General features: G+C 43.0%; 82 protein-coding genes, 2 tRNA genes and 1 other RNA gene (2 of these 85 cut by a window edge). 73 read left to right on the plus strand and 12 right to left on the minus strand.

The window, feature by feature from the left end; translation table 11 throughout:
• The 3 genes from HXT32_RS01215 to HXT32_RS01225 form a co-directional block, all read left to right on the plus strand.
• Positions 1-1,274, plus strand: the 3' portion of a protein-coding gene (locus HXT32_RS01215) for an ABC transporter permease (RefSeq protein WP_119504513.1). The gene continues 97 nt to the left of window position 1, outside the view; 1,274 of the gene's 1,371 nt are visible here — the last part of the coding sequence; its start codon lies off the left edge, out of view; the stop codon is at positions 1,272-1,274.
• A 74-nt stretch (positions 1,275-1,348) separates the two neighbouring features.
• Positions 1,349-2,668: an ABC transporter permease gene (locus HXT32_RS01220; RefSeq protein ID WP_422119000.1), complete on the plus strand. Its 1,320-nt coding sequence runs from the start codon at positions 1,349-1,351 to the stop codon at positions 2,666-2,668.
• Positions 2,669-2,788: 120 nt separating this feature from the next.
• Entirely contained in the window at positions 2,789-3,430 is a 642-nt protein-coding gene (locus HXT32_RS01225) for an ABC transporter ATP-binding protein (protein WP_422119001.1), read from the plus strand.
• Between the two features lie 81 nt (positions 3,431-3,511).
• On the opposite strand, the gene glnA (HXT32_RS01230) is transcribed toward HXT32_RS01225, so the two are convergent.
• On the minus strand, positions 3,512-4,948 hold the full coding sequence (gene glnA / locus HXT32_RS01230) for a type I glutamate--ammonia ligase (RefSeq protein WP_004109385.1): 1,437 nt from the start codon (positions 4,946-4,948) through the stop codon (positions 3,512-3,514).
• Between the two features lie 271 nt (positions 4,949-5,219).
• Between glnA (HXT32_RS01230) and HXT32_RS01235 the strand changes: the two genes are divergently transcribed.
• The 12 genes from HXT32_RS01235 (at position 5,220) to HXT32_RS01290 (ending at position 23,158) form a co-directional block, all read left to right on the plus strand.
• Positions 5,220-6,800: an AI-2E family transporter gene (locus HXT32_RS01235; protein ID WP_102703225.1), complete on the plus strand. Its 1,581-nt coding sequence runs from the start codon at positions 5,220-5,222 to the stop codon at positions 6,798-6,800.
• Positions 6,797-8,023 (plus strand): glycosyltransferase family 2 protein, encoded by a 1,227-nt coding sequence (locus tag HXT32_RS01240; protein WP_033888470.1) that lies wholly within the window; start codon positions 6,797-6,799, stop codon positions 8,021-8,023. Before HXT32_RS01235 ends, HXT32_RS01240 begins: the two co-directional genes overlap by 4 nt.
• 690 nt (positions 8,024-8,713) lie before the next feature.
• A complete protein-coding gene (locus tag HXT32_RS01245) occupies positions 8,714-9,619 on the plus strand; it encodes an ABC transporter ATP-binding protein (protein ID WP_116432019.1) in 906 nt (301 codons plus the stop codon).
• Positions 9,620-9,633: 14 nt separating this feature from the next.
• Positions 9,634-11,286: a hypothetical protein gene (locus tag HXT32_RS01250; RefSeq protein ID WP_422119002.1), complete on the plus strand. Its 1,653-nt coding sequence runs from the start codon at positions 9,634-9,636 to the stop codon at positions 11,284-11,286.
• 74 nt (positions 11,287-11,360) lie between these two features.
• Positions 11,361-13,151 (plus strand): D-alanyl-D-alanine carboxypeptidase, encoded by a 1,791-nt coding sequence (locus tag HXT32_RS01255; RefSeq protein ID WP_422119003.1) that lies wholly within the window; start codon positions 11,361-11,363, stop codon positions 13,149-13,151.
• Between the two features lie 46 nt (positions 13,152-13,197).
• On the plus strand, positions 13,198-14,316 hold the full coding sequence (gene tilS / locus HXT32_RS01260; protein WP_421782778.1) for a tRNA lysidine(34) synthetase TilS: 1,119 nt from the start codon (positions 13,198-13,200) through the stop codon (positions 14,314-14,316).
• Positions 14,291-14,845 carry a hypoxanthine phosphoribosyltransferase gene (gene hpt, locus HXT32_RS01265; RefSeq protein WP_421782776.1) on the plus strand — a complete coding sequence of 185 codons (555 nt, stop codon included), beginning with the start codon at positions 14,291-14,293 and terminating at the stop codon, positions 14,843-14,845. Before tilS ends, hpt begins: the two co-directional genes overlap by 26 nt.
• Before the next feature lie 61 nt (positions 14,846-14,906).
• Positions 14,907-17,216, plus strand: coding sequence for an ATP-dependent zinc metalloprotease FtsH (gene ftsH / locus HXT32_RS01270; protein WP_116431567.1), 2,310 nt, complete (start codon positions 14,907-14,909; stop codon positions 17,214-17,216).
• A gap of 271 nt (positions 17,217-17,487) precedes the next feature.
• Entirely contained in the window at positions 17,488-18,723 is a 1,236-nt protein-coding gene (locus tag HXT32_RS01275; RefSeq protein WP_102703220.1) for a dihydroneopterin aldolase, read from the plus strand.
• Positions 18,723-19,223, plus strand: coding sequence for a DUF3180 domain-containing protein (locus HXT32_RS01280; RefSeq protein WP_102703219.1), 501 nt, complete (start codon positions 18,723-18,725; stop codon positions 19,221-19,223). Before HXT32_RS01275 ends, HXT32_RS01280 begins: the two co-directional genes overlap by 1 nt.
• A 138-nt stretch (positions 19,224-19,361) precedes the next feature.
• Complete coding sequence (gene ettA / locus HXT32_RS01285) at positions 19,362-21,038, plus strand: energy-dependent translational throttle protein EttA (RefSeq protein WP_422119004.1); 1,677 nt, start codon at positions 19,362-19,364, stop codon at positions 21,036-21,038.
• A 296-nt stretch (positions 21,039-21,334) separates the two neighbouring features.
• Entirely contained in the window at positions 21,335-23,158 is a 1,824-nt protein-coding gene (locus HXT32_RS01290) for a DEAD/DEAH box helicase (protein ID WP_422119068.1), read from the plus strand.
• A 380-nt stretch (positions 23,159-23,538) separates the two neighbouring features.
• Here HXT32_RS01290 and HXT32_RS01295 read toward each other — a convergent pair whose 3' ends face one another.
• Positions 23,539-23,961: a DUF3052 domain-containing protein gene (locus HXT32_RS01295; protein WP_012914411.1), complete on the minus strand. Its 423-nt coding sequence runs from the start codon at positions 23,959-23,961 to the stop codon at positions 23,539-23,541.
• A gap of 269 nt (positions 23,962-24,230) precedes the next feature.
• Here HXT32_RS01295 and nrdD point away from each other — a divergent pair, with 269 nt between their 5' ends.
• From nrdD to HXT32_RS01325, 6 genes are all read left to right on the plus strand, one after another.
• Positions 24,231-26,648, plus strand: coding sequence for an anaerobic ribonucleoside-triphosphate reductase (gene nrdD / locus HXT32_RS01300; RefSeq protein WP_422119005.1), 2,418 nt, complete (start codon positions 24,231-24,233; stop codon positions 26,646-26,648).
• A 219-nt stretch (positions 26,649-26,867) separates the two neighbouring features.
• Positions 26,868-27,575: an anaerobic ribonucleoside-triphosphate reductase activating protein gene (gene nrdG, locus HXT32_RS01305; protein WP_116431571.1), complete on the plus strand. Its 708-nt coding sequence runs from the start codon at positions 26,868-26,870 to the stop codon at positions 27,573-27,575.
• 859 nt (positions 27,576-28,434) lie between these two features.
• Positions 28,435-30,285, plus strand: coding sequence for an ABC transporter ATP-binding protein (locus tag HXT32_RS01310; protein WP_422119006.1), 1,851 nt, complete (start codon positions 28,435-28,437; stop codon positions 30,283-30,285).
• 2 nt (positions 30,286-30,287) lie between these two features.
• Complete coding sequence (locus HXT32_RS01315; protein WP_116440513.1) at positions 30,288-32,339, plus strand: ABC transporter ATP-binding protein; 2,052 nt, start codon at positions 30,288-30,290, stop codon at positions 32,337-32,339.
• 102 nt (positions 32,340-32,441) lie between these two features.
• Positions 32,442-32,515, plus strand: a tRNA-Asp gene (locus tag HXT32_RS01320).
• A 43-nt stretch (positions 32,516-32,558) separates the two neighbouring features.
• Positions 32,559-32,631 (plus strand) — tRNA-Phe (locus HXT32_RS01325).
• A gap of 48 nt (positions 32,632-32,679) precedes the next feature.
• Here the strand turns inward: HXT32_RS01325 and galE are convergent.
• Positions 32,680-33,690, minus strand: coding sequence for a UDP-glucose 4-epimerase GalE (gene galE / locus HXT32_RS01330; protein WP_004108540.1), 1,011 nt, complete (start codon positions 33,688-33,690; stop codon positions 32,680-32,682).
• 242 nt (positions 33,691-33,932) lie between these two features.
• On the opposite strand from galE, the gene HXT32_RS01335 reads away from it, so the two are divergent.
• The 23 genes from HXT32_RS01335 (at position 33,933) to tuf (ending at position 64,176) form a co-directional block, all read left to right on the plus strand.
• The gene (locus HXT32_RS01335; RefSeq protein WP_231130981.1) at positions 33,933-34,142 is read left to right on the plus strand and encodes a YggT family protein; all 210 of its coding nucleotides are present in this window, start codon (positions 33,933-33,935) and stop codon (positions 34,140-34,142) included.
• Positions 34,143-34,294: 152 nt separating this feature from the next.
• Complete coding sequence (locus HXT32_RS01340; protein ID WP_012914407.1) at positions 34,295-35,623, plus strand: DivIVA domain-containing protein; 1,329 nt, start codon at positions 34,295-34,297, stop codon at positions 35,621-35,623.
• Positions 35,624-35,719: 96 nt separating this feature from the next.
• The gene (locus HXT32_RS01345) at positions 35,720-36,214 is read left to right on the plus strand and encodes a signal peptidase II (RefSeq protein WP_033888518.1); all 495 of its coding nucleotides are present in this window, start codon (positions 35,720-35,722) and stop codon (positions 36,212-36,214) included.
• Positions 36,207-37,145: an RluA family pseudouridine synthase gene (locus HXT32_RS01350; protein ID WP_422119007.1), complete on the plus strand. Its 939-nt coding sequence runs from the start codon at positions 36,207-36,209 to the stop codon at positions 37,143-37,145. Before HXT32_RS01345 ends, HXT32_RS01350 begins: the two co-directional genes overlap by 8 nt.
• A 46-nt stretch (positions 37,146-37,191) precedes the next feature.
• Complete coding sequence (dnaE, locus tag HXT32_RS01355; RefSeq protein WP_012914404.1) at positions 37,192-40,758, plus strand: DNA polymerase III subunit alpha; 3,567 nt, start codon at positions 37,192-37,194, stop codon at positions 40,756-40,758.
• Between the two features lie 82 nt (positions 40,759-40,840).
• Positions 40,841-41,563: a hypothetical protein gene (locus HXT32_RS01360; protein ID WP_004108527.1), complete on the plus strand. Its 723-nt coding sequence runs from the start codon at positions 40,841-40,843 to the stop codon at positions 41,561-41,563.
• 198 nt (positions 41,564-41,761) lie between these two features.
• Positions 41,762-43,099, plus strand: coding sequence for a type I glutamate--ammonia ligase (gene glnA, locus HXT32_RS01365; protein ID WP_004107357.1), 1,338 nt, complete (start codon positions 41,762-41,764; stop codon positions 43,097-43,099).
• A 731-nt stretch (positions 43,100-43,830) separates the two neighbouring features.
• Positions 43,831-44,643 carry a division/cell wall cluster transcriptional repressor MraZ gene (gene mraZ, locus HXT32_RS01370; protein WP_004108525.1) on the plus strand — a complete coding sequence of 271 codons (813 nt, stop codon included), beginning with the start codon at positions 43,831-43,833 and terminating at the stop codon, positions 44,641-44,643.
• Positions 44,644-44,654: 11 nt separating this feature from the next.
• Positions 44,655-45,680: a 16S rRNA (cytosine(1402)-N(4))-methyltransferase RsmH gene (gene rsmH, locus HXT32_RS01375; RefSeq protein ID WP_033888517.1), complete on the plus strand. Its 1,026-nt coding sequence runs from the start codon at positions 44,655-44,657 to the stop codon at positions 45,678-45,680.
• Position 45,681: 1 nt separating this feature from the next.
• A complete protein-coding gene (locus HXT32_RS01380; RefSeq protein ID WP_285089469.1) occupies positions 45,682-46,341 on the plus strand; it encodes a hypothetical protein in 660 nt (219 codons plus the stop codon).
• A complete protein-coding gene (locus tag HXT32_RS01385) occupies positions 46,341-48,182 on the plus strand; it encodes a peptidoglycan D,D-transpeptidase FtsI family protein (protein WP_415693073.1) in 1,842 nt (613 codons plus the stop codon). Before HXT32_RS01380 ends, HXT32_RS01385 begins: the two co-directional genes overlap by 1 nt.
• Positions 48,183-48,224: 42 nt before the next feature.
• Complete coding sequence (locus HXT32_RS01390) at positions 48,225-49,250, plus strand: hypothetical protein (protein WP_004108517.1); 1,026 nt, start codon at positions 48,225-48,227, stop codon at positions 49,248-49,250.
• Positions 49,251-49,341: 91 nt separating this feature from the next.
• Entirely contained in the window at positions 49,342-50,931 is a 1,590-nt protein-coding gene (locus HXT32_RS01395; protein WP_033888465.1) for a UDP-N-acetylmuramoyl-tripeptide--D-alanyl-D-alanine ligase, read from the plus strand.
• 78 nt (positions 50,932-51,009) lie between these two features.
• Entirely contained in the window at positions 51,010-52,113 is a 1,104-nt protein-coding gene (gene mraY / locus HXT32_RS01400) for a phospho-N-acetylmuramoyl-pentapeptide-transferase (protein WP_004108513.1), read from the plus strand.
• Positions 52,114-52,137: 24 nt separating this feature from the next.
• Positions 52,138-53,739 (plus strand): UDP-N-acetylmuramoyl-L-alanine--D-glutamate ligase, encoded by a 1,602-nt coding sequence (murD, locus tag HXT32_RS01405; protein WP_064621569.1) that lies wholly within the window; start codon positions 52,138-52,140, stop codon positions 53,737-53,739.
• Between the two features lie 469 nt (positions 53,740-54,208).
• On the plus strand, positions 54,209-55,420 hold the full coding sequence (locus tag HXT32_RS01410; RefSeq protein WP_233186349.1) for a peptidoglycan glycosyltransferase FtsW: 1,212 nt from the start codon (positions 54,209-54,211) through the stop codon (positions 55,418-55,420).
• 50 nt (positions 55,421-55,470) lie between these two features.
• Positions 55,471-56,670 (plus strand): UDP-N-acetylglucosamine--N-acetylmuramyl-(pentapeptide) pyrophosphoryl-undecaprenol N-acetylglucosamine transferase, encoded by a 1,200-nt coding sequence (locus HXT32_RS01415; protein ID WP_064621567.1) that lies wholly within the window; start codon positions 55,471-55,473, stop codon positions 56,668-56,670.
• Positions 56,670-58,232: a UDP-N-acetylmuramate--L-alanine ligase gene (gene murC, locus HXT32_RS01420; RefSeq protein ID WP_064621566.1), complete on the plus strand. Its 1,563-nt coding sequence runs from the start codon at positions 56,670-56,672 to the stop codon at positions 58,230-58,232. Before HXT32_RS01415 ends, murC begins: the two co-directional genes overlap by 1 nt.
• A gap of 52 nt (positions 58,233-58,284) precedes the next feature.
• The gene (locus HXT32_RS01425; protein WP_064621565.1) at positions 58,285-59,523 is read left to right on the plus strand and encodes a cell division protein FtsQ/DivIB; all 1,239 of its coding nucleotides are present in this window, start codon (positions 58,285-58,287) and stop codon (positions 59,521-59,523) included.
• Positions 59,524-59,790: 267 nt separating this feature from the next.
• A complete protein-coding gene (rpsL, locus tag HXT32_RS01430; protein WP_003813881.1) occupies positions 59,791-60,162 on the plus strand; it encodes a 30S ribosomal protein S12 in 372 nt (123 codons plus the stop codon).
• A gap of 3 nt (positions 60,163-60,165) precedes the next feature.
• The gene (rpsG, locus tag HXT32_RS01435) at positions 60,166-60,636 is read left to right on the plus strand and encodes a 30S ribosomal protein S7 (protein ID WP_012914396.1); all 471 of its coding nucleotides are present in this window, start codon (positions 60,166-60,168) and stop codon (positions 60,634-60,636) included.
• Positions 60,637-60,678: 42 nt separating this feature from the next.
• A complete protein-coding gene (gene fusA / locus HXT32_RS01440; RefSeq protein ID WP_004107409.1) occupies positions 60,679-62,808 on the plus strand; it encodes an elongation factor G in 2,130 nt (709 codons plus the stop codon).
• 168 nt (positions 62,809-62,976) lie between these two features.
• Positions 62,977-64,176, plus strand: a complete 1,200-nt coding sequence (tuf, locus tag HXT32_RS01445; protein ID WP_004118785.1) for an elongation factor Tu — start codon at positions 62,977-62,979, stop codon at positions 64,174-64,176.
• Between the two features lie 437 nt (positions 64,177-64,613).
• Here the strand turns inward: tuf and HXT32_RS01450 are convergent, their stop codons facing one another.
• Together HXT32_RS01450 and HXT32_RS01455 are read right to left on the minus strand one after the other, a co-directional pair.
• A complete protein-coding gene (locus HXT32_RS01450; RefSeq protein ID WP_285089550.1) occupies positions 64,614-65,360 on the minus strand; it encodes a Bax inhibitor-1/YccA family protein in 747 nt (248 codons plus the stop codon).
• A gap of 184 nt (positions 65,361-65,544) precedes the next feature.
• Complete coding sequence (locus tag HXT32_RS01455; protein WP_004108491.1) at positions 65,545-66,354, minus strand: GTP pyrophosphokinase; 810 nt, start codon at positions 66,352-66,354, stop codon at positions 65,545-65,547.
• A gap of 142 nt (positions 66,355-66,496) precedes the next feature.
• Between HXT32_RS01455 and miaA the strand changes: the two genes are divergently transcribed.
• Positions 66,497-67,510: a tRNA (adenosine(37)-N6)-dimethylallyltransferase MiaA gene (miaA, locus tag HXT32_RS01460; RefSeq protein ID WP_415705377.1), complete on the plus strand. Its 1,014-nt coding sequence runs from the start codon at positions 66,497-66,499 to the stop codon at positions 67,508-67,510.
• 67 nt (positions 67,511-67,577) lie between these two features.
• Here miaA and ssrA read toward each other — a convergent pair.
• Positions 67,578-67,974, minus strand: a transfer-messenger RNA (tmRNA) gene (gene ssrA, locus HXT32_RS01465).
• A gap of 325 nt (positions 67,975-68,299) precedes the next feature.
• Here ssrA and HXT32_RS01470 point away from each other — a divergent pair.
• The 10 genes from HXT32_RS01470 (at position 68,300) to HXT32_RS01515 (ending at position 87,948) form a co-directional block, all read left to right on the plus strand.
• Positions 68,300-77,131: an InlB B-repeat-containing protein gene (locus tag HXT32_RS01470; protein WP_422119009.1), complete on the plus strand. Its 8,832-nt coding sequence runs from the start codon at positions 68,300-68,302 to the stop codon at positions 77,129-77,131.
• A gap of 157 nt (positions 77,132-77,288) precedes the next feature.
• Positions 77,289-77,501, plus strand: coding sequence for a 50S ribosomal protein L31 (rpmE, locus tag HXT32_RS01475; protein WP_004118797.1), 213 nt, complete (start codon positions 77,289-77,291; stop codon positions 77,499-77,501).
• 139 nt (positions 77,502-77,640) lie between these two features.
• Positions 77,641-78,738: a peptide chain release factor 1 gene (gene prfA / locus HXT32_RS01480; RefSeq protein WP_012914392.1), complete on the plus strand. Its 1,098-nt coding sequence runs from the start codon at positions 77,641-77,643 to the stop codon at positions 78,736-78,738.
• 39 nt (positions 78,739-78,777) lie between these two features.
• Positions 78,778-79,692: a peptide chain release factor N(5)-glutamine methyltransferase gene (prmC, locus tag HXT32_RS01485; protein ID WP_012914391.1), complete on the plus strand. Its 915-nt coding sequence runs from the start codon at positions 78,778-78,780 to the stop codon at positions 79,690-79,692.
• Between the two features lie 113 nt (positions 79,693-79,805).
• On the plus strand, positions 79,806-80,474 hold the full coding sequence (locus HXT32_RS01490; protein ID WP_116773683.1) for an L-threonylcarbamoyladenylate synthase: 669 nt from the start codon (positions 79,806-79,808) through the stop codon (positions 80,472-80,474).
• Between the two features lie 127 nt (positions 80,475-80,601).
• Positions 80,602-81,705, plus strand: a complete 1,104-nt coding sequence (locus HXT32_RS01495) for an MraY family glycosyltransferase (RefSeq protein ID WP_004108465.1) — start codon at positions 80,602-80,604, stop codon at positions 81,703-81,705.
• A 236-nt stretch (positions 81,706-81,941) separates the two neighbouring features.
• Entirely contained in the window at positions 81,942-83,486 is a 1,545-nt protein-coding gene (gene guaB, locus HXT32_RS01500; protein WP_064621403.1) for an IMP dehydrogenase, read from the plus strand.
• Positions 83,487-83,680: 194 nt separating this feature from the next.
• Positions 83,681-84,388 carry an oligoribonuclease gene (gene orn, locus HXT32_RS01505; RefSeq protein WP_004107431.1) on the plus strand — a complete coding sequence of 236 codons (708 nt, stop codon included), beginning with the start codon at positions 83,681-83,683 and terminating at the stop codon, positions 84,386-84,388.
• A gap of 57 nt (positions 84,389-84,445) precedes the next feature.
• Positions 84,446-85,903, plus strand: coding sequence for a PIF1 family DEAD/DEAH box helicase (locus tag HXT32_RS01510; RefSeq protein WP_422119010.1), 1,458 nt, complete (start codon positions 84,446-84,448; stop codon positions 85,901-85,903).
• Positions 85,904-86,115: 212 nt separating this feature from the next.
• On the plus strand, positions 86,116-87,948 hold the full coding sequence (locus tag HXT32_RS01515; RefSeq protein WP_116431587.1) for a proline--tRNA ligase: 1,833 nt from the start codon (positions 86,116-86,118) through the stop codon (positions 87,946-87,948).
• Between the two features lie 121 nt (positions 87,949-88,069).
• Here HXT32_RS01515 and HXT32_RS01520 read toward each other — a convergent pair whose 3' ends face one another.
• Positions 88,070-88,558: a single-stranded DNA-binding protein gene (locus HXT32_RS01520; RefSeq protein ID WP_033888461.1), complete on the minus strand. Its 489-nt coding sequence runs from the start codon at positions 88,556-88,558 to the stop codon at positions 88,070-88,072.
• A 408-nt stretch (positions 88,559-88,966) separates the two neighbouring features.
• On the opposite strand from HXT32_RS01520, the gene HXT32_RS01525 reads away from it, so the two are divergent.
• The 3 genes from HXT32_RS01525 to HXT32_RS01535 are packed head-to-tail and all read left to right on the plus strand — an operon-like array spanning position 88,967 to position 89,929.
• Complete coding sequence (locus HXT32_RS01525; protein WP_219705495.1) at positions 88,967-89,362, plus strand: hypothetical protein; 396 nt, start codon at positions 88,967-88,969, stop codon at positions 89,360-89,362.
• Positions 89,283-89,762: a CAP domain-containing protein gene (locus HXT32_RS01530; protein WP_231875255.1), complete on the plus strand. Its 480-nt coding sequence runs from the start codon at positions 89,283-89,285 to the stop codon at positions 89,760-89,762. The genes HXT32_RS01525 and HXT32_RS01530 overlap by 80 nt, the downstream gene beginning before the upstream one ends.
• Positions 89,741-89,929, plus strand: a complete 189-nt coding sequence (locus HXT32_RS01535; protein ID WP_219705501.1) for a hypothetical protein — start codon at positions 89,741-89,743, stop codon at positions 89,927-89,929. Before HXT32_RS01530 ends, HXT32_RS01535 begins: the two co-directional genes overlap by 22 nt.
• A gap of 91 nt (positions 89,930-90,020) precedes the next feature.
• Here HXT32_RS01535 and HXT32_RS01540 read toward each other — a convergent pair whose 3' ends face one another.
• A complete protein-coding gene (locus HXT32_RS01540; protein WP_422119011.1) occupies positions 90,021-92,150 on the minus strand; it encodes a M13 family metallopeptidase in 2,130 nt (709 codons plus the stop codon).
• A 102-nt stretch (positions 92,151-92,252) separates the two neighbouring features.
• Here HXT32_RS01540 and map point away from each other — a divergent pair, with 102 nt between their 5' ends.
• From map to HXT32_RS01605, 13 genes are all read left to right on the plus strand, one after another.
• Complete coding sequence (gene map / locus HXT32_RS01545; protein ID WP_116773687.1) at positions 92,253-93,026, plus strand: type I methionyl aminopeptidase; 774 nt, start codon at positions 92,253-92,255, stop codon at positions 93,024-93,026.
• Positions 93,027-93,106: 80 nt separating this feature from the next.
• Positions 93,107-94,243 carry a peptide chain release factor 2 gene (gene prfB, locus HXT32_RS01550; RefSeq protein WP_116773688.1) on the plus strand — a complete coding sequence of 379 codons (1,137 nt, stop codon included), beginning with the start codon at positions 93,107-93,109 and terminating at the stop codon, positions 94,241-94,243.
• Positions 94,244-94,306: 63 nt separating this feature from the next.
• Entirely contained in the window at positions 94,307-95,770 is a 1,464-nt protein-coding gene (gene ftsE, locus HXT32_RS01555; RefSeq protein WP_012914382.1) for a cell division ATP-binding protein FtsE, read from the plus strand.
• The gene (gene ftsX / locus HXT32_RS01560; protein WP_012914381.1) at positions 95,770-96,693 is read left to right on the plus strand and encodes a permease-like cell division protein FtsX; all 924 of its coding nucleotides are present in this window, start codon (positions 95,770-95,772) and stop codon (positions 96,691-96,693) included. Before ftsE ends, ftsX begins: the two co-directional genes overlap by 1 nt.
• 146 nt (positions 96,694-96,839) lie before the next feature.
• Positions 96,840-98,246: a CHAP domain-containing protein gene (locus HXT32_RS01565; protein WP_012914380.1), complete on the plus strand. Its 1,407-nt coding sequence runs from the start codon at positions 96,840-96,842 to the stop codon at positions 98,244-98,246.
• A gap of 133 nt (positions 98,247-98,379) precedes the next feature.
• Positions 98,380-98,877 carry an SsrA-binding protein SmpB gene (smpB, locus tag HXT32_RS01570; protein WP_004107461.1) on the plus strand — a complete coding sequence of 166 codons (498 nt, stop codon included), beginning with the start codon at positions 98,380-98,382 and terminating at the stop codon, positions 98,875-98,877.
• Between the two features lie 276 nt (positions 98,878-99,153).
• Positions 99,154-100,062 carry an ABC transporter substrate-binding protein gene (locus tag HXT32_RS01575; protein ID WP_004108432.1) on the plus strand — a complete coding sequence of 303 codons (909 nt, stop codon included), beginning with the start codon at positions 99,154-99,156 and terminating at the stop codon, positions 100,060-100,062.
• Positions 100,063-100,206: 144 nt separating this feature from the next.
• The gene (locus tag HXT32_RS01580; protein WP_102155694.1) at positions 100,207-101,208 is read left to right on the plus strand and encodes an amino acid ABC transporter permease; all 1,002 of its coding nucleotides are present in this window, start codon (positions 100,207-100,209) and stop codon (positions 101,206-101,208) included.
• 84 nt (positions 101,209-101,292) lie between these two features.
• Positions 101,293-102,081, plus strand: coding sequence for an amino acid ABC transporter ATP-binding protein (locus HXT32_RS01585; protein WP_116773689.1), 789 nt, complete (start codon positions 101,293-101,295; stop codon positions 102,079-102,081).
• A 95-nt stretch (positions 102,082-102,176) separates the two neighbouring features.
• Positions 102,177-104,084, plus strand: coding sequence for a glutamine--fructose-6-phosphate transaminase (isomerizing) (gene glmS, locus HXT32_RS01590; protein WP_076002970.1), 1,908 nt, complete (start codon positions 102,177-102,179; stop codon positions 104,082-104,084).
• 46 nt (positions 104,085-104,130) lie between these two features.
• Positions 104,131-105,561, plus strand: coding sequence for an ABC transporter substrate-binding protein (locus HXT32_RS01595; RefSeq protein ID WP_076003173.1), 1,431 nt, complete (start codon positions 104,131-104,133; stop codon positions 105,559-105,561).
• Between the two features lie 182 nt (positions 105,562-105,743).
• Entirely contained in the window at positions 105,744-106,511 is a 768-nt protein-coding gene (locus tag HXT32_RS01600) for a type III pantothenate kinase (protein ID WP_004108421.1), read from the plus strand.
• 249 nt (positions 106,512-106,760) lie between these two features.
• On the plus strand, positions 106,761-110,279 hold the full coding sequence (locus HXT32_RS01605) for a BspA family leucine-rich repeat surface protein (RefSeq protein ID WP_422119861.1): 3,519 nt from the start codon (positions 106,761-106,763) through the stop codon (positions 110,277-110,279).
• A 139-nt stretch (positions 110,280-110,418) separates the two neighbouring features.
• Here HXT32_RS01605 and HXT32_RS01610 read toward each other — a convergent pair whose 3' ends face one another.
• From HXT32_RS01610 to pdxS, 4 genes are all read right to left on the minus strand, one after another.
• Complete coding sequence (locus HXT32_RS01610; protein ID WP_004108415.1) at positions 110,419-110,697, minus strand: type II toxin-antitoxin system YafQ family toxin; 279 nt, start codon at positions 110,695-110,697, stop codon at positions 110,419-110,421.
• A 2-nt stretch (positions 110,698-110,699) separates the two neighbouring features.
• The gene (locus HXT32_RS01615) at positions 110,700-111,020 is read right to left on the minus strand and encodes a type II toxin-antitoxin system RelB/DinJ family antitoxin (RefSeq protein WP_050770715.1); all 321 of its coding nucleotides are present in this window, start codon (positions 111,018-111,020) and stop codon (positions 110,700-110,702) included.
• Positions 111,021-111,400: 380 nt separating this feature from the next.
• On the minus strand, positions 111,401-111,994 hold the full coding sequence (gene pdxT, locus HXT32_RS01620) for a pyridoxal 5'-phosphate synthase glutaminase subunit PdxT (RefSeq protein WP_004108408.1): 594 nt from the start codon (positions 111,992-111,994) through the stop codon (positions 111,401-111,403).
• A 2-nt stretch (positions 111,995-111,996) separates the two neighbouring features.
• The gene (gene pdxS / locus HXT32_RS01625) at positions 111,997-112,830 is read right to left on the minus strand and encodes a pyridoxal 5'-phosphate synthase lyase subunit PdxS (RefSeq protein ID WP_422119069.1); all 834 of its coding nucleotides are present in this window, start codon (positions 112,828-112,830) and stop codon (positions 111,997-111,999) included.
• Positions 112,831-113,380: 550 nt separating this feature from the next.
• Here pdxS and HXT32_RS01630 point away from each other — a divergent pair.
• Positions 113,381-115,072, plus strand: a complete 1,692-nt coding sequence (locus HXT32_RS01630; protein WP_064621704.1) for an ABC transporter substrate-binding protein — start codon at positions 113,381-113,383, stop codon at positions 115,070-115,072.
• A gap of 219 nt (positions 115,073-115,291) precedes the next feature.
• Positions 115,292-115,343 carry the start of an ABC transporter permease gene (locus HXT32_RS01635; protein WP_033888459.1) on the plus strand. 914 nt of this gene lie beyond the right edge of the window, so 52 of the gene's 966 nt are visible here — the first part of the coding sequence; the start codon lies at positions 115,292-115,294; its stop codon lies beyond the right edge, outside the window.

A 115,343-nucleotide genomic window follows, 5' to 3' on the forward strand; every position in this document is an offset into this window, starting at 1 on the left:
TTTCTACTTCTGCAGTTTCAAGTGCTGCAGGTAGAGAAGGAGAAAAAGTTGAAGCGCAAGCAGAGTCTAGTTTTGTGCTCGCAAATAACCCTCAAATAAACCCTGGAACTCCTAGAGGAGCTGGAACTGTAAAACCTAAAGATGTACAGGCAATTGCAAAATTAAATGGAATTGCTTCCTACGTTGTTCGACAAAATGTAACAGCGGATTTAGTTAATGCTAAAGCGGCAAGAATTCCAGGCGTTCAGGATTATGATCAAAAGCGCGAGCAGCAGTTTGGAAATGCCGTTAATATTGAAGGGACGAATGACTCTACTGGTTTAAATACTTTTAAAACAAAAGCAATAACTATGTCTAAAGGCAAGCATCTTATTGCTAATAACGTTCATGCATCACTGATTCATGAAGATCTCGCTAAAGCTAACGGATTACATGTAGGAGATACTCTTACGCTTCGCGCTAATCCTTACGATGCTGACAATATTCAACAATCAACAGCAACAGTAAAAACTCGTATTGTTGGAATTTATGCCGGAGCAAATAAGCGTCAAGTCGCAACTAGGGCGGAATTGACAGCTAATACCGTGTATACGGATTTGCAAACTACTCGCGAATTATACAAATATGAGCCTGGAAAAGAAATATATCAGGATGCAAGTTTTAGAATAAAGCGCGGCGAGGATGTGGATAATATTATGGCTCAAGCTGCGAAATTGCCTATTGATTTGCAAAACTATCAACTAACTCGTGACGATCAGTTCGTTTCTGGTTTGTTGAAAGCAGCAAAGGGAGTGCGCTCAATAATGACTGTTACAACAATTGCTGTTGTATCATTCGCTATTATTGCTTTGGCATTAGTGCTTTTGCTGTGGATGAATGAGCGACGTAATGAAATTGGTGTTTTTGTTGCAATTGGCACTGGCAAATTATCTATAGTTGGTCAATATCTTGCTGAGATTGTGCTTATTTCAATACCTTCGTTGATTGTGGGTTACCTTTTTGCAAAAGTTATAGCTCCGTTGATGGCTAATGTTGCTCTTGGCTCTGTGCAATCATCAGCGGCCCGTGAATTGAGTAATATGGGTCAAGCTGGTGGAAATCTTGAATCAACTTTGGCAACAAAAACTTTGGAAACACTTAGCGTACAAGTAGACGCTCAGTGTTTTGTCGGAGTTTCTACAATTGTTGGTGCAGTAATCGTTATTGCAGTTGTGTTGTCTTATTTGCCAATTATATGCAAATCTCCTCGTGAGCTCCTCGGATTGCAAAAGTAAAACTATGCTGTTTGGCGGCATAGTTTTCATAATTCGTCGTATGAAAGTTATTTGAAAAGTTAGTGAGTAACATTATGAATGGTGAAGTAATTTCTTTATGTGCTCGAGCGAAACTTGCAATATTGCGCAAACCTCGACGTAACGCAATAATTGTGCTGATTATGACTCTTGTTTTAAGTGCGCTAGTTTCACAAGCTGGTATCAGTGCTTCTGTTGAGGGTGCTAGGGATCGTATTCAATCCAGTATTGGTTTAGGTTTTACTGTACGAGCAAAAACTCGAGGTGAAACTCTTCCAGAGCAAAGTAATACAAATTCTAATTCTGTTGCTACGTCTAATTCTCCAATTCCACAAGATTTGGCCGCGAATGAAGGAATTGACTCTAGTCAAATTCGTAAATTTGCTGCGATTTCGGGCGTAAAAACTGTAGTGGAAGAGCGCGATGTTTTAGCTGTGCCTGTTGGAAAGCAACTTGTGCTTCCTGCGCAGGGTCCAAGACTAGACGATGATGTTTTGGCTCATGCTGCTGGAATTACTGGCACAACAGATTCTCGATTGTCTCAGGGTTTTCAAGAGGGATTATACCGTTTAGAGCAGGGTGAGCATATTACTAATCGTTCTTCTGGTAGAGCAATAGTGCATCGTGATTTTGCTAAGAAGAATAATCTTAAGATTGGTTCTACTATAATTCTTAAGCAGGGGTTTAATGTAAAAGTTCGTGTTGTTGGCATTTTTGCCGGCAAATTGCAAACTAAAGGAGCACTTCCTTCGGATACTTCAGAAAATCGCATATTTACTGACTTAAGTTCGGCGTTGTCTTTGGCTGGCTCTTCTAAGCGAGGTGTTTTGCGCTGTGTTGTCGAGCGTTCTGATTTATTAGCTAGTGCAATACGGGAGACTAAAAGTATTGCTGGCAAGTGGGCGGATGTAGAGCAGAATGCTTCGCAATTGTCTGATGTAATAAGCTCGGTTAACTCTGTGCAACAACTTGTGCGAATGATTTTTGTGGCACTAAGTTTTGTTGGTATTTTAGTGCTTGGACTTGTATTAGTGTTCTGGGTTAGAGGACGTATGCACGAGATTGGCGTACTTATGTCTATTGGATTATCTAGAGCAATAATAGTTAGTCAATTGCTTGTTGAAATAACGATACTCAACATTGTGTCATTCGTCATTTCGCTAGGCTTCGGTGCTGCTTTTTCTGGCGTTATTGGTTCTGCGATTTTGCATAGTGCTGATTCGTCATTTATTGCGGATGGTATGCCAGTATTGCCATTGTTGCAAACTCTTGCTGCTTTTGTTATTGGTTTGCTTATTTCAATAGTCGCATTACTTGTTGCAGTGCTGCCAATATTAATAAAGAAGCCTCGGCAAATACTAAGTGCTATGAGTTAGCAGAAATATAGTTGCGTATGTGAATTTTCTACTAAAAACACAATCACAAACAGCGCAATCGTATAAATGAAACAAATCTTATAAATCATATTTAAATTATGTAAAAATAAGGAGCTTATTATGTCGGATTTATTGCAATTAAAAAATGTGAAGTACACTTACGGACCTGCAAATATTGCGGTACTAAATGACGTGAATGCAGATTTCGAAATTGGCAAAATGTACAGTATCATGGGAGCTTCTGGAGCAGGAAAGTCTACTATGCTCTCGCTTTTAGCTGGATTAGATACTCCGTATAGTGGCGAAGTGCTTTTTAACGGTGAAAATATTGCAAAAACGGGATATGTTGAGCATCGCAAAAAACATATTTCACTTGTTTTCCAGAATTTTAATCTTATTGACTATTTGACGCCATTAGAAAATTTGCGATTAGTAAATTCACATGCTGATGTTCAAGTGCTAATAGATCTTGGATTAACTGAAGAAGAAGCAAATCGTAACGTCACTAAACTTTCTGGTGGTCAACAGCAGCGTGTTGCAATTGGACGAGCTTTAGTATCTTCTGCTCCGGTAATTTTAGCTGATGAACCTACTGGAAGTCTTGACCCTGCTACTACTAAAGAAGTTATTGCAATATTAAAAAATGCTGCTAGAGAGCATGGCAAATGTGTGATTGTTGTTACTCATGATTTGAAGGTTGCATCTCAAGCTGATGTAAAATACGTGCTGAAAAATAAACAGCTAACGCGACAATCTGCTTGAGCGCCAAAAAGCCGACCCCACGAAATCGTAGGGCCGGCTTTTTCGTTAGAGTAGCTTAGCTTATCTTAACTTAGCTGCAAATTAGATGTGGAAGTAAAGCTCATACTCGAGTGGAGTTGGAGCCAAGCGAGCCATATCCATTTCCTCATGCTTCAAATTCAGCCAAGTTTCAATCAAGTCGCTAGTAAATACGTCGCCTTGCATAAGGAAGTCGTGATCCTCTTCCAAAGATTGCAAAGCTTCACCAAGCGAAGAAGGAACTTGCTTAATGCCGTCATGCTCCTCTGGAGGAAGCTCGTACAAATCTTTATCAACAGGGGCAGGAGGCTCAATATGGTTAATAACACCATCCAAACCTGCCATAAGCTGAGCGGAGAATGCTAAGAATGGGTTGCATGAAGGATCCGGTGCACGGAACTCAATACGCTTAGCAGCAGGTTCTGTACCAGCAAGAGGGATACGAATAGCTGCAGAACGGTTACGAGCAGAGTAAACCAAGTTGACTGGAGCTTCGTATCCTGGAACCAAGCGATGGTAAGAGTTAAGCGAAGGATTCGTAAATGCAAGCACAGAAGAAGCGTGCTTAATCAAGCCGCCAATGTACCAACGTGCAATATCAGAAAGTTGAGCGTAGCCAGTTTCCGCATAGAACAATGGCTTGCCATCTTTCCAAAGCGACTGATGGCAGTGCATGCCAGTGCCGTTATCTCCAGCAATTGGCTTTGGCATAAATGTTGCAGCCTTACCAGCTAAAGCAGCAGTTTCATGAACCACATACTTGTATTTCATCAAATCATCGCCAGCATGAACAAGCGTATTGTAACGGTAGTTGATTTCCTGCTGACCTGCGCCGCCGACTTCGTGGTGAGAACGCTCAAGAATCAAACCAACTTTTTGCAAGTTGTAAACCATGTCATCGCGCAAATCCTGATTGTGATCTACTGGTGGCACAGGGAAGTAGCCGTGCTTTACGCGATTCTTAAAACCAATATTGTTGCTACCGTCATCTTCAGTGTCGATGCCAGAATTCCAAGGAGCTTCGTTAGAATCAACCTCATAGAAGGAGCGCTGCATGTCGTTAGCAAAACGCACCTTGTCAAAGATGAAGAACTCAGCTTCAGGGGCAAAGCTTGCAGTGTCAGCAATGCCAGTTGATTTCAAATAGGATTCTGCTTTAATAGCGACCTGACGAGGATCCCTAGAATATGGCTCATCTGTTACAGGGTCAACAATAGAGAAAGCAACATTCAGAGTCTTATGCTTACGGAATGGGTCAATATAAGCAGTGTCAACATCTGGAATAAGCTTCATATCTGATTCGTTAATAGCCTGGAAGCCTTGCATTGAAGAACCATCGAACGCCATTCCATCAGTGAAAGCGCTGTGTAAGAACTCGTCAGCAGGAACAGTAAAGTGCTGCTGAACGCCAATTAAATCAGTAAATCGTACGGATACGTACTCAATGCCTTCCTTTTCAATAAGGGCTGCGGCATCTTCTTTAGTTTGCAAAGTGGTCATGGTCACCATTCCTTTCTTAAAAAACCCAGTAATGAGTTTATGACTATGAATGCCATTTTGGATTTCAGCGACTCGAATATCTCGTTACGTTTGTGTTACATAATGTTACGTGTAGTTGCGTAGATGCGCATAATTGCAATCGTTTAGTAGGAAATAGTAGAAAATTGTAATAAATAGTAATAAATAGCGTAACTATTAAGTATTACAAAAATAGTTACCATTACATGCCGCTAATTCGCATTCATCAGTTCGCGCAGTTACAATAGTACCTATGAATTACCAAGAGCAAGAAATGCATGAATATAAGATGCATGAGCATATTAAGGAAAGTGAAAATAAGCTAGATTTAGCTTCACTTTTCCCAGCTAAAGGCGATGACAGAAGGCCGCCAGATTGGCTAGGTCGTGCACTTATTTACGTTGCAATTATTACTTTTGTGTCTATCTTCCTATGGTTCGCTTGGAATAGCATTTCATTCATTGTTTTCGATGTTGTGATTTCTATTTTTATTGCGCTCGCAATGGAACCGCTTGTTGTTCGGTTAATTAAGCATGGTTGGAGGCGAGGAGTTGCTTCTGGCTTTACGCTAACGGGCTTGCTTGTTGTAATTAGCTTGCTACTTGCTTTGTTTGGTAATTTATTTGCTCAGCAGGTTGTTTCAATGGTTATGGGCTTGCCTGATTTATACAATCAATTTGCAAATTTTGTGCTTCACTATACCGGTTTTAAAATGCCTAATATTGAGCAGCTTGGCATGGAAATTTTGAAGCATGTGCAAACATCTTGGGTTGTTGATTTTGCTGGCCAAGCACTTAACACAACATGGGGATTGATGACTGTTCTGCTTGATTTACTTACCATTATTATGGTTACGTATTACATTTCTGCAGCAGGTCCGGCTATGCGTCGTAGCATGTGCCGTTGGATGAATCCGCAATCTCAGCGTCGTTTCCTATTTATTTGGTCAGTTGTTCAAGAGCAGATTTCGAGCTTCTTATTTTCGCGAATTATTTTGGCAGCGATTAACGCAGTGGGTACCGCAATTTTTCTTATTGTAATGAATATACCGTATTGGCTTCCGCTATCCTTATTCTGCGGAATTGTTTCGCAGTTTGTGCCTACAATTGGTGGCTATTTGGGTGGAGCTTTGCCTATCTTGGTTGCATGGGGTTCCAATGGTTTTGGTGCGGCTGTTGCAACATTAATTTTTATTACGATTTATCAGCAAATTGAGAACATGGTTATTTCGCCGAAGATTTCCGAGAAGACTATGGATCTGAATCCTGCAGTAGCTTTTATTTCAGTTCTTGTAATGGGCGCTGTATTTGGTGCTCTTGGAGCATTTTTGGCTTTGCCTGTGACTGCAAGTTTGCAAGCAATTTTTAGAGTATGCACGAAGCAATATAGTTTAGTTTCTTCTCCGCTTATGAACGATCCTCACCCTGATCATACTTCTATTATTGTTCGTTGCGTTGAAGCGATTGGCCGTAAGTTCATGAATCCAATGAGTGAAAGTGTTCATCGTGTAATGAAAGGCACAAGCTCTCGCATTTCTCTGAACGAGGATATTCTATATTGGTATAAGCAAGCTTATGTGTCAGACTCTGACGATGCGAATGGTAGCAAAGTTTCTTCTAACGATTCTGATCAAACTGACGTATTGGCAACAATGCCAATTTCGCGCGAAATATTAGATGCCGTAAATAAAGATATTGCAAAGCGTAAAGTAGATTCTGAAAATAAGGATTCTTCTAAAGCAAAATTGCAAGTAGGCGAGTCTAAAATAGTAAAAAATACAAAAAATAATAAAAGTAACGTAAAAAATAATCCACGGAGCGGATGGAAGCGATGATTCTTCTATCAATATTTGATGTACTAGTAATACTTATTGGCATAAGCGGTGTTGTGTATCAAGGTGTTTGTGCTGTTGCATCTTTATTCGCTAAGCCTATTGTTTTTCCTGAAGCACCAATGGATAAGCATTATGCTGTGCTTATTTCTGCGCGCAATGAGGAAGCTGTTATAGGTAATCTTATTCATTGCATTCAAACTCAAACATATAGACAAGATTTTATTGATATTTGGCTTGTTGCAGATAATTGCACTGATTCTACTGCGCAAGTTGGCCGCAATTGCGGATGCAACGTAATTGAACGTTTTGATAAAGAGCATATTGGTAAAGGTTATGCGCTCAGCTATCTTCTCGATCATATTATGAAAATTGGTGCGGATAAAGTTTATGACGCGTACTTTGTTTTCGATGCAGACAATAAACTTGATCCGCATTATTTTGAGGAAATGAATAAAGGTTTCCACGCAGGATATCAAATTTTAACCAGCTATCGTAATTCCGTGAATCTTTCAGATAATTGGGTTTCGTCTGGCTCTGCACTTTGGTTTATTCGAGAATCGCGATTTACTAACAACTCTCGAATGCTATTCGGTTCGAGTTGCCATGCTGGTGGAACTGGATTCATGTTCTCGCGTGAGATTATGCACAGAAATAGCGGATGGAAATTCCATCTTCTTACTGAGGATCTTGAATTTACTATGGATGCTATTCTTCACGGAGACAAAGTTGGATATTGCGGTTCTGCAGTGTTGTATGATGAACAACCTGTGTCGTTTAGGCAGAGCTGGAGGCAGCGTCTTCGTTGGAGCAAGGGATTCTTGCAGGTATTTCGTTACTATGGAGCAGCTCTTATTCGACATGGTATTCGCGAAAGAGATTTTTCGTCGGTTGATTTTACGCTTATGCTTTTCCCATTTATGGTTTTGGCTGTTGCAAGAATAATACTTGGGTTTATTTTTGCTGCATTTGGATTTGTAACATGGATGAGTCAAATCTATTCAATGATTAACTTCATTACAACTACTGTTACAAGTGTTTTAGGCATGATGATATTTGTGTCGCTCACTATTTTAGTTGAACACGATAAGCTTGGTGCAACGAATAAGGAGCTGTTTGCGTACGCTCTTAGCTTCCCGATTTTTATGCTTTCGTACGTGCCTATTGCGTTCCAAGCTATTTTCTCAAAGAGCGAGTGGAAGCCGATTCAGCACACTGGTCGCTGAGTGCTCTTGCTTATTGTGGTGCGAGTTTTGGGCTGGTGTTTGACTGGCGTGTTTCTGAAGTGGCTGTGAGTGGTGGGTGTTACTAGCGCGACGACATGCTTGAGCGTAGCATTGTACGCGCGAGAGCAATTCGGAGCGTGAGCTTGCTCAAGTTGAAAGCACGGTGTGCTTTCAACGCAAGCTCAGCCGAACGGCGATTAGCCGTAAGGACAGCGCTCCACTCTTATACCTTATTTGGACTTAGCGGTTGCGTAGTTAAGTTTAGTTTTTTTACTTACTTTCTTTTAAAAATAGTATTCGTCAACAAGATTATTACTATCGTTCCGCTTTTATATTGCTCGACCAAGCAACAACCACCCCTCACTCGTAAATTCACCCACAGTTGTTTTTAGTGTGGTAGGGGTGTTTGGTGTGGCGTGCGCAGTAGCAATGATGCTAGTGTTCGCTATGAATAAATACTCAACGTCTGCAGAGCACAACTGCAAAACTTCATAAGCATGCAAACATTCAATCAGTGCGAAAAATCTCAAATCTCTACCACACGAATATGAAGGTAGCGTGCGGATAGTGCTGGCATTGCGATTGCGCAAAAATTGCGGGTATGAGATAATAGAAGCCTTGATATAAGCGTGTGATTGCGCAATTAATGTAGTGCAATGCGTGCGTTTATCTGTATACTGCGAGGTTTCTATGGTAGATTCTATTCCGTCTGAATATCCGTCCGAGTATCCGTCCGGAAATACTTTTGCTAGCAGCGTTCCAGTTTTTGGCGCAAACACTTACGACGCTACTAACGAAGATGTTCCAGCGGTTTCTATTAGCGGATTTGTTAAGACTTTTGGCAAGAAAGTTGCTGTAGATAATCTTTCGTTGAGCATTCCAGCAGGCTCTTTCTATGGATTAGTCGGCCCGAACGGTGCTGGCAAAACCACTACGATTAAAATGCTTACGGGCTTGCTTATGCCAGATGCTGGCTCAGCTTCGATTTTTGGCAACGATGTTTGGAGTGACGTAAATAGTGCTAAGCGCGCAATCGGTTTAATGCCTCAGGCCGACGAGATTTTTAAGACGATTACTGGCCTTCAGCTTTTAACTTACGCTGGCATGCTTCGCGAGATGAGCCGCGCTGAGGCTGTTCGTCGCGCGACCGACTTGCTTTCTGCATTTGACTTAACAGAAGCCGCAAACACTATGGTTTCGGACTATTCAACTGGTATGACGAAGAAAATTTGCCTTGCAACAGCTATGATTCACAGCCCTCGCGTACTTGTGTTGGACGAGCCTTTTGAGGCAGTGGACCCTGTTTCTAGCGCAAATTTGAAGGATATTCTCGCCGAGTATGTTTCTACTGGCGGAACGGTGATTATTTCTTCGCACGTTATGGAATTGGTTGAAAAAATGTGCTCGCACGTGGCAATTATTAACGAAGGTCATGTTGCGGCTGCTGGCTCTCTTGAAGAAGTTGCTCAAGGCAAGAATCTTGAAGATCGCTTCATGGAGCTTGTTGGCGGACGTCACGCAGCTGCGCGCATCGACTGGCTTAACGGCGGCAAATCTGATAACGCTCCTGCATCTTCCACCAATCTCAACGCTTAAAAGGGAAAACCGTAATGTCTATGATTTTTACCATGGTTCGCCTTCGCTGGGCGCTTACTTTTTCTGTTATGCGAAAGTCAATTTGGCAAAAAATTGGCTTTGCTATAGCAATTGTTTTTGGACTTGCGCTTATATGCGCTCTTGGTTTTGCTGGCTGGGAAACTGGCAAGTACATTAATCCAGGAATGCTTGCAGATACTAAAAATTGGCAGGAATTCCAATTGGCTCCAATAATGGTTGCGTCGATTGTGTCAATTTTTACGCTGTTTATAAACGTGTTTATGTTTGGCAGCGACACAACACTAAAATCGCGTAGTTTTGCGCTTTACGGCATTCCTTACGTAAAACAGCAAGCTGGCATGCTTCTTGGCTCTCTTTTTGGAGCGCTTTCAGTAAGCTGCACAATCGCGCTTGCTTTGTGGTCTTTAGCGTACAGAAGCTTTGGAATTGTGCCGGTTTTAGTCAGCGTAATTGCAGCTCCGCTTTACGTTGCAACAATCGTGTCTTTAAGCAAAATGCTTATTGAGATTTTAGATACTATTTTAATAAACAAGCGTTCAAGAAACATTTTTTACTTTGCCATTTTTATAGCGTACATGATTTTTGTTTCATCAATGAATACGCATAGCCCTTCGCCAAATGGAATTGCGCTAGGCACAAGTTTCTGTGCTGCGTCCGCTTTTACACCATTAAGTGCAGCTATGGCTTTGCCGCTCGATGCTATTAATGGCAATTGGCTTGCTCTTGCTATTCGCTTCCTTATTTGCGTTGTAACGATTGCTGCTTGCTTTGCAATCTCTGTATTTTGCGCAAAATTAGAGCCGAAGTTGCTTCGTGGTGAGCAAAAAACAGTTGTTAAAACTAAGGGAATCGGCTTGTTTGCAGCAGTTCCAGACAACACAGTTGGTGCGATTATTGCGCGAATTATTAGCGTTATGAGAAGAGATATGCGTCAGCTATTTTTGCTTATTGCGCCGCTTTTTATGCTGGTAGTTGCAGGAGGAAGTAGTTTTAAGGCTAAAGGATTTGATTCTCTAACAGATAACTTAGGTGTTTCTGGATGGATGATGTATGCTGCTTTGCTTATGGGCATGGTTGTTGGAAACAATATTGCTTACGATGGCACAGCTTTTACTATGCATGCGATTATTGGAGTAAAAGGTTTGCACGATCGCTTAGCGAACGCAATAGTTTGGTCAGTGATTTGCGCTGTTTATTTTGCGATTATTGGAGTAGGGGTTTACGTTTTCCTTTTCTTTGTAGCAAATGTTAAGCAAAATGTGAATGCAGTTATGTTCCAAACTCTTTGTCCAATTGGAATAGCTTTTGCTTCCATAGGCATTGGCTTAATTTCTTCGTGCATTGCAATGTACCCTGTGGCATCAATCGAAAAGCCATTTTCTAGGCCGCAAGGAAGTGCTGGCGGGCGAAGTTTTGCAGCTATAGGCTTTATGCTTCTTTCTGTAGTTTGCATGATTCCTTCGGTTGCGGCTGCGATTGCGTTTATGATTCTTGCGCCGCAACTGCTGTGGATTGCAAGCATTTTGTTTGTAGTAAACGGCTTGATTGTGCTGGTTGTTGGCGTGATTCTTGGTGGCAAAGTAATGGATAAGCGCATGATTCGCATTGTAGAAAACTTGCGCAGATTCGCGTCTATTACTGCGTAACTTACGCACGCTTTGTTGCAAGCGCAATGTATAGTTAAGCGCGGTATTTGCAATCGATTTAAAGGTGTGCTCGCATGGAAAGTAATAAAGGCTTAAACGATGCCTTAAATATTCCTAATGCGAGCACGCCAGCGCAAAGCGGCGAACCCAACAAAAGTATCGAGCCTAAACCAAGTAGTGAAAAAAAACTAAGTAGTGAATCTAAATCAAGCAGTGAGATTAAACCAAGTAGCGCACAGAAGAAAAGTAAATACGCTGCTATGGTTTTAAGAAGCCAATATCCTTCTCGTTGGCGATTGCTTATTGCATTTATAGCAGTTATAGTTAGTGCAGCAATTATTTTTACTTATTTTTTGCTTGACGTATACGATATTCTTCCTGGTCCTTTGACGTTGCGAAAACAACATTATGCTGTAACTATTTCTTCTCCTAAATCACTTTTGCGAGTTAAATCACTAGCTAAAGGCGTGACTTATGGTAAAGAAATAAATCATTCGCAAGCTCAAAAACTTATTAACGAGTTGGTTTCCGATGCTTCTATGAGTAGCAGCACTTCAGCAGTAATTATGGATGCTAATGGGCGAGTAGTTGCTTCACATGAGCCAAATGCTTTAAGAGAGCCAGCGTCAACGCTTAAAACTTTAACTGCTAGCGTAGCTTCTCGCACTCTTGACATGGGTTCAACTCTTGATACTCAAGTATTTTTGTTGCCTAAAACAGGCGGTGAACCAGAACGAGCTTCTAGTACGAATGCTAGAAAGCTTGTGCTTCGCGGCAATGGTGACATGCTTCTTGGCATTGGAGAAAACGATTGGCACCATGTCAATGGCAGAGCAGGTTTAACGACATTAGCGAGAAGAACAGCCAACGCGTTGAAGCTTGAAAATATTCACACAGTTTCTTTAGCTGTTGATGACTCATTGTTTGGCGCAAAACGTGCTCCTGATTTGATTTATGAAACAGATGTTGAACGCCGCTTTTATGCTCAAACGTCATCTTTGGCTATAGATGATGCTCGTCAGCGTGACCTTTCAGTGCAGGGTGTTGACGCTGACGCTATGACAGATTTTCCGCTTTCTGATCCTCATCCTGCTTTAAGTGTCGGTCATGTTTTTGCTAAATTATTAAGCAAACAAGGAATAGTTATAAGTAATTATTCTAATAAAACCGCTTCTGATGAAAAAAATTCCGGTTCAGGCTCGTCTGCAGATGATTCTTCTGAAAACAATAAAGATTCTGAAAATGAAGATAAATCTGCACAGTCTGAAAATCTTGTCATACCAGTAAGCGAAACTAAATCGTTAATATCATCTAATTCGCGTTTAATTGCACAAGTTTCTTCTGCACCATTAAACGAAATAATGGCATATACGCTTCGTATTTCAGACAACACATTGGCGGAAGAGTTTGGTCGTTTGACTGCGCTTGCAACTCACAAATCCAACTCTCCGGAGGGTGCAGTTCAGGCAGTAAAAGAGGGATTGCGCAAGCTCAATATCGATATACGTGGTTTGCACATGTCTGATTGCTCAGGCTTGTCTCCAAAATCAAGGTTGCGCGCAACAACGCTAGCTCAAGTACAAGTGCTTAATATTAAAGCCGATTCTGGAGGTGCTGCAGCTGCTGAAGGATTGTCTCTTCCTGGTTTAGTTGGAACAGCAAGAAAGCGTTTAGCGGATGAATCTTCTGCCGGCATGCTTCGCGTAAAGACTGGTTCTTTAAGTGAAGTTACTTCTATGGTTGGTAATGTATCTAGGAAAAGTGGTGGAGTGCTAACTTTCGCTGTTGTTGCGAACCAGCCAGCTGATATTTGGGGAGCGTTCGTAGCGATTAATAAGTTTATGGCAGAATTGCCAAAACTATGATTTATGAGTTGCAATTTAGCATTATTGGCGCGCTACACTAGAAGCTATGGTGTATTCTTCTCGCATACGCGCAGGAATTGGCGCAATCAAGCATTGTTTTGACGAACTTTCATTATGTGCACAAGACGCGCGTTTTTCCGAACATGGCAATCACGCGACAGATGTTGATGCTCCTCTGGTTCTTATTGCGTGCTCTGGAGGTAGAGATTCTCTTGCACTTACAGCATTGAGCGTGATTGTGTGCGCAAGTAGGGGTATTCGTTGCGGTGTCGTAATAGTAGATCACCATTTGCAGCCACACTCAACTGAAATTGCCAATACTGCTGCTAAACATTGTTTGCAATCTGGAATAGATGAAAAGTACGTGTATATTCAATCTGTGAACGTTGAAGATTCGGGAGAAGGCGAAGAATCTGCTGCTAGAAATGCTAGGTATCAAGCAATTATTGAGGTCGCTAAAAAGCAGCGAGCTGCAGCCGTGCTTCTAGCTCATACTGCAAATGATCAAGCAGAAACTGTAATGATGGGGCTAAAAGATTCTGCAGGTTTAGAAGCAGTTGCTGGCATGAAAGCAGTGACATTGCGTCAAAACGTGCTTTTTGCGAGGCCTCTTATTAAGCTTAGTAGAGAAGATACTACTGGTATTTGCGAGGATTTAGGCATTTCATGGTGGGATGATCCTACAAATGGTGACGATATTTCGCAAAATGAGGAACTTTCAGAAAATTATCCATTGAGATCTCGAGTTAGACACACGTTAATGCCTTATATTTCGCGATTTTTTAATGCAAATATGGTTACTTTGCTTTCTCGTGGAGCTGAAATAGCTAGAGACGATCTTGACTATATTAATTCTCAAGTTGACGAAGCTAGTTCACAAGTGATGGAATTTGATAAAAATGCGAAAACTGTTAGGTTAAAAGCTGAGAAGTTAGCGCAATATCATCCATCAATTCGTAGACGAATTATAGTGCGTGCGTTAAGTGAGCTTGGTCTGCGTTTCTCGTCAAGTCACATATCGGCAGTGGACGAACTATGTACAAAATGGCATGGTCAGAAGCCTTTTTCGCTGCCAAATTATTACGAAGCGACTCGGCTCTCGCGCAATATCGTCATTCGTTTATGCCAAGATAGTGAACATGCAAGTTGCAGATATACGAGATGACATTGACTATGAATTAATCAGCCACGAAGACCTTATGAAGCGTATTCGTGAGGTTGCAAAGCAAGTGAGCGAAGATTACAAAAATCGTAATATTTTGCTCGTAGCAGTGCTTAAAGGCGCTGTTAATACGCTTGCTGTTTTTTCTCAAGAGCTGAGCGTTAATGCGCCAATGGACTTTATGAGTTTGTCAAGCTACGGCAGTGGTACTCAAACAAGCGGGCAGATTACAGTTCGTCAAGATTTAAGCACGGACGTGCGCGGGCGTGACGTGCTGATTGTTGAGGATATTGTTGAATCAGGTCGCACATTAGCTTGGTTAGTGGATGAGCTTAAAAGCCGCGGAGCTAACAGTGTAAAAGTTTTTGCTTTACTAAGTAAGCCAGCACTACGCGAAGTAGAAGTGCAAATCGACTATTCGGGATTTGAAATTCCTGACCCATTCGTAGTCGGTTTCGGAATGGACTACGATGAGCGTTACCGCAATCTCAATAGTATTGCAGTATTAAAGCCATCAGTGTATGGTGCTTGATTTTATAGATTCTATTCAGAATTTTTATATAAATTGAGGAGTTTGAAAGGAGCCTTATTACATGGGCGCTTCTCCTATGACACCGCAAGGCCCAATGGGCGGTCCTGGGCGTGGAAATAACGGGAATAATCCGTTTTTAAATCCACGTAACCCTAGGAATCAGCGAAACAACGGTCAACAGGGCAAGAATAATAAAAATAACGAGAACAACCATAACAATCGTCGTTCCTTCTGGCAGTCGCCATGGACGTGGATTGTGCTTCTTGTGTTGCTTTCAGTTGTCGGATTCCAAATGTTTGTTCATAACGGATCGCAAACTATCGATACTCAGGATGGTATTGAGTTAGTGCGATCTCATAAAGCAAGTTATGTGGAAATTATTGACAATAAACAGTTAGTTAAGCTTACGCTTGATAGTCCGTTTAAGAAGTTCGATAAACGAAGTAAGCAAAAGCGTGACTTTGGCAAGGATGTGCAATTCTACTACGCGTATGCACAAGGTAGGTCAATTGTACAAGAAGTCGAAAAGGCGAAGCCTTCTAACGGCTGGACTGCTAGCTTACAGTCATCTAGCATTATTTCGTATTTGATTACTTCGCTTGCTCCAATATTGTTCTTCCTTGGCATGATTTGGTTCATGTTTAGCAGAATAGGCGGTGCCGGTGGAAGTATGCTTGGCATGGGTGGCGGACGTGGCCGTGGCAAGTTGCTTGAAGGTCAGACTCCTAAAACTAAGTTTGCTGACGTTGCTGGCGAACAAGCTGCTGTTGAAGAAGTTGAAGAGATTAAAGACTTCTTGAAGGATCCTTCGCGCTACAAGGCTTTGGGCGCTCGCATTCCGCGCGGTGTGCTGCTTTATGGTCCTCCAGGAACTGGTAAGACTTTGTTGGCTCGTGCTATTGCAGGTGAAGCTGGTGTGCCGTTCTATGCAATGGCTGGCTCTGACTTCGTGGAAATGTTCGTAGGCTTGGGCGCGTCTCGCGTTCGTGAACTTTTTGACGAAGCTAAGAAGAATGCTCCTGCAATCATCTTTATCGATGAGATTGATGCTGTTGGTCGTCGCCGCGGAAGTGGCATGACTGGCGGTCATGATGAGCGCGAGCAGACACTTAATCAGCTGCTTGTTGAGATGGACGGCTTCGACAACGACACTAATTTGATTATTATTGCCGCAACAAACCGTCCAGATGTGCTTGATTCCGCACTTCTTCGTCCTGGTCGTTTTGACCGTCAGGTGGCTGTTGAGGCTCCTGATTTGGAAGGTCGCGAGGCAATTTTGAAGGTTCACGCTAAGGGTAAGCCTTTTGTGCCGGATGTTGATCTTCATATGGTTGCTGTGCGCACTCCTGGTTTTACTGGTGCAGACTTAGCTAACGTGCTTAACGAAGCTGCGTTGCTTTGCGCTCGATCTGGTGCTCAATATATCGATAATCGCGCTATTGATGAGGCAATTGATCGTGTTCAAGCAGGACCTCGACGTAAGTCTAAGGGTATGGCTTTGGATGAATTGCGTAACACTGCTTACCATGAGGGTGGTCATGCGCTTGTTGCTGCTGCGTTGCACCACACGGATCCTGTTACTAAAGTAACGATTTTGCCGCGAGGTCACGCACTTGGCTACACTGCTGTGATGCCAACAAGCGACCGTTACTCGCAGTCTCGCAACGAATTATTGGATCAAATGGCATATGCTATGGGCGGACGCACAGCAGAGGAAGTTGTGTTCCATGATCCAACAACTGGTGCTTCTAACGACATTGAGAAAGCTACTGCTATTGCTCGTAAGATGGTTGTTGAATATGGTTTCTCAGCGAAGCTTGGAGCTGTTAAGTGGATGGATACTGACGAAGATTCTTCCGGTTCACTCGATTCTTTGCAACCTCGTAAGTTCTCGAATCGTACTGCTGAAGTAATCGATGAAGAAGTTCATAAGCTTATCGAAACTGCTCATACTGAAGCGTGGGAGATTATTAACAATAATCGTGACGTATTAGATGAGCTGGTTCGTCAGTTGCTCGCTAAGGAAACTCTTAACGAGAAGGAACTTAAGGAAATCTTCAGTAAGATTCGTAAGGCTCCTGAGCGTACTCTTTGGCTTTCGGACGATAGAAGACCAGATTCTGATCTTCCTCCTGTTGAAATTCCAGAAAGTTTAAAGCGCAACGTTGAAGGTAAGAATGAGCAGAGTGAAGCTTCTGAACTTTCTGAATCTTCCAATAACGCAACTTCACAAAACCAGCAGTCTGATCAGATGCCTGTTGATACGTCTATTCAGACTACTGCACCTGCTCCTCGAACTGTTATTGGAACTGTTAAACCACCAGTTAATCCGTCTACTAATCAAAATGACGGCACTCAATTTGGTGCTTAATAGTGTAAATACAGTGCTAAGAAGCAGATAAAATACAATCATTAATAAACGCTGATAACAATATAATTTATTGCTGTCAGCGTTTATTTTTATTTTTCTAAGAATTTAATAATAAAAATTAGTGTTATATGCAAAAAATTACGCATGTTGATTTATATCGAGTACAATGTATCGAAATATTAATTTTGCGTATTATAGGTAAGAGTAAAAGATAAATAAACGAATAATTGGAATTTTAAATTGTTTTTATTAGAGAGTAGAAGATGAAATTATGAATACAACCATAAGTTTGAAGGGTATTCGCCCAAGCGGTGACTCAATAGTCATTGGATTATATTCTTCTATTTACATAGATGCTGTTTTAAAAGTTAATTTGAGTAATGCATTAGACGGAGATGAGACTAACGCAATAGATATTCCTCAAATTGCTGAGCGTCTTGCTTTTATGCTTAAACGTTGCGAAAAAGATAGCGAAATTGAGGAGCATCCTGCTATAGCTTTAGAACTTATTGCTAAATCTGTTTTAAATTCTGCTATGCACACTTGGCAAATTAGTGAGGCTGATATTACTGTTCATGCTGCTTTAAGAAGCGAATATTACGGCATGAAAAGCACTGTTGACGATATTTGTGTTACTTTGAATAGTGTTTCTAGAGAAGAGTTAAATTATTCGGAACGGCGTGTAATTCCTGATTCTCTTGCGCATGTTGCTGTTCGTAGTGGAAGCGTATCAGTTGACGATCTTGAGGAAGGCGAAATAGCAGATTACTATCGTTCTCTTATTGAGGAAGATAGAAAAGAAAAGCAGCGCAAAGAAGACGAGGACGCTGCTGCAGCTGCTAAAGCTGCCGTTGATATCGCAAATTCTTTCGCGGATGATTATGAAAATAATGGAGATTCAGAGTGCTCTTGTGTCGATGAATCTAAAAGTGTCAATTATGGCAGTGAGCTTGTTAAAAGAGAAACTAAGTCTCCTTTGTTCCGTATATGTCCTACTCCGTTACAGACAACTGCAGTAATTTCTATGAAGGGTGTCGCGAAACAAGACACGCGTTCTGCTATGCTGAGAATAGTTGCAATGCTTGAGCAGGATAGAGAATCTCGCGTAGATGGCGTATCGGCACTATATGTTGCCAATATGCTTGAAGGTGATTATTACGCGGCTGTATTTATTCTGTCTTCGGGCGGTGACGAGTATGAACTGCTTCGCTTGCTTCGCGCTGTTGCTACTTTGTATAAAGATAAGGTGACTGTGCGAGTGTTGGGTACGCGTTCATATGGTGCTTCTGCTGCTGATACAAGAACTGTTGATGCAGAAAAATTGCCGCAACAACTAGCGGAAATGGTGATGGTTGACCCTAAGTCGCCTGAACTTATGCCGTGGCTGCAGATAGAGTCGGATGCTGCTTTGGATGACAACTCAGTTTCGTACTCATTAGCGTTTGCTTTTGATGCTCAAACTGTTGGGGTATACTCAGAGCAATGGCTTATAGGGGATGGTTGTTAATGAAAGCGTATCGCACACCTTGGTGGTATCTGGTACTAGGGTTACTGTTTGGCTTTGTGCTGGGCGCATTTCTAGTGTCGTCAACAGAGTCTAGTGCTATGTCGTTAGCAGGAGCTCCGTGGGTTGTTGTTGCAATTATGGTGATTGCTGGCTTAATAACTTTTGTTATGGCGTTGCAAACTCATCAAAGTGTTGCTAACAAAGATAAAAATAAGAAGCCTGTAAGTTCTCAATTTGCTGTTGCAGCTCTTATGCTGTCTAAGGCATTGGGAATGGCAGGTGCTATTTTGTCTGGCTGGTACGTTGGGCAGTTGTTAATGAGTCTGCCACACAGTGAAATAATTCTGTATAACTCTGTTGTGCGTGAATGCTCTATTGCTGGCTTGGTGTGCTTTATTGATATGGTCGTTGGGATTTTGGGCGAGTGGCTCTGCCAGATTCCGCCTGAAGATGATTCTGAGTCTGTCAATAAGTCAAATCGTACGCCAGCAACGTGCTAGTATTTGCTAGCTATTAGTTTGCGTAGTTTTATGTAAGTTGCATCTTGCTTGAATTAAGTAGGTAAAAGTACTAAACGCTTTTTACGCAAGTTGCAACAAACGCTGGAATTTCAACGTTTGTAAGGATGGTATATTACTTTGGCTGAATTTATCTATCAGATGATTAAGGCGCGTAAATCGTACGGAGATCGTGTAATTCTCGACGATGTTACTTTAAGCTTCCTTCCGGGCGCAAAAATTGGTGTTGTGGGTCCGAACGGCATGGGTAAGTCGACGCTGCTGAAAATTATGGCCGGTTTGGAAAATGTGACCAATGGTGAAGCTTCTTTGACTCCTGGCTATACGGTAGGTATTTTGCAGCAGGAACCACCTCTTGATGACACTAAGACGGTTGGCGAAAACATTAAGATGGCTTTTGGTGAGATTGCGCAAAAAGTGGCGCGTTTTAACCAAATCGGCGAAGAAATGGCTAATCCAGACGCTGATTTTGATGCGTTAATGGAAGAAATGGGTAAGCTTCAGACTGAAATTGACGCTGCAAACGGTTGGGATTTGGATTCGCAGCTTGAGCAGGCTATGGATGCTTTGCAATGCCCAGATCCGGATTCGCCTGTTTCTGTGTGCTCTGGTGGTGAAAGGCGTCGAGTTGCATTGTGTAAGCTTCTTCTTGAAGCTCCAGATTTGCTGCTTTTGGATGAGCCTACTAACCATTTGGATGCGGAATCTATTTTGTGGCTTGAACAGTTCTTGCACAAGTACGAGGGTGCTGTTATTGCTGTTACGCACGACCGCTACTTTATGGATAACGTAGCGGAGTGGATTTGCGAAGTTGACCGTGGTCAGCTTTATCCATATAAGGGAAATTACTCAACGTATTTGGAAACTAAAGCAAAGCGTATGGAAATCCAGGGTGCCAAGGATGCCAAGCTTGCTAAGCGTTTGAAGAATGAGCTTGATTGGGTGCGTAGCTCGCCGAAAGCTCGCCAAGCTAAGAACAAGGCTCGTTTGGAACGCTACGACCAAATGGAGCAAGAGGCACGTAATTCCAAGAAGCTTGACTTCTCTGAAATTCAAATTCCAGCAGGTCCACGTTTGGGCTCGCAAGTTTTGGAAGCAAAGCATATTCACAAGGCTTTTGGCGACCGTGTACTTATCGACGACTTGTCGTTTACGCTGCCTCGTAACGGTATTGTTGGCGTGATTGGTCCAAACGGCGTTGGTAAGTCTACGCTGTTCAAGACGATTGTGGGCTTGGAGCCTCTTTCTGGCGGAGAGCTTATTGTTGGCGATACTGTGAAGATTTCTTACGTGGATCAGAATCGTGCAGGATTGGATTCTAATAAGAACTTGTGGGAAGCTGTTTCCGGCGGACTTGATTTTATTGAGGTTGCAGGCGTTGAGATTCCTACTCGCGCATATGTTGCAAGCTTTGGATTTAAAGGTTCGGATCAGCAGAAGCTTACTGGTGTGCTTTCCGGCGGTGAGCGTAACCGTTTGAACTTGGCTTTGACTCTTAAGCAGGGTGGAAACTTGCTTCTTCTCGATGAGCCTACTAACGATTTGGATGTTGAGACTTTGGAAAGCTTGGAAAACGCTTTACTTGATTTCCCAGGCTGCGCTGTTGTGGTTTCGCATGATCGCTGGTTCCTCGACCGAGTTGCAACGCATATTCTTGCTTGGGAAGGCGACGACGAGAATCCTGCAAAGTGGTACTGGTTTGAAGGTAACTTCCAAGCTTACGAAGAAAATAAGATTGCGCGCTTGGGTGAGGAAGCTGCTCGTCCGCATCGCTTGCATCGTAAGCTCACTCGCTAGTTGAGTTTTGTTTTCATTTATTGGTGGAAACATTTGCCGGTGATTTTTCCGGCGTTTGCGCGACGACCTGCTTTCGCGCTTGGAGCGTAGTGCGCGAAAGTAACTCGGAGCGTGAGCTTGCATGGAAAGTCCAGTGGACTTTTTCCATGCGAGCTCAGAAGCGAGCACTTATAGTGCGAGCGTCTTGGCGCTTTTTTGACAACATTTGCCGTGATTGTGCCAGGCGTGTGCTAGGCTCGATTAGTTCACGTTTTGAAATTTAAATTTTGAATACACATATTTTACGAAAGGCTATTGTGCCGCATACTCATCATGCTGCGTTCGCCCAAAAGCGAGGCGCGAAGAATACCAAGAACGTCAAAAATACTAGGAAATCAGCTGAAAAACGCAATCCTTTTGAATATCAGGGTAGTCATAAAAATCACGGTTCTAATCATGAGTTCAATTCGCGCAGGGAGCGCAATCGCAAAGCAGAAAAAGCTCGTCAAAAAGCGCGCGAAAAAGCTTTGCGTTATGAAGAAGTAGCTATTGCGGATGCTGAACAAGATTTTGCTAAAAATAATGTTGTTAAGCATAATATTGCTAAAAATAATGTTGTTAAAAATGATATTGCAAAATCTCATAATACAAAACAAAATTCTGCAATATCTTTGCGCTCTACTTCAAAAAAGCAAAATCAAGATTCTCATAACGCAACAATTATTCCAGACTCTGCTATTGAATCTTGTGAAAATTACCGTGACGATGTCACTTTTGCGCAACTTGGCGTTCCAGAGCCTTTAGTAGAAGTGTTGCGTGCGGATGGGAAAACCACTGCATTTCCAATTCAACAAGCAACGCTTCCCGATTCCTTACAAGGTGCGAATATCTTAGGGCGAGGTCGCACAGGAAGTGGTAAAACATTAGCATTTTCTATTCCACTTGTTGCGCGTTTAGCTGAGAATTTTGTTGATTTAATTCATTCTGATAAAAACCGTAAGTCGCGCGAGTCTAATGAAATTCCTGCTCCTAGAGCAATAATTCTTGCTCCAACTCGTGAACTTGTGCATCAAATTGATGACGTAATAGCGCCGCTTGCTGCAGCTTATGGCATGCGTACTGTGACAGTGTATGGAGGCGTGAGATACCAGCGCCAGGTATCGCAACTTAAGCAGGGTGCGCAGATTGTGCTTGCTTGCCCTGGTCGTTTGGAAGATTTGCTGCGTCAGGGAGCACTTACGCTTGAAAAAGTGATGGTTAGTGTGCTCGACGAAGCAGACGAAATGGCGGATATGGGATTCCTTCCTGCTGTTACTAGACTTCTTGAGCAAGTTGCGCCAGATGGTCAACGCATGCTGTTTTCTGCAACGCTTGATAAGCAAGTTTCTACATTGGTTGAGCGTTTCCTTCCAAATGCTGTTGTTCATGCTGTGGATGATGCTGATTGCCAAGTTGACACTATGACGCATCATATTTTTGCTGTGTCTGCAGGGGATAAATACGAAGTTTTGCGAAAGCTTGCTTCTGGAAAGAAACGTTCTATATTCTTTACGCGCACGAAATATCAAGCGAAGAATATGGCGAAAAAATTTGTGCAGCAAGGTATTCCTGCAGTTGATTTGCAAGGTAATTTGTCGCAGAATCAGCGAGATCGTCATTTGGCTGTGTTCGCTGAAGGCTTGGTGCGCGTGCTGGTTGCTACGGACGTTGCTGCGCGAGGTATTGATATTAGCGACGTTGCATTAGTTGTGCAAACTGAGCCTCCTGAGGATCCTAAGTCTTTCTTGCATCGTTCGGGTCGCACTGCTCGAGCTGGTGAAGAAGGCGATGTCGTAACTCTTGTGCTTCCTAATCAGAAGCGCGCTGCTCATATGATGCTTCGTAAGGCTGGAATTCATGCGAAAGCTGAGGATGTGAGTCCTTCTTCATCAGTTCTAGATGAGATTGTTGGTGAAGCTGCCGAGCTTCAAGAAGGCTGGAGTATGCCGGAGCCGGAGCAGCAGAAGCGTAAAGGTCGCGGTCGTGGACGCGGTGGACGCGGGCGCGTACGTGGGCAACGCGGTGAACGCAGCGAACGTCGTTGGCACGGTAAACGTGGCGAACGTGGTAGTCGTGTTCATCGCTTCGGTCGTGAGTTTTAGAAACAAATGCTGTGTGTTTTACAGCATTTGTTTTCGTTTTCACTACTTTTGATAACATTCGCCAGTGATTTTCCGGCTTTTGTTTTCGCTTTAGTTTTCTTGTCTGTTGTGGTGCAAGGCTGTGATATTTTTCTCCTCGCGCTTTTTATTTGCGTTATTCTTGTATTTTTGTCTATTTCGCCGAATGATTATGTGTTTTCGACAGAATTGCCCTATGTTTTATACATAACATCAACTGGTTTGGTGTTTTCGACAAAACAGCAGCAATACTACAAAAGTAAGTAGCAAGTTGGCAAGCAATAAGCAACTTAGTAATCAGTTAATCAGCCTGTTAAGCAAGTCAACAGTCGGTTAAACTAGTTAAGCCAATTAGCAAATACTTATTTAGATTGACCTTTACCAAATGCGCGCAGTTGAACGCCGTTCCAGTCAGTGCTTACGGTTAACGGAGTGGCTGCGTTCATGCCAGCTGTTTTTGCTGCAGATTGAACGGTACTAGAACTTGGGGAACCTTCGCGACCTGGTTTTGGAGTAAGAACCCACATAGGAGCGTCATTGTCAAGCATATTTGTGGCATCCATAATAGTGTCTGCGAGCTCATCTTCGTCGTCGCCGTCGCGCCACCAAATAATCACACCATCAACAGCAGCGTCGTAATCCTCATCTACCAACTCTTCGCCGGTAAGTTTCTCGATGCTTTCGCAAATTGTTTCGTCAACATCGTCATCCCAGAGCCATTGTTGGACAATGTCTCCTGGTTGGAATCCGAATTCCTGTGCATGCTGAAAAGCTATCTGTTCCACGTGATTTAATATATCAAAGCGTCACGAAGTGCGCACATTTAACGGCGTGTATTCAGTAATTTATCGTTTATCAATTACGACACACCAGGACACGCCGCAAAAATCGCGATTGTGACATAAATCACTATATATAGGTGGTTATCTTTGCGTCTTGCCCTAGATATTGTGCATGAGTTGGGTTATAGTAGAGCGAGTTGTTAGAAATAGTTCCCATGTTTGCAACGAGAGATTTTGCTAGAAGGAACAGTGTTTGAGAAAGGTCTGTACCGATGCAGGTTTTGGAAGAAACTGCTGTCACAAGCGCAGAAAATTGTACGGATGATGTAGTTGAAGTTCCAGTTTCTCGCGTGCAGGTCGAAAAGCGCGATGGTCGCGTAGTTGATTTTGATCCGCTGAATATCATTATGGCAATCAAGGCTGCTTTTAAGGATTTGGGCAAGGAAGTCGGTCCGCAAGAAGAGCAGTTGATTCGTAATATTTCTGATCATATTGAGGCTGAAATTCAAGATCGTTACAATGGTCCGGCGAAGATTGAAGATATTCAGACCTTGGTTGAGCATAGTCTTATTGAAAATCACCTTTATGAGGTTGCTCGTTGCTACACGAGCTACCGACTGAACCGAGATATAGACCGCGCTAGAGCTACTGATATCAACGAGGCTGTTAACCGTCTTGTAAATCGTGATGAGTCTCTTGTTCGTGAAAACGCAAATAAGGATTCTAATGTTTATGCAACTCAGCGTGATCTTCTTGCAGGTGCTGTTTCTAAAGCTTCTGCGTTCTCTATGCTTCCTCACGCAGTTTCTAACGCTCATATGAAGGGTGATATTCACTTCCATGACGCTGATTATTCGCCATTTACTTGCATGAGCAACTGCTCGCTTCCTGATTTTGGCGATATGCTTGCTAAGGGATTTGCTCTTGGTAATGCAATGATGGATAGTCCAAAGTCTATTGGTACTGCTGCAACTCAGGTTACGCAAATTATTAAGGATATTGCTGGCGCGCAATACGGTGGTCAGACTGTTAATCGCGCTGACGAAATGCTTGAGCCTTACGCTAAGTGCGATTACGACAAGAATCTTGCTATGGCACACGCAATGATTCCTGATTCCACGCCAATTCAAGTCGCAAAAGATATGATTGACGGCTTGAAGGCTCAGGAGCCTAAGAATCTCCACTGCTTGGACAGGGATCCACTGCCTGCTGATACTCCTTTTGATGAAAATTTGAGCGAGCTTGATCAGCTTCGTGAAATTTACGCAAAGATTATGACGCGTAAGGCTATTTACGACGCTATGCAAACTATGGAATATCAAATTAATTCCAACCGCGTTTCTAACGGTCAGACTCCGTTCGTAACTGTTGGCTTTGGCTTGGGTACTTCTTGGTTTGCTCGTGAAATTCAGCGCGCTATTTTGCTTAACCGTATTCGTGGTCTCGGCAAAGATCGTCATACTGCAATCTTCCCTAAGCTTGTGTTTACTATTAAGCACGGTGTTAACGCGGACGCTGGCGACCCGAACTACGATTTGAAGCAGCTTGCGCTTGAGTGCTCTACAAAGCGCATGTACCCAGACGTTGTGTTCTACGAGAATATTGTTAAGATTACTGGATCCTTCAAGGCTCCTATGGGTTGCCGTTCGTTCCTTCAGGGTTGGATTGATCCAAAGACCGGCAAGGACGTTGAAGATGGCCGTATGAATCTTGGCGTTGTAACTGTTAACATGCCACGTATTGCTCTTGAATCTCACGGCGATGTGACTCGCTTCTGGAAGCTTTTCGACGAGCGTATGGAAGTAGCTCACCAAGCTTTGCGATTCCGTATTATGCGTTGCAAGCAGGCAACTCCTGTAAATGCTCCAACGCTGTTCCGTTACGGTGCTTTTGGTCGTTTGGAAGCTAACGAGAGTGTGGATCAGTTGTTCCGTAATGAGCGCGCAACTGTTTCTCTTGGCTACATTGGTTTGTACGAAACTACGGCCGTGTTCTTCGGCAAGGATTGGATGCAAGATCACAGCTGGAATGAGGAAGGCAAGGAGTTTGCGCTTTCTTTGGTTCGCCGCATGAATAAGCTTTGCCAGCAGTGGTCAAAGGCGGAAGGTTACCATTATTCCGTTTACTCAACTCCTGCTGAGTCTTTGACTGACCGCTTTAACCGCATGGATCGCCAGAAGTTCGGTCGCATTGAAGGCGTAACCGATCACGACTTCTACACTAATTCCTTCCATTACCCTGTTTGGTTGCAGCCAACTCCTATGGAGAAGCTTCGCTACGAGGTAGACTTCCCGTATCTTGCTTCCGGCGGTTTTATTAACTACTGCGAGTTCCCATGTTTGCAGGCGAATCCTAAGGCTTTGGAAGCCGTTTGGGATTACGCTTACAAGATTGGCATTGGTTACTTGGGTACGAATACGCCAATCGATCATTGCTTCGTTTGTGGTTTCCAGGGCGATTTTGAGCCGACTAAAGAAGGCTTCCGTTGCCCGGAGTGCGGCAATAGTGACCCGGATAAGTGCAATGTGACTAAGCGCACTTGCGGCTACTTGGGCAATCCTGTTCAGCGCCCAATGGTTCACGGTCGTCACGAAGAAATCGCTCACCGCGTAAAGCACATGTCTGGCGAAACTGGTCACGTGACTCTTAACAACGGTGAGTCTCGCGAATGGTATGAGGAAACAAAATAAACTTAGCTAATTAGCTATGTTGAAACTTAGTAAAATAAGTATGACTAGATAATTTAGCTAAATCAATAGCTTTTCTTGTGTTTGTTGTTTGGTGATAATCTGGCCGTTAGAAATGTATTGCGTTTTGTGATTGCACTTTCTAACGGCTGGATTTATTTTATTTTCGCAAATTTGGTTGTTTATTTTTAGTTGTTTATTTGGTTTGAAAGGGGGTTGGATATGGCTCGCATGAGTTTGCACGATTTTGCGCCTGCAGATGTGAATCGTGGACCGTGGATTCCTACCTCTCTTTCAAATAACCCTCGCGCAGGACAGTGGTCTAGTGAGCGCATGAGTCAGGGCATGGTTGCCGATTACAAGCGTTTTTTGATGACAGACGGCGAGGGAATTCGCTGCTCGCTTTACGTCTCCGGTTGCCCGTTCCATTGCGTTGAGTGCTATAACGAGTCGATTTGGGATTTTCGCGCTGGGCATCCTTATACTCAAAAGCTTGAAGATCAAATTATGGAAGATTTGGCGCAGCCTTATGTGCAAGGATTGACTTTGCTTGGCGGCGAGCCTTTGCTTAATACTGGCATTTTGCTGCCTCTTTGCAAGCGTATTAGGAAAGAGTTTGGCAATACAAAAGACATTTGGAGTTGGACTGGATACACTTGGGAAGAGCTTATGCGCCCAGGGGAGACGCCTGATAAGCTTGAGCTTTTGCGTTACATTGATATTCTTGTTGACGGCCGTTATATGAAAGATTTGCACGATTCGCTTTTGCAATTTCGTGGCTCTAGTAATCAACGAATTATCGATGTGCCAAAGTCTCTGGAAAATCCGCAAAATCCTCCTGTAATCTGGGAAAAGCTTCACGATCAGGAGCGTTTTATTCCGTCGATTTACGGAAAAGACCGCGCGCAAGGCGAAGGCGACGCTTCGTAATCCTATTGAATGCGCCACTCATACGATATATTTAACAATGTTTGTGGACGATTATAAGAATGCATACATATACACATGTTAAGCTAAATATAATTAACCTAGTAACATCTGTATTGCAAACTGTCAAAAGAATTATGCTAACTATGCTCATAAATACTGTAACTAAACGATATACAGTTGGGTATGTTTTTTCTTTGCATAAATATAAAAGATAGATTAGTAATATTAATAGGACGAATGCTTGAATGGTGAGACTAACAGTATTAATACAAGTGTTATCGTCTTTTAAGTCCTTCAATTGTTTAAAGAAATAAATAGCTGACGAAATATAACAAAGCAGCGTTATTGGCAGTAGAACTATGTGTTTGCTGTTCATATTGTTCCTCACATAATTGTTGATATTAATGTGGAAATTCTCACTGCAAGTCGACACGAATGCCTTTCTGCTGTGCTACAGCGCCAACTATCTTTGTGTTACTCATAAGTTTCTTCTTGGGTGTTGGCTTGAACTTGCAATGATAGTAAAAAAGACATGGATAATGCTACTGAGCAAGTAAGTATTCTATTAATAGCTTTTTTATATTCATGACAGTACCTCTTTATACATGCGAATATACACTTTTTCATTATATAATTTTTTATAAGATGAAATCAATCGTTGTTTATAATTTGAATGTGTAGAAGCACTTTTTCGTATGTGATTTGTCTGTATACTACTATGTCAAAGATTCATCTATTTATGCATTTGGTAATGAAGTAACTCAATACGGAAATGCGCCATGCGCAATAATTCAAATATGTATTTGAAGAAGTGATATTATTAAACCTACACATGACGTTATGTAGGGGAAGGGATGCAATGGCAGAAAAGCCGAAGAACAATTCACGAAAAATTAGCAATAATTCTCCTCGCGCATTGCGTACGATTCTGTTATCTTTAAAAAAGTACCGTTTTCTTGGCGTTTTAACAGTTGTTACTATTCTCGTTGAAGCTGCTATGCAAATTGAGATCCCTACAGTAATGTCAAATCTTATTGATTTTGGCATTATGTCACGTTCTCAAGAAGCTGTGCAATATTATGGTTTGCAATTGCTCATTTTTGCTGCAATTGCAATGATTACAGGCATTATTTCTGGTATTTGTTGCGCGCATTCTAGTGCTGGTTTTGGTAAAAATTTGCGCCACAACATGTTTTCACGCTTGCAAGGTTTAAGTTTTTCTGATTTAGATAAGTTCTCTAGTGGCACTGTTGTTACGCGTATGACTAGCGATGTGTCAAATGTGCAATTTGCTTACCAAATGATTATTCGCTCTGGTGTTCGCAGCGTTATGATTATCATCACTGCTTGGTGGTTTACTTTTTCAATTAGCCCTGCTATCTCGTGGGTTTTTCTTTCATTCGTGCCTATTGTTGGTGCAATTGGCGCTGTTGGAGCTAGTATAGTTGCTCCAGCATTTTCTCGAATTTATCGAATGATTGACGAGATGAATAATAGAGTTGGCGAGAATTTGCATAATATTCGCGTCGTAAAGTCTTATGTGCGTTCTGATTATGAAATAAGTCGTTTTACGCGTATTTCACATAAAATCTATGATTATTTTATTAAAGCTGAGTATGTGTTAAATTGCAGTATTCCTTTGTTTAACTTGTGTTTTTATTCTGGAATGCTACTTATTGCGTGGTTGGCTTCGCACGAAATTGTGGCTTCGGGAAATAATCCTGCTTTTGGTTTAACAACGGGAAATCTTGCTGCATTAGTAGTGTATGCTTTGCAAATTTTGTTTGCTTTAGCGAATTTAGTTGCAGTTTTTGTAATGTCGTTAACAGCTCGAGCTTCGATGCATCGTATTTCACATGTTTTGCAATCTCGAAATACTGAAGTTGTTTCCAAGCATCCACTTACAAAGCTTTCTGACGCTTCTGTGCGTTTTGAAAATGTTTCGCTACGCTATCCTCAATCAGATAATACAGATGAATCCACTCCAGCAGAACAGGAAATTTTACATGATATAAATATATCTATCCCTTCTGGAGCAACTGTTGGCGTTGTTGGTGCAACGGGATCTGGAAAATCAAGTTTAGTGCAATTAATTGCAAGACTTTATGACGTAACTTCTGGCACTCTTTTTGTAGGCGGAAAAGATATTCGCGATTACGATTCTTCTAGTTTGCGTGAAGAAGTTGGTGTTGTTCTACAAAAAAATATTTTGTTTAGTGGCACAATTGCAGAAAATCTTCGCTGGGGTAGGGCGGAAGCAAGCGATAATGATTTGCGTCAAGCTTGCGAAATTGCTTGTGCTGATGAGTTTATTAAAGATTTACCAGACGGCTACAATACGCATATTGACCAGGGTGGTAAGAATGTTTCCGGTGGTCAGCGACAGCGTTTGTGCATTGCGCGCGCACTTTTGAGGAAGCCGAAAATTTTAATCCTCGACGACTCGATGAGTGCGGTTGATATGAAAACGGATAGTAAAATTCGCGATGGCTTGAAAAAGTTTATGCCTGATTCTACGCAAATTATCGTTGCTCAGCGCATATCTTCAATCGAACATGCAGATATTATTGTTGTTCTTAAAGATGGTCGTGTTGTTGCTAACGGTTCGCATGATGAATTATTTAAGTCTTGTGAATTTTACAGAAATATGGCGATTTCTCAAGAAAAAAGTAGCATAACTGGCGCAACTAAAGAAGAAGGAGCTAAATAACAATGGCTAAGAATAAAACGGCTCACTCTTCTAAAAATGATTCAGCTATTAGTTGGGAAACTCTTAGCAGACTTGCCTCTTATGTGCTGGTGTATCGAGTTAAAATTTACGTAATTATTGCATCAATAATAGTTAGCGCAATTGTGCAAGCTGCAAGTGCAGTGTTTTTGCAATCTCTTGTGGACTCGTATATTCTTCCGCTTGTTGGTAAGCATAATCAGGATTGGACGCCTCTTGTTCGCATGATTATTCTGATGGCAAGTGTTTACGCTGTTGGTGTGTTTTGTTCTTGGCTTTGGAGCAGACTTGTTGCGAATATATCTGAAAGTGTTATGCGTGATTTGCGAGATTCTATGTTTAAGCATCAGCAGAAGCTTTCATTGCGTTACTTAGATTCTCAAGGTTACGGCGATATTATGAGTCGTTACACAAACGATACTGAGGTTCTTCGTGAGGCAATTTCGTGGGCATTTCCGGACTCTTTTTCTGCACTAATGTCAATTTTGGCAGCGTTTATATCTATTATGTGCCTATCGCTTCCGGTTGCAGTTTTTGTAGCTATATTTACTGCAATATTGCTTTATTTAGTGCGTTTTATGCTAAAGAAATCTGGCAGTCTATTTGAGCAATTCCAGCATGCATTAGGTGAGCTAAATGAGTTTGTTGAAGAATCTGCAACAGGCAGCAAAGTGATTAAAATTTTTAATCATGAGGCAGATTCTATTGAAAAATTAGATAATTGCATAGAAAAAGTGCAAAAAATTTCTGCAAGTGCAAATTCTTATGCAAATAATGTAATGCCTGTTATTAGTAATGCAAGCTATTTGCTTTATGTATTAATTGCTTTACTCGGTGCGTGGGCTGCTTCAGCAGGTCTGCCAACGCTGGGATTAGCTGGATCTAGTACTCTTACATTGGGTACACTTATATCTTTGCTGGCACTTTCGCGCGCATTTATTAACCCTATTGGCGAAATTACAATGCAAGCTAACGCACTTATGATGGCTCTTGCAGGAGCTTCTCGTATTTTTGAGTTACTTGATGAAAAGCCAGAACTTGATTCTGGCAGTGTGCAATTAGTTAAAGTGCGTGTACTTCAGTCTGATGAAGATCTTGGAGAAAAATCAGCATTTGATGTGCTTGAAGAAGTAGATGAACAATCTGAAGGAAGCAATATTTATTGGGCTTGGAAAAGATCAAAGCAAGATAATGGTACTAAAGCTAAAAAGCGCGCTCAAAACTTAAGTGAAATGGCTCAAGAGATTGTGTGCCATGCAAAGCGAGATGCTCGCACTTCTAAGGATGGCCGCTATACTTTGCTTCGAGGCGACGTGCGTTTTACGGATGTTGTGTTTGGTTACAAAGAAAATCATCCTGTTTTACACGATATTACGTGGTTTGCAAAACCTGGTCAAAAAGTTGCTCTTGTTGGAGCTACAGGTGCTGGAAAAACTACTATTGCTAACCTTCTTACGCGTTTTTACGACATCGATGATGGGCAAATTTTGTATGATGGCATTGACGTGCGCGATATTTGCAAAACGGATTTGCGCCACGCTATTGGCACTGTTTTGCAAGATGTGAATTTATTTACAGGCACAATAATGGACAATATTCGTTATGGAAATCTTGATGCTAGCGACGAAGATTGTATTCAAGCTGCAAAATTAGCTCATGCTGACGCGTTTATTTCTCATCTTCCTGACGGATACAATACGCAGCTTAACAATGGTGGTGAAGGGCTTTCTCAAGGTCAGAAGCAGCTTATTTCTATTGCTCGTGCTGCAGTAGAAAATCCGCCTGTGTTGATTCTCGATGAAGCAACTTCATCGATTGACACGCATACTGAAGAGTTAGTTCAGCATGGAATGGATTCTTTGATGGAAAGGCGTACTGTGTTTGTAATCGCTCACAGACTGTCTACAGTGCGCAATGCTGATGTGATTATGGTGCTGGATCACGGTCGCATTATTGAGCGCGGTTCACATGAGGAATTATTGGCAAAACGTGGGGAGTATTATCAGCTTTGCACTGGAGCTGTTGAGCTTGAATAATAGCTTGATTTTGTGCGGCAACACGCCGAACACGCGCGGCACTTGCATTTTGCTAAGGATTCTGTAAGATAGTGACTCGGCTGTTCGAGAGAACAAAGCCACGGCCCCGTAGCTCAGTTGGTTAGAGCGCCGCCCTGTCACGGCGGAGGTCACCGGTTCAAGTCCGGCCGGGGTCGCGATTAATAGAATACCCGGTTCGCCGGGTTTTTTATTCGTCATGGCTCTGTAGCTCAGTTGGTAGAGCGAACGACTGAAAATCGTTAGGTCAGCGGATCGATCCCGCTCGGAGCCACAACAAAAACGCGCGACACGATTTGTGCCGCGCGTTTTGTTTTATTCGCTAGTCAAGCTGCTTCCACGAATCAACATCAATATGATGCTCAGGATTTGCCTGCCAAGCTGCCCAAGCAGATTCTACGATATCCTTAACGTCGTAGCGAGCATGCCATCCCATTTCTTCGTTAATTCGCTTCGTGCTGCCAATAAGCTGTGGAGGATCTCCAGCTCTGCGATCAAGAACAGTTTCTTTAAATGGTAAACCGGTAACTCTGCGCACTTCGTCAACAATTTCGCGCACAGACGTGCCCTTACCAGTTCCTACGTTAAAAGCATCGTACTTGCGCTCGTCGCGATCCAAATACGTGAGTGCCGCAATATGCGCGTCTGCTAAATCAGAAACGTGAATATAGTCGCGAATGCAAGTGCCATCAGCAGTAGGATAGTCGTCGCCAAAAATAGCAGGTGCTTTTCCTCGCTGTAGTCTGTCAAGAAGCATAGGAATTAAGTTCAAAATCGCAGGATCTTCCAATTCCACCGGACCGCATCCAGCTACGTTGAAGTAACGCAGTGCGCAGAAGCGAATTCCGTATGTGTGCTCGCAAGCACGTGCCATCCACTCGCCAAAAAGCTTGGTTTGACCATAAGGGTTAATTGGCAACATTGGCACAACATCTTCTGGTACAACTTCAACAGGAGGCACTCCATAAGTTGCTGCAGAAGAAGAAAATACGAGCTTCTTAACTCCGCTATCTTTCATGCCTTCAAGCACATTAAGCATGCCGTTAATATTCTGTTGATAATACCAAAGTGGCTTTTCTACGGACTCTCCAACTTGCTTTCTAGCAGCAAAGTGAATTACAGCATCGACGTGCTCATCTTTCATAATTTGCGCAAGTCGCTTTCCTGCATCAGGAGAAGAGATATCCATACCATAAAGACGTGCGCCTTCAATTCTTGTAGGCTTTCCGTAGCTTAAATCGTCAACGACGACGACATTTTGCTTTGTTTCATGTAAAGCGTGAACTACATGTGCTCCAATGTATCCGCATCCACCTGTAACAAGAACAGTCATTGTCGACCTTCCTTTTGAATAATATCAATACAATCAGTGAGATTATATCTCGTAAAACTGAAGTTTAATGATATGCATCTGTTGCATAACATCTGTTATTCTCGCATTTTGATTCTGCAGCGTATGCTTAACTTGAATGTGTTAGTTGTATTATTTTGTAAGGTGATGTTCGAATGATATTTGTTGCGTTATCTATATTACGTGTGATTATACGCGCTTATTTGATAATAATGATTATTCGAATGGTTGCAGATTGGTTATTTGTGCTTGTTCCTCGTATGCGTCCTAGAGGTGCTTTTAATTTTCTAATACGGATTATTTATTTCATAACAGAACCGCCATTACGCGTATTGCGCAAGTTTATTCCGCCAACTCGTTGTGGAAATATTAGTATTGACGTAAGTTATATGCTTTTATATTTTGCTCTATACGTTCTTCAAATTTGGTTATAGATGAGTTTATGGTTTTTTAACGCGTAATTTTTATAAAAGCGGCGTTTTGTTGCATAAATTTTTGTATTAACCGCACTAATTTTCTGCGGACGTGATAGCATCGAATAGATATATATCAAAGGGCTATGCCCAAAAAGCGAGGTGTAAAGCATATGACTCTGTTGACGCCTAAGGACATTCGAGAGCATACCTTCCAAATTGTACGTTTTAAGGGAGGTTATGACGTTGACGAGGTCGACGAGTTTCTCGATCAGGTTACAGAAACAATAGAAGCACTCGGTCAGCAGGCAGTGCAGGGCCTAGGGGCTTCCACGCAATCTCTTGGCCGTGATGTTGCGGGTTTGAATACGAAGATTGCTGAGTTAACTTCTAAGGTAGAATCCTTAACTAAAGAAAATGAGGCATTGCGTGATGCTTCTAAGAAGCAGGGTGAATCAAATGAAGCTGCTTCTCAACTTGAAGCTACTGCAACTAAGTTGCGTGAAGCTGAAGAAAGTAATCGTGCTTTGACTGCTCAAAACCAGCAGTTGAAGGAACAGTTAGATGGTTTGGGTGCGCAGGTAGATCAGTTAACTGCTCAAACTGCTCAAGCAGACAATGCTAAGCAGGTTCAAAAAGAGCTTGAAACTGTTACTCGCGAGCGTGACGACTTCCGTGCAAGCAGCGAAAACTTGGGTCGCGAGCTTGAAACTGTTCGCCAGCAGCTTGTTGTCACTCAGCAAGAAAACACTAAGATTGAGGAACTTTCCAAGCAGTTGGAAGAGTCTCGTCAGCGTGAAGAGCAGCTTCGAAAGCAGGTTGCTAAGATGGAACCAAATACTGAAACTGGTAGCTTGCAAAAGATTGCTGGTGCTGGTGCAGAAGCACAAGGTTCTGAGCCAGAGCGTGCAACTGCAATGTTGACTCTTGCTATGCAATTGCATGATCAATATGTAGATAAAGGCAAGGCTAAGGCTCAACAAATTGTTGAAGAAAGCCAAGCTCGTTATAACGAAACTGTTGCTAAGGCAGATGAATATTCTGCACGCACTCGTTCTGAAGCTGAAGAATACAGCAAGCAGACTCATGCTGATGCTGACGATTACTCTACTCGTACTCGCGGCGATGCTGATTCTTATGCTGCTCGTGCTCACAATGAGGCTGATGCTTACTCTGGTAAGGTTCGTCAAGCTGCTGATGATTACTCTAAGCAGACGCATGATCAAGCTGACCAGTATGAAGCTGAAGTACAGCATCGTGCTGCAGACTATGATTCTACAACTCGTACAGCTGCTGATGCATATGCTCGTCAGGTACGTGAGAATCTTGAGAAGCAAACTCAAGTTATTGAAGGAAATATTCAGAGCCTCAAGCAATTTGAGACTGAATATCGTACTCGCTTGACTGATTTCCTTGGTCAGTTGGTTGCTCAAGTTTCTGATGAAAATACCTATGCTGCATTAGGCAACAAGCAGGGTGAAGAATCTGGTAAGCAAGAGTAGTTTTTAGCAGTGCGTGACTGATATTTTAAAATGTTGCGCACTGCACCGATACTATTTGAATTACTAAAGATCGGATAAATATTGACGCATAGAGATGTGCGTGTGAAACGGCTACGTACTCGCGTAGCCGTTTTTGCACTAATTGTTTTTATTGGTGTTGTGCTAGATCGCATAACAAAACTTTGGGCTTTGGCGACGCTTAGTGACGGGAAAAACATTGAGCTTGTGCCGCACTTGCTTTCTTTAACTCTTGTACGAAATCCTGGAGCATCATTTGGCTTAGGTTCTTCTTTTACGTGGGTTATTAGCGTATTAGCTTGTGCTGCTTGTGGTGCCATGATAGCGGCTATTAAGCACACAAAATCTTTGTATTGGACTATTGCGTTTGCTCTAGCGTTTGCTGGAGCTTTCGGAAACCTCATTGATAGAGCGCAATATGCTCAAGGTTTTTTGAATGGCAAAGTCGTAGATTTTATAAACTACGGTTGGTCTGTTGGGAATGTTGCAGATATTGAGCTTATGTTTGCAGGAATCGCAGTTGTATGCCTTATTTTGATTGGGATTCCTCTTTTCGGGCATGCCGATGAGTGATATTTGCTTTAACGTTACAAGCCAATTTTCCGGCTGCAGATTTGATGTTTGCTTATCAAAACTAATGGGAGTTTCGCGTGCAAGTGCGATATCTCTTATTGAGCGTAACCAAGCGAAAATCTTAGGTAGAAAATCGCAAAAATCCTCCATTTTGCAAGATGGCGATACGATTGTTGTCGATCAAAAAGAAAGTGCAGAACAAAAAGAAGAGCAAAATAATGAATCTTCTGTATGTAATATTCCAATTATTTACAACGACGACGATGTTGTTGTAATAGATAAGCCTGTTGGAGTTGCCTCTCACGCAGCAAAGGGATGGAGTGGGCCGACAGTTCCAGAATGCCTAGAAGCTGTTGGAATAGATATAAAAACAACGCTGTGCGACGAATCGCGCAAAGGAATCGTAAGCAGATTAGACGTTGGAACAAGCGGATTAATGCTAGTTTGTAAAACAGATTTTGCTTATGAAGTAATGAAAAATCAGTTTGCAAAGCATATCGTTAAAAAAACGTATCATGCGCTTGTTCAAGGAGATTTAGCGCAAGATAAAGCTACTATTGATGCTCCTATAGGTCGCGCAAAAGTATCTGATTTTCGTTTTACTATTACTTCTGACGGCAAGCCTGCTGTTACGCACTGGGATGTGCTTGAGCGTTTTAGTCAAGCAACGTTAGTAAGCGTTAATTTGGAAACTGGTCGTACACATCAAATACGCGTCCATTTTTCGTCTATAGGTCACCCTTTGGTTGGGGATTCAATGTATGGAGCGAACCCAGTTTTGGCTCAAAAACTTGGGTTGCAACGTCAATGGTTGCATTCTATGGAACTTACTTTTACACATCCTCGCACGGGTAAATCAGTGACGGTTAAGTCGCATTATCCTCTTGATTTGCAACACGCGTTAGAAGCTATGCGAGCATTATTAAAGTAACGTTTTTGCATTTTTTCAGTCAACTTTCGCTTATAGAATATCTTTTATGACTCAGCCGGAAACCAACTTCGTACATTTGCACAATCACACGCATTATTCACTTCTAGATGGTGCGTCAAAAATACCTGATTTAGTAGCGCGCGCTAAAGAATTAGGTATGCCGGCTGTAGCTATTACGGATCATGGCAACATGCACGGCGCGTACGAAATGTGGAGTACGGCTGTAAAAGCTGGGATTAAGCCAATTATTGGCATAGAAGCGTATGTTACTCCTGAAACAGCAAGACAAGACAAAAGTCGCGTGCATTGGGGCACGGAAGATCAGCGTGCAGATGACGTTTCTGGCGGCGGTTTAATTACGCATATGACTTTGTGGGCGGAAAACGATACTGGCTTAACAAATCTTCTTAAAGCTTCGTCTGTGGCGAATCTTGAGGGTAGAGTTATGCGCTACCCACGTATGGATAAAGACGTGCTTTCAACCTACTCAAAAGGTGTAATTGCGTCTTCAGGATGCCCTTCTGGAATTATCCAGACGCGTCTTCGCTTAGGTCAGTTCAAAGAGGCTTTACGAGCAGCTGGTGAGTTTCAAGATATTTTCGGGCGTGACAATTTCTTTATCGAGCTTATGAATCACGGGCTTTCTATTGAAACGCGCGTAACTAAAGACTTGCTTGAAATTGCAAAAAAACTTAACGCACCTCTTCTTGCAACAAACGATTTGCATTACGTTCATGAAGAAGATCGTGAAGCGCAAGATGCTATGCTTTGCATTAATTCCGGCTCGCGCTTGGACGATCCTGACCGTTTTAAGTTTGACGGTTCAGGATACTATTTGAAGTCCGCTGAGCAAATGCGTGAGCTTTTTAAAGAATTTCCAGAAGCTTGCGATAACACGCTTGAGATTGCTCGTCGATGCAATGTTATGTTCGACGACGGCGAAGATGGCGCTTTTATGCCGCAATTTGACTGCCCGGAAGGTTGGGATGAGACTTCGCTATTCCTTAAAAAAGTCGAGGAAGGTTTGGAGCGTCGTTACAATAACAACATTCCAATGGAAGTTTTAAAGCAGGCTGATTACGAGTGCGGTGTGATTTGCCAAATGCAATTCTGCGGATACTTTTTAGTTGTTGCAGATTATATTAATTGGGCTAAAGCGCATGGTGTAATGGTAGGTCCTGGTCGTGGTTCTGCTGCAGGCGCTATGGTTGCGTACGCAATGGGCATCACAGAGCTTGATCCTATGAAGCATGGTCTGATTTTTGAACGCTTCTTAAACCCGGAGCGCGTATCCTTGCCTGATATTGATGTTGATTTTGACCCGGATGGCAGGGCCAAAGTTCTTGAATACGTGGGCGAAAAATACGGTAGAGATAAAGTTGCTCAGTGCGTTATTTACGGAACTATTAAAACGAAGCAAGCTCTTAAAGATTCTGCGCGTATTATGGGCTACGAGTTTTCAGTAGGCGAAAAAATTACGAAAGTTCTTCCTCCTGCTAAAAACGGCAAAGATATGAGCTTGCACGATATTTTCGACGAAAAATCAAAGCGTTACGCTGAAGCGCGCGAGTTTCGCGAAATGTACGACACGGATCCAGATACTCATCGCATTACGGAAGAAGCTAAGGGCATTGAAGGTTTGATTCGTCAAACAGGTGTGCATGCTTGTGCAACAATCATGGGCTCGGAGCCAATCACAAACACTTCGCCACTTTTAGAGCGCACTGACGGTACTATTACTACAACTTTTGAGTATCACACTTGTGAAACGCTCGGTCTTGTAAAAATGGACTTTTTGGGTCTTTCCAACTTGACAGTTATTCGCGATACTTTGCGAAATATCGAAAATAATGGGAAGGATCCGATTGATTATACTAAGATTCCGTTAGACGATAAAGCTACTTATCAACTGCTTTCTAGGGGTGATACTTTAGGCGTTTTTCAGCTTGATTCCGACGGTATGCGTGCGCTTCTACGTACTTTGAAACCGGATAATTTCAATGATATTTCGGCTTTGATTGCACTTTACAGGCCTGGTCCTATGGATATGGATTCGCATACGAATTATGCTAAGCGCAAGAATGGTTTGCAAGATATTATCCCTATTCATCCAGAAGTTGCTGAGCCGTTAAAGGAAGTTCTGGACGAAACTTACGGTTTGATTGTTTACCAGGAGCAGGTGCAGTCTGCAGCGCGTATTTTAGCAGGATACAGTCTTGGTAAAGCAGATGTGTTACGTCGAGCAATGGGCAAGAAAAAGCCGGAAGTGCTGGCAAAAGAGCAGGTGCCATTCTTTGAAGGTATGAAAGCTCACGGATATTCTGAAGAAGCTGCACAAGCTGTGTGGGATGTTTTGGTTCCGTTCTCTGGTTACGCGTTTAATAAAGCTCACTCTGCAGCTTATGGCTTGATTTCTTACTGGACTGCATACCTAAAAACGCATTATCCTGTGGAATTTATGGCAGCTTTGCTTCAAAACGAACGTACGAATAAAGACAAAACTGCACTGTACTTGGGCGAGGCAAGGCGCATGGGTATTCAAGTTTTGCAACCTGATGTAAACGAGTCTGTTCTTGAGTATTCTGCAGTTGGAGATGTTGTGCGCTTTGGTTTGGGTGCTATTCGTAACGTTGGAGACAAAGCAGTAAACGATATTATTACTGAGCGTGAAGGTGAGCGCGGACGTTTCGTAAACTTTATGGATTTTGTACAACGTGTTCCTATTAGTGCACTTAATCGACGTTTAGTAGAGTCGCTTATTAAAGCTGGAGCTTTTGATTCTATTGATTCAAATCGTCGTGCGCTGTTTCAAATTTGTGATCCTGCAATTGATTCTGTGATTGCGCTTAAGCGCAAGCAGGCAGAGGGTCAGTTTGATTTATTTGCTGATCTTGATTCGTCTTCTGACTCGGATGACGACAACGGTATGGGAGATATGCAAATTACTGTACCTGATGTTGAAGAGTGGGATAAAAAGACAAAGCTTAATTTTGAGCGAGAAATGCTTGGATTGTACGTTTCTGATCATCCACTAAGCGGATTGTCTGCAGTTTTGGCAGATTTACGTGAGATGTCAATCGCTCAACTGATCGACAGAGCAAGAACTATGAGCGACGGTCAGCAAGTAACTATTGCAGGCCTAGTTACGAGCGTAGATAGGCGAGTGTCTCGAAAAGGTAATGCTTGGGCGATTGTCACAGTTGAAGACATGGAAAGTTCAATACAATGCATGTTCTTTGGCAAAGTGTACGAAGCTTCAGCGCAAGAACTTGCAATTGATCAAGTTGTGCGTATTCGTGGACAAGTTGAAGTGCGTGATGAAACTGTTTCCATGCGTGCTACAGAGTTTGAAATACCAACTCTTGAATCAGTGGATGAGAGACCTTTAACAGTTGTTATTCCTCGTAAAGTTCTAGATAAAGGTCGTGTTGCGCAATTAAGTAATATTTTGAGCCGACATCCAGGCTGCTGTGAAGTGCGCTTGGCTCTTGTCGACGATACAGGCAAGGCACAAGTTCTTACTTTTGGAGATCGTTTCCGTGTAAAGCGAGATACTTCTTTGTTTGCTGAAATGAAAATCGTTTTTGGATCTAGTTGTTTGCCTAGTGCGTAGAAAATATGCACTACTGATTTGATAAAATATAAAACTAGGTATGCTTTAAGAAATTACATTGAAAGAGGAGGAAATAACGAATATGTTAAACAACGGTGACGAGCGTAACAGTGACGATAAGCGTAAAAATGATGGTGAGCGTAACAATGACGATTCTGTGCGCACTTCTTTTACTGATGCGGAATTAGATAATGCGCTCGCTGGATTTGAACGTGAATTTAAAGAAGAGTCGCAGGAAAATTTAAATAGCGAAAATTTAGAAAATAACCAAAAAAGCGACGATAATCAAGAAAATGATTTTCTTGATCAAGCTATGCGCAATATTGAAGAAGCTAATTTTGAAGAAGATTTGCAAGGTTTGCTTGGAAATAAAGCAAAAGTTGCGTTAATGATTACGTATGTGCAGCCTGCTCAGTTACTAGCTGCTTTTTGCAAAATGGCTAGTGTTTCAGCACGATGCTTCGATGAAGAGCAAGGTGCTGTTGCAGTATTAAAAAATTTGGACGGCAATGAGCCGGAAGAAGCAGTGCAAAAATTTGTTGATTTCTTCCGTGGAATGGATGTTATGCTCATTACAAATAGAGCTGATAAATTAACTGCAAAAGTTTACGAATATAATTGCGAACCGCAAGAAATAGTTGCGCCTATGGCATTAGCTGTGTGGTCGCGTACAGTAGAAGATTTAGCTATTGGCATGGAAACAGTTGAAACTATTTCGAAACAAAATATAGAAATGTTCAATAGTGACGATTTGAGCGATGCGAACGCGTACGAGCTATTCCAAAAATATGGCAAAAGAAAGTAAAAATAATTAAGCAATTAATTGGCATATTAAATTGAAGAAGTTGCGTTAGAAAGTAGAAATTTCATTACAATTACGTAAATTCATTGCAGATAAGCTCAACATATGAAGCGCAATACGAAATAATACACTACAATTGCACGTGAATATGCATATGTGCGTGGCTATGCGTACAACCGGATGATACCCAAGGGGTTTATTATGGATCGACAACAAGAGTTTGCTCTACGTACTGTTGAAGAGCGAGACGTGCGTTTTATTCGACTCTGGTTTACGGACGTCTTAGGCACGCTTAAATCCGTTGCTATTGCCCCTGCTGAATTAGAAGCAGCTTTTGAAGAGGGAATAGGGTTCGACGGCTCAGCAATAGAAGGCATGACTCGCGTCCTAGAAGACGATATGATTGTGAAGCCGGATCCGTCGACGTTCCAAATTCTTCCATGGCATGGAGGTCCGGAAGGCACAGCGCGCATGTTCTGCGATGTGCTAACTCCAGACGGAGAGCCTTCACTGGGAGACCCTCGTCACGTTTTGAAGACTGCGCTCGCAAAAGCGAAAGAAAAAGGATTTACTTTCTACGTTCATCCGGAAATTGAGTTTTATTTGTTTGAAGCTCAAGATGATTGGTCCAAAGCTCCTGTGCCGATTGATGAGGGTGGCTATTTTGACCACGTTCCTAGAAGTTCGGCTATGGATTTCCGTCGTAGTGCAGTTAGTATGCTTGAGCAAATGGGTATTTCTGTAGAATACTCGCATCACGAGGGCGGTCCTGGTCAAAACGAAATTGACTTGCGTTATGCAGATGCTCTTACTACCGCGGACAATATTATGACTTTCCGCACTGTAGTTAAGGAAATTTCTCTTGAGCGCGGAATGTATGCAAGCTTTATGCCAAAGCCGCTAACTGATCAGCCTGGATCGGGTATGCATACGCATTTGAGTTTGTTCGAAGGTGACACGAACGCTTTTTATGAGGCAGGTCAAGAATTTAATATGTCTCTTATTGCGCGTCAATTTGCGGCTGGTATTTTGCATCATGCTTCAGAAATTTGTGCTGTAACTGATCAATACGTGAACTCTTACAAGCGTTTGTGGGGTGGTGCGGAAGCTCCTAGCTACGTTTGCTGGGGTCATAGCAACCGTTCTGCACTTCTGCGTGTGCCGCAATACAAGCCTGGTAAAGGCAATTCTTGCCGAATGGAATTCCGTGCGCTAGATCCTGTGGCGAATCCGTATCTTGCTTACTCTGTGCTTCTTGCTGCTGGTTTGGATGGTATTGAAAAGCAAATGACTTTGTGCGATCCAACTAGCGACGATGTGTGGGAGCTTACTGATGCTGAGCGTCAAGCAATGGGTATTCAGCCATTGCCGGAATCCTTGGATGAAGCACTAAAGATTATGGAGCGCTCGGACTTCGTTGCAAGCGTATTAGGTGAACACGCTTTTGAGTACTTCTTGCGCAATAAGCATCAAGAGTGGGAAGAGTACCGTCGTCAGGTTACGCCTTTTGAGCTTGAGAAGTATTTGCCGCGTTTGTAGCGCGAGCGACTTTGTACTTTAGAGGCCCTAACGCAGAAACTGTACTGCGTTAGGGCCTTTTGTTTGATGTTTTGGGACACTGCTGCAGATTGCGCTCGCGCGGATTACGCGCTCGCTTACGAAACTCGCGTTGGAAGTCCACTGGACTTCCAACTTTAGCGAGTTTCCGCTCCGAGTTGCCTTCGCGCGCTAAATCGCAGCGCTCAAGCAGGTCGTCAGCGCGCACTAACCACAACCTAGTTTTTAAAGCGCAACCACGCAACTCTGCCCTGCCTTCGTCAATCGAGACGAAGGCAGACCTCGCTTGCGGTGAAAGCACACTGTGCTTTCAACTCTGAGCAAGCTCGGCGCTCCGAGTTGCCTTCGCGCGCTAAATCGCAGCGCTCAGGCAGGTCGTCAGCGCACACTAACCACAACCTAGTTTTTAAAGCGCAACCACGCAACTCTGCCCTGCCTTCGTCAATCGAGACGAAGGCAGACCTCGCTTGCGGTGAAAGCACACTGTGCTTTCAACTCTGAGCAAGCTCGGCGCTCCGAGTTGCCTTCGCGCGCTAAATCGCAGCGCTCAGGCAGGTCGTCGCGCTGCGTGAGGGTCTTTTGTTTTCTATTGGTGGTTTGCTTCAAAAAAATCAAAAATTTTGTAAAAAAGTGGGGATTTTTGGGGAGGAATGGGGTAAAATGGTGAACAACGTGTAAATGGCATAGTACATGTTGAGTTAAGGAGGTGGAGTATGGCACGTCGTGCTGCTGATAAGCAACCGCGCAATAACGCCAATTCTTCCTCTTCGCATTCCATAAATCAGGCTCAACAAGCTGCTGATTCAAATGTTTCTCAGCAATCGCAGATGCCACTGCAAATGCAAGATTCACAAGTGTCTCAGCAGCAATACGTTCAGCCTGTTCAACCTGTACAGTCTAAGCAGTCAATTCAGGGTTATTATGGTATGCCTTCAACTGTTATGCCAGCAATGCAGCAATATATGCCAGCACCGGTTTTCACCTCCACTCCGTCCGGCGCTGCTGATTCGTCTGCACAAGCTGCAGCTATGCCAGTTGCACCTTTTTATGCTTCTCAATATCAAGAAGCTGTGTCAACTCATCCAGCAACACCTATTTTGTTAGGCACTTATACTCCAAAAATTGACGATAAAGGTCGTGTTGCACTTCCTGCAAAATTCCGTTCTCAGCTCGGAACTGGTTTTGTTATGGCTCGCGGTCAGGAGCATTGTGTTTACGTGCTACCTATGGTTGAGTTCCAGCGTATGGCAACGCAAATTCAGCGCACATCTATGAGCAATAAGTCAGCTCGCGATTATCTTCGTGTGTTCCTTTCTGGTGCTGTTGATGAAGAGCCAGATAAGCAGGGACGCATTGTTGTGCCGCCAATGTTAAGAGATTACGCCAATTTGGGCGATCAAATTGTTGTTATTGGTGTTGGTACGCGTGCAGAGATTTGGAATAAGTCTGCTTGGGAAGAATATCTTGCCGATCGTGAGCAAGGTTATGCAGATATTGCTGACGATGTACTTCCGGCGGTGATGTGATGACTGATGCTATGAAAGATATTACAGCTATTCACGCACCGGTATTATTGCAGGATTGTGTTGATTTAGTTACTCCTTCTTTGCAACACAAAGGCGCAATAGTAGTAGATTGCACTTTAGGCCTTGCTGGTCATGCGACTGCTTTTCTTAAAGCTGCGCCTTTTGCAACACTTATTGGTATTGATCGTGATTCTGAAGCACTTTCGTTAGCAACGCAAAGAATGCGCAGCGAAGGTCTCGAGAATCGTTTTATTCCTGCACATGCAGCATTCGATGAGATTGATGAAGTGCTACAAGAAAACAGCATTGACCGTATTGATGCTGCTTTTATGGATTTGGGTCTTTCAAGTTTGCAAATTGACGAAACTGATCGCGGTTTTTCTTATTCTCACGATACAGCACTTGACATGCGTATGGATACGACGCAAGCAACTACTGCCGCAACGATTTTAGCTACTTATGATTCTCGAGAATTAACTAGAATTTTCCGAGAGTATGGTGAAGAACGTTTTGCTTCTCCTATTGCTCGTCGTATTGTTGAAGTTCGTGCTACGGAGCCTATTGCTACTTCGGGTCAGTTGGTTAGCTTAGTTGACTCTGTAATTCCGAAAGCTCATCGCGCTACTGGAAATCCAGCAAAACGAGTGTTCCAAGCTTTGCGTATTGAAGTGAACGGTGAATTAGATAAATTGAGCCGTACTCTTCCTAAAATTGCTTTACATCTTCGTGAGCATGGTCGCTTAGTTGTTGAATCTTATCATTCGTTGGAAGATACAGCTGTAAAACGTTTTATGAATCAAGGATTAACAGTTGATGTTCCTGCAAACATGCCTGTTATTCCTGATGATGCTCAGCCGTTCTTTAAAGCTCTTACTCGCGGAGCTATGAAAGCTTCTAAAGAAGAAATTGTTCATAACACTAGATCTTCTTCAGTTCGTTTGCGCGCTGTCGAATTATGCCGCCCTATCCCGGAGCGTTGGATTCCAAGGCTTGAAGATGAGGCGGCTGGTCGTAAAGCTATAAAAGGAGGTCGCTGACATGGTATTGAACATGCAAAATCGTGTTTTGCGCTCTTCTGCGTCTTCTGCTTCAGCTCCAGCTGGTCGTACTAAAGATAATTCGACTCGTAAAGAATACGTACATAATTCTGCTCCTTCGGTGTTTAACCCATCTCAACGTAAATCTTCTGCTGTGCTTGAACGATTCAGCAAGGTTATGACATGGAGCAATACGCGCAAAGTACCTCTTGTGAATTGCATGATTATTGTGATTTTTATGGTTGTTACGTTGTTGACTTCGCTTCTTTTGCGTACGCAAATGGCAGAGATTTCCTTCGACCAAACTGCAGTACAGATGCGTATTTCTCGTTTGCATCAGGATGTGGAAGCTCGTCAAGCGAAATTAGATACTTTGGAATCTGAACTTCCTGCAAGAGCGCAACGAATGGGAATGGTTCCGCAACAAGGTTCTATTTCTATTGACTTGAGTGATTATGCAGCAAAACGAAAACATAGTCATTCTGAGAAAACTAAGCACGAAAAACAAGCCGATAACTCAAAACAAGCCGATAACTCAAAACAAACAAATAACTCAAAACAAACAAATAACTCAAAACAAACAAATAACTCAAATAAAACTCAAAAACAAGACCAACAAAATCGTCAATATCAACAGAAAGCAAAACAGGAGAAACATTGATGCGCCACTTAATCAAACAACGTTTCGCTCCTCAGCAGATATTTGCGCGTAAGTGCACCGTAATTGCAATTGTTTTTGCGTTAATTGGTGTTGGTGCAATAGTAAAGCTAAGTTTTATACAGATTATTAATGCTCGCTCAACTGCACAAGCAGCTCAGGCTGAGCGTAGTCGTGTGCGACCAATTCTTGCACGTCGTGGGCGCATACTTGATGCTAATGGTGCTGTGTTGGCTCAAAGTGTTGAGCGATTTAATATTATTGGAGATCCACTTAATGCTCAGGCTTTTGTTCCGACTCCTTGCACAAAACAAACCGAGCATAACTGTCATATGCTTAATGGCAAGCCTGTAGAAGGCACGGGCGCTGTGGCGGTCGCCCGTTTGCTTGCTCCGATTTTGCACATGAGTTCTGTAGAACTTGGTGGAAAACTGGCTGGCGTTGGTCGTTACGTTTTATTAAAACGTAACGTGACTCCTGCAATGAAACGCGCTATTGACGATTTGAATCTTTCGGGGTGCATTTATGCAGAGAACAGTAGTGAACGAGTATATTCAAGCGGTCCTATTCTTGGATCTGTTATTGGTGCTGTTGCTAATGCCGATGAAGTTAATCGTAAAGATGTCAAAGATCGTAAAGGCGAGGTTGGTGTTACAGGTCTTGAATTTACTAAAGATGCAACTTTGAATGGCGTGGACGGATATCAGCGTTATCAAGGTAATAATGCAGGAAATGAAAAAATTCCTGGTACTGTAACTGAATCTAAGCCTGCAATCAACGGAAGTGATGTTAAGCTCACAATCGATAGCGATGTCGATTGGTATGTTAAAAAAGTTTTGCTTGATGGCAAGAAAAAATATCATGCAACTTGGGGTATTGCAATAGTGCAAGATGTTCGTACTGGCGAAATACTTGCTTTGGAAGATACTGATGAGATTAAAGCTGGAACAACGCAAGCTAAGGTGAATGTTTCTAGAGCTGTAAGCCAAACCTTTGAGCCTGGTTCTATTGGTAAAGCTTTCTCAATGTCTGGAATGTTACAAACTGGTGCGCATAAGCTTACTGATAAATTTGCTGTTCCTAATACTCTTAATAAGAACGGTCAAGCATTCCATGATGCTGTTAGCCATGGTGTTGAGCGTTGGACATTAGCTGGTATTCTTTCGGAATCTTCTAACGTCGGTATGGTTATGGCTGGTGAAAAATATCCGATAGATAAACGCTATGAGTATCTTTATAAATTTGGTCTTGGTCAGTACTCGGGATTGAATTTGCAAGGAGAATCTTGTGGCTTGCTTCCTAGCGTTCAAGCTTGGGATGGTCGTAAGAAAGATACCGTTCTGTTTGGTCAGGGTTATGCTGTGAATGCTTTGCAGCTTACTAATGCGATTGCAACTATTGTAAATAAAGGCGTTAGGTTGCGTCAGTCAATAGTTAAATCCGTTATAGATTCTAATGGTAGAGTTACGAAGTCTCCTCGTCCTGCAGGAACGCGCGTTTTGGATGAAAATGTTGCTGCACAAATGATGAATGCTTTGGAAAATTCTGGTGAGCATTATCACAGATTTGCTGGTGTCGATGGTTATCGTGTTGCTGCAAAGAGTGGTACAGCTGAAGTTGCTGGCGCTGATGGTAAACTTAGCTCTACAATCAGCGACTGGTCGGGTGCTATACCAGCGGATAATCCTCGCTTCGTCATAACAGTTGTTTTGCGTGATCCACAAGGTATTTATGGTGGTATGACTGCAGGTCCACTGTTCAAAACTATTGGAGAATTCTTAATGCAAAAGTATGATATTCCAGCTTCTTCTCCACGCACAAATCCTGTTCCTGTGAATTGGTAGTGTACGCATTACAATGTTGTTATCTATAAAGTAGGGTGTGCAATGAGTGCGGTTGATGAATACTCTAGAATTAGAGTGACGCTAGGTTTTGCTGCAAAAAATTATGGTTTTGAAGTTGTTCCTGCGTTTGCTTCAGAGGTAACTATTACTTCTATTGCTCATGATGTGCGTCATGTGCGTCCTGGTGGATTATTTGTGCCAATTGGTCATATCGATCGTCGTCAGCTTGAAGCTGCACGTGATGCTGGGGCATATGCTGCATTAGTTTCACCAGAATTTCGTGGTGAGGCTGCAGATTTAGGTCTGCCTTTGCTTGTTTCTTCTGCTAATCCAGTTGCTTTGGGCAAGCTTGCTTGTGATATTAATGCAGATCCTTCTTCATGCGTTGCAATATTTGCGATTGCTGGTGACGATGATGATGAGATCCATGCTAATGTTTTGCGATTAGCTGATTTTTTGCATATGTTAGGTAATCCTGTTGGTGTTATTAGTGATGCTGGATCTACTTCATTGCAGCGCGAATTGTCTTTGCAATATCCTTTAAATATTGCAGATGTACAGCATGCTTTATCTGTGTGTGCAGAAGATGGTGCTGCAGCTGTTGTTATTGCACTTAATTCTGCAACTTTAGCTAAGAACGCGTTACAATCCGTCAGTATTGATGTTCTTGGCGTTGAGCAAACTCAGAATGAAAGCAATTCTGGCGCAGGGTCTGATTCTCAATCTGATGCTAAGTCTAAAGATAGTTCTGATACTAATTCTGAATCTAAAGATGCAGCCTCAAATGTGAAAGTTAGTGCAAAGGCATCTTCTTCACCGCTTTACCCGGCATATGCAACCGGCATGAGTTTTTATGCGTTGCGTCAACGTTATGGTTTTTCTGGAAGAGAGCACGCTTATTGTGTTACTAGATCGGCTGAGTCTGACGAATTAGCTGAATTAGCGGATCAAATTGGTGGCAATGATGTGCAGCGGCATCTTTCATTATCTATTGCAATGGTGTTAGCTGCTGGTGTTCGTCGTGGGACTATTAAAAGTGCGCTGCGAGTTTCGCATGAACTGCACTGAATTATGCTGATTTCATTCGAGTTTTCAAATAAATTAATTGCGTGAGTTTTGTTTAAGAGCTTTTAATTATGTGGCTAATTTGGAGGATGTTATGAGTTGTGTTGAAACTTCGTGTGCCAGCAATGCTGAGAGTTTAGATCATGCCGATATGATGCCTATGAGCATAAGCGAAATTGCTAAAGCTGTTCATGGGGAAATACACGAGTTTAATAGTTGTGACACAGATTTAGTTGCAAATTCCGTTTTTAGTGATTCTCGTCAAATCCGTAACGGTTCTGTGTTCGTAGCTATAGTTGGTGAACATGTTGACGGTCATGATTATGTAAAGAATGCTGAAAAATCTGGAGCTGTTGTAGCTATTGTTGAACATGTTGTCGAAGGCACTAATCTCAATCAAATAGTTGTGAATAATTCTATAGAAGCGCTGGGCTTGCTAGCTAAACATAATTTGGAACTTCGCCGCAATCTTAACAAACCTTTCACTATTATTGGTATTACTGGTTCCGTTGGCAAAACAACAACGAAAGATATGTTGAAGGCTTTGTTGAGCACGCTAGGCGAAACAGTTGCTCCTGTTGGATCTTTTAATAATAATATTGGTTTGCCTCTTACTGCTTTGCAAGTTGGCAGTAATACTCGATTTTTAATAGCAGAAATGGGAGCTAATCATGTTGGCGAAATTGCCAATTTAACTCATATTGCTCCTCCGGATCTCGCAATAGTGCTTAAAGTTGGTGTGGCTCATTTAGGTGAATTTGGCTCAGTTGAGCGCATTGCGCAAGCAAAAAGTGAGATTGTGCGTGGGCTTTTGCCACATGGCATAGCAGTATTAAATTCCGACGATAAGCGAGTTTCTGCAATGTCTTGTCTTGTAGAAAATAAGCATGTGCGCTGGTTCGGTAGAAATGTTAAAAACGGATTGCTGGAATCAGCTAGTAAAGATGACTACCAACTTTCAGCTAGTAATATAAAGTTAGATTCTTTTGGTAAAGCAGTTTTTACTACCACTGAACGTAGTAATTCTTCTGATCTAATGAATCATATTGAAGTGCATCTTGCTATACAAGGCGAGCATAATGTTATGAATGCGCTTGCAGCAGCAAATGTTGCTAGATATTTGGGAATGACTTTAGATGATATTGCTTCTGTGCTGTCTAAAGTTTCGCATATTAGCCCGCATCGCATGCAATTGAGTACAGTTTCTAAGAATGACGAGAAATTTACACTTATTGATGATTCCTTTAATGCAAATCCTGATTCTATGAAAGCAGGAATCGATGGTTTGTGCGCCTATGAAAATGATTCTTGTAGTGCATCTTCGAAACCTTTCCGTATAGCGGTTCTTGGTTCTATGTTGGAGCTTGGCAGCAACGAAGATGAATTGCACACAAATATTGGAGAATATGTGGCAAATTCGAGTGTCGATGCAGTTGTTGCTGTTGGTTCAAAAACGGACTCTGACTTAGATAAATTAGCTCACTGTATTGCTCAAGGTGCACGTTCTTCTTGGAATAATAAACTACTTTCTTCTCACGATGCAGTCTACTTTGTGCACAGTGCGGATGAGGCTGATGATATTGTTTGGAAAATTGTGGCCGAGCATCCGAGTAGTGTTGTGTTATTGAAAGGCTCTCATGCTTCAGGCTTGAGTGTGCTTGCTGAACATTGGGCAAATATTTAACTGCTCGATGCTCAATATAAGTGTGAAATTAATAAATTAAGTATTATAGCAAACGGAACAGTAAACGGAGGTTAAGCGGTGATTGCGCTTATTGTAGGAATTGTGGTGTCGCTCGTAGTTACGATTGTTGGCACGCCTTTGCTTATTCGTTTAGTGCATCGTTTGCACTACGGTCAGTACATTCGCCAAGATGGACCACAATCTCATTTAGTAAAGCGCGGCACGCCAACTATGGGCGGTGTTGTTATTAACTTTGCTGTAGTAGCAGGTTGGGCTGCTTCTGCTCTTTATAGATATGTTTCTGTTGGTCGCTCGCCTTCATGGTCTGCTGTTTTGGTGCTGTTTGCAATGCTTTCAATGGGTTTGCTTGGCTTTATTGATGATTTTGCTAAGGTTCGTAAAAAGCAGAATCTTGGTCTTTCTGTACATGCGAAGTTTACTGGTCAAATTATTTTTGCAAGTATTTACGCGCTTTTGTCATTGCTATTGCCAACTCAATCTGGTATTGCTAGCGCTCAACCTGGAATGAGTTTTATTGAAAAACCATTTTTTGATTTTTCTATACTCGGCAACGGTGTAGGAATTGTAGTATTTATTGTTTGGGTTAATTTCCTTATTGCTGCTTGGTCTAACGCTGTAAACTTGACTGATGGACTTGATGGTTTAGCTTCTGGATCTTCTATGATTGCTTTTGCTGGTTACGCTTTGATTGCTTTCTGGGAAAGCTACCATGTGCGCGGAGGCGGTCATTTCGGATTCTCTTACGCTGTTTCTGATCCTCTCGATTTAACTATTATTGCTGTTTGTGCTGCTGTTGCTTGCTTTGGATTCTTGTGGTTTAATTCGAATCCTGCTCAAGTATTTATGGGAGATACTGGTTCGTTGGCTTTAGGCGGATTATTTGCAGCTCTTTCTATTGCAACTCACACAGAGTTTTTGGCTGTGATTTTGGGTGGATTATTTGTAATGGAAGCTGCAAGTGACGTTATTCAAGTTGGATTCTTTAAAGCTACGCATAAGCGTGTGTTCAAAATGGCTCCTATTCATCATCATTTTGAATTGCTCGGCTGGACGGAAACTAAGGTTGTTGTGCGATTCTGGATGATTGAGCTTATGTTTGTGCTTTCTGCACTTATGATGTTCTACGCCGATTGGGCAGGGCATTCTGGCTTGCTTATTTAATTTCAAAAATTGGAAGGCTTCAATATGAATATTGTCGATGGCAATGAAGTATCTGTTTCGTCTGAATCTACTTGTAAGTCGTGCACAAGCGATAAAGCATTTGCTTTTAAGCGTGTATTAGTTGCAGGTCTTGGAGTTTCTGGTCGTGGCGCAGCTGAGGTTTTGTGCGCTGTTGGATCTGAGCCTGTGACTGCAGACGAAAATAAGCCTGATGCCGATATACATGATTTTTCAGCAATAGACTGGTCTAAAATCGATGCTGTTGTTACATCTCCAGTATTTAACCCTCGCACGCCATTTTTGCAAGAAGCTGCATCGCGCAATATTCCAATAATGAGCGAAGTTGAATTAGCATGGCGCTTGCGCGTACCTTCTAAGCGCACGAATAAACCTGCTTATTGGATTGGCGTTACTGGCACAAATGGTAAGACTTCTACTACAGAAATGACTTCTGCAATGCTAACCGCTTGCGGATTAAATGCTCCAGCTGTGGGAAATATTGGAAAGTCTGTGTCACATGCTGCTTTGGAATGTGAGCATGATGCCTTATGTGTTGAATTAAGCTCTTTCCAATTGCATTTCACTGATTCTTTAGCTCTTGATTGTGCTGCTATTACTAATATTGCTGCTGATCATTTAGATTGGCATGGTGGCATGGAAGCGTACGCTCGTGACAAGTCAAAAGTATTTAATAATGTGCAAAAAGCTTTGGTTTACAATGCTCAAGATGAGCGTGTAAGCAAATTGGCAGATTGTGCACAAGTTGCTGATGGCTGTAAAAAGATTGGTTTTACGTTAGAAGAGCCTAAAGATGGTGAAATTGGCGTAAAAGATGGTTGGATTGTCGATAACAGCGGTGTTGCTGGAGGAACTAAAGGCACTCTAAAACCTATTGTCGAATTGCGTGAGCTAAAACATCTGTGCGAGCCTGATGGCAGTGTGTATCCGCATTTATTAGCTGATGCTCTTACTGCGTTAGCGTTAGCTTTAGGTTTAACTGGTGACGTAGATTCTTCAGTTCGTGCTTTACGCGAGTTTGCTCCTGGAGGTCATCGCATTCAAACAGTTGCGACTTTGATGTCTGAAGATGAAAATCCTTCGCATTGTATTAGATTTGTAGATGATTCTAAAGCAACTAATGCTCATGCTGCTTGTGCATCTTTAGCTAGTTTTGCTAATAATTCGGTTGTTTGGATTGCTGGCGGTTTAGCTAAAGGTGGTCATTTTGAAGATTTAATTGCAAACCAACTTCATGTGATTAAAGCAGTTGTTGTTATTGGAATAGATCAACGTCCAATTGTTGAAGCTCTTCACAGTTCAGCTCCTCACATTCCAGTAACTATTGTTTCACAGGATGGTTCTTGCGCTAAATCATATGATTGCGTTGATGACTTAGTTTGTGAGTATGTTGAGAATACTTCGCTTGTAAATCCTGATTCTTCATTCGGTGAGACTGTTATGCGTCAAACTGTAGAAGCTGCTGGGCGTTATGCTAAGCCTGGTGATGTTGTTCTGCTTGCTCCTGCTTGTGCCTCTATGGATCAATTTGTTTCGTACGCCGATCGCGGCAATCGTTTTGCTAAAGAATCTCAACGATGGGTGCATAATCATGGTATTCAACAGTAATAAGCCTAAAAAGTTTTTGCGTTCATTAGCGTGCAAAGTCTCAGAAGTTATTATGGAAGATCATATTGAAACAGATTCAGATTCTTCTCATTCTTCCCAAAAGCAAAAATTTGAATCTTTTAAAAAATCTATTAGAACTTCAGCAAGTAAAGTAGGCGAGTCCGTAAGCAAAGCAGGAGCGTATGCAAGCAAAGCGGGTAAGGAATTAGGCAAATCTGTAGGAAAGTCTGTAAGTAAGTCCGTAAGTAGTTCTGTTACTAAAGTTGGCAAATCTGTAGGTTCTTCTTTAAATGAATCTGTAAAATTTGTAAAAGATGTAAAGAAGTCGAAAGCTGCGAAACCAGCGAAACCAGCAAAGCTAGCGAAACCAGCAAATACAGTAAAGCCAGCAAATACAGCAAAGCCAGCAAATACAGCAAAGCCGGCAAAGTCAATCAAATACGCAAAATTAGCGCATACTGTATCTGGAATATTTTCCTCGAAAAAAGACTACTCAAAAAACTCGTTAGAGCGCAAAACTCAAGATTCAGAATTAAAGAAATACGTTGGCTTGCGCAGTTTAACTAACCCACTGTGGTGCTTATACGGCATGAGAGTATCAGTGGTTATACTGTCGATTTTCGGCTTATTTATGGTGTTTTCTAGTTCTTCAGTAACTATGATCACCTACGGAATTGCACCTTGGGGTCAAGGCGTAAACCAAACAATGTATTGCGTTTTAGGCTTAATTGGCTATATTTTCGCTTCTCGACTTCCAGTTACAGTTTATAGACGATACGTTGCTGTTATTTACATTATTTCTGTTATTGCACAGTTCTTAACATTTGTTCCAGGTTTACGACGTGAAGTTAATGGTAATGCTGGTTGGATTGCTTTCGGCCCTATGACTTTGCAGCCTGCAGAAATTACAAAACTTGCATTATGTATTTGGCTTCCAGTAGCTTTGATTGCTGCAAAACAAGCATATGAGCGTGTGCAAATGCGCGCGTATATTCCTGTAGCAGCAGGACTTGGCGTATCGTTGTTGCTTGTTATTGCAGGTAAGGATCTTGGTACTGCTTTAATTATTATTCTTATTGCACTTATAGCTTTCTACTTAGGTGGATTCCCAACAAAATGGCTTGTTGGAAGCATATTTATTGCTTGCATAATGGTTGCTCTTTTGGTTTTAACAAGCCAAAATCGTATGCGACGTATTCTTGCTACTTTGCACGGATGTGATGCAAAATCAGCTAAAGGCGTTTGTTTCCAAGCAATTCACGCTCAATATGCAATGGCTTCTGGTGGACTATTAGGCGTTGGCATCGGAAACTCTCGTGAAAAATGGAATTATTTGCCTTACGCTCACAATGACTTTATTTTCGCTATTATTGGCGAAGAGATGGGCTTTTTGGTTGCAGCAGCAGTGATTTTGCTATACGTAATTATTGGTTGGTGCATACTATCTTCAGCATTAAAAGCGAAATCGCAATTTATTTCAATCACATTAATGTGTATTGCAACGTGGATTGTAGGCCAAGGATTAGTTAATATTCTTGTTGTTGTGCAAATACTTCCGGTTATGGGAGTGCCTATGCCGTTTGTGTCCGCAGGTGGTTCTTCGCTTGTTATGTGTTTGGTCGCAATTGGCGTAGCTGATGGTCTTATGCGTTCCAATCCGCAACTTACTATATCGAAGTAGTAAGTATTTACAACTTTTTATAATATGAAAGTTATAACAAGGGTAGTGAAATGAAATTTGATAATGCTATTGAGCATGAAGTGCATATTGTTCTTGCAGGCGGGGGCACTGCAGGTCATGTCAATCCTTTGCTTTCTGTCGCAAACGCTATTAAAAAGCTCAATCCTGAAGCGTTAATTAGTGTAATTGGCACAGAAGTTGGTTTGGAAAAAAGTCTTGTTCCGAATGCAGGGTACGAACTTGACACTATAGAAAAAGTGCCGTTCCCGCGTAAGCCAAATCTAGATGCAATTAAGTTTCCAATTCGATGGATGCGCGAAAAACGCAAAGTGCGAAATATACTAGCCGCTAGAAAAGCAGATATAGTAGTGGGCTTCGGTGGCTATGCTTCTGCTCCAGTATATTCTCAAGCTCATGCGCAGCATATTCCTATTGTGATTCACGAGCAGAATGCTAAATCTGGAATGGCAAATCGCTTGGGCGCAAGTTGGGCTGATGCTGTTGGAACAGTTTATGGGAATACTGATTTGCGCACACGAAAAGGTGTCAAAGTTGAAAGAGTTGGTTTACCTCTTAGACCTGCTATTTCTCAATTGTGTGAAAGATTAGAAAAAGATTATGATTCCGCTCGCGTTGAAGGTGCGCAAAAACTTGGCGTTGACCCTAAACGTCCAATTATTCTTGTTACTGGCGGATCTTTGGGTGCAAAAAGCATAAATCAAGCTGTTGCTGCAGCAGCAGGAGATATTTTAAAACATGCGCAAGTAATTCACTTAACTGGTCGCGCAAAAGCGGAAGAAGTGCGAAATATAGTTGCAAAGCAAGTAGGCGAATCGCAAATAAATGATATTAAACCAGAGCATGCTGGTTGTGGCGATTATCATATTGCAGAATATTTAGAGCGTATTGATTGGGCTTTTGCTTGTGCAGATTTAGTTATATGTCGTGCAGGAGCTGGAACGGTTGCAGAAATTTCTGCACTTGGCTTACCTGCTGTATACGTGCCATTGCCTATTGGCAACGGCGAGCAGCGTTTCAATGCTGAGCCTGTAGTAAATGCAGGGGGAGCATTAATGGTAAATGATGCTGATTTCAATGCGAAGTGGTTTATAGATGAAGGATTAGCTTTATTGCAAAACAAAAAGCAATTACAAGCTATGCGCACTAAATCTTGGAATTATGGTATTCGTGATGCTGCAGACGTTATGGCGAAGCGTATTCTTGAAATCGCAAAAGAAGGCAGAAAGTAATGACTAATCTTAATAGCAATACAACTTCATCTCATAACAACATTGATTTAAACCCAGTAAAATCAGCGTTTGATGATTCGCAAACTATTTCAAAACTAGGGCGAGCGCATTTTATTGGCATTGGCGGAGCTGGAATGAGTGTTCTGGCAGAAATGTTGCATGAAGAGGGAGTAAGCGTAAGCGGTTGCGATCGTGAAGCAAATGATCACACTCAACGCTTGGAAGAATTAGGTATTGAAGTAGAAATTGGACAAAGTGCTTCACATGTTGAGCATGCAGATGTACTCGTGTATTCAAGTGCTATTAAACCGAGCAATCCGGAGATTATGGCAGCACATGAGCGCGGCATAAAACTTGTTCATCGCAGCGATATTCTTGCGTTATTATTATCTGCAAAAACTGGTGTGACTGTTGCTGGAGCGCATGGTAAAACAACTACTAGCTCACTTCTTTCTCATATATTAACTGTGGCTGCAGTAGGCGATTTGGCTGATCCAAGCTACGCAATCGGCGGATCTATTCAAGCCGCAGACGGAACAGTTTTAGACGGCGGTCATGCTGGCAATGGAATTGTTATGGTTGCTGAAGCTGACGAATCTGACGGAAGTTTTGAAAAATACAGCCCAAGTATTGCAATCGTAACAAATGCTGAAGCAGATCACTTGGATCATTACGGCTCTAGTGGACGATACAGAGAAGCATTTGTTGAGCACGTAAGTCACGCTGTTAATAACGTAATAATTTGTGCAGAAGACGAAGGTGCTAGAAAAGTACTTGAAGCTATGCCGGATAATATTTTAAACAAAACAATTGCTTACGGTAATTTGGATACTTGGAGCCTAAAACTCAGCTCGCGCGTACAAAAATTAGCTATGTTCGCAAGTATTGAGCATGAAAATGAGCAAGCTGTAAGTGGTCGCGAAATGTTTACGCTTGTATTGCCAGAAAAAATTTTGGATGAACATGCTAAATGTTCGAACAAGGTGCAAGTTAGCTTGTTAATACCAGGTTTGCATAATGCGCTTAATGCTTCTGCAGCGATTGTTGCTGCAGTATTGCTCGGTATGAATCCAGAAGATGCGGCTCGTGGTGCAGAAAGCTTCCGAGGTGCGTCTCGTCGTTTTGATATTCGTGGATGTGTTGATGGTGTGACAGTTGTGGACGATTATGCTCACCATCCAACTGAAATAGCTGCATTATTGCGCGCTGCTCGAAGAAAGTACACTTCTTCTACTCTTCGCGTGCTGTTTCAGCCTCATTTGTTCTCCAGAACGCGGGCTTTTGCTAGTGAGTTTGCAAAATCTTTGGCTCTTGCAGACGATGTAATTGTTACAGGAATTTTCCCAGCTCGCGAAAAGCAGGAAGATTTTCCAAATATTAATGCTGAAACTATTGTTAAAGCTGCAAAATCGCAGAATCTTGATGTAAAAATTGAAGCGGTTGACGATATGCGCGAAGCTGCGTTGAAACTGGCTTCGCGTGCAAAATCTGGTGATGTGCTGCTTACAGTTGGTGCAGGAAGTATTACTGCTATGACGTCTGTTATGCTAGAAGCATTGTAGTGCTTTGAAATTAAGCGATTAAAATATAAATAGATTATTACGAGAGGTAATTATGGGTCGCGTGAGGTCAAGCAAATCGTACGATGCTGATGCAAATAATTCGCATCGTCGTACCGTTTCAAGTCTTAATATTGCGCGTACTGAAGAGTCCCGTAGTAATAAATCCAGCAGCATTACGTCTCGTAGCAGTGCGTCTCGTAGTGCTGAATTGCTTAATAATGAATTGCGTAGTGGTGTAGCTCGTGGTGCGAAATCTAATATCGGAAAATCTAATATAAAAAAATCTAGTATCAAAAAAACGCGTGATGAAAAAATTCATATTTCTAAACCTAGATCTGCTTCGTCGTTGCGCAAAGACCAGCGTTTTCAAAGGCATATAATCAGCCAAAACACATCGCAAATACGAGTAGCTGATATCAATGAAAAAAATCATCAAGGTAAGTTTGTTGACGCTAGACTTTTGCCGAAGCTTGATTTTGTAAGAAAAACTTTAAGTCAAACTTCTGGTTCTCTTGGAATGATTACTCGTCCTAGAATAATTAATTTTCGAGAGCGTTTGAAAGAACGTAAATCTGCTTATTTGCAATTTACTGTTAAACGAATTCTTGCAATTCTTGCAGTGATTGCTTCTGTTTCAGCGATTGTTTGGTTTTTATTCTTCTCGCCAGTTTTTCTTCTTAAGTCTAACGATATAAGTATTTCTGGTTCTAACGAGTGGGTGAGTGAGCAAAAAATTGCTTCAATTGCGTCAACTCAGGTTGGTAAATCGCTATTTTTAGTTTCTTCTCAAGAAGTAATTAACCAACTTAACGATATTCCTGGTGTAACTGAAGCAAAAGTTTCTAAGAATTTCCCTAATGGTTTGCATGTTTCTGTACATGCGCAACGTCCTGCAGCAATGCTCAAAACTCGAGATAGCAATAAATTAACTGCTGTTGACGCTAAAGGTCGCGTGTTAAATGCCGTAGCTCAAGTTCCAACGCAAGGAATACCTGTTATTGAAGTTTCAAATGTTCAAAGAAGCTTGAATAATAGAGCGGTACTTGAAGCTGTAAAAATTGTTAGTTCACTTTCGGAATCTTTGCGAGCTAGAGTTACGAAAGTTAGTGCAAAAACTCAAGATTCTGTCGAAACAGAATTAGGGGATGTTAAAAAAACTATCATATGGGGCAATTCGTCTCAGATTGAGTTAAAGAAAGCTATTGTTGCCAAGATTATTGATGATCCTAGTAAAATTGGCAATAAACGCAGCTTAGATGTGTCTGCTCCTGTGCGTCCAATTCTTAAATAGAGTTTTAAAACTTTATTAATTGCATTGTCAAGATTAGGTGTATAATAGTAACTCGTGTGTGCCAACAGCATGCCTTATGTTATAGGCGTGTTGGTTGGGATATCCCAAGTGCCAAAGATAGCGCGCAGTAATGTGTGGCTGGAGGTGCGAGGGCCATCGGGCCGGTGGACTGTGGCTTTTACTCTTTAACCGATTCTTTGGTTATGGTGTGCTGCAGTGTGGCGGTTTTCACCAAATAGAAGATAACAATGAATCGGAGAACTTAAGTTGCCTACGATTGAACAACTTGTCCGTAAAGGACGTCAGGCCAAGCCGAAAAAGTCAAAGACTTTGGCCTTGAAGGGTAGCCCGCTGCGTCGTGGCGTATGCACCCGTGTATACACCACCACTCCTAAGAAGCCAAATTCCGCGCTTCGTAAGGTTGCTCGTGTGCGCCTCAGCTCTGGTATTGAAGTAACCGCCTATATTCCAGGCGAAGGTCACAACTTGCAGGAGCACTCCATCGTGCTCGTGCGTGGTGGCCGTGTGAAGGATCTCCCAGGTGTGCGTTACCACATCGTGCGTGGCGCATTAGATACCCAGGGTGTCAAGGACCGCAAGCAGGGTCGTTCCCTGTATGGAGCAAAGAAGGCGAAGTAAAACATGTCACGTAAAGGACCTGCAAAAAAGCATCAACTGCTTCCTGATCCAATCTACGGCTCGACCGTCGTGGCTCAGTTGATTAACAAAATCCTTCTCGATGGTAAGAAGTCCATCGCAGAAAACATCGTCTACACCGCTCTTGAGCAGGTGAAGGCAAAGACCGAGCAGGAGCCAGTTTCTGTATTGAAGCGCGCTCTTGATAACATTCGTCCAAATCTTGAGGTTCGTTCTCGCCGCGTTGGTGGTGCAACTTATCAGGTTCCAGTCGAAGTTAAGCCTGCTCGCGCAAACACTCTTTCCCTCCGCTGGCTTACTGACTTCTCACGCGCTCGTCGTGAAAAGACTATGGCTGAGCGCTTGGCCAACGAAATTCTCGATGCCTCCAATGGCTTGGGTGCTTCCGTGAAGCGCCGCGAGGATACCCACAAGATGGCAGAAGCAAACAAGGCTTTTGCTCACTATCGCTGGTAATCCACAAGATAATCGGTATCTTAAAGAGCTAAGGATAAGAATATGGCACAAGATGTGCTTAACGACCTGAATATGGTTCGTAATATCGGCATCATGGCGCACATTGATGCTGGTAAGACTACTACCACCGAACGTATTCTTTACTACACTGGTAAGAACTACAAAATCGGTGAAACTCATGATGGTGCTTCTACCATGGACTTCATGGCTCAGGAGCAGGAGCGCGGTATTACTATTCAGTCTGCTGCAACTACCTGCTTCTGGAAGCGTCAAACTCATGACGTTGATGACCGCTATCAGATCAACATCATCGATACCCCAGGTCACGTGGACTTCACCGCTGAGGTGGAACGTTCCCTTCGCGTGCTCGATGGTGCTGTAGCAGTCTTCGATGGTAAGGAAGGTGTGGAACCTCAGTCTGAAACCGTGTGGCGTCAGGCTGATAAGTATAGCGTCCCACGTATCTGCTTCATCAATAAGATGGATAAGCTTGGCGCTGATTTCTACTATTCCGTCAAGACCATCAAGGAGAAGCTCGGTGCAACTCCACTCGTTATTCAGCTTCCAATCGGTGCTGAAAACGACTTCGTTGGCGTTGTTGACTTGATTCGTATGAAGGCTTACGTCTGGAATGACGTTAAGGACGATATGGGTGCTCACTATGACACCGTTGACATTCCTGAAGATTTGCAGGAACGTGCAGAGCAGTATCGTGCTGAGCTTATGGATCAGGTTGCTGAAGCTGACGATGAGCTGGTTGAGAAGTATCTCGAAACTGGCGAACTTACTGAAGAAGAAATGCGCGCTGGTATCCGTAAGCTTACCATTGAGCGTAAGGCATTCCCAGTAACTTGCGGTTCTGCATTCAAGGATAAGGGTGTTCAGCCAATGCTGGATGCTGTTGTCGACTTCCTCCCAAGCCCAGAAGATGTTCCATCTATTAAGGGCTTCAAGCCAGGCGACGAATCTGTTGAAATTGACCGTAAGCCAGTTAATACAGATCCATTCGCAGCATTGGTATTCAAGATTTCAACCCATCCATTCTATGGCAAGCTCGTGTTCGTGCGCGTTTACTCTGGCGAAGTTAAGCCAGGCGATTCCGTGTACGATTCCACGAAGTCCAAGAAGGAACGCGTTGGTAAGATCTTCCAGATGCATGCTGATAAGGAAAATCCTGTAGATTCAGCTGAAGCTGGTAACATCTACACCTTCGTTGGTTTGAAGAACGTCAGCACTGGTGATACTTTGTGCGACGAAAAGAACCCAATTTCTTTGGAATCCATGACATTCCCAGATCCTGTTATCGAGGTTGCTGTGGAGCCAAAGACGAAGGCTGATCAGGAAAAGATGAGCTTGGCTTTGGCTAAGCTTTCTGACGAGGATCCTACATTCCAGGTTAAGACCGATGAGGAATCTGGTCAGACTTTGATTTCCGGTATGGGCGAGCTTCAGCTTGACATTATCGTTGATCGTATGCGTCGTGAGTTCAAGGTCGAAGCGAACGTTGGTAAGCCACAGGTTGCTTACCGTGAGACGATTCGTAAGGCTGTTATGAACCAGGAATACACTCACAAGAAGCAGACCGGTGGTTCTGGTCAGTTTGCAAAGGTTTTGATGAACTTCGAACCTCTCGACACAGAATCTGGCGAAACCTACCAGTTTGTCAACGAAGTTACCGGCGGCCACATCACCAAGGAATTCATTCCTTCAATCGATGCAGGCGTGCAGGAAGCTATGGAATCCGGCGTTTTGGCCGGCTTCCCAGTTGTGGGTGTAAAGGCAACCGTCACCGACGGTCAGACTCACGATGTCGATTCTTCGGAAATGGCCTTCAAGATTGCAGGTTCCATGTGCTTCAAGGAAGCTGCTCCTAAGGCTAATCCGGTAATTCTCGAACCAATTATGGCTGTCGAAGTCCGTACTCCAGAAGAGTACATGGGCGACGTCATGGGCGATTTGAACTCTCGTCGCGGTAACATCCAGTCTATGACTGATGCTACTGGCGTGAAAGTTATCGACGCCAAGGTGCCGCTGAGCGAAATGTTCGGCTACATTGGCGATCTTCGTTCCAAGACTCAGGGCCGCGCAATGTTCACCATGCAGATGGACTCTTACGCGGAGGTCCCGAAGGCCGTTTCGGACGAGATTATTAAGGCTCAGCGCGGCGAATAAAGCGCACGCTACTTCGGTGTTTTCTGTCCCCGGTCAACGCTAGAATTTCCTACGTTGACTGGGTTCTGGCACCGAAGTGGCACCTAACCCAGAAACCCAGTAATATGTAGCGAAAGACCTCTCACAAATGTGTGAGGCAAACTACGAGACGTCCAGGAGGACAAACACATGGCAAAGGAAAAGTACGAGCGTACTAAGCCGCATGTTAACATTGGTACCATTGGTCACGTTGATCACGGTAAGACTACCTTGACCGCGGCTATTTCTAAGGTGCTGCATGGCGAGTATCCAGATCTGAACCCTCAGTATGACTTCGATCAGATTGATGCCGCTCCAGAAGAGAAGGAACGCGGCATTACCATTAACATCGCACACATCGAGTATCAGACCGCTGAGCGTCACTACGCTCACGTGGACGCTCCAGGCCACGCTGATTACGTGAAGAACATGATCACCGGTGCTGCTCAGATGGATGGCGCAATCCTCGTGGTTGCTGCTACCGATGGTCCTATGGCTCAGACCCGTGAGCACGTTTTGCTCGCTAAGCAGGTCGGTGTCCCGAAGATCCTCGTTGCTTTGAACAAGTGCGATATGGTTGATGATCCAGAACTTATCGACCTCGTCGAAGAAGAGGTTCGTGACCTCCTCGAAGAAAACGGCTTCGATCGCGACTGCCCAGTCATCCGCACCTCTGCTTACGGTGCTTTGCACGATGACGCTCCAGATCACGAGAAGTGGGTAGAGACCGTCAAGGAGCTCATGAAGGCTGTTGACGAGTACATCCCAACCCCAACTCACGATCTTGACAAGCCATTCTTGATGCCAATCGAAGATGTGTTCACCATCTCCGGTCGTGGTACCGTTGTCACCGGTCGTGTTGAGCGTGGTAAGCTCCCAATCAACACCCCAGTTGAGATCGTTGGTTTGCGTCCAACTCAGACCACCACCGTTACCTCCATCGAGACCTTCCACAAGCAGATGGATGAGGCCGAAGCTGGCGATAACACTGGTCTTCTTCTCCGTGGTATCAACCGTACCGATGTTGAGCGTGGTCAGGTTGTGGCTGCTCCAGGTTCTGTGACCCCACACACCAAGTTCGAAGGCGAAGTTTACGTCTTGACCAAGGACGAAGGTGGCCGTCACTCGCCGTTCTTCTCCAACTACCGTCCACAGTTCTACTTCCGCACCACCGACGTCACCGGCGTTATCACCTTGCCAGACGGCGTTGAGATGGTTCAGCCAGGCGATCACGCAACCTTCACTGTTGAGTTGATTCAGGCAATCGCAATGGAAGAGGGCTTGACCTTCGCAGTTCGTGAAGGTGGCCGTACCGTTGGTTCCGGTCGTGTGACCAAGATTCTTGCCTAGTATTTTTTCTAACTGAAAAATATTAGCTAAGGCTTAATAAAGACCCCGCGAGGAAACTCGTGGGGTCTTTTGTTGTATGTGCTTGTTTTATCAGCGCGACGACCTGCTTGAGCGCTGCGATTTAGCGCGCGAAAGCAACTCGGAGCGGAAACTCGCTTAGGTTGGAAGTCCGGGGGACTTCCGACGCGAGTTTCGTAAGCGAGCGCGTTACCCACGTGAGCGCCACTGTTTTTTCGTTACTGGTGCAGTTTGTGTTCTGCGTTAGTGTCTCTGGTAGGTGATTTGAGAAGTGTGTGAGAGATGGGTGTTAGTAACGCTCGGCACTGTTAACGCGTTCGCGTTTGGAGTACAGAGAGCATAATAAAACCCTGCCAAATACTAATCTGGCAGGGTTAAATAGCTAAGCAACTAACACACGTATGTTAGTTTTAGTATTGCTAATCTCTATTATCTCCAAGCAACTCTAGCAAGTAGATGAACATGTTAATGAAGTCCAAGAACAGCTGGAATGCGCAGAAAATAGATACTTTCTTAACCATTTCAGGCTGATTTTCATATTGTGCAAGTAATGCGCGAGTTTGCTGAGCATCGTAAGCTGTTAAACCTGCAAAAATAACGATGCCAATTCCAGCCATAAGACGCATTGTTCCAGTATCTTGCCCAATAAACGAAATAATAATTTGCGCAACAACGAATACAAGTAATGCAACCATTAAAATTGGACCAGCTTTAAGCAAATCCTTTTTTGTAGTAAGTGCAAGCATTGTCAAGCACAGGAAGAATCCTGCAGTTAAAGCAAATACTAATGCCACAGATCCAAGGCTAAATACTTGAAAGACTGAGCTTAAAGTAAATCCTGTTAAAGCAGCATAAGCATAGAACAAAACTCGTACTGTTGTCTCACTCATTTTCATTAAGCGTGTTCCAAGAACAACTGCTATCACAACCTGAGCAATTGCCAACATTAGCCAACCCCATCCGCGGGTTGCAAACATAAATCTAAGCCAGAAATTACCGCTCTGAGTGAACAGTGCCACAAGAGTTGTAACAATCAATCCAAGCGTCATTTCGCCATAAGTGCGTCCTACTGAAACTCTTTTTGCTTCTTCAAAAGCATATGTTGCCTGAGTGTCAATAACTTCAGGAGCACCGCTTCTGTAATAATCTTGAGTAAAGTTTGTCATTATTTCTCCTTAACAGCTATGAAATAAAACGCTGTCAAGACAACGTTCTCACATAATTATAATTAAAGCATCTGGGAAAATGCTAAAAAAATACAGCATAATTTATACGTTCGTACAATAAGCTGGTTTTAATCTTGCATAAGATTACGCCTAATATGGCATAAGCTTGCGCTTCGTATTTATATTATGCCTTACTATTAGGTGCTTCTTCAACTTGAGGAGCACCATTAATATCGCGGTGAATACCTTGCATTTGTGTTTCAATATTTTGCAAGCTATGCGCGCAATCGAGCAAAGTTTGAGAGTGCTCAGCCAACTTTGCATCCGGCAAACCGGCTTTGTATCTTAAAGCGTGCTCCAAGCTAGCCCAATAATCCATAGCAATAGTTCGGAATTGCACTTCAACTGGCGTGTAGTGTGCTCCAGAAGACAAGAACACAGGAACTGCATAAATTACGTGCAAACTGCGGTATCCATTAGGTTTTGGATTCTTAATATAATCCTTAACTTGCAATACTTGAATGTCTGTTTGTTTAGAAAGATATTGCGCTACAGAATACACATCGTCGCAGTAGTTGCAAATTACGCGAATTCCAGCTACGTCGAAAAGATTATCGCGTATAGAGCGTGTGGAAATATCTAGATGACGCCTTTGCAGTTTCTCAAAAATTGAGTGTACTGATTTAAGACGACGCTCCATGTGATGAATTGGGTCGTGAGAGAACCGCACCTGAAATTCGCTATCTAGAATCTCGAGCTTTGTACTTATTTCGTACATTGCTCCTTCGTAAATTTGCATCATGTTTACAAATTCGTCGATTTGGTCTTCAGGAAGCATAAGCGAATTAGTTTTGCCGCATTGGGAGCAATTTTGTTGGTTTTTTGTATTGTCAACATTGCTGCTAACGTTGCTGCTTTCATTAGCTGCTTCGTTGCTATGAAGACGCGCATAGAGTTCTGCTGCGTTTACGCGGTTATGACGATCAAGTATCACATCTTTTAATAATACTATAAAAACTGCTAAACGTCTGGGAGTGCGTATGTAAATGTAATATTCTTTGCAAAGCGTGATATAAATATCTTAGGTAATTGAGCGCAAGCAAAATCTAGCAAAGTATTTTGACGAGGAGTGTATTTTGTCTGAAAATAAGCAGGATAATATTCCTAAAGTAATTTCAATAGTTGGTCCTACGGCTTCAGGCAAAACTAGTCTTGGTATTGCGCTTGCGAAAAAATTAGCTGAGCGTGGGATTCGTGCGGAAATCATCAACGCAGACGCGTATCAAATGTATCGTTACATGGATATTGGCACGGCTAAGGCGAGTGCGCAGGAGCAGGCGGAAGTACCACACCATTTGCTTGACATAATTGATCCTGAAGAAACGATGACGGTTGCGCGATTTCAAGTTTTGGCCAGACAGTGTATTAGTGAGTTGCAATCGCGTGGTGTGAGACCGATTTTAGTTGGAGGATCGGGATTGTATGCTCGTGCTGCTGTGGATGATATTACATTTCCAGGCACGGATGAGTCTATTCGTGCAGCTTTGGAGGAGCGCGAGCGCAAAGAGGGAGCGAGTGCGCTGTTTGATGAGTTGCAACAAAAGGATCCGGTTGCTGCGGCTCATATGGATGCGCGCAATCCGCGACGTACAATTCGCGCACTTGAAGTGATTGAGCTTACGGGAAAGCCTTATTCCGCAACGCTTCCGAAGTATAAGTATATGATTGATTGCGTGCAAATTGGCTTAGATTTGCGTCGTGAAGATTTAGATAAGCGCGTGGATCTACGTACGCAAATTATGCGTGAGCAGGGTTTTGTGGATGAGGTGCGCGCGATTCGAGGGCGATTGGGTGTGACTGCAGCTCGTGCTCTTGGCTACCAGCAGATTATGGATTATTTGGATGGCGTGTGGAGCGAGGATGAGGCTTTTGCGGATATTGCACAAAAAACTCGACGACTTGCACGCAAACAAATGGGTTGGTTTGGTAGGGATGCTCGCATCCACTGGTTGGACGCGTTGCGACCGGATCTTGCGGAAGCTGCGCTCGCGATTGTTGATGCTGCGGATGCGGGGGAGTTTGATTGCAATAGTTCTGATGCTACTGAGCACGCTACTCAGCACCATCTCGGAGATGCTTTCGAAGCTTAACTTAAATCTTGGAAACATTGGGTTTTACTACAAAAACGCCACTGTGTGAGCAGTGGCGTTATTGCGTTTGTGGAGTCGCGGGGAATTGAACCCCGGTCCGGTGACCGTACCCTCGGTCTTCTACGTGCGTAGTCTGCTGGCCGCACGGCAGTTTTTCTGCCCCCATGTTATAGCAGACAATTCATGGCGAGCATATCTACAGTAAAAGTCCCTGAATTGCCCTGCAGCTCGGCAATTCAAGCAAGTCTTCTCATGACGTTCAGCACCACTCCGAAGACGTGAGTGGGTGAACGGAGCAGCTGCTCACTGGTTAATCCTGGCGCGAAGCTCAGGCAGCGAGAGCGAACTCAGTGCGATTAGATTTAGCACTTATTCTTTTGCGAAAGGACGTTTACGAGTGGACTTCCGCATTCTCGGCACGCTTCCCCGCGGCGAACAGATCGCCGTCGAAACCGATCGACCCCTTTTGATTTTTCAAACAATTGTTGCTCTAGAGCACACGTTTCTACATTGTATCATATTTTAACGCGACGAACTGCTTGAGCACTTATTCCTCACGGCATAGTCGTTCGGATGATTTTTTTTTTGGGGGGGGGGTATTGATTAGTATATTATTAGTTAGGTGATTTTATTTGCCAAGTGTAAATATGAGTTGTAGTTGATTTGTAACGAATAAAAGATTATAACAAATGTTTATTTTATGCCCGTATACTGTATTCATATATAATATATATGAAGATTTATGGGTATGCGCGATTTACTTGAAAATGGTTGGAGTGAGGAGAAATAATGGCAGAGCGTAAAGATTTATATGGTGATATGGCACCAAGAAGAACACTTCGTAAGGCTCATGCAGTGAAGCGTTCTCGTGCTTTGCGTAAGGGAGTTGCTGGAGTTGCTGTTGCTTCAACTTTGGCAATGATGCTTCCATCTGTTGTGGCTTCCGCGCTTCAGCCTACTCAAAAAGATATTATCGATGCGTCTAATACGACGCAAAAATGGGCAAAGGTAAAGCCTGATGTAGATGAATTGAATATGCAGCGGTGGGGTGCTGGCGTACTCAATAAGGGTGCACAAATTCAAAAGTTTGTAGAGCTTGCGCGCCATGATGCACAAATGCAAAAGTTGCGTGAAGCACAACAGCGTGAGATTGAGCAGCGTGAAATAAATAAGAGTGAAGCAAAGCAGCGCGAATCGCAACAACACGAAGTGCAACAGCGTGATGGAATTGACTCGCAGTTAGGTAGTTCTTCAGAACAGGTTAATTTCGGACATTCTTATGCAGTAAGTGCGCCTGCGCCAGTGCAGCCAGTTCATCCAGCAGTAAAGCCAGAGTCGACTCCAACTTTGAAGCCGACTGCAAAGCCAGAATCAACGTCAACTGCAAAACAAGATGCAAAGCAACCTGCAGAAACAAAGCAACCGGAAGCAAAGCAACCGGAAGAAAATGCTGGTGACGTTAAGCCTGCTGAGGTTAAGCCAGGTGAAAATAAGCAGCCTGCACAACCAGCAAATACGCAGCCTGTAAATACTGAAAGCGCAAAGCCTGCAAACGAGCAGAATACAAGCGAACAACCTTCAAGCACTCACGCAGAAAATACGAATGCGGCAAGCGATGCAAATACGCCAAGAGTGCGTGTTCGTAGGTCTGTTGAGAGCGGCGATGGTGCTTCCGACGGGAATAGTGTAACTACTACAACAAGTGCGCCTGCAACCTCGACTGCACCGTCTGCAAATAATGCGTCTGCAGCTCCGACTGCGAACACTGTAGATAATACGACTGCACCGTCTGCTCCTGCACCTTCAACAGGTACAGCGTCTAACGCTGGTGCTGGAACTACAGCGAAACCAAGTACAGAAAATACAACTGCACAAGGTGCAAATGCAAACGTCTCAGGCGAAGAGAAAAGCACTACGCCTGCTTCGAACAATGAGCATCCTTCACCTGCTTCTACATCGAACGCTGGCACAACAACTAATAACGCAGCAACTGATCCAAACAGCCAGGTAATTAAGCCGAATGAGCAGCATCCAACTGCTGAAAACACAGAGCAAGCCAACGAACAGGTACAAACCGACAAAAAGCCAAAAGCTACGTATAATTTGAAAATTCGCTATACGATTGGTGGTGCTGCGAATAAGCAGCTTGTGCAGCCGTATGAGCTTACAATTGATCAAGAAGACTTCGATAATCTAGGCAAAGATGGCAAGTACGAGTACATTGAGCTTCCAAAGGCTGCTGGATACCGTCCGTCCGTATATCACTCCGGTGATTACCAGTACTACATTAAAAACAGCGAAGACAAGTTTGTTATTGACGACGGTACGGATGCGGATGCTAAGCGTTACTTGCGTTTAAGCAAGAAGCTGATTACTGATTACGCTGTAAAAGAAAGGTCGGCTGTTGGAGGCAATAACGGCGCTCAAGCTCCGCAAACTTCGTCATCTCAAACAACGACAACTACGCAATCTTCATCGTCTGCTCAGCCACAAGCAAAAGACGGCATTCAGTACTACGGCGAGTTGAATATCAACTACGCTCCTAAAACAGCTAAGTACTATGTGCGTCACTTGGTGCAGGATCTCGATCATAAGGATGAGTTTCACGATGCTCCAAATCTTGGCGTTGGCAAGACTATTGAAGTAACTTACAAAGATGGCAAAAAAGAACGTATCCACGTCACTGAAGTTACTGGCACTGTTGGTTCAGATGTGAGTGCTGTAGCTCTGTACATTCCAGGCTACGAGCCGGAGCATAATCTTATTAGCTCGCCGCTTTCGGATTCTGAAGATGAAAAAGATAAGCTAGTTTTGAACCTTCGCTACTACCGTAAGGCGTATGAAGTTACTTACGATTCTGCTGGCGGCACGGATGTTACTGCTCAAAAAGTGTATTACCAGCAAGATGTGCCACAAGTTACGAAACCAACTAGGCGAGGTTACACTTTTAAAGGATGGTCTTTAGTAGATCCTAGCAAAGAGAGTGATCCGCTTTATGCTGAGAATACTATTGTTTCTCTTGATGACTACAAGATGCCGGATCACAATGTGCAATTCCGCGCTAATTGGGAAGCGAACAATACTACTAGCTACCGCGTGAACGTGTGGGTGCAAAAAGCGGATTTGGTTGACAAAGAGCATCCGGATTCGCTTGCAAACTACGACTTTGTTGGTCTTGTTGAGCGCAAGAACGTGAAGACAGAGAGTGACGTTGCGCTTAATAAGATGAATGATGCCGGCGTTGCTAATGATACTAGTAAGCTTAATGGTAAAAACGAAGATAATTATGTAGAAAACCCAGAGCTTGGCTTAACGAAAGAAGAGTTGCAGGGCACGAAGGATAAGAGTTACAAAGACGGCTTAATTTCAAAGTTCAACTGGATGAACGATACGCCTGTAACAAGCTTAGACGGGTATGATACCGCGAATCCTGGTGACGCTTCAAACAAAGGCAAGGATATATTCACACGCTACTTCCATGTGAATAAGGAGCTTACTAAAAAGCTTAACACTGAGCAACATGATTTTGTGCCGGGTCACCCAGATTTAGGCAAACGTAGTAAATCGCAGCTTTGCGCGAACGACTTAAACAACACTCTTAACTTAGTTTACGACCGCAAGACTTACGAGCTTATTTTTGCTAAGCCTACTGGCGTAGATAGTGGTAACAATGCTGCTATAAAAAGAAAAGACGAAAGCGGCAAAATAACTATTTATTGCTATGCTGATGGTGGCAATTGCTCAACGAAGTATGATAGCGAAAATGAAGATAACGATGGCAACAAAATTGACCATAAGGGCTACCGCGTAAAAGTTCGTTACGGTCAAAAGCTTACTGATATTTGGCCTGATATAAATGAATTAGATTTTAATGAAGAAAATATAGGCTCTTTAGGATGGCAGCTTGGATATGCAGGTGAAGTGAATTATCGTGACACTCCTCCGTATCGTTTTACTATAAAAGAATTTGCTGATCCTAAATTCCGTGTACAAGGTAATAATCAAGCGCCTAAAATTAGTGATGACCCTTCGAATCCTAGTGCACAGCAATACGAGTTGAAAGATAATCAGCGTCTGCTTACTGCTGATATCAGTAGTAAAAGTGCGCCTATACAGGTGATTATTAGGAAGCAAAGTATTGCGTCTGCTAAAAACGGTGGCGATGATATAGACGACAATGATTATGAGCTTTCAACTGATTCATATAGCAAAGATGATACTGACAATTCGGGTTATTTATATACAGCTCCATCTATTGCAGGTTTTAATCCTGCTGATGGTTATGATAAGACAAAAGTTGGTGATTCGTTAGATCCATTCGACTTTGAAGATAATCGGGAAGAGTGGTATAACGAATCTCATGGTCATGGGAATTGGGATGATTTAAGTGATGATGAGAAGAATGCTTTTGCTAAAAAGTATCATTTAGCATTTCGAAAGTATAGGGGCGTTCCAGTAGATGAACAAGAAGATTATTCTGGTGATGCAACTGAATTTGAAACTAACAAACTACTTGAATTTAGGTACAACCGCAAGTCGTACGATGTGCAGTTTTATAATGCGGATGGCAAGGCTATAGCTACAAACGGTAGCGCTGCTACAGAGAGCCTGCCGTTCGAGTATAGTTTGACTAAGCGCGGCAAAAAAGATTTGACGGGCGAAGACAAAGAGCTATACGGAAACGATACATCTTATGATGCTTCTGTAACTAAAGACGATGCCGGTAATACGTCTAAGCAGTTCGACGGCAAGTACACTTTCACGCTTAATAACAAGACTTACTCCATCGTTCGCCCTGCTGATTTGCCAGAAGACTATGTGTTTAAAGGCTGGGCTGTTGATCAGGCTGGTACTCAGTTTATAAATGGCGAAAACAAAGATATTACAATGCCAGTCAACGGCATTAAGCTTTACGCTGCGTGGGGTCTTCCAACTGATATTCAGCACACTGTAACGTTTGACTACCATATGCCGAAAACCGACGACAACGGCAATGAAATAAGTGGCTCCGACGTAGTTACGGAAAAGAAGTTCCCTCGCTACCATGTTATTGACGAAAAGAAGATAAGCACCCCAACGCGCAAAGGCTACGACTTCTACGGCTGGGAGATTAAAAAGAACGGCACGACTTTGCCGTACGCTTTTGGCAATAAAGTAGTAGAAGATATAAAGCTTGATGCAGTGTGGGTTAAGGATACTCGCTACAACGGTACTTTTAAGCACATATTCTTAAAGCCAGGCGTAACGTTTGCTGACTATAAGAAAGAGGGTCTTTCAGACGCAGAAAAAGCCGCGATGGTGGATCACGTTTCTACTCAAACGGTTTCCGGCTTGCGCGAGCATTTGCGCTACAATGCGGAAGCAGTCTACAGCGACGAAACGCACTTCCCAGATAAGCAGTTCACGAGCTTTGAAGCTTCGAGTGATGAGAAGCAGAATACTGGCGAGTTTATTTACCAAACGTACAATACGCGCAAGTATAAGGTAAAGTATATTGATCAAAACGGTAAGGAGCTTCTTCCAGAAAGCGAAGTCAGCTCTGTAAACAGAAAGTACGACGTAGTATTCTACAAGCCGATTGAAGGCTTTGTGCCGGAAAGCACACAGCAGAATATTACTTATACTACTGATAGCGAAGGTAAGCAGACTAGAGAAGATACATTCATCTTCAAATATAAAGACGTTCGCGTGCTTAAACGCAATGACGATAAGCAAGCTCGTCCAGATCACTACACGCGCTACGTGTTCAAAGTGGCTGATGGTCAAGACTCTATGGGCAGCGTTGTTGACTGGCAGAACAAGGATGTAGCTGACGACTCTGCTCTTGTGTACGACGCAATTAAGGGCACAAAAGCTTATCAAATGCCACTTCCAACAGTAAAAGCAAAGCCTGGATTTGAGTTTGTTGGTTGGACTTCAAAAGTCGGTTCGTCTGAAGTTGGCTCGCATACGCTTCAGTATTCCGATGGTGTGAATCGCTTGCCGATTCGCTCCGAAGAGCAGAACAATCCTGAAGTAATTTACATTGCTCACTTCAAGCTTAAAGCTCCTGTTGCTGCAGCTCCGCAAGTGCTTAAGCCAATTGAGAAGATTAGTACTGGAAGTAGTGATGATGCTAAGAAGCTTATAACGAATGCTAGTGATTATCCAGATGGTGCTACGTTCAGCTTTGCGCCTGGCGAAAAGTTTGACAACACTCCAGGATTACACAAGATTAAAGTGCAAGTGCATCTTGGCAATAACATTGCTGAAGCTGAAGTGCTGTACCGCGTGCTGCCGGATTTGGTGTACGCAAGCGAGTGGGATAAGTTTAAAGCTACTGACTACGGCAAAGCGCATATTGACGAGTATGCGCCGATTACTTTCACCGGCAAGAATGATGAAGGCACTATTATTGGTCACGATGGAGATAATGCCAATCATCCTGCTGGTGAAAAAACTACGCTTACTGCGTACGTTTATAAGGGCAAGGAAGTTAGAATCCGCGTGCCGCAAGCTTTCGGCAATGATTACAGCGACCAGCATTACCACTACGTGTTTAAGGGTTGGGCGACTAATGTTGTAAAGCCAACTGCTGAAAATCCAAAACAAGAGCAGACGTTTGACATAAATTCAAGCGACCGCTACAAGAAAGTAAATTTGCAAGACGGCGTAACTTACCACGCTATTTACAAGCGAATCGACTACTTCTCCAGCTCGTCCGACAATGGAACAGTTCCAGAAGATTCTGTAGTTGCAATCTTCAAGCCTGCTCCAGGACGAAAGTGGAAGGACGGCACAGACGGCCCTAAGGTGTTCTACGTAAAGAAGGGTACTGATCTTTCGCAAATTCCTTACAGTGCTAGCGACCAGACTAGTGCGTTGACAAGGCTTCAAGAGAACCTAACCAATGCTAAGGGAACTTGGAATCGAAGCAGCATGATTAATGGCAAAGAAGAAGTAACGCCTATAGATGATGTTTCGAATTGGAAAGTTGATAAACCATTCCAAGAGTTCGTGGCAGATCAAACCCCTTGGACAGAGCCAACAGTGCAGACTGATTACTTGGTCGCTGTGCAAGATAAGCCTGACACGCTTCCAAAGTTAACCGATTTTATAACTAATATGTCTCAGCTCAAAGCAGATGCTGCTGTGAATAATGGCATAGAAGACATAAAAGTCGAATATGATTTGCCAACTGAAGCTGAACAAAATAAGTTAAAGCAGAAGATGCTTAAGAAGCCTGCTTTGTACACTGTTCCTTTGAAAGTTACAGTTAAGTATAAGGATGCAGCAGATTACAAGACTTATAGACTTGTAGGACGCTTAAAGGTGCTTTATCAGTTGATGTACGATAAGAGCCTACCGAAACCAGATAGTACTCAGCCTTCACATCAGCCTGGCGATACTAATCCTCTTACTGGTGTTGCTGCAGAGCGTGATCTTGTTCTCAATAAGGATAAGTATGTTAAGGTCAACTTTATAAATGCCAATCAAGTTGATCATAAAGATCAGGGCAGCCTTGATAAAGATACTACTAAGCTGTACTACGTTCTTAAAGACGATGTTACGGGCGTAAAAGCTCCGCAAGCTGTTGGCAAGAATTATGACGCTGGTGGATACCATTACGTGTTCAAAGGCTGGAGGAAGCTTGAGAATTTTGTTGATAATGATAATTCTAATGCTCGTTCGAGTGCAAGAAGAGGATTAGCAAATCAACCTGAAATTCCTGTCACTACTTTGATGGTAAGTGAACCAGCATCTGCAACTAGCGTTGATGTGCAAAACGCGAATGATGAAAAGTTGTTATCGAATGATGAGATTCGTAAATTAAAGTACTCTGAAAATACTACATACCAAGCAGTGTATGAAAAGGTGATGAACATCATCGACGCGAAGAGTAATGAGAAAATTCCAGATAACTACGTGCCGTATGTGTTCTTACCAGCTTTCGGAAGGAAGTGGGATGATGGCTCATACAAACCGAAAGTTATCTACTTTAAGTCCGATAGTACTACATATGAAAATGACGTTAATAATAAAACTAATGAGTTAAAGCAACAGCTTAAGGGCTTTAGCAAGTGGGAAGTTTATGATGCAGGCAACAAGCCTGTTCCGTCAACTGACACAAATAAGAATAGACAAATTCGCGTATATGTTGCAAATCAGATTGCTGATATGCCTGTGAATGTATCTCAGTTTGTTAAGAGTGTTGGAGATGAAGTTCCTGCTCCTGATGAGCTTGTGTCTGGTGTTGATCCTAATAACCTAGAGATTGCGGGCATGCACGGTGCTGGTGTAGTTTATTCTTCCGGTGCAAATTCTGTTCGAATTGCGAAGCCTGGAATTACTACCGTTAGAGTGAAGGTTGAAACATCTGATCCAAATAAGAAGGGTGCAAAGATAGTACGTTATGAAAATGTACCTATTCAAGTGCTTCCGAATGTGATTGCAGAGCGAGATTTGCCTTCAGCTGGCAGTCAAGCAGGAAAGTTCATTTTAGAAAACTACACAAAGGTAACGTATGTAGCTGGCAATGGCGGAACTATGCAGTCACCAATGCATACATACTGGGTGCGTAAAGATAGAATGTCTGAAATAAAGAATTATATTCCAGACGTTCTTGCTAACAAAGGTTATATATTCAAGAATTGGGATGAAGTATCTTACTCTAAACATATTGATACCATCTATAACAGTGCTGATAACCACAAATCAACTGATATTGAGCGTGAAACATTAGCTAAGATTGCTGAACGCTATGGCATGTCGTTTACAGCTAATGTAATCCGCAAATCTAAGAATTCTACATTTGCGGCTATAAAGAATATTCTTGCTGAAGCTATAAATAACGAGAATATGAGTTATGAAGCAAGTCGTAATAGATTGGCTATTGTTGCTGAAATATTAGGAAAGTCATATACGGCAAAAATAATTCGTAATTCACAACACTCAACTATTGAAGCTTTGAAGAATTTACTTGTGCAAGCTGGTATTACTGACGCTGATATTGCAATGGTATTCCCAGAAAGCGAAACCATTATTACTGCAAACTTTGAGAAGATGGCTCCTATGAAGTTTAAGTTTAGTGGTTCTGCTTGCGAGGGTGTTTTAACGAACTTCAGATTGCAAAACATGACTGAAGGAGATGTTAATAACACAACGGTTACAGTAGACGGCAAGAAAGTAACTATTAACGAGTTAGTTGCTCAAGGCTTAACTTCTGTAAACGGCATTAACGCAAATTGCGCTGGTACTGAATGCAAGATTTCTGGCACGCCTAAGATTGTTGACGGCAAGCCGAAAGTTGAGCTAACGTTTACTACTACCGACAAGTATGGTCGCGAAGCGGAAATTACTGTTGAAATTGATGTGATTTCTGAGAGCAAACCTGCTCCAACGCCTGAACAAGCTATTCCTTCTCTTGATTCTTATACTTCATATGACGTAACTATTGAGAATGAAAAGAAGCAAGAAAAGGATGTAAACGAAACTGCTGAAGCAAAGCCGGAATTAGCTAAAACTGGTAGCAATACGGTTTCTTCTGCATCCGCTGGTATTTTGTCGGCAGCAATCGCAGCAATTGGTCTCGCGGTTGTAAAGACTGGCAAACACCATCGCAAGCGTCGCAATAATAAATAATTTATTTAAATTTGGAGCGTTTGAATTTTTCATGCGCTCCATTTTTATGCGGATTATAAGCGCGTCGAGGGTGGTGACTAGAATTACGAAGGTTCCGGTTCACGCTTAGCTATTGGGGCTTTGCGACCCGGGTCGCCCGAATTCCATAGGAGACATTATGAAGCAGGGTATTCATCCCGACTATCACGCAGTGCAGGTTACCTGCTCTTGCGGAAGCACTTTCGTAACTCGTTCTACCGCTGATGGCGATCACATGACGGTTGACGTGTGCTCAAAGTGCCACCCATTCTATACCGGCAAGCAGAAGATTCTCGACACCGGCGGTCGCGTGGCTCGCTTCGAGAAGCGCTACGGTAAGAAGACTAAGTAGCTTTTGTGACGCCAGCCCTGCTTTCGTGTAACTCGCGGAATCGGGGCTGGCGTTTTATGTGCTAAACATGTGTGTTTAATATTTAACATTTAAATTTTTGATTTACAATCCGCGTTAAGCGTGACTACAAAGGAATATGATGGCTGAGTCAGTAGAGGAACAATTCCCGGCAGCAGTTACCGCGTTAGAAGAGTATCGCGATATTGAAAGTCGTATGGGAAGCCCGGAAGTTGCGTCAAATCCGGATGCTATTCGTAAGCTCGGTCGTAGGCACGCAGAACTTGGATCAATCGTAAACGCTTACCTAAATTACAAACAGCTTTGCGACGACTTTGAAGCCGCAAACGAAATGGCAAGCGACGACCCAGATTTTGCTGAAGAAGCTAAGCGCTTAGAAGAGCAGATTCCAGCAGCAAAAGAAAAGCTTCGCACGGCGCTAATTCCTAGGGATCCGGATGATGCGCGCGATATGATTATGGAAATTAAAGCTGGCACAGGCGGCGAAGAAGCGGCTTTGTTTGCTGGCGATTTATTGCGTATGTACATGCGTTACGCGGAAAAGCGCGGATGGACTACCGTAATCCAAAGCGAAAATTCAACGGAACTTGGCGGCGTAAAAGACGTGCAGCTTGCGATTCGAGCAAAAGGTACGCCTGCTCCAGAAGATGGCGTGTGGGCAAGCATGAAGTATGAGGGCGGAGTGCATCGCGTGCAGCGAATCCCAGTTACGGAATCGCAGGGACGTATTCAAACTTCCGCAGCTGGCGTAATCGTGTTCCCAGAAGCAGACGAAGATGACGACGAAATCGAAATCGATCCAAAAGATTTGAAGATCGACATTTTCATGAGCTCCGGCCCTGGTGGACAGTCCGTGAACACTACTTATTCCGCGGTCCGCATGACGCATATTCCAACCGGAATTGTTGTTAGCATGCAAGACGAAAAATCGCAGATTCAAAACCGTGCGGCAGCCCTTCGCGTGTTAAAGTCTCGTTTGCTTGCCATGAAGCACGAGCAGGAGGCAGCAGAAGCGGCGGATATGCGCCACTCACAGGTGCGTTCGCTCGACCGCTCTGAGCGAATCCGCACGTACAATTTCCCAGAAAATCGTATTGTGGATCATCGCACGAATTACAAGGCTTACAATCTTGATCAGGTTCTTGACGGCGATTTGCAGCCTGTTATCGACAGTGATATTCAGGCGGATGAAGCTGACCGCTTAGCGCAAGCCAAGTAAGTCAAGTAAAATTACTGAAATAACCAAGCAATTCTTAAAATGCAAGAACTTTTGCGAGTTTTGCGCGATGCTGTTAAAAAGCTTGATTCTGCAGGCGTGGAGTCAGCAGAATATGATGCACGCTTGCTGCTGGCTCATGCTTGCGGCGTAAGCTTAGCTGAGCTGAACAAGGCGCTAATACTTGGCGATTTAACCGATTTTTCGCAAGATTATGCTAGTAAATATAGCGATTTTATATCTAGGCGTGCTTCTCGTGAGCCGTTGCAGCATATTGTTGGTCGCGCGCCTTTTCGCTACTTGGATTTGCAAGTTGGTAAGGGCGTTTTTGTGCCGCGGCCGGAAACGGAAATTGTTGTTGAAGCTGGATTGGATTGGCTTAGAGAGTCTGGTATTAGCAAGCTGACGGTAGTCGATTTATGCGCCGGATCGGGCGCAATTGGATTGTCGATTGCGGCGGAAGTTGCAGACGCGCAAGTATGGGCTGTAGAAAAATCTCCTGAAGCTTTCCAATATTTGCAAAAAAATTTCGAAGAAACTGCAAAAAAGTGGGAAAATATTCAGATTTTCAGTCGCTATCATGCTGTGCTTGCAGACGCAACCAAATCGCATATTTCGGATTGCACGCCGGAACTTCACGCAATTTGCGGCAAAGTAGATTTAGTAATAACGAATCCGCCTTACGTGCCGGAAAGTCAAGTGCCAGAACAAGTTGAAGTGCGAGAGTACGATCCGCCGGTTGCGCTTTATGGTGGTTCTGCGGACGGCTTGCTTATTCCGGAGCAGATTATGCGTGCGGCTTTTGCGCTGCTTAAGTCTGGGGGAGCGATGGTTATGGAGCACGATATTTCGCAAGGAGATGCGCTTAAAAAGTATGCGGAAAGCGTAGGTTTTTCGCGTGCGCGCGTTGGAAATGACTTAACTGGCAGACCGCGATACACTTTTGCGCAAAAGTAAGATTTGACTAAAACGAAAGACTTTACTCAAACGAAAGATTTGACTCAAACAGAATAAAATAAGCAAATAAACAAAAGCAACAAGATAAATAAAAGCAACAAAAGAGGCTAAAAATGAGTAAAATTTGCACGATTAACGAAGAATCACTGCAAATGGCAGCGCAAATTATTAATGAGGGTGGCGTAATCGTAGTGCCGACTGACACCGTATACGGCGTTGCTTGCGACCCGTTTAACGAAGCTGCAGTTGCAAAAATTTACGAGCTTAAGCGCAGACCGCGCACGAAGGCGTTGCAAATTTTAATGAGCGGAGTGGAAGATTTAGAAAAACTTGGGCTGTATTTGCCGTCTCCGCTGGATATTTTAGGCAAAAAGTTCCTTCCGGGTGGATATTCTCCGATTGCGCGCGCTAAGAAGGACTCGGTTGCGTCCAAACTTGCAACGCTGTGCAAAACGAATGAGACTGATGAGAAAACTCAAGCAATCGAATCAACTCAAGGCGTGCGCGTGCCGGATTGTCCGGAATTAATGCAAATTTTGCGAGTCACCGGTCCACTGGCTGCTTCTAGCGCGAATCGCAGCGGTAACGAAAGTGCAGACAGTGTGGAAGAAGCATTTGCGGCTTTCGGCAACGAGATTCCACTGTATTTGAACGCAGGCCCGACTCGCTCGCACGTGGCAAGCACTGTAGTTGGTGCGGATTCAAACGATAAAGACGGCATTGTGATTTTGCGCGAAGGTGTGATTTCGGAGTGCGAAATTCGTAATGCGTTAAGTGAGTAAGTTTATTAACTTATTTCTGGTACTAAATTTCTGGTACTAACAAATCGCTACAATCAAAATAAGCAAGCGAAAATTTAGCAAACGCTGCTAAAACCAACGAAGTAATCGCATAGCAAAGGACGCATTCATGAGGGTATACCTGTTTATTGCAGCAATTGCAGGCGGTGCTACGTGGCTTATTATGCCGCTTGTTCGTCACCTTGCGATCCGTATGGGTGCTGTTGGCAAAGTTCGCGCGCGCGATGTGCATACTATTCCAACTCCTCGCATGGGCGGTGTGGGTATGCTTTTTGGTTTCGCGGTTGCCATGGCTTTCGCAAGCTCAATGCCCTTTATTTCCGGGCTTTTTGCTGGAACTCACCAGCCGTGGGTGGTGCTTGCCGGAGCCGTTATGATATGCCTGCTTGGGGTATGCGACGACATTTGGGATCTAGATTGGATGCTAAAGCTTGCCGGTCAGCTGCTTATAGCTGTTTTTGTAGCGTGGGGAGGGTTGCAAATCGTAACTTTGCCACTAGGATCGCTCGTAACGGCATCTCCAAGCGTGTCAATCGCAATAACTGCAATACTAATCGTTGCTTCAATTAATGCAGTAAATTTTGTAGATGGGCTGGACGGACTGGCTTCTGGAATCGTTGCAATCGGCGGCATTGCCTTCGCAACATACTCGTACATGCTTGCGCGCACGTCGCCATCCTACGCTTCAATGGCAACTCTTATTGACGTTGCAATGGTAGGTATGTGCGTTGGATTTATTATGCACAATTGGCATCCAGCAAAACTTTTTATGGGTGACTCAGGCTCCATGTTAATCGGCTACTTAATTACTTGCGCGTCGATTATTATGACCGGCCATTTGGATCCTTCCGCCGTTCATACGAGTATTTATTTGCCTGTATTTATGCCGATTTTGTTGCCGATTCTTGTGCTGTTTTTGCCGGTTCTTGACATGTGCTTGGCTATTTTTAGGCGTGTTGCTAAAGGGCAGTCGCCAATGCATCCGGATCGCATGCACTTGCATCATCGCATGCTGCGCATTGGGCATTCTGTGCAGGGTGCTGTGCTGATTTTGTGGGGATGGGCTGCACTAATTGCGTTTGGCTCTATTATGATTTTGTTCTTTAAAGCTGTGTATGTGCTTGTTGGAATGATTCTTGCTGCTGCGCTACTTACTGTGCTCACAATGATGCCGTACTTGCGTTGTCGCCTGCCCGAACTTCGCAATTCGTAACAACTGCTTAATTTTGTTTTTCTTAATGTGGCGTGGCGCTCAAAACGTGCGAGTACGCTCGCGCTATAAGCGCTCGCTACGAAACTCGCGTTGGAAGTCCACTGGACTTCCAACTTGAGCGAGTTTCCGCTCCGAATTGCTTTCGCGCGCGCTGTGCTGCGCTCAAGCATGTCGTCGCGCCCGCGTTTGGAGGGTGCGTTTCGGCAAACGTCATAGCAAAAACGTATAGTAACCCTATGGCTACAACTGATATGAACACGGAATCCGTGTATGCTCCTGTTCCACCAATTTTCGAGAAGCTCGGTCTCGCTTATGACGATGTCCTTTTGCTTCCAAACGAAACTGATGTTATTCCGTCCGAAGTGGATACTTCCACTCGTCTGACTCGCGAAATTACCATGAAAGTGCCGACTATTTCGGCAGCTATGGATACTGTTACCGAGTCCGATATGGCTATTGCCATGGCGCGTAACGGTGGCATTGGAGTACTTCACCGCAATCTTTCTATTGATGATCAAGCTGCGCAGGTTGATATTGTTAAGCGCAGTGAATCCGGTATGATTACCGACCCGCTTACTGTTCACCCAGATGCTACGCTCGCCGATTTAGATAAATTGTGCGGGCGTTTCCATATTTCTGGTCTTCCGGTAGTGGATAGCGAAAATCGTTTAGTTGGTATTATTACCAACCGCGATATGCGTTTCATTGCTTCCGAAGACTACGATTGCTTGAAAGTTAAGGACGTGATGACGCGCGAAAATCTCGTCACCGGTCCTTCAAATATTTCTAAGGAAGATGCTCACCGCTTGCTTGCGGATAACAAGATTGAAAAGTTGCCTTTGGTTGATGCTGAAGGTAAGCTTACAGGCTTGATTACTGTTAAGGACTTTGTGAAGACTGAACAGTATCCGGATGCTACTAAGGATGATCAGGGTCGCTTGCGCGTTGCTGCTGGCATTGGCTTCTTGGGTGATGCTTGGCAGCGTGCGTGCGCTCTTATGGAAGCTGGAGTTGACGTGCTTGTGGTCGATACCGCAAACGGCGAGGCTCGCTTGGCTCTCGACATGATTCGTCGCATTAAGGCAGATAAGGCTTTCGACGGCGTGCAAATTATTGGCGGAAATATTGCAACTCGCCAAGGCGCACAGGCTATGATTGACGCTGGCGTTGACGCTGTAAAGGTTGGCGTTGGTCCAGGCTCTATTTGCACTACGCGTGTTGTTGCAGGCGTTGGCGTGCCTCAGCTTACCGCAGTTTACGATGCGGCTCAGGCTTGCAAGGCTGCTGGAATTCCATGCATTGCAGACGGTGGTATTCACTATTCCGGCGATATTGCTAAGGCTTTGGTTGCAGGCGCGGACACTGTTATGCTCGGCGGCACTTTGGCTGGATGTGAGGAAGCTCCAGGCGAGAAGGTTCTTCTTCACGGCAAGCAGTACAAACTTTACCGCGGCATGGGCTCGCTTGGTGCAATGGCTCCTCGCGGTAAGAAGTCTTATTCGAAGGATCGTTACTTCCAGGCAGACGTTACCAGCTCCGACAAGGTGGTTCCAGAAGGCGTTGAAGGCGAAGTTCCATATCGCGGTCCGCTTAACGCTGTGCTTTACCAGCTTCTCGGCGGCTTACACCAGTCAATGTTCTACGTTGGTGCGCACAATATTAAGGAAATGCAAGAGCGCGGCCGCTTTATTCGCATTACTGATGCTGGCCTTCGCGAATCTCATCCTCACGATATTGTGATGACTGCAGAAGCACCAAACTACAGCGGTTTCCACAACTAAGTCGCGTGGTGCGTAAGTTGCGCGATTAAATCGCGTATAAGTCGCGTATAAATCGCAAATAATTTTGCACTAAACGGCGAAAAGTTACGCAAGTTACTCACAACTTGTCTGCTTTTCGTCGTTTTTAATACGCGCTTCGTCGGTACGAAGATGTAGGCTGATGGGTTCGAAAAAATATTAGGAAAGGAACGAAAATGGCTGAAGCTAAGGAAGATCTTACGTTTACGCCGGAAGAGTCGCGCTTAATTTGGATTGATTGCGAGATGACTGGACTCGATATTTTCCATGACGAATTATGCGAAGTATCTGTAGTTCCAACTGATTTTAATTTGAAAGTTTTGGACGACGGCATTGATTTAGTGATTAAGCCAAGCGATGCTGCTGTGGCTCACATGAACGATTTTGTACGCAATATGCACACTTCTTCTGGGCTTGTTGACGAGTGGAATAAGAACGGTTTGCCGTTAGAAGAAGCGCAAAAGCAGGTTGTTGAGTACGTAAAGCGTTTCCTGCCAGCTCGCGGAAAAGCGCATCTTGCTGGAAACTCAGTTGGTTCTGACAAAAAATTCCTCGACCGTTACATGCCAGATTTAATGGCAAATCTGCACTATCGCGTAATCGACGTAAGCACGTTGAAGGAAATTTCACGCAGGCTTTACCCGGACGTTTACCGCAATAAGCCGGCAAAACATGGCGGTCACCGTGCGCTCGCGGATATTATTGAGTCGATTGACGAGCTTCGTTATTACCGCGATATGATGTTCGTTCCAGCTCCAGGCCCAAGCGAGTCTCAAGCAAAAGCCGGTGCGCAACACATTGAAAGCACGAGCTTGCTTCGTGACTATGAGCGTCGCGGAGAGGCGCTAGAAGACGTAAATTCCGCAGAAAAGCGCGACTACTAAATACAACGCTACTATTAAATAAAGCGCGACTACTAAACGCAATAAAAGGTACTGCCAATGAAGCAATCCGAAGCCTTAACCATAATCAACGCTGGCGCGAGCGCGTTCATTACCGGTGCTCCGGGTGCAGGTAAAACCTACGTATTAAACGAAGCTATTCGCGCAATGCGAAAGAACGGTTTAAGCGTTGCTGTAACTGCCTCTACCGGTATTGCGGCAACGCACTTAAACGGTCAAACCATTCACTCGTGGAGTGGAGTTGGAGTTTCAAACGCGCTTACGGATACGCTTCTTAAAACAATTAGAGCTAGGCGAGGAAAGCGCATAAAAGCCACGGACGTGCTCGTGTTGGACGAAGTTTCCATGATTCACGCGTGGCTTTTTGACATGGTTGATGAAGTTTGCCGGAAGGTGCGCAAAAATCCCGCTCCTTTCGGCGGGCTTCAAGTAGTTATTTCGGGCGACTTCTTCCAATTGCCGCCTGTTAGCACTTCTATGCGAAATCGTGACGTGTTCGAGCCGAGCTCGGAGTTTATTTCGTCGCGCGAAAAGTATGCTGCATCTGGAAAAAATCCGGAAGGCTATATTACGGAATCGTTTGCATGGGACGCTTTGAAACCTGTTGTGTGCTACTTAACTGAGCAACATCGTCAGGATGACGGCAAGTTGCTAGAAGTTTTGACGGATATTCGTAGCGGTCTCGTGAGTGACGACGATAAGCAAGTGCTTGCTAGCCGCCTTGGTGAGTATCCGCAAGATGACGAAGTTGCAGTACATCTTTTCCCAACGAACTCGCAAGCAGATGGCTTAAATAATATGCAGCTTGCGGAAATTGATTCTGAGCCTCACGAATTCGTTGCAACGGAAGCAGGACCTAAAAATCTCGTTGAGCGCTTAAAAAAGAATATGCTTGCTCCGGAGCGTTTAGTTTTGAAGGCCGGAGCTGCTGTGATGGCGTTGCGAAACGATCAGGAAAAGCAGTACGTAAATGGCTCTGTTGGGCGTGTCTTGCGTTTTGCGCCTGAATCTAAGGGCGGCTGGCCGATTGTTGAGTTTGAAAACGGCAATATTGTAACTCTTAAGCCTGCAGCGTGGGAAATGACGGACGGTGAGACTGTACTTGCTAGCGTAAATCAAGTGCCGCTTCGTTGCGCGTGGGGAATTACGATTCATAAGTCGCAAGGTATGACGCTCGATAGTGCGGTAATGGATTTGCGTAGAACTTTCGCTCCCGGAATGGGATATGTTGCGCTTTCTCGCGTGGAAAATCTGGGCGGTCTTTATTTGGAAGGTATTAACGATCGCGCGTTTAGTGTTTCGGCGGATGCTGTACTGCTAGACGGATCTTTGCGTGAGGCGTCAAGGTGCGCAAGTGAGCTGCTTGCTAGCGATGGGGCTTCCTCGTTTGTTGCCAAAAAAGCAGATGGTGATTTTGCGGATCAGCAGGAGTTTAGTCTTTTTGAAAATGCTGGTGATGGCGTTACGGACGAATTTTCTTTCGACGACGAGTTTTAATATTCTAAGCTTTTGCCTTGTGCACGGCATAAACTACTCGCGGCTGAGTCGTTTTGGTCGGATTTTGCCTTAGAAGCGGCATAAACTACTCACACCTGAGTCGTTTTGGTCGCTTTGTTATATTTTTGCACGTTATGATTTAATCGAGTATTACTTTTGTTGATGCGTGTAAACAAGTGTTTATGTCCTCATGCGCAAATAGATTGGAACGCATGAATTCCAATGTACTTCGTATGTCTCAGCTATTCCTTCGTACGCTGCGCGAGGATCCTGCAGACGCGGACGTGACTTCCGCAAAACTTATGCAGCGCGCAGGCTATATTCGTAAATCTGCACCAGGTGTGTGGACTTGGCTTCCGCTAGGACTTAAGGTTTTGAACAAGGTTCAGGCGATTATTCGCGACGAAATCAACGGTATCGGTGCGCAGGAAGTTCACTTCCCGGCACTTCTTCCGCGCGAGCCTTACGAGGCTACCAACCGTTGGGAAGAATATGGCGACAATATCTTCCGTCTTAAAGATCGTCATGAGGCTGACTATCTTCTTGCTCCAACGCACGAAGAAGTTTTCACGCTCCTTGTTAAGGATATGTATTCTTCTTACAAGGATTTGCCTGTTACTTTGTACCAGATTCAAACGAAGTATCGCGACGAATTTCGCCCGCGCGCTGGTCTTATTCGCGGCCGCGAGTTTATTATGCAGGATGGTTACTCGTTCTCGATTGACGAAGATGGTTTGAAATCTGCTTACGTTGAGGAGCGCGCTGCTTACGCTCGTATTTTCGACCGTTTGGGCATTAAATACGTGATTGTTCACGCTGTTTCCGGCCCAATGGGTGGTTCTGATTCCGAGGAATTCTTGGCTCCAATGCCAATTGGTGAAGATACTTTTGCGCTCGCACCTTCAGGAAAAGCTTGGAATGTTGAGGCTCTTACCACTCCAGAAATGCAAGATGTTGATTACTCAGCAACTCCTGCAGCGCAATCTCTCGAAACTCCAGACGCTAAGACGATTGAAGCTTTGGTTAAGGTTTCTAACGACTTGCATCCGCGTAAAGATGGTCGCGAATGGCAAGCTTCCGACACTTTGAAGAACCTTATTATTGCTGTTAAGCACCCAGCTGATGCTGAAGGCGGCGAGCATGAGGAACCATGGCGCGAAATCGTGGCGATTGGTATTCCAGGGGATCGCCAAGTAGATATGAAGCGTCTTGAAGCTCAGTTTGCTCCTGCAGAAATCGAAGAAGCAACTGAGGATGATTTGAAGTCTCATCCTGAGTTTGTTAAGGGCTACATTGGTTTTAGCGTATTAGGTCCTCAAGCTCGCAAAGAGGGTAGGGGTATTGCAAATCCTGTCCGCTACTTGATGGATGCTCACGTTGCAAAGGGAAGTGCCTGGATTACAGGAGCTGACGAAGACGGAAAGCATGTTTACAACGCTGTTTACGGTCGCGATTTTGAAGCTGATGGTGTTGTTGAAGCAGCCCAGGTTCGCGATGGTGATATGAGCCCAGATGGTTCCGGTCCGTTGAGCTTCGAACGCGGTGTGGAAATTGGTCAAGTGTTCCAGCTTGGCTTAAAGTATTCTAAGGCTTTGGGCTTAAGCGTTCTTAACGAAAACGGTAAGGCTGTGCCGGTTTGGATGGGCTGCTACGGCATTGGCGTTAGCCGCGTAATTGCATGCTTGGCAGAAACGCATCACGATGACGCTGGTCTAGCATGGCCTATGGCAATTGCTCCAGCTCAAGTTCATGTTGTTGCAACAGGCAAGGATCAGGTTGCTTTCGACGCTGCTGAAAAGGTTGTTGAGGAGCTTAGCAAGCAAGGCATCGAAGTAATCTTTGACGACCGTCCAAAGGTTTCTCCAGGCGTAAAGTTCAAGGATGCTGAGCTTGTTGGCGTGCCGCTGATTGCTGTTGCTGGTCGCGATACCGTGAACAATGGCACTATTGAAATCCGCAATCGTGATGGCTCAAACGTTGAGGCAGTTCCAGTTGACGAAGCTGCCGCTCGAATCGTATCTCGCGTAAACGATTTGCTTAAGTAACGGCCTGTTTTACAATTTGCCGCCAGGAATATTGATTCTTGGCGGCATTATTTTATTGTATTCATATTAATTTATTGTGCTGTGAGTTTAGTGGATTTCTCGAATTGCGATTTTATTTTCCTTAAATATCAGTTTCGCCTCCAAATTCGTCATTCGAAATGTTTGCGTTAGAGTTATTTTGTTGTGCATTGTTCTTCTGCTGTACTTGATTACTTTCTTTCGTATGATCATTTTTAGCGGAATCAGCGTTTCGCTTTGTAAATTGCGTAGTTCCGCGATTTAAATCGTGCCCAATAGCAGAAGCTTCCAAAATTACGCGATTATAATCGTTTCCATCTTTTGTCCAGCTTTCTGTACTCAAATTGCCATATACAACGATTGCATCGCCTTTATGAACGCTTTTTAGCACGTTTGAAGCCAAAGTCCTATACGCTTTCACAGTCATCCAAGTAGTTGGACGCTCATGCCATTGCTGTTCGTCGTTGCGGTAATATGATTGCGTGCTCGCGATTCGTAGCGAACAAGCCGGAGAATTTTCACTTCGCCCAAAGTTTACAGGCTCAGCGCCTACGTATCCACTAATAGTCACGGTCGACTGTTGTTGTGCCATATTTCATAGTCCTTTCACAAATGGACTGCAGCCATTTCAGCCCCGAAATACAGAGCCATCATTGCCTCTGAGCTTCGCAGCCACGAGGAAATGCCGCAGTAATAACAACTATGAACTTTGCGCAACAACTTTGCCAGCAAACTTTTCTATTGTGGTTAAAACCTAGGTTTTATCCACAATGTAATTAATCTCTTGACTACAGAAAAATATTTAGTAAAAGCTCAACAATTAACTGTACATGCGTAATCATTCCTCATTGCAGGGTAGTATTGAGCAAACGTATTGAAAATATTGAATGTAGTGAAGAAGATATTTATGGTGGAAAGTAATCAGCAATATGCGAAGCATAAATCTAATATGCGCATAAGTTAGGTTAGTATTCTTGTTATTTCGGCTGTATGCCTAACTGTGTGTGCAATATCGCAAAATTTTGCTGATTTTACTTTAGAACATTCTAAGGCGTATCATCAGGCGTATAATCGCGAATATCATCACGAATATCATCAAAATCCAATAATTCAAACAACTAATTCTGCTTCTTCTGCAGCTTTTATTCAGTCAAGTAATGTAGCGCGTTACGTTCTTTCGTCTATTCAAAACGCAAGATCTAGGCTTTACGATGATCGCAGCACGTATTTTAATGGCGTTCCTTTGCAAGATTACGTGAGCCGCTACGGTCTTACTAAAGAAGCGTATGTTAATAATATTCAGTACGATTCTGACAATGAAGAGGATGCTTTTCCGTCGCGCGCAAGAAACCGCTCAGCATGGGCAGTTTGGCCATTTTGGCCCAGATGGTGTTAGTGAGCCTGATTACACTGGCCGAAAGGCGTGGGGTGAAAATTTAAGTTGGGGTGTGGATCTTGCTGGTTCTATGCAATTGTGGATTCAAGATGAAGAGTCGGCTTTGCGCGCAACCGGCGAAAGTTTTAACGAAGATAATGGTCATTTGTATCAGATTTTGAATCCTAGCAATATTTCTTTCGGTTACGGAGAGGCTTCGGGCGGCCCTTATGGTGTTGTTGGAGCGTTGACACTGTCGGAATATAACGGTGATATTGATTATCTGGATGGCAAGATTGGCCCAGAATCTCCCGAAGAGCAAAAAAGCGTGCTGAAGAGGAGCGAAAGAAGAAGGAAGAGCAGAAGCGTAAAGACGAGGAAGCTAAGAAGAAAAAAGCTTTGGCTAAAAAGAAGCATTTGAAGCATAAGCATCATAAAAAGTTGGCGAAAGCTATGAAGAAAAATGCTTCAACGTATAAATTTATTGTGATTATTTTTGCGATTTTAAGCGTGCTGGTTTTGTGCACTATTGCAGTGGTGGCTTGGATTTTCTTAAGACGAAGAATGATTTCTAAAAATAGAAAATAATAAGCCTGCAAACGTTTATTAAGCGTCTGCAGGCTTCTATTTTTGACTTATTCGCGACTTATTTGCGATTTATTTGCGATTTATTCGCAACTTACCAAATGTGCACGCGCTCAGCAGGGTCGAGCCACATCTCGTCGCCTTCTTTAACGTCGAAGGCATCGTAGAACAAGTCTACGTTACGAGCAATGCCGTTAGTGCGGCATTCGGCTGGGGAGTGCGGGTCGATTTGAAGCAGCTGTTCCGCAATTTCATTACGAGCCTTGGAACGCCATACTAACGCGTAGCTTAAGAAGAATCGCTGCAAAGCAGTGAAACCATCTACTTCAGGAGCGTTCAGCAAAGTTTCGCGAATCGCATCTTCACTTCCGTCAATTTCATGCCCTTCACTCTTTTGCAAAGCGAAAGCGTATGCTTTAAGCGCAATAGTCACGCCGCTTAAATCGCCAATATTTTCGCCGATTGTTAAAGCACCGTTTACGTGAGGCATCGCATTGCGCTCTTCTTTGCTCTTCAAGTGAGAGTACTTAACAATAAGCTGCGTTGGTGTGAAAGCATTGTATTGCTCAATAAGCTTCTTAGTGCGCTCAGTGAAGTTGGTTTTGTCTTCTTCAGTCCACCAATTGTTAAGCATGCCGTCGCCGTCGTATTCGCAACCTTGGTCGTCAAAACCGTGGCCGATTTCGTGGCCAATCACTGCACCAATAGCGCCATAATTTGCTGCGTCTGGAGCGCTCGGGTTAAAGAATGGTGGTTGCAAAATTGCAGCAGGGAATACGATTACGTTAAGCAATGGATCGTAGTAAGCGTTCACAGTTTGCGGAGTCATCTGCCATTCTTCGCGATCCACGGGCTTTCCAGCTTTCGCAGTATTCTTACCGAAGCCAAATCGATAAACTTCGCGCATATTTTCAACTAAACCAGCGTCTTCCTTAATATTTAACGCAGAGTAGTCAACCCAATGGTTTGTGTAACCAATATTTGGCTCAAATTTACTAATCTTTTCCAAAGCCTTCGCTTTAGTTTCCTCACCAAGCCAGCTGCTGTGAGAAATCGACTCGCGGTAAGCGTTAATAAGATTGTCAACTAAGCCTTGCATATATTCCTTAGAAGACTCAGGGAAATGCAATCGCACGTATTCGCGTCCAACTTCCTCGCCGCAGGCATCGTCAACAACTCCGACTGCTCGCTTCCAGCGGTCGCGCTGCTTTGTGGCACCAGAAAGCACTTTGCCGTAGAAGTCGAATCGCGCTTGTGCAAAATCTTCACTAAGTAAGCTTGCCCAGCGCAAAATCACGTGCACGCGTGCCCAAAGCTTTAAATCTTCTAATTCTGCTTCCTGCCAAATCTTATTCAATCCTTCTATAAAGCTTGGCTCGTGAACTACTACTTTGCTAAAAGCTTCACGAAGATTGATTGGCTGATGCTTTGCTTCTTCGCAAGTGTCGTACGATTTTTGTGCAGCATCTAAGAAGGCATCGAGATTAAGTGCTTCAAGCTTTTTTGCCAAATCTGCATAATTGCAAGAATTATAAGTTTTTTGAGAATCGCGAGTTGCTACGTTATCCCAATGCTTGCTTGCAATCTGCGTTTCAACATTCAAAAAACGCTCGGCTTGCGCTTGGGTAGTAGCGCTATCTCCGTAACCTGCCAATCGCAGCAAAGAAGCTACCATTTTTACGTATTCAGTACGGATTGGAGCATAATTATCTTCGCGATAGTATGCTTCGTCTGGAAGGCCCAATCCCGACTGCTCAATATGCATAATATTCGTCTTAGGATCCTTAGGATCTCCGTAAACGCCAAAATAGAACATTGCGTCCGGTCCGCCGTAAGGGTTAAGCGTGCCGAGAGTGCGAACCAAATCTTCCTTGCTGCAAGCTTTATCCACAGCGTCTAAATCGCTTTTAATTGGCGTAATTCCAGCTTTTTCAATAGCTGCAGTATCCAAATAGTTACGGTATAAAGTTTGAGATTTTTTAGCTGAGCAATCTTCGCTTTCTAAAATATCTCGAATTTGCGTCTCTGCATCTTCTGCAAGCTTGTGAAAAGCACCGTACATTGGGCGGTCGTCTGGAAGAGTGTAAGTGTCAATCCAAGGACCGTTTATGTAACGGAACAAGTCGTCTTGTGGACGAATAACCGACGAGAAGGAGGCTGGGTCAAAATCTACAGCAGAAATTTCCTTCTGTGATTCTTTATTATTTTCATTGTTATTAAGCATGAATTTAGCTTACAAGTATTAAGCGACACCATTAGCTAGTATTTTCGCAATATTTTCGCCATATTCTGCGCTATTTTCGTGCCTGCGCGTTAGTCTTGAAGCATGATTGAACTTAAAACTCCATCTGAAATTGAAGCGATGAAGCCTGCAGGTCGCTTCGTCGGTAGTATTCTTAAAGACTTGAAAGCAATGACCAAAGTTGGCACGAATCTTCTTGAGATTGATGATTTCGTTTGCCAGCGTATTATGAGCCGCAAAGGTGCGTCTTCTTGCTATGTTGATTACGCTCCTGATTTTGGTACAGGTCCTTTTGCGCACTATATTTGCACGTCTGTAAACGATGCTGTTCTTCACGGAGTTCCATACGATTACAACCTTAAAGATGGTGATTTATTAACTCTTGACTTGGCAATTAACGTAGACGGCTGGGTTGGAGATTCCGCTATTAGTTTCGTTGTTGGAAAGCATGCAGATCCTGAGGATTTGCGCTTGATTAAGTGCACTGAGGAAGCTTTGGAGGCTGGCATTAACATGGCTCAGCCTGGCAACCGTCTTGGCGATATTTCTGCAGCTGTTGGTTGCGTTGCTCACGAGTATGGTTATAGCGTAAATCTTGAGTTTGGCGGTCACGGAGTCGGTCATATTATGCACGGCGATCCGCATGTTCCTAACGATGGCACTGCTCACCATGGCTACAAGCTTCGCCCAGGTTTAGTTATTGCAATTGAGCCATGGTTCTTAAAGACTACTGACGAAATTTACCAGGATCCTAAGGATGGTTGGACTCTTCGCTCTGCTGATGGTTCTCGCGGTGCTCACAGCGAGCACACGATTGCAATTACGGAAAACGGTCCTGAGATTTTGACCGTGCGCTAAACTTATCAATAGTTGATTTTGTAAGTATTTTGCGAGTAGTAATTGCGTAAAACAGGTATGTAAAGAGGTACTTTAAGTAAATGGCGGAATTTGATTTTTCCCAAGCATTAAATGATGTTGAAGCAAAGTATTCTTCGATTTCTAAAGCACTAGACGTTGATTCGTTGAAAGTTACGATTGCTGATTTAGAAAAGCAGGCTGCAGAGCCTGGACTTTGGGATGATTCTGAGCATGCTCAGCAGGTTACGAGTAAGCTTTCCGCGGCTCAGTCTCAGTTGAAGCGTTTGCAAGCTGTAGATCAGCGCATTGAAGATACTAAGACTTTAATTGAGCTTGGCCAAGAAGAAGGCGATGCTGATTCTATGAGCGAGGCTCAAGAAGAGCTTGGAAATATTGCTCACGAGTTGGACGATATGGAGGTTCAGACTCTTCTTGACGGCGAATATGATGCTCGTTCTGCAGTTGTTACGATTCGCTCTGGTGCGGGCGGCGTGGATGCTGCTGATTTTGCTCAAATGCTTCTTCGTATGTACTTGCGCTGGGCTGAGCGAAACGGTTACAAAACTAAGATGATGGACACGTCTTATGCGGAAGAAGCTGGTATTAAATCCGCTACTTTCCAAGTGGATGCCCCGTACGCGTATGGTCGTCTTTCTGTAGAAGGCGGTACTCACAGAATGGTTCGTATTTCGCCATTCGATAATCAAGGCCGTCGACAGACTGGCTTTAGCGCAGTGGAAGTAATCCCTTTGGTTGAAGCTACAGATCATATTGATATTCCAGATTCGGATATTCGCGTGGATACTTTCCAGGCTTCAGGGCCAGGAGGTCAGGGCGTGAACACTACGTATTCTGCTGTTCGTATTACGCATTTGCCAACCGGCTTGGTTGTTTCTATGCAAGATGAGCGAAGTCAGATTCAGAACCGCGCCGCTGCAATGGCAGTTTTGCAATCGCGTTTGCTTGTGCTTAAGCATGCTGAGGAAGCTGCAAAAAAGAAGGAACTTGCTGGAGATATTAAGGCAAGTTGGGGAGATCAAATGCGCTCTTACGTGCTTCACCCTTATCAGATGGTGAAGGATTTGCGCACTGGTTACGAAACTTCACAAACTCAAGCTGTTTTTGACGGCGATATTGACGGTTTTATTGAAGCTGGCATTCGTTGGCGTCACGAGCAGCGAGTTGCAGCTCAAAAAGAAGCTGAAGCAGAATCTTAAATAAAACTAAAGCTAGAACTAAAAACCAACAATTACACATAATCTTCGGAAGGAATTGAAACAATGTCGCTGATTTCATTAGATCATGTGTCAAAAATATATCCTCGAGGTACACGTCCTGCATTAGACGATGTGTCTTTGCATGTAGATCGCGGAGATTTTGTGTTTCTTGTTGGCGCTTCCGGTTCTGGTAAAACTACATTGCTTAGTTTGCTGCTTCGTGAAGAAGAAGCAAATGGTGGGGAAATTCACGTAGCTGGTAACGATTTGCGCAGACTTTCTAACCGACAAGTGCCGCAGTATCGTAGATCTCTTGGCTTTATTTTCCAGGATTATAAGCTGCTTAATAATAAAACAGTTTACCAAAATGTTGCTTTTGCTTTGGAAGTGATTGGCACGAGTCGGTCTACGATTCGTTCACTTGTTCCTCGTGTTCTTGAAACGGTTGGTTTGACTGGTAAAGAAAATAATTACCCACACGAGCTTTCTGGCGGTGAGGCGCAGCGAGTTGCAATTGCTCGCGCATACGTCAATCACCCTCAAATTATTCTTGCAGATGAGCCTACTGGTAATTTGGATCCAACTACTTCTCTTGGAATTATGGAAGTTTTGGATGCTATTAACCGAACTGGCACAACGATTGTTATGGCTACGCATAATGAGGAAATTGTGAACTCAATGCGTAAGCGAGTTGTGGAGCTTCATGCTGGAAAAATTGTGCGTGATGAGCGTGAAGGATCATATGATTCTGCATTGTATTTCCCAGATAGTGAAGTTGAGCATAATTCTAAAGCACAACAAACTGTTGAAAATTCTCAAGATCAATCAGATCGCGATGCTCAAAAGTCAATTGCTCAATCTGAGCATACTGAACGTCATAAGAGGCTTTCTAAAAAAGCTCAACGTGCTGCTCAGGCGCGTGAAGTTGTTGACATGGTAACGCAATCGTTGAAGAGTGACACTTCAGAAAATGAAGGAATCGCACGTTTGGCTCAGTCTGTTCATTCTGGCAGAACTGGTCGTTACGGCGAAGTGTTCCAGTCTTTGGAAACAACGATGACTTGGGGACGAGGATTGATTTCTTCAAACGATAATGAAGATGTTGAAGAGAATGATTCAGAAGTTGAGATTTCGGAAGATAATAAAGAATCCTCTGAAGTTGCCGGAAATTCTGAAACTGCAGAAACTGCTAATACTACTGAGACTACTGAGACTACTGATAATCACGAAACTGCAGAAACTAATGAATCTCACGAATCTCACGAAACTGCTGAAACTAATGAATCTACTGAATCTACTGAAAACTCTGAAGTGAGCGAAGAATCACAATCCGAAACCGGCGATGAGTTGCAGTCAGAAGCAGAAAGTAAGTTACAATCCGATGTTGAATCTGAGCGTAAATCTCAGCTTCCTCCTATGCCTCCAGCTCCGCCTAAGCCACCTGTTGCAGCTGAAAATACTAATAATGAGAACATTAGTGTTGACGATAGCAATAATGACATTAATAAAACTGAAGGAGCAGAGTAATGCGTTTACGATTTATTTTTTCCGAAACTTGCATTAGTTTGCGTCGTAATGTTTCGATGATTCTTTCGGTTATGCTTGTAACGTTCATTTCTTTCCTTTTTATTGGTGTTTCAGTGCTTATGCAAGCGCAGATTACCAAGGCAAAAGGTGACTGGTATGACAAAGTAGAAGTGGTTGCCTGGCTGTGCCCGGATGGAACTAGCCAATCTCCTTCTTGTGCTTCTGGAAAAGCACCTACTGATGCCGAAATTGTAAAATTGGAGCATATTATTCACCAAGAATTAGGCGATGATGTTTCAAATATCACTTATGTTAGCCGCAATGAATTTTATAAAAACACATTCTTAAAGCAATATCCTAACGGAATGTATCAAGGACGTACTTTAACTGCGGCAGACATGCAAGATTCGTTGCGCTTGAAGCTTACTAATCCTATGAAATATCAGGTTGTCTCAGAAGTTCTTTCTGGACGCGATGGTGTGGAAGAAGTTGTTGATCAGCGTCAGATTTTTGATCCTGTTTTCAGTGTGCTTAATCGCGCTACTGTTGTGACAATTGTGCTTGCAGCAGTTATGGTTGTTGTAGCGATTATGCTTACTGGCACTACGATTCGAATGTCTGCTGCTAGCCGTCGTCAAGAAACCGAAATTATGCGCTTAGTTGGTGCCTCTAACTGGACTATTCGTATGCCGTTTCTTCTTGAAGGAGCGTTCGCGTCGTTTGTGGGTTCTTTACTTGCTGGTGCTGCGCTAAGTTTAGTAGTTAAAGTTTTTGTAACTGATTGGCTTGCGCAGAATGTGCGTTGGATGCCATTTGTTACTCAAACAACTGTGTGGCTATGCGTTCCAATACTTGTAGCTGGTGCAGTAGTGTTATCTATAGTTGCTTCTGCTATTGCTTTGAGGCGATACTTAAAAGCTTAAAATGCAAAATAATAGGTGCGTAATTATTTGCGTTATTTTCGCATGAGCATTGTGAAAGTAATATTTTAGAAGATTTGAAGTAGAAACTCGCGTGATTCCTTGCATTACGGTATAATTCGCAATAGTGATGTTGAAAGGGAAGTGATATGAGCGAAGATCGACATAGCATGTATGCAATTCGACGCACTCACACTGTAGTGAGTTTAATAGTTGCTATTTCAATGATGTTTGCTGGTGTTGCTGGTGCATTATTTAATGCGTCTACAGCAAGTGCTGTCAACATGAAGGAATATAGGCGCAAAATACAACGAAACGAGAATTTGAAGCACCAACTTGCTGGTGTAAGTAAACAACTTGCAAATAAGATCATTGAATTGAATGATTTAAATGAGCATAAAATTCCAAATCAAATACGAGCTGCTCAACAAGCAGAAGAGCAAGCTTCTCAGGCGCGCAGTCTTGTAGAATCAACGCAGCAGCGTCTAGAGTCTGCACAAAAAGATAAGCGTGATTTGGAAGAGAAAATTAAAAAAACTGGTGAAGATTTTGATGATGCTAAGGCTGCTGTAGCACAGCTTGCTCGTAAGAGTTTCCATGGTTCTCAGGCATCTAATGTTATGGATATTGTGACTAAATCAACTACTACAGAACAGTTTGTTGGAAAGTTACAATCCGAGGCTGCTGTTGCTAGAAGTGAAGCAAATGCTGCTAATGATGCTGCTATTAAGTTGAATACTTCTATGAATCGTCGTCAGCGTTTGGCTGCTATTGAAGCAGAAATAACCAAGTTAAAGCAGCAGGCGGATGTTCAAGCGCAAAGTGCTCAAATCGCTGCGAAAGCCGCCAATGATCGCAAAAAGTCCTTGCAAAGTTTGCGAGATCATGGTGAAGAGATTCGTAAGCAGCTGGAAGGTCAAAAGAGTAGTTTGACTTCTCAGTCTGCGCGTGAGGCTGCAGAAATTATAGCAATGAAATCGGCCATCGATGCTCAAGCGCGTGCTCTTGCTAATAAGTCATTCGCTAAAGCTGATCCGAATGCTGGTAATCGCCAGCAATTGAATGGAAGCTCTGGAAAGAATGTTTACCTTCCTCCGATGCAACTTTCTAATGGTGCTGCTAATGGTATGAATTATACTGTTCCTGGAAATTGCGCAGAAGGTTCTAAGTTCTGCTACGGGCATAATACTGGAAACACTGTTGGTGGTTCTGCTTATCCTGCTCGTCAATGCACGTTATGGGCTTATTTGCGTCGTTCGCAACTTGGTCTGCCAGTTGGCTCCTACATGGGTAATGGTGCTGAGTGGGCGAATACTGGTCGTAGGTTTGGATATTTAGTTAATAGAATTCCACATGTTGGTGCTGTTATGGTGTTTGCTCGCGGTCAACGCGTCGGCAACTGGAATGCTGATTGGCAATATGGACATGTTGCGGTTGTGGAACGTGTGAATGCTGATGGATCAGTTCTTATTTCTGAAGGTGGAACTGGTTTTTCGACATTCCCTGCTTATGAAACTATTTATAATCCAGGCGATTACGAGTATGTGCATTATTAAATATAAGCACTTCAAAGTTTTCAATTTGTTGAAATTGAAAACTTTGTAAGTTTACGACTTATTGTTCTTGCCATAAGATAGTAGTATCTTATAGCAAGTTTCTTTTGTGCGTGATGTGTACTGGAGGGGAATTATGGCAAATAAGCCTGCGCAAGATGGCACTGTTACTGTGGCACAAAACCGTAAAGCGCATCATGATTATGTAATTGAAGATTGTTATGAAGCAGGTCTTGCTCTTACTGGTACTGAAGTTAAGTCACTTCGCGAAGGGCGTGCTTCTTTAGCTGAATCATTTGTGAATATTGATCGTCGTGGTGAAATGTGGCTTGAAGGAGCAAATATTCCTGAATATTTAAACGGCACATGGAATAATCATGCTCCTAAGCGCAAGCGTAAGCTTCTGCTTCATGCTGCTGAGATTGCTAAGCTTTCTAGGCAAACTGAGGCGAAAGGCTACACTGTTGTGCCTTTGCGTTTGTATTTTAAGGGAAGCTACGTAAAAGTAGAAATTGCTTTAGCGCGCGGTAAAAAGGAATTTGATAAGCGTCAGGCTTTGCGTGAGGAGCAAGATAAGCGAGAGGCTTTGCGTGAAATGCGTTACCGTAATCTGCGTTCTCGTAGTATTGATTAAGAGTTGACGCTTCTTTTTTATGCGTTTGTGAAACACTTGCTTGCTTCGCACGTGATAAAAAGTGAGGTAATGCGACACGCACATATTATACATTATTGCGAATAATATGCAGTTTTTGTTTATGAAAAGCATAATTATTGTGCAGATGTACCGCATGAGTATCTTTGTATATTCAATAATCGTATAAAAGGCTGTTGAATTTGTAGGGTTATCGTGTATAGTTATACACATTAATGCAAATTATAGATTCTTAGTACATACATGAGGAGAAGAACTATGTTTAAATCTATGAAGCCTGTTGCTATTGTTGCATCTTTAGTAATGATTGGCAGTATTGCTGCATGTGGACCTGCTGATTCTAAAGAAGCAGACCCTGATGTTGCTCGTAGCTATGATGTAAGTCATGTGCAAAAGGATGATGCTGTTGCAGCCTTGGTACCAGCACCAGTTGCAAAAACAGGAGAGTTAACTGTTGGTGTAAACGTAAGTTATGCCCCTGCAGAATTCTTTGCTGCAGACGGTAAAACTCCTGTAGGTTACGAAATTGATTTTTCGAAGGCCCTTGCAAAGGTCATGGGCTTAAAAGCAAAAATTATGCATGCTCAGTTTGACTCAATTATTCCAGCAATAGGAAGCAAATATAATGTTGGTATTTCTGGTTTTACAGTAAATGCTGAACGTATGAAGTCTGTAGACTTTATTACTTATGCAAACGCAGGTTTGTCTTTTGAAGTGCGTAAGGGAAATCCTACTAAAGTAGATCCAAAGAACCTTTGTGGCAAGAAAGTAACTTTGGAAACTGGAACTGTTGGCGAACCTATTATGGAAGAAGCAAAGAAACAGTGCGCAGCTAAAGGAAATAAGCCTCTTGAAATCATGAGCTTCAAGGAGCAAACTGACGCAACTACCGCACTTCTTTCCGGTCGCGCTGATGTTATGTATGCAGATACTCCTGTTGCAGGTTACGCTTCAATTAAGAATCCTGGAAAGCTTGAAATTTTGGAAAACAGCAAGGATTCTGAACCAATGGGAGCGGCTGTTAAAAAGGGTGATGCAGCGATGCTGAAGGCTGTAAAAGCTGGCATTGATAAGCTTATGAAATCCGGCGTCTACAAGGATATCTTGAAGAAGTGGGGCGTTGAAGATGTTGCTATTGAAAAGTCTGTAGTTAATCCAAAACTATAAAACTTTAGCTATGAAACTTTAGCTATCAAATAATTGAATAATTATCTAAAATGATATTGTTAATCTGAGTCGTGATTGAATTCTCGGCTCAGATTGTTTCTTTACTTTGCTGTTTTTGTATAAACGTACTTATTGGAGCATATTTTGAATTCTTTAATTGGTAACTCTGCTAAGAGCAAGTCCGGAGTAACTAACTCTGAACGTATTTTGCCAGTAAAAAAGCCAGGACCTATTATTGCCGGAGTCATTGTAGCTGTAATAGCATGTTCGCTTCTTTACAGTATTATTACTAACCCTCGTTTTGAATGGCAAGTAGTCGGAATATATTTAATAAGCGATAACGTGCTTTCTGGTATTGGCTGGACGTTACTTCTTACGCTAATTGCTATGGTAATTTCAATCGTGTTTGCTGTAGGCTTAGCGATGATGCGCAAGTCAGTTAATCCTGTGCTTCGTGGCGTAAGTTGGTTCTTTATTTGGTTTTTCCGTGGTACTCCTGTTTATACGCAGCTTGTATTTTGGGGCATGTTTGCAGTGCTTGTGCCGAGAATTAGTATTGGCATTCCTTTTACTTCTGTAGAATTTTGGTCTATTGATTCTAATGTAATTATGACTTCTCTTACTGCTGCTGTAGTTGGTTTGTCTTTGAATGAATCCGCTTATTTGTCGGAAATCGTTCGAGCAGGATTGGAAGCCGTTGATAGTGGACAAGTTGAAGCTGCTAAGGCTCTTGGAATGGGTAGAGCTTTAACTATGAGGCGTGTAATTCTTCCTCAAGCAATGCGTATTATTGTTCCTCCGCTTGGTAACGAAACAATCGGTATGCTAAAAACGACTTCGTTAGTTCTTGCAGTTCCGTTTACTCTTGAATTGCAATTTGCTACAAATGCTATTGCTAACCGTATCTATAAACCAATTCCGCTTCTTCTTGTTGCGAGTATTTGGTATTTGATTATTACTTCCATTTTGATGGTTTTGCAATACATGCTCGAGAAGCATTTTGCTAAAGGTTTTGAAGCAAGAGATATTGTAAAGCATGCTCAACTTAATACTGATTCTGATCAGCGCGGCGATCAATCATTAGATGCTAAACGGAAAAATGTTAAAGGACGAAATGATGCTGCTATGCTCGGATTTAATGCTTAAATAAGCGCATAATAGCTTAAATTTTAATATTTTTCTTTGTAAACTTTAAATTTTGCATGAAACAAACAAATTGGATGTGAATAAATGGTAGAAGCAAAATCTAATCTTCCTGCGGTTGCTATTAGCGATGTGCAAAAATCTTTCGGTCAATTGCATGTACTTAACGGTATTAATATGACAGTGAACCCAGGTAGTGTAACAGTTATTTTGGGTCCGTCCGGTTCAGGAAAATCGACATTATTGCGTTTAATTAATCAACTAGAAACTTTGACTGCAGGAAGTATAAGTATTTATGGCGAGCGCATCGGTGTAAAGCAAGTAATGCATAAAGGTGAGAGATGTCTGCAGGCTCTTAACGACAAAGAAATTGCTCAACAGCGTGCGAAGCTTGGCATGGTATTCCAGCGTTTTAATTTATTCCCTCATATGACGGCTTTAGAAAACGTTATGGAAGCTCCTATTCATGTTATGCATATGGAAGCTCAAGAAGCGCGCGATTTAGCTATTGAAGAACTAAAGCGAGTTGGCATGGATGAGCGTATGAACCATTATCCTGCAGAACTTTCAGGCGGTCAGCAGCAGCGCGTTGCAATTGCTCGCGCTCTTGCTATGAAACCGGAAATTATGCTATTTGACGAGCCAACATCTGCGCTAGATCCAGAGCTTGTAGGTGAAGTGTTAACCGTTATGCGAAATCTTGCTAAAGATGGCATGACTATGATTGTAGTAACTCACGAAATTGGTTTTGCGCGTGAGGTTGCAGATCAGGTTGTGTTTATGGATGGCGGTGTCATAGTTGAGCAGGGTAGTGCAGATATTATTACTAGTCCGCAAACTGATCGTTTTAAAGATTTCCTAAATCACGTATTGTAATTTACGTAAGAAATGTATCTTATTTATGTAGTTTTGCGTAGTTTTTGTGTGCTTCTCTGGCGTGCACTCGCTCGCATAACGTACAATAGAAGATTATGTGTGGCATTGTAGGATACGCAGGTTTTGGAAAAGTTTGTGCAAAACCTTTAGAAGTTTGTTTAGGTGGGTTAGAGCGTCTAGAATATCGCGGATATGACTCTTCGGGCGTAGCTTTAGTTGCTCCTGGGATGAAATGTGCGACTGTGCGAAAGAAAGCTGGTCGTTTATCTGTTCTTCGCAACGATATTGATGCAAATCCTATGCCTGAGGCGAGTGCAGCTATTGGTCATACTCGTTGGGCTACTAATGGTGCTCCTTGTGACATTAATGCGCATCCTCATATTAGTGCAGATGGCAAAATCGCGCTTATTCATAATGGCATTATTGAAAATGCTGTTGTATTAAAAGAGCAGCTTCACGAAGAAGGATACGAATTTTCTTCTCAAACAGATACTGAAGTTGCTGCAAAATTACTTGGTAAAATTGCGAATGATATTGTAGACGAAACTGGCAAGCCGGATTTATTTACAGCTCTTCGTCGTACTGCAAAAATGTTAAAAGGAGCTTTCACATTACTTGCTGTTGACGTTCGTCAGCCAGGTATTGTGGCTGCTGTTCGTCACGATTCGCCGTTGGTTGTAGGTCTTGGAGACGGTGAATATTTCCTTGGCTCTGACGTTGCAGCTTTTGTAGCTTATACGGATCGCGTTTTGGAAGTTGGTCAAGATCAAGCTGTGTGCATTGGAGATGTAGATGGCAGCGGCAAAGCATCTTTGCTTCTAACTGATTTTGACAATAATATTGTTGAAAATCCTACTTGTTTTACAGTTGACTGGGATGCGTCTGCTGTAGAAAAAGGCGGTTGGGATTCCTTTATGGATAAGGAAATTCATGAGGATCCGCATGCTGTCGCTGACACTTTGCGCGGGCGTTTTGACGCTCAGGGAAATATTGTTCTTGACGAAGTTCATATTAGCCAAGACGTGTTGCGCGCAATTGACAAAATTATTGTTGTTGCTTGCGGAACTGCAAGTTATGCCGGATTGGTTGCAAAATATGCTATTGAGCATTGGGTTCGTGTGCCTGTAGAAGTTGAATTAGCGCACGAGTTTCGCTACCGTGACCCTATTTTGACGCATCGAACATTGGTGGTTGCAATATCGCAGTCTGGCGAAACAATGGACACTCTTATGGCTTTGCGTCACGCGCGCGAGCAGGGAAGTAGGGTTCTTGCAATTTGCAATACGCAAGGTTCTAGCATTCCGCGCGAATCTGATGCAGTTCTTTACACGCATGCAGGTCCCGAAATAGCAGTTGCATCTACTAAAGCTTTTGTTGCGCAAATAGTTGCAGCTTATATGCTTGGTCTGTTTTTGGCGCAAGTAAAAGGCACTATGTATCGCGACGAAATTCAGCAAATCGTTGCGCAATTAAAAGAGATGCCGGATAAAATTCAGCATGTACTTGATACACAATCTGAATCAATTATGAAAGCTGCTGAGCATACTCTGGAAGCTAAATCTTTCCTTTTCTTAGGTCGACATGTTGGCTATCCTGTTGCACTAGAAGGTGCGTTGAAGCTTAAGGAAATTGCGTATACCTTTACTGAAGGTTTTGCTGCAGGTGAGCTTAAGCACGGTCCTATTGCGCTTGTAGATGAAGGTGAGCCGGTAGTTGTGATTGTGCCATCTTCTCGCGGTCGTGATGTGCTTCATGCGAAAGTTATTTCTGGAATTGAAGAAGTTAAAGCGCGCGGAGCTTTCACTATAGCTGTTGCCGAAGAGGGTGATCCGGATGCTTCTCGCTATGCCGATATTGTGTTCTGGCGTCCTAAATGTGCGACTTTGCTAAGTCCTCTTGTAGATGTAGTTGCATTGCAATTATTTGCAATGGATATGGCAAAGTTAAAAGGTTATGATGTTGATAAGCCTCGTAATCTTGCAAAGTCTGTAACTGTTGAGTAATCGCATAACAACGTTGAGTAACATAAAGTAACGGATGGCAAATCTTATGTCTGCATTTGCAAGAATTTTGCAACAACGCAATCATTTTTCGCGCTTGCTTCTGTCGATGCTTTGTGTTTTTTCTTTGCTATTTTCTTGCGGATGCGGAACTAAAGATTCTAGAACTCAAATTAGTGTTTGGTCTTGGGAACCAAGCATGAAGCGACTTGCTGAAGAATTTGAACTACATAATCCGGATGTTCATGTAACTGTAAAAGATACTAGCGGATATAGCAATCTTAATAGCGCTATTCAAGATGGCTATGGTATGCCAGATATTGTTCAATTAGAATATTTTGCTCTTCCGCAATATGCTGTAAGTGGACAGCTTTTAGATATTACTGATCGTGTGAAAAATACTCGCACTTTCTATACTCCTGGAACATGGTCTTCTGTGCAACTTGGTGGACGTGTTTACGGTTTGCCAATGGATTCTGGCCCAATGGCTTGGTTTTATAATGATGACGTGTTTAAGCAGGCTGGTGTAGATGCCACAAAAATACACACTTGGGAAGATTACCGTCATGCTGCTCGTAAGCTTAAAGATATCGGTGTGTATATTGCAGCAGACTCAGGTGACGCAAGTTTCTATAACGCTATGATTTGGCTTGCAGGTGGACACCCGTTTATGACTTCTCATGATGGGAAAACAGTTACTGTTAGATTGAGTAAAGATAAGGGTACTGAAGAGTTCACAAAGTTCTGGCAATCAATGATTGATGAAGGCTTGATTGACATTAGAACTACAACTTGGAGTCAACGCTGGAAGAACGGTGTTGGAGCTGGAAAAATTGCTTCTGTTTTCTCAGGAGCCTGGATGCCGTCTTTGCTTCTGGAAAATGTGCCTGGAACTGCAGGATTGTGGAAGGTGACGAATGTGCCAACTATGCACGGAGAAAAGCGTAATGCAGAAATGGGCGGTTCTTCGTTATCTGTGCTTAAATCGAGTCGTAAGCCTGAAGCAGCAATGCGATTTGTGAATTTTGTATGCCATGATATGCATGGAATTCGTACTCGTGTCAATGGTGGAGCGTTTCCTGCAGATGTTGTTACGCTTAGAGATAAGTCATTTTTAGATAGAGCTACTATTCGTGATTCACGAGGCATTGATATACCTTATTTTGGCGGTCAGAAGTTTAATCGTGTATTTGCAGATGCCGCTAATCGCGTGGATACGGGATACAGGTATTTACCTTTTGAAGTGTACTCGCGAAGTGATTTTAGAGCAACTATGGGTCGAGCATATGACTGGAGTGTTAAATCTTTAGCTAGATTAAACGTGCAAGCCATGATTGATGCTGGTGTTACTCAAGATGATGGAAGTAAATTGTGGCTTCCAGATGATCCTGGTAAACGTATTTCTTTAAAAGATGGTCTTTTATTGTGGGAAAAAGATCTTCAAGAATATGGTTACAATCAAGGATTTGTAGTTAGATAATTTCGTAACTTATTACAATTAAGTGATTTCGTAAAAGCAGCTTAATTTTGCGTAAAAGTAAGATTATTAACAAAAGTAGTATAAATACAATAGGATAGTATACATACACATACAATACGTGCGCACGTGATTGCAGATTAACTTAATTAATCCGTAAATGCCAATATAGGAAGTAGGCACACATGTTATTAGCAGTAGACATTGGTAATACGAATATTGTGCTGGGTTTTTTGGAAAATAACCGAATTGTTGGCACTTATCGTATGACAACAAAGTCTAATCATACATCAGACGAGTATGGCATTATGATTGCGCAATTTTTGCATTTAAGCGGATTTACAATAAACGATGTTGAAGATGTTATCGTTGCTTCTGTTGTGCCGAAAGTTATGCATTCATTCCGCGCTAGTATTATCAAATTTCTTCATATTGATCCTATGATTGTAGGCCCTGGTGTTAAAACCGGTATGAATATTCGTATTGATGAGCCAAGAACTCTTGGCGCGGATTGTTTAGCTGATTGCGTTGGTGCGTTTAGTGAGTATGGAGGATCTGTACTAGTTATTGATTTTGGTACGGCAACAACTTACAACTATATAGATAAAAGTGGTGCTATTACTTGCGGACTTATTTGCACAGGTATTCGTACTGCAGCTGCGGCACTTTGGGATAACACGGCTCAGCTTCCAGAAGTGGAAATAGCTAGACCGCAGTCTGTTCTTGCAAAATCTACTAAACTCGCAATGCAAGCTGGATTATATTACAGCTTCTTGGGTGGAATTGAGCGCACAATAGAACAGTTTAAGACGGAGATTGGTGAGCCGTTTAAGGTAATTGCTACTGGCGGATTGGGTAGATTGTTTGAAAAAGACGTGAAAACGATTGACTTTTACGATCCTGACTTGATTTTCAAAGGTATGGCTGAAATTTATAAGCGCAACCTGCGGTAATGTAATGCGAATTTGCTGTTGCGGATATTCGTCATAGCGATTTCGTTTGTTGCGGCGATTTGTTATAAAAATTTGCTGTATAAATTTGTTATTAGTAAGTTGTTATACCAATTTTTCGCATTTGGGCGTATACTATGAATAGTTATGTGTAAAGATTGCGTTCGCCGGTGAACTTTCTTTGATGCGCACTTGTTTTTTGTGTACCGCTTATACGCCGGTAGGGGATTTGCTCACATGAGAGGAAGATTGATGAAGGAGAGAAGGAGAGATTGTATTCTCTCGACAATTGGTGCCGTTTCATGCGTAGTTTCTATGATTTTAAGCGTAACTGTGTTGCCTGCGATAGCTTATGCCAACGTAACGAAGAATCCATTGTTTGCTGCTGTTTTGGCTGCTGCTGCCGAGAATAATAGGGGTCAAAATAAGTCGGGTGAAGGTGGAGCTGGTAAAGAAGTTAAAGGGGATAAGGCTAAAGAGGTAGATAAAAAAGAAGGTAAGAGAAATGATGGGGCAGCTAATGGGGAAGCTAATGGGGAAGCTGGTAATGAATCTAATGGGGGGGGGTCTGTAGATAACAGCAATGCTGGCAAAGATGCCAGTAAAATTGCTGGAAAAGGTGCTGGCAAAGATGCCAGTAAAGATGCTGTAAAATCTGGTAAATCTGACAAAAATGCTGACAAAGCTTCTAAAAAAGATAGCAAAGACGCTAACAAAGCTAAGGGCAAAGATCGCAGCACTGGTGATGGTGAGAAATTAAGCCTAGAAGAAGTTAAAAAGCTTCCTGCTTGCGTGGTTCATTATCTTCCAGACAACTTCCCTGATACAGTTCTATTCCGCCCTAAATCTGGTTCTGGAAATGCGTGTGCTATTAGTGCTGATGGGCTATCTAGTAATTTTAATAGTATTCGAAAAGCAATTTCAAATCTCAATAATGATGGCACTGGCTCAGTTGATTTTTATGGTGCAGAAGTGTATGCGTATGGGAGTCTGTCCAAGAAAGGTGTGGGTCTTTTTTCAGGGAAAAATATTAGTAGCATTGGTAACATTGACAAGTTTGATGTAAGTAACGTTACAGACATGTCTTATCTATTTAAGGATTCCTCATTAACTGATTTTAGTTTTTTGAGCGGTTGGGATGTGAGCAAGGTTACGAATATGGAGGGCATGTTCGAGGGGTGCACTGGTTTAGAAGATATTAGCGGTTTGGCTAATTGGAAGGTTGACAATGTTACGAATATGGAGGGCATGTTCGAGGGGTGCACTAGTCTGAAATCTCTTAAAGGGTTGGAAGATTGGGATGTGAGCAATGTTAGAAGTATGTCTGGAATGTTCGCGTCTGTTATTAAGGACCAAGATCAACATGATGCTTTGAATCCAGTAGTCGGGTATGCAGGTGAGATGGCGATTGCTTCGGTTAAATCTTTAAGTAAGTGGAAGACTGGCAATGTTAAGAACATGAACAGAATGTTTGAGGGTTGCACCAAGATAACAGATTTTGACGGTTTGAAAAGCTGGAATACTGAAAACGTTTCAGCAATGATCGGTATGTTCGAATACTGCAAGAGTATGAGTTCGCTTGGATTTTTGAGTGGTTGGGATGTTAGAAATGTTACAGATATGAGGGCAATGTTTGCGCTGTGCAGCAACATTGGAAGTACTGAAGGCTTGGGAGAGTGGAATGTTAGTAACGTTAAAAAAATGGATGACATGTTTGTATATTGCTCTAAGCTTAAAAATATCGAAGATTTAGCTAATTGGAATACAAAAGATAAGAGCAGTACAAGCGCATTAACTAGCACGTTTAGAATGTTCTCTAATTGCAGTTTTCTTACTAAACTTGATCCTTTGAAAGATTGGGATGTTAGCAGTGTTGAGAACATGAGCAGCATGTTTAACACTTGCGGCAGTCTTACTAGTCTTGATCCTTTGAAAGATTGGGATGTTAGCAGTGTTGAGAAGATGAGCGACATGTTCAGTAATTGTGGTAGTTTAACTAGTCTTCAACCTTTGAGCAGCTGGAATGTTGGCAGTGTTACGGACATGAGCAGCATGTTTAGCTATTGTACTAACTTGAGTAATCTTAGCGGTCTAGAAAAGTGGAATGTTGGCAGTGTTACGGACATGAGCAGCATGTTTAACAATTGTACTAACTTGAGTAATCTTAAAAGTCTAGAAAAGTGGAATGTTGGCAGTGTTAAGAACATGAGCAGCATGTTCTCCAATTGCTACTTTGAGCATATAAACCATGAAGGTGATGTAGTAGAAATAACAGGGTTGGCTGATATAAGTGCATTGAGCGGCTGGAATGTTGGCAGTGTAACGAATATGTTTAGCATGTTCAGTGGTTGTACTCGCTTGGGTAATCTTAAAGGTCTAGAAGGGTGGAATGTTAGCAATGTTACGGATATGTCTAGCATGTTTTCTGATTGCAAAAAACTTACCGGCGCTGCGGATTTAAGCAAGTGGGATATTTCAAAAGTTACGAATCTTAGTTCGATGTTTTCCAATGCAGGAGCAGAAAGTGGCGACAGTCTTATATTAGATTTCAGCAATAAGAACTTTACAAAACCTACTAATTCTGAGTCTACTACTGTTTCTGTTGATGGTATGTTTGGTGGTTTTAAAGGCACGTTGATTGCGAATAATTTGCAGTCTAGTGGTTTTGAGAATAATCCTGAGGATGATCCTATCAAAAGTCATTTTGCTGATGGCGAAATATTCTCCCTCGATGAGAATGGTCACAGCGATAATATAGTCGTAACTAATAATGTTACGATTTTAGATACAATTTCAAACAATGATGATCTTAAAAATATTGCATACTACATTCCTGTTAAAGCCAAGCTAATGGAGCCTGGCGATATAAAAAATGACAATATGACATGTGATTGCAATAGAGATTCGGGTGGCACTACTTATACTTACTATATTCCTGCACTGTATAATTCGAGTAATTTAGAGAAGAAACAGGATGAAAAATCGCAGGATTATGCGTACAGAATTGTAAAAAATAGTTTCGCTTCAAAGTTTAGAAGTGCTATAGATTCTCAATCGGGCGAAGTTATTGGTGGTGAGGAACCTGGTGGTGAACCTGGTGGTGATGAACCTGGCGGAGATGAACCTGGTGAAGGTGAAGGTGGCGATAAATCAGGTGGTGATACTGATACTGGCTCGCGTAGTGCAACGTTGAAATCGCGTGTAAAGAAACTGCGATCCGCAAGGAAATTGCGATCTGTAAGAGATGGCGATGATGAAGATGAAAATCCTGAACCTGAGCCTGACGAAAAACAGGGTAATACTTATAAAATCATGTTTAAGAAGTCAAGCGAAGGTGGTTGCACTTGGACAGAACTTGGCGATGCTGATGGTGCTGTGCCTGTTAGTAATCCAATTTCGCCTTTAGTGTTCTTTACTACGACGTACTATTTGGAGACATTTGTTCAGCCAGTGCCTTTGCCGCATACTGGCGGCCAGTCGGCTATTATGTTCACGTTCTTGTCTATTGGACTGTTCTCAATATTTGCGGTTGCTGGGGCGTTCGGTCGTCATGGTTGGGTTGCGTCTGTGCTCTCTGGCACTGCTTTGACTGGGTTTGCGAAGGCTTTTGGCGGCGGCGCGCTCGATATTGCAGCTGGCTTTAAGCACTGCTTCGCGCATCCTGTTGTAAGTGGCTCGATGATTAAATCTGCTGTAAGTGCGGCAACCGGCTTCTTTGCTCGGTTCCGAAGTGACGATTCCACCTTCGGCAAGCACACTAAACAGCGCTAAATCGCAGCGCACGCAAAACACAACCGAATTCCCAATGAACTACCACACAAATCTGTCCTGCCTTCGTCAATTGAGACTAAGGCAGGCCTCGCTTGCGTTGAAAGCACACTGTGATTTCAACGCTTAGCAACTCGCAGTGCTACTCGTTGAATACGTCTGAGTGTGTTCCCGTGCGAGATGCTGTTAGAACAAGCTCGTTTTCCTTAATTATGTAAATCAATAGCCAGTCTGATTTTACATGGCATTCACGGAAGCCTAAATATTTTCCTTTAAGAGGATGATCTTGGTACGTTTCGTCAAGAATCTCTTCGTTGCGCAACTTCTCAAGTAGTATATTAACAAGATGTGTATCGTATCCGCGCTTTCTGATTCTCTTCATGTCTTTTTTAAACTGTGAAGTGTATGTCAAAGTAAGCATAATTAATCTTCCTTAAAAACGTCGTCCATCATCTCGGATACTGAGTTATAGCGTTTTGCTGGAACTTTTCCGGATAGAATATCATTTGCTTCCTTAAACGCGGCGATTGTTTCTTTATTGTATTTTGGCTGTTTTAAGTCGAATGGGAGTCCTTCTACCATAAGTGATTTGTGTAAGAACATGTTTATTGCTTCGCTAAGAGTTATGCCGAAGCTGGCGAATAATTCTTCTGCCTGCGCTTTAACATCCTTGGTGACGCGTACGTTGATGCTCGCGGTTTTCGCTGCAGTGTTTGATTTCGTTGCTGTTGCGCTGATTGCCATAATATGCTTCCTTGATTTTATACTTATAATTTTTGCTTCTATAAGCGCGTTAGTTTTCTTGACTCGTTAATTTTGTTTAATTTTGATTTGTTTTTCTAGCTTTTTGTGATATTCAGCTATCAACTTTTATTACATTCTACAATGTGTTACACTGTTTTACAATATTATATAAACGTTTTACTTTGTATTACGATTGCATTACGTTTACCGCATGTATACGTTTACTATGTAAATTACATAAAATTCAAAGTTTTTGACGTCCGCGTTAAAAAAGTGTGTTGTTATTGCAGATTGCGTTCTGCGTGAGTAACGAAAAACAGCCAACGCTCGCGCGAGCGTTGGCTGTTTTATGGGACATTTGCCGGAGTTACGAATCCAATTTACAAATCCAGGAAAAGCTGATGGATTCGCGTATCGTTGTCAAGCTCCGGGTGGAAGGATGTGCCGATTTGCTTTCCTTGGCGCGCGGCGACAACATGACCTTCTACAGTTGCAAGAGCTTTGGCATTAGAGCCTACTTCTGCAATGTAAGGTGCGCGAATAAACGTCATCGGCACATTGCCTAGCTCACCAAACTCAGCCTCGCAATGGAAGCTTCCGAGCTGACGTCCGTAAGCATTGCGCTTAACTGTTACGTCTAAAGTGCCAAAACCGTTTACTTCGTCACCTTCCACGTTTTTCGCAAGCAAAATCAAACCTGCGCAAGTGCCAAGAACAGGCATTCCTCCTGCAATGCGCTCACGCAAAGGTTCGAGCATATTTTGCTCACGAAGAAGCTTAGCTTGCACAGTGCTTTCGCCGCCCGGAAGTACTAAGCGGTCAAAAGACTGCTCCAAGTCGCGCGCTTGACGAAGTTCAATAACGTGTGCGCCTAATTTTTCAAGCATTAAGCGATGTTCAAGAAAAGCACCTTGAACAGCTAAAACTGCTACAGTATGAGCGGAGTTATCAGTATTGGTAGGTGAGTTTGACAAAATTACTCGCCTCGCTCAGCCATTAAAAGCTTGATTTCCTGCTCGTTAATGCCAACCATAGCTTCGCCCAAGTTTTCGGAAAGCTTAGCAATCATCTTGGCGTCCTTGTAATTAGTTACAGCTTTAACGATTGCTGCAGCACGCTTTGCCGGGTCTCCAGACTTAAAGATACCGGAGCCAACGAATACGCCTTCGGCACCAAGCTGCATCATTAAAGCAGCGTCGGCTGGGGTAGCAACGCCGCCGGCTGCGAAGTTAACAACAGGGAGCTTGCCGTTTTGTGCAACGTATTTTACGAGTTCGAAAGGCACGCGCAAATTTTTGGCTTCTTCAAAAAGCTCATCCTCGCGCATGCTTGTAAGCTTACGAATTGCGGAATTCATCATACGCATGTGACGCACAGCTTGAATCACGTCTCCAGTTCCTGGCTCGCCCTTAGTGCGAATCATGGAAGCGCCTTCGTTGATTCTGCGCAAAGCTTCACCCAAATCCTTAGCGCCGCAAACGAAAGGCACAGCAAAATCGCGCTTATTGATGTGATACACGTCGTCGGCTGGAGAAAGCACTTCGCTTTCGTCGATGTAGTCGATCTCGATAGCCTCAAGCACTTGTGCTTCAACAAAGTGACCGATACGGCATTTTGCCATAACAGGAATAGACACAGTCTCTTGAATGCCGTGGATCATAGCCGGGTCGCTCATACGAGAAACGCCGCCTGCTGCACGAATATCGGCAGGAATACGCTCCAAAGCCATAACTGCGCATGCGCCAGAATCTTCAGCAATTCGCGCCTGCTCTGGGGTGGTGACGTCCATAATTACGCCACCCTTAAGCATTTGCGCCAATTGGCGGTTCAATGCTGTACGGTCTTCGCCGCTTTTATTTTGCGGATCCGAGGATTCGTTCACAGTTACCGTAGTATTCAAGTTCTCAGCCATCATTCCTCGCTTTAGCTTTAACATATGAGATACGTGTATGCATCTTAATATTTCGTGAATTTGCGCGCTTCTACGCTGTAATCTTATGTCGATTATTGCGTACGTTTGCAAGTTTACGTTCTGTTGGAATTTAACCACATTCGTAGGATATATCTCATATGTATTGGTATAAAAATATTACAAAAATATACAAAATATGATTTGATTTTTTGGACGCGCCATAGGTGAGACTGGCTTGTCAATCGACTACGATTAGTAATGCAGTCGACTTGTATTTGGGTTTATGTGGTATGCAAATAGTTATGTTTGCAAATGTGCATTTCCAATAAAGCGGCGAGCTATAAGACAAAAATAAATAAAAAATAAATAAAGAATAAATAAAAAATAAATAAAAAATAAATAATAACAAATAAATAATGTTTATATGCCATTAAGAAAGGTTTATGGTATGTCTAACAGCAAACCTGAGGAAAGCGTGCACGAAGAAAACGGCGCGACTGAAAAATTCTCCGGTAAAACTAACGATGAAGCTAACAAAAGCACTTCTTTCGCTGCGAGCACTGACTCTTCGCTGAATGAAGCTGAAAAATATGCTTATTCAGGCTCGAAACGCAAAATGGGCAAGATATGGCTATTTAGCTTAGCTATTGTTTTGGTAGTGGTGTTTAGTGCAATTTTTGCAACTCTTACTACATCTAATAAACCAAATAAATCAAATTCAGTATCGGAAATTTCGAACAAAACTGTATCTATAGGTCTAAAGTTAGCTCCTACGAATCTTGATATCCGTAATCAATCAGGTTCCTCACTCGACCAGTTGCTTATTGGTAACGTGTATGAAGGTTTAGTTGCTCGCAATGATATTAATCAGGTAGTTCCTTCGTTAGCTCAAAGCTGGGAAATAAGTAAAGATGGTTTGCGTTACACATTCCACATGCGTAAAGGTGCTGTATTTTCTAACGGCAATAAGCTTACTGCGCATGATGCAGAATGGTCGTTTAACGAGCTTATTGCTAAAAAATATCGCGGCTCTAACATGGTTGGAAAAGTTGAGTCTGCTAAAGCAAAAGATGATTACACGTTTGAAATCACTCTTAAAGAGCCAAATGCTAAGCTTTTGTGGGCACTTTGCAGTCGTTCAGGTTTAGTTTTTGATAAAAACGCAAAGTATGATGCAAAAACTCAAGCAGTCGGTTCTGGACCGTATCTAATTGACAAATTTGTGCCAAATGATCGTGTTGTTTTAAAAGCAAATCCGCGTTATAAAGGTATTCATCGTGCGCAAACTAATAAGATAGTAGTTCGCTACTTTGTTGACGATAACGCAGCAGTTGACGCACTTTCTTCCGGCTCTGTGCAAGCGTTGGCTCCTATTTCTGGTCAACTTGCTAAGCCTTTTAAAGATGATTCCAAGCGTTACGATGTAAGTGCAGGTAATGGCACAGATAAATTTGTTCTAGCGATGAATATGAAAGGCGAACGTACTAAAGATAAGCGCGTGCGCAAAGCTATTCGTTACGCGATTGATCACAAGCAAATTATTGCATCTCGTGGCGGAACGGATTTAGCTCTTGGCGGTCCAATTCCTTCTCTTGACCCTGGTTATGAGGATTTAACTAAGCTGTATCCACATGATTTGCATCGTGCTAAGGCGTTAATGAAGGAAGTCGGATTTGACGAATCACATCCTATGGATTTGACGCTTACTTATCCGAATATTTACGGCACGCAAATTGGCGATCAGCTGCGCTCGCAATTGAAGCCTATTGGAATCAATTTGAAAGTTAATATTGTTGAGTTTACTACTTGGCTTCAGGATGTTTATAAGAATAAGCAGTATGATTTGTCGATGGTTGATCACAATGAGAGTCACGATTTTGGGCAGTGGGCGGATCCTACGTATTACTACGGATACGACAATAAGCAAGTCCAGGATTTGTATGCTAAAGCTATGCTTTGTGCGGATCCTAAAGAGTCAAACAAATTGCTTGCTCAAGCTGCGCGAATTATTAGCGAGGATGCTCCTGCTGATTGGCTGTTCAACTATCGCGTTGTAACTGCGAAAGTGAAGAATCTTGAAGGAATGCCTTTTGACATGAATCAAGAGATTTTGCCGCTATACAACCTGCGACTTAGTTGATTTTTATTTGCTAGTCGCCATCTAGTTTCTAATGTAGAAATGAAACTGCGCGCGTGTCCGAAAACCACTAATCAGAGACACTCGCGCAGTATGTAATCTGCGTGAGTGTCCCAAAATGGGCAAAATAAGACACTCGCGCAGCGCGCAAACTGCACTAGTGTCCGAATTTGTGTATTTGTGGTGTGTTTCGACTAGAAGAACATAGAAAGTAGGCATTTTATGTTTCGTATGATTTGCTACAGAGTATTGCTGTTTCTTCTTGCTTTACTTG

Source organism: Gardnerella sp. DNF00747, assembly GCF_049262675.1.
Lineage (GTDB): Bacteria > Actinomycetota > Actinomycetes > Actinomycetales > Bifidobacteriaceae > Bifidobacterium > Bifidobacterium swidsinskii.

Coding starts and splice junctions, on each gene's coding strand:
- HXT32_RS01350 (WP_422119007.1), top strand. CDS start 36,207: ATGAGTGATATTTGCTTTAACGTTACAAGCCAATTTTCCGGCTGCAGA.
- ftsX (WP_012914381.1), top strand. CDS start 95,770: ATGCGTTTACGATTTATTTTTTCCGAAACTTGCATTAGTTTGCGTCGT.
- HXT32_RS01380 (WP_285089469.1), top strand. CDS start 45,682: ATGGTATTGAACATGCAAAATCGTGTTTTGCGCTCTTCTGCGTCTTCT.
- murD (WP_064621569.1), top strand. CDS start 52,138: ATGAATATTGTCGATGGCAATGAAGTATCTGTTTCGTCTGAATCTACT.
- HXT32_RS01390 (WP_004108517.1), top strand. CDS start 48,225: ATGAGTGCGGTTGATGAATACTCTAGAATTAGAGTGACGCTAGGTTTT.
- HXT32_RS01250 (WP_422119002.1), top strand. CDS start 9,634: ATGTCTATGATTTTTACCATGGTTCGCCTTCGCTGGGCGCTTACTTTT.
- HXT32_RS01450 (WP_285089550.1), bottom strand. CDS start 65,360: ATGACAAACTTTACTCAAGATTATTACAGAAGCGGTGCTCCTGAAGTT.
- HXT32_RS01240 (WP_033888470.1), top strand. CDS start 6,797: ATGATTCTTCTATCAATATTTGATGTACTAGTAATACTTATTGGCATA.
- HXT32_RS01340 (WP_012914407.1), top strand. CDS start 34,295: ATGACTCTGTTGACGCCTAAGGACATTCGAGAGCATACCTTCCAAATT.
- glmS (WP_076002970.1), top strand. CDS start 102,177: ATGTGTGGCATTGTAGGATACGCAGGTTTTGGAAAAGTTTGTGCAAAA.
- mraZ (WP_004108525.1), top strand. CDS start 43,831: ATGGCACGTCGTGCTGCTGATAAGCAACCGCGCAATAACGCCAATTCT.
- hpt (WP_421782776.1), top strand. CDS start 14,291: ATGCAAGTTGCAGATATACGAGATGACATTGACTATGAATTAATCAGC.
- HXT32_RS01470 (WP_422119009.1), top strand. CDS start 68,300: ATGGCAGAGCGTAAAGATTTATATGGTGATATGGCACCAAGAAGAACA.
- HXT32_RS01515 (WP_116431587.1), top strand. CDS start 86,116: ATGAATTCCAATGTACTTCGTATGTCTCAGCTATTCCTTCGTACGCTG.
- smpB (WP_004107461.1), top strand. CDS start 98,380: ATGGCAAATAAGCCTGCGCAAGATGGCACTGTTACTGTGGCACAAAAC.
- HXT32_RS01520 (WP_033888461.1), bottom strand. CDS start 88,558: ATGGCACAACAACAGTCGACCGTGACTATTAGTGGATACGTAGGCGCT.
- HXT32_RS01275 (WP_102703220.1), top strand. CDS start 17,488: ATGAATACAACCATAAGTTTGAAGGGTATTCGCCCAAGCGGTGACTCA.
- HXT32_RS01310 (WP_422119006.1), top strand. CDS start 28,435: ATGGCAGAAAAGCCGAAGAACAATTCACGAAAAATTAGCAATAATTCT.
- HXT32_RS01530 (WP_231875255.1), top strand. CDS start 89,283: ATGAAGAGGATGCTTTTCCGTCGCGCGCAAGAAACCGCTCAGCATGGG.
- galE (WP_004108540.1), bottom strand. CDS start 33,690: ATGACTGTTCTTGTTACAGGTGGATGCGGATACATTGGAGCACATGTA.
- HXT32_RS01605 (WP_422119861.1), top strand. CDS start 106,761: ATGAAGGAGAGAAGGAGAGATTGTATTCTCTCGACAATTGGTGCCGTT.
- tilS (WP_421782778.1), top strand. CDS start 13,198: ATGGTGTATTCTTCTCGCATACGCGCAGGAATTGGCGCAATCAAGCAT.
- HXT32_RS01245 (WP_116432019.1), top strand. CDS start 8,714: ATGGTAGATTCTATTCCGTCTGAATATCCGTCCGAGTATCCGTCCGGA.
- HXT32_RS01540 (WP_422119011.1), bottom strand. CDS start 92,150: ATGCTTAATAACAATGAAAATAATAAAGAATCACAGAAGGAAATTTCT.
- HXT32_RS01220 (WP_422119000.1), top strand. CDS start 1,349: ATGAATGGTGAAGTAATTTCTTTATGTGCTCGAGCGAAACTTGCAATA.
- nrdD (WP_422119005.1), top strand. CDS start 24,231: ATGCAGGTTTTGGAAGAAACTGCTGTCACAAGCGCAGAAAATTGTACG.
- map (WP_116773687.1), top strand. CDS start 92,253: ATGATTGAACTTAAAACTCCATCTGAAATTGAAGCGATGAAGCCTGCA.
- prmC (WP_012914391.1), top strand. CDS start 78,778: ATGCAAGAACTTTTGCGAGTTTTGCGCGATGCTGTTAAAAAGCTTGAT.
- pdxS (WP_422119069.1), bottom strand. CDS start 112,830: ATGCTTAAGGGTGGCGTAATTATGGACGTCACCACCCCAGAGCAGGCG.
- HXT32_RS01425 (WP_064621565.1), top strand. CDS start 58,285: ATGGGTCGCGTGAGGTCAAGCAAATCGTACGATGCTGATGCAAATAAT.
- guaB (WP_064621403.1), top strand. CDS start 81,942: ATGGCTACAACTGATATGAACACGGAATCCGTGTATGCTCCTGTTCCA.
- prfB (WP_116773688.1), top strand. CDS start 93,107: ATGGCGGAATTTGATTTTTCCCAAGCATTAAATGATGTTGAAGCAAAG.
- HXT32_RS01510 (WP_422119010.1), top strand. CDS start 84,446: ATGAAGCAATCCGAAGCCTTAACCATAATCAACGCTGGCGCGAGCGCG.
- HXT32_RS01315 (WP_116440513.1), top strand. CDS start 30,288: ATGGCTAAGAATAAAACGGCTCACTCTTCTAAAAATGATTCAGCTATT.
- HXT32_RS01495 (WP_004108465.1), top strand. CDS start 80,602: ATGAGGGTATACCTGTTTATTGCAGCAATTGCAGGCGGTGCTACGTGG.
- HXT32_RS01255 (WP_422119003.1), top strand. CDS start 11,361: ATGGAAAGTAATAAAGGCTTAAACGATGCCTTAAATATTCCTAATGCG.
- orn (WP_004107431.1), top strand. CDS start 83,681: ATGGCTGAAGCTAAGGAAGATCTTACGTTTACGCCGGAAGAGTCGCGC.
- HXT32_RS01335 (WP_231130981.1), top strand. CDS start 33,933: ATGGTTGCAGATTGGTTATTTGTGCTTGTTCCTCGTATGCGTCCTAGA.
- tuf (WP_004118785.1), top strand. CDS start 62,977: ATGGCAAAGGAAAAGTACGAGCGTACTAAGCCGCATGTTAACATTGGT.
- HXT32_RS01610 (WP_004108415.1), bottom strand. CDS start 110,697: ATGCTTACTTTGACATACACTTCACAGTTTAAAAAAGACATGAAGAGA.
- HXT32_RS01585 (WP_116773689.1), top strand. CDS start 101,293: ATGGTAGAAGCAAAATCTAATCTTCCTGCGGTTGCTATTAGCGATGTG.
- HXT32_RS01490 (WP_116773683.1), top strand. CDS start 79,806: ATGAGTAAAATTTGCACGATTAACGAAGAATCACTGCAAATGGCAGCG.
- rsmH (WP_033888517.1), top strand. CDS start 44,655: ATGAAAGATATTACAGCTATTCACGCACCGGTATTATTGCAGGATTGT.
- HXT32_RS01360 (WP_004108527.1), top strand. CDS start 40,841: ATGTTAAACAACGGTGACGAGCGTAACAGTGACGATAAGCGTAAAAAT.
- HXT32_RS01565 (WP_012914380.1), top strand. CDS start 96,840: ATGAGCGAAGATCGACATAGCATGTATGCAATTCGACGCACTCACACT.
- HXT32_RS01600 (WP_004108421.1), top strand. CDS start 105,744: ATGTTATTAGCAGTAGACATTGGTAATACGAATATTGTGCTGGGTTTT.
- rpmE (WP_004118797.1), top strand. CDS start 77,289: ATGAAGCAGGGTATTCATCCCGACTATCACGCAGTGCAGGTTACCTGC.
- fusA (WP_004107409.1), top strand. CDS start 60,679: ATGGCACAAGATGTGCTTAACGACCTGAATATGGTTCGTAATATCGGC.
- prfA (WP_012914392.1), top strand. CDS start 77,641: ATGGCTGAGTCAGTAGAGGAACAATTCCCGGCAGCAGTTACCGCGTTA.
- HXT32_RS01385 (WP_415693073.1), top strand. CDS start 46,341: ATGCGCCACTTAATCAAACAACGTTTCGCTCCTCAGCAGATATTTGCG.
- HXT32_RS01395 (WP_033888465.1), top strand. CDS start 49,342: ATGAGTTGTGTTGAAACTTCGTGTGCCAGCAATGCTGAGAGTTTAGAT.
- ftsE (WP_012914382.1), top strand. CDS start 94,307: ATGTCGCTGATTTCATTAGATCATGTGTCAAAAATATATCCTCGAGGT.
- HXT32_RS01615 (WP_050770715.1), bottom strand. CDS start 111,020: ATGGCAATCAGCGCAACAGCAACGAAATCAAACACTGCAGCGAAAACC.
- HXT32_RS01280 (WP_102703219.1), top strand. CDS start 18,723: ATGAAAGCGTATCGCACACCTTGGTGGTATCTGGTACTAGGGTTACTG.
- dnaE (WP_012914404.1), top strand. CDS start 37,192: ATGACTCAGCCGGAAACCAACTTCGTACATTTGCACAATCACACGCAT.
- glnA (WP_004107357.1), top strand. CDS start 41,762: ATGGATCGACAACAAGAGTTTGCTCTACGTACTGTTGAAGAGCGAGAC.
- rpsG (WP_012914396.1), top strand. CDS start 60,166: ATGTCACGTAAAGGACCTGCAAAAAAGCATCAACTGCTTCCTGATCCA.
- HXT32_RS01415 (WP_064621567.1), top strand. CDS start 55,471: ATGAAATTTGATAATGCTATTGAGCATGAAGTGCATATTGTTCTTGCA.
- HXT32_RS01575 (WP_004108432.1), top strand. CDS start 99,154: ATGTTTAAATCTATGAAGCCTGTTGCTATTGTTGCATCTTTAGTAATG.
- HXT32_RS01630 (WP_064621704.1), top strand. CDS start 113,381: ATGTCTAACAGCAAACCTGAGGAAAGCGTGCACGAAGAAAACGGCGCG.
- murC (WP_064621566.1), top strand. CDS start 56,670: ATGACTAATCTTAATAGCAATACAACTTCATCTCATAACAACATTGAT.
- nrdG (WP_116431571.1), top strand. CDS start 26,868: ATGGCTCGCATGAGTTTGCACGATTTTGCGCCTGCAGATGTGAATCGT.
- HXT32_RS01225 (WP_422119001.1), top strand. CDS start 2,789: ATGTCGGATTTATTGCAATTAAAAAATGTGAAGTACACTTACGGACCT.
- HXT32_RS01235 (WP_102703225.1), top strand. CDS start 5,220: ATGAATTACCAAGAGCAAGAAATGCATGAATATAAGATGCATGAGCAT.
- HXT32_RS01595 (WP_076003173.1), top strand. CDS start 104,131: ATGTCTGCATTTGCAAGAATTTTGCAACAACGCAATCATTTTTCGCGC.
- glnA (WP_004109385.1), bottom strand. CDS start 4,948: ATGACCACTTTGCAAACTAAAGAAGATGCCGCAGCCCTTATTGAAAAG.
- ftsH (WP_116431567.1), top strand. CDS start 14,907: ATGGGCGCTTCTCCTATGACACCGCAAGGCCCAATGGGCGGTCCTGGG.